Source organism: Paraburkholderia sp. WC7.3g, from assembly GCF_050436345.1.
Classification (GTDB): domain Bacteria; phylum Pseudomonadota; class Gammaproteobacteria; order Burkholderiales; family Burkholderiaceae; genus Paraburkholderia; species Paraburkholderia podalyriae.
On sequence record NZ_JBNDMA010000002.1, the window covers coordinates 2,925,819 to 3,040,207 of the forward strand.

The following is a 114,389-nucleotide window of genomic DNA, read 5'->3' on the forward strand; positions in this document are numbered from 1 at the left end:
TTATGATCAGCGACAACCAGCCGTGGCTGGCGCGTAAGGTTCGAATGAACCGATACCCGGCGTCGGCGGACCGTGCGAGATCGAGTTGGATTGTTTGCAGAGAGGGGGCTTCCCGGAGCTTGCGGATCGAGTACACCCGATGGTGCTTTCGGATGTACTCGGACCCGCAAGCTTCAGGGCAAGCCAGGCGCCGGAGTCAGACACGGTGGTGCGTCGTCCAGTCGTGGTACGGGTTCAGACCAGCTCGGCCAGCGCGGCCGCACTGAAACTGTTCAACTCGTCGTGTGCGCCGCCCAGCACTTTCGCTACCCACCGCGGATCGCCGAGCAGCGCACGGCCCACCGCGATCAGGTCGAATTCCTCACGTTCCATGCGCTGCACCAAGGCATCGAGGCTCGCCGGCGCCGCTGTTTCGCCGCTGAAGGAGGCCGTGAGATCGCTGCCCAACCCGACTGAGCCAACGCTGATCGTGGCCGCACCGGTGAGCTTCTTGGCCCAGCCCGCAAAGTTGAGGCCTGCGTCGCCGTCGATTTCGGGAAACTCCGGCTCCCAGAAACGGCGTTGCGAGCAGTGCAGGATGTCTACGCCGGCCTCGACTAGCGGAGTAAGCCACGCACCCATACGCTCGGGCGTGTCAGCCAGGCGCACCGAGTAGTCTTGCTGCTTCCATTGGCTAAGGCGCAGGATGATCGGGAAGTCTTCACCCACGGCTGCACGCACGGCTTTCACCACCTCCGATGCGAAGCGCGAGCGCTCCTCGATGGTGCTGCCGCCATACCTGTCGGTGCGCTGGTTGCTACCGGCCCAGAAGAACTGGTCAATGAGATAGCCATGCGCGCCATGAATCTCGGCTACGTCGAAACCCAGACGTTTGGCATCCGCCGCCGCGCGCCCGTAAGCGGCGATGGTGTCGGCGATGTCCTCATCGCTCATCGCCTTGCCACGGCTGTCGCCCGGGCCGACCAGACCCGACGGGCTTTCCACGGGCACGCCCGGCTCCCATGCAGTCATCGGGCTTTTCAACGAGCCGACGTGCCAGATCTGCGGGCCCATCTTTCCGCCCGCGGCGTGGACGTCGTCGATCACCTGCTTCCAGCCGTTCAGTGCCGCCGTCCCGTGGAAAAGAGGGATGTTCGGGTCGTTGCTCGACGCGGGGCGATCGATCACGGTGCCTTCGGAAAGGATCAGGCCCACGTTGTTTTCGGCGCGGCGCCGGTAATAGGCCGCGACGTTCTCGCCAGGGACACCTTCGGGAGCGAATGAGCGCGTCATGGGTGCCATGACGATGCGATTTTTCAACGTCAGGGACTTGAGCTTGAACGGCTGGAACAACGGCGCGACTGAGAGCTTGTTCATGAGGGAAATTCCTGAAAATAATATTGCGTATCTATGTGATGCCATCTATGCGGTCAACGGTCGCAGCGCGCCCGGGCCTGGCGCAAGCGCTCAGCCGAGCAGTGCACCAATAGCCTTGAAAACGGCAGCGCTATCCGGCGAGGAGAAGGTCTCGAGCAGACTCGTCGACAGCGTGAGCGTCGAGGAGATAACCGCGCCGGCCGCGCGCATCTGTTCGATGGCCGCAGTTTGGGTGCGCTCGCTCCATCCACCGCAAGCGTCGATCATTACGTGCACTTCGTAGCCGGCGTTTCGTGCACCTAAAACAGCATTGAGGACAGCGATTTCGGTCAGGACACCGCCGACCACGAGCACCGGTCTCTTCAGCGCGCTGATATGTTGAGCGGACTCCGCGTGGCCAAATAGATGCGGCCCATTGCGGGTGACCATAGTCGCCGAAAGCCCGTCGACCTGAAGTTCGGGGATGAGCTTCGTCTCCGCGCCGGTCGGTATGGTCGAGATAAATGCCGGTGCTCCAAAATCCCTGGCTAGCGTCGCCAATGCGCCCACCGATGTTTGAAGGCGCTCCAGCGGCAGAGTTTTCGCTGCAGGGATGACGTCGATTTGGAAATCGAGAAATAGAAAGGCGATGTCTTGTGCTTTAGGCATGAAACTACTCCGTGAATCGCAACCGGGACGAAGCGGACTGGAACTCACCATGCCGGCGCGGGTTGAACAATCGCGCCGGACATAATGACGATTATTAGAGGAGCCTGTGCCACCCCTGGAACACCTGTGCGATGGCGCGGTCCGCTTAACCGAGATGCTGCTTGAAGAAGCTAACGAGCTTCACGGAGGCGGGATCGACATACTCGGGCTTGTCGTACAGGTCGACATGTGACGCGCCCTCGATCCAGAACAGCTCCTTCGGCCCCTTTGCCTTCTCTATCGTTTCCACGCTGAAGCGCTGCGTATCAGCTTCGGTTCCCGCGATCATCAGAAGTGGTCGCGGAGCAATGAGATCGACCAGGGCATAGGAATCGTATTGCGCGATTTTGTCGACGCTGCGCGCGACCCACTGATTGGTCGAGCGGGGATGCTGGCCACGCGGTGTGCGATAGTAGTCGTAGGCCTCGCGGAACATGCTCTTCTCGGGGAAGAACTTTGCCTGCTCGTCGGTCGCCGGCACGATCTGCGCCATGCGGACCGGCTCGCCTTTCGCTTCGTTAGTGCGGTCGACAGCCGCCTCGTCGAGCTGCTTCTGCAGCACGTCCGGGCTTTGCTTTCCGTCCATGCCTTCACGCCAGAGGATGCCAACGCACGCGCCGACCACGGTGGCAACGGCCTTGATCCGGTGGTCGGTCTGGGCCGCGAACGGCACATAGCCACCCGAAGCGCAGATGCCGAGCGCGCCGATGCGTTGCGGATCAACTTCCGGCCGGATCGAGAGGTAAGAAACCGCACTCTTGACATCTTCGGCGCGTTGGATCGGATCTTCGAGCCCGCGAGGAGAGCCTTCGCTCTCACCCTGATAGGCCGCATCGAAAGTCAGAACGACGAAGCCCTGCTTGACCAGGCGCTCCGCATAGTTGGACGGGCTCTGTTCCTTCACCGAGCCCATGGGGTGGCTGATGACAACGCCCGGCAGTGGACCGGACGTGTTTTCGGGAACATAGAGATGGCCGGCAATGCTCAGGCCGCTGCTGGGGAATTTGACGTCGTGTCGCATGACAGATTTCCTTCGTGGTTGATCGGATTAAGCGGGTATCGCGGGTGGCCTCTGGAAACGACTGACGACAGTCCCTCCGGAGGTTCCGCTACGCCTCCTCGGCCAGTGCACTTCTTGCTTCCCATCGGGCAACTGGCCGATTTGCACGATTTCGTGTTGCTAATTATTCTGAGAAGTCAGTCGAAACCGACACACTGCGCCACTCGTCGGCCAGTTCGCGGTCCCGACTTGCGCGCGTGAGCACGCCTTCGTAAGCATCGGTCCCGATAGCCAGGCGCACCGGCGGCTCTTTCGACTGCACCAGCGCCACCACGACCTCGCCGAGCCTGGCGGGGTCTCCCGGCTGCTTGTAGTTCGCCCCGTCGAACGTGGCCTGAAGGGTTTTGCGATAGGCCTCGTAGTCCGGAATCAGGACGTCCCCGTGCAAAACCGAGGTGGCATCAAGGAAATCCGTACGGAAGGCACCGGGCTCGATCAGCGTCGCCTTGATGTCGAACTGCTTGAGTTCCCCGCTCAACCCTTCCGACCAGCCCTCCAGGGCGAACTTGGACGCACAGTAGATCGACGCCCCCGGCGTACTGAGAAGACCGCCGATAGACGACACTGTGAGCACATGGCCCGAGCGCTGCTCGCGCATGACCGGCAGGATCGCCCGAGTTACGGCGAACACGCCGAAGACGTTCGTGGCGAACTGCCTGTCGATTGCTGCGGCCGACAGCTGCTCGAATGCTCCCAGCTGACCGTAGCCGGCATTGTTGACGAGTACATCAATGCGCGTGAATTTCTGGACAGCCCTGTCAACGGCGGACCGGATCGAAAGCTCATCGGTAACGTCGAGCGGTAGCACCAGCAGTCGGTCTCCGGCGAGGACGGATTCGAGCTGTTGTGGTTTGCGCGCCGTGGCAACGACCTGATCTCCCGCCGCCAGGGCAGCACGGGCGATTTCAAGGCCGAATCCACGGCTGGCTCCGGTAATAAACCAGGTCTTCATTGGTGAGCCTCCCAAGGTCAAAGGGTCGAGCGGGTAATGGACTCGTTCTGCTTCCACGCATCAAGATGTTCCTGATAGCGCTTGCGCACGGAGTCGAGACCGTGCCCTACATACAGGCGCACAGGTGCGTGCTTCGAGCCCGCGATGGACACGATGGCTTCACTGGCGCCGTCGAGGTTCCCCGGCGTGTAGTCGAATATCGCGCCACGCAGCTCAGCGGCAGGGGCATAAGCCTCGATCCTCTGTGCCGGGGCTTCGGCCTTGCTGCCAAGCTCCGTTTCGAAGTAGCCAGGCTCGACGATCGTGACCATGACACCAAGGTGCGCAAGGTCGAAGGCGAGAGACTCGCTATAGCCCTCGATCGCGAACTTCGAGGCCGCGTATGCGGGTATGAGGGGCATGGCGATCACCCCAGCGGCAGACGAGAAGTTGAGGATGTGGCCCGAACCCCGCGCGCGCATGCCGGGCAGGACAGCACGGGTCACGGCCAGCGTTCCGAACACGTTGGTCTCGAACTGGTCCCTGACCTGGTCGATCGTATGTTCCTCGAGGGTGCCTCCAAGCACCTTGGCCGCCGCGTTCACGAGCACATCGAGCGCACCGAAGCGCTGCTCGCTGCTGGCAAGTGCCTCAAGGATGCTGGCTTCATCGCGCACATCCAGTCGCGTCACATGGACATTGGACAGCTTCGCGAAGCTGACGGGCGCCTTGTCGATATCCCGCATCGTGGCAGTAACGTTCCAGCCCTTTTCAGCAAACTTGTGGACGAGGTTTTCGCCAAACCCCGAGGCCGCGCCGGTAATGAGAACAGTCCTGGTCATTAATCTCTCCTGTGACTCAGATATTGGTTGCAGCCCGTCTGCCGCCTCGTGCGGTCGACGGAAAGCGTTTCCTGGGGATCTGGCTGACATGGCCCCCTCCCCGCGATGCCCGGCTCGCCACTTCCATCACGGGCAGCCTGCTCAAAAAGAACGGTGCGAGCAGCGACACGGCTTCTTCAACAAACCTGCACACGTCGTACAGGTCCATATGATTGGCGCCGTCGACAACATGAAAAGATTTGTCTTTGCTTGCAGCACGATCGAACAGTTCTTCACTCATCCACCTGCTGCCCGCTTCACTGCCCGCAACGATCAACAGCGGTTGCGTCAGATAGATGTCGGCCAGGTGATAGGCGTCGTAGGTGACGATCTGGTTCAGGCTGCGTAGTGTGGCGAAACCCGGCGCCGTGGCGCACTCCGCGCGGACCGAGTGGTAGTACTCCCAAGCCTGACGCATCTCCTCGTTCGGGGCGTCCTGCTCCCGCAGGGGCGCAAGCGGCATCGTGGCCAAAGCCGCACCGCGGGCATCCATGGTTCGGGCGTTGGAGCCCGCTTCGATGTTTGGCAATGCGTCGATGGACTTTCCACTGTTGTCCCAGCCATTGCGGAACAGCGTACCGATGTTGACGGCACTCACGGTGCCGACGGCCTTGATCCGACGGTCCTGAATCGCGGCGCAGGCGGCATATCCGGCTCCCGCGCAGATGCCCATCGCCCCGAGGCGATTCATGTCGACGTACGGCAGCGTCGCCAGGTAATCGATCACCGCGCTGATGTCCTCGGTACGGATGTAGGGGTTTTCAAGCTGGCGCGGCTCGCCGGTACTCTCGCCCTGATAGGACGCGTCGTAGGCAATGGTCACGAAACCGTGCGCCGCAAGCTTCTTCGCATAGGTGCCCGCGGTTTGCTCCTTCACGCCGCCGCCCGGATGTGACACCACGATCGCCGGATACACACGGTTCTCGTCGAATCCTTCCGGAAAGTTGACCACCGCCGACATGGCGATCGCCTTGTTACACGAATTGGCGAACGTGACTTTGCCCACAATCAGGCTCCTCTTGATCTAGACCAGCGCTTCGGTTCAGGACCGACGCCATCCAATGTAGACCAGAAGGATTGGATTGATTAGACGCCCAATATCGATGGGGCCTATCATGCCTGTGATAAATCAATTCGATGCGGGAGAAAACCTTATGCGGCGGGACGAGATCGCGGATCTAACGGTGTTCGTAGTTGTGGCAGAAGAGCGCAGTTTCACGAAGGCGGCCACCCGCCTCGGTATGGCACAGTCTGCGCTTAGCCAGATCGTGCGTCGCACTGAAGAGCGCCTCGGCCTGCGCCTGCTCTCGCGCACGACCCGAAGCGTGGCGCCCACGGAAGCCGGTGAGCGGCTTCTCGCGACCCTCGGCCCCATGCTGCACGACCTGGACGCGGCAATCGCCTCATTGGGTGACCTGCGTGATCGTCCGTCTGGCACCATTCGGCTCACAACCGTGGAACACGCAGCCAAAACAATCCTCATTCCGGCAATGCAGCGGCTGCTTGTTGGAAACCCGGACATCAACGTCGAGGTCACAGTCGATTACGGGCTGGCAGACGTCGTGGCCGACCGCTTCGATGCCGGAGTACGCCTCGGCGGGGAGATCGCCAGGGACATGATCGCGATGCGGATTGGCCCCGACATTCCGATGGCGATCGTCGGTTCGCCGGAATACTTTCGCAACAGCCCAATGCCGACGTCACCGGCTCAACTGATCGACCACCGGGCCATCAATCTACGCCTGCCAACGTCGGGCACGGTAAACGCATGGCGACTGAAACGCGGAGGTCGCGAAGCACGCGTCCGGGTTGATGGTCAGCTTGTGCTGAATACCATCGATCTCATCCTTGATGCGGCGCTCGACGGCCACGGCCTTGCCTATCTGCCGCTCGACCAGGTCCAGCCCTGTCTCGACGCCGAGCGGCTCGTGAGGGTCCTGGGAAGGTTCACGCCCGACCTGCCGGGATACCATCTCTACTATCCCCACCGGCGCCATGCATCACCTGCTTTCAGGCTTCTCGTGGACGCCTTGAGATATCGGGGATAAAAGGCAACAAGCCGTACGGCGGTCTCTACGTTCAACCGGCGGGACTTTGGGTGTCAATCGACGGACTATCTGGAGACAGGTCGACACGCGGCTGACATTTTAAGGCGTGCGCTGCTGGTGAAGTTCGCAACTTCTGCTAATGACGTCCGTTGGAGCGCTGATCCCTCTGAAGGACCTCGGCGATTCGGGATGACAGCGCTCGCGACCGGGTTTGCGACAAACTTCCGGCGCAGTCGATAAACCGTAGTCCAGTGAACCCCCAGCAGGTTCGCAGCTACTATTGCCAGCTTGTTCGGGAGTGGCCCACACCTTGACGGCCGGAGAATGTCCGCTACTTTCGCAGCACGATTAGCCGCTTCCTTTGGAACCGTCATTGCCGCCCCTTACTGAGCACCGTCAGACGCGTTGACCACAATCGGACCGGGCGGGGTCGGGTAGCGCAGATCGCTGCCCGGCAGGCCATCCCGTCGACGGGGAAAATGATGATCCAAGCCCGGTCTCATCCCGGCGTCTGGCGGAGTGACGAAAGTTAGCGACGCTTTGCGGGTACGGACGCGCCCCATCTCGCCACGCAAGGCTGCCCATGCAGGCACTTAAAGCCTGTCAGCATGGCCAGAAAGGAAGCACTAGCACGATTTGAAGGCCAGTAAACGTTCGGAGATCGAAACCTCGCCCAAGAGATCCCGAATCTACGAATTGGCATCGGCAACCCTGCTGCAGGTCATTGACAGTCTTTGTCGCGTCGATTATCGAAAGCTGGCGACGCCCCTTCAGGTACGTCCATTACCACCCGGTTGACATCCGCACTCTCGATAGCCCCAGCCTTGTACTTCAGTACAAACTGATTCGACCGGTCAAATCCGGCATGAATGACTTGCTCAGCGTCACAGCAGACTGCAAAGGTTGGGCATTGTGAACGGCCATGACGATCTGCCGATGCTCTTTCGCATATCGGATGATTGGAACCGACATCGAGCAAGCTGGCTCGTTGTCCAGATTCTCGTTAGCCTGATCGAGGATGAGTGGAATGGCGTAGGTGTCGACGAGCAGGTAGGAAATCAAAGGAGAGCTTCGCGCGACTTGCGAGTGCAGTTCCACCGCTTGTCGCAAGTTTGAGTTTGCAATAGGCGTTGCAATCTGGCACGACCTATTTCGGTTTACTAAGGATTCCAACTTCTCCCTTGCAGTGTTTCTGCAGACAACGACAGCGCTCCCGCGCTCAATGTATCCATCTCCGTTAAACTGGTGAACCACTCACAAAGTCAGTGGCAAGGATCCGATCGCAGTTTTGCGTGGGCGCACGGAGACAACGATCGACCTGTCGCGTTCTCTGACAATCAGTGACCGGCATAGTGATGTGCCACGTCGTGTCTCCAACCACACCATTCTTCACCGCTCTACGAAAGCCACGTTGCATTCGTCCAACGACCGTCTATATTGGGGAAGAACATAGCGAGACATGTCTTTCCCGCGAATCCAGCGCAGAAAGGAGCACCTCGCAAAGGAGAACGCCGCATGGACATCCTGAAGCTCGCCATCGTCGTGGCTATCCTGTGCGGGGTTGCAAAGGGAATCCAGCTATTCAGTCGCCATTGCCGGCGCCGGTTCGGTTGCAGTTTCTTTTCGGCGCGTGGCTTCTGGCTCGCGGCAATCGGCATCAATTTCCTCTGGTGGGGATACTATTTCTGGGTAACTGCCCCGCTTCGCCATACGCAGCCGTCCGGCGGACTTGTCCTCATGGCGATGGGCGTCGCTATGGCGATCTGGCTGGTAGTTGAAAACGTTCGTGACACCGACCTCCTTCACGGCATCGGCGGCTCGTCACTCCAGTTCGTACTGTTTTTCCCTGTTGCCCTCTACGGTATTCCGCTTCTCGTGATCGTGATGTTTTTCATGCTTTTCGCGACTTTTAAGGGCGGACCTGCATGGTTTGTCGATCCATAATCCTTGAACAGGGGCCCATCAGTTGGAGCCCGCTCACCGCCGCATGAAGGAGTGCCGTGGCGTCGGCAAACACCTCCATATGGGCAAAGATGCAGCGGAAAGCGCAAGAGCAGGATATCGGTGAGATGCCGATTGCCGCCGATCCGAGGCAATCTGGGCATCTCCGCATCAACGCTCGACGTCCGGACCTGTTTTATCGGGTTGGGCGCCACGGTCCGGCACTATGGGACTCCCGCCGACGGGCTCCCTTCCCGGTCGCGGTCCAATAGCGGGCGCATCCCGCTGCACTGGCATTGCTTTCACGAAATCCACAATGTCGACAGCCATCGCCCGATCCGCTCTTGTGGGCGACGCTGCCATCATCTGCGCTACCTCCCGCCACGCAGCAAATACTCCATCGTGAGACTTCCAGCCTGCCTGTCTCTGCTCCGTGCTCGCGCCCGCCCGCCAGTACATCGGCACTTCTCCACGCGCCAGCATGTGCGCCAAACCCTGCCTGGGATAACGCTGCGTAATACCGCGCGTGCACCGGGGTGTCGCATTCGCTTCGACGCCGTGCTCGCGAAGCTGCTCTGCGAACCGTTGACGCCAGCGCCAAAGATCCTGCTTACGCGGATTGAGACGCCGACCATCCGGCCCACGCACCTGCACGCTCAGATGGATATGCGGATGAGCCTCGTCGTCGTGCGCCGCAAACACATAAGCGCGCCCATCCCCGAACTCGAGCGCTGCGAAATCCCGTGCGGCATCGCGCACGGCCTGTCGGTTCGTCCCCGGCGGCATCGACAGCAGAATATTGAATACCTGACGACGCGTATTCGTCTCCGGAATCCCCCACCCTCCGAGTTGCCAGGTCCGCACAAGGTCGCGTACAGCGTCGGCACCAGCAATCGAGTCCCCGTTCTGATCTTCCAGCTCGACCCGCCCATTGCGGGAGATATAGCGCAGATGCCGACGCACCGCGCCCATACCCTGAGCACCCGACGCCTTGTTGGTGATTTTGACCATGACTTCAGGCGAGCGCCTGAGTGTCCGGGCCAACTGATCGCGCATGCGCGTGGCTTCATCACGCATGCCTGCACGCGAAAGCCGCTGCGCGCGGGCATGCCTGAACGGTTCCTGAAACAGACGGTCGCCCCAGTTCAAAAGCATCGCATCAATGTAGACCTTCGGATAAGGCATGTCACCGGCTCCATCGATCAAGATTCGCGCGAATTACGGCTGCCACGGCGCGCAGATGAACATCTATCACGTCCCGGATTGCGTCCATATTTCCACCCCCATTTCGTCCGATATCTGCCAAACTCCCGTCACGCGCGATCTGTCCAAGCCACCGATTGATCGCAGCAAGGTGCCGGTTCGAATCCGTCAGCACTTGCATCTCCTGCACGCCGAACTGGGGTTCCTTCATGAACTGGGCTCGGATCAACGCCACAATCCAGCGGTTACTGGTCAGGCCCGACACCACTGCACGCCGCTCGACCGCCTCCTGTTCAGCGAGCGTCAGCCTGATCTCAATTCGAGCGCGAGGAACGCCGACAGCACTCCATCGGAGATTTGCTTCGGCACGGATGTCGGTGTCGACAGCATCGGCACGCAGTGCGGATGCCATCAGTTGCCGCACGCCTTCACCAACCGTCATGCCCCGGCGCGCGCACCATTGATCCCAACCCGGCCGCATTTCGCCGAGTTCAACGCACAGGCGTTCGCGCTGAGGCATGGCTCCCTCTAGCGCGCAGGTGAGGGTTCGGTGGGTGTCCGCTCGATCTCGCGGACCGGTGCACGCCCGTCACCCGGCCGTGCCCGGCGGTCCCGCTCCGAAGGTGCTTTCGGATCAAAGACCTTCGGCCGCGGCAATGGGATACCCTCCCTGCCAAACGCGTCCAGCATCTGTTCGGCACGCCGCTGCACGCGTGAAATCGACCGCGCGCTAAACCCCTGCTCCCGCATGGCGCCGACCAGAACCGCCAGGTGAAGAACCTTATCCTCGTCGGATATCGTGGAAGGCTGACGCTCCTGCCTGTCCTCGTTCGTCGGGTTGCCAATAGGAGCGGTGGCACGATCGAGTGCGCGCTCGGAGCGGGACACAGACCCGGCCGCCGAGCGTTCGTGCTCCATCACTTCGACCTGCCAGGTATTGCGGTAAACGTCCTTCTCTTCCTCGCCCACCACCATGCCACGGTCATCAAGGATCGGCACATTGACCGTGACGAGCCGCCGACCCAGGTTTTCCAGCGTGGCTTGCTGCCCGGGTTCGGCACGCGACTCCAGCACCGCCCGTTCGAGATCCACACCCCAGACAACGTGATCGGCACCCGTAGCATCTCGGAACACCGCGTAATACGAGTCGCTGCGAGCCGGGTTGTTCTGATAGGGTGCGCGGCCATGTTCGCGCAGTTCGCCGGCATACCGCCGCGGAGCATCGGGCTCGTCGCTACTCGCCAGCTGTCGTCCAATCCGGCGCGACCCCACATGTTCTCCGGTGCGGGACGGCGCCGCGCGAAATGCGTCGCTCACCTCCTTAGGTATTCCGGCTGTGGACGCGGATGCGGGCGCCGACGTGCTGGTCTCTTCGGCACGCGCTTGCGACGTGGCCGCAGGCATCGACGCATCGACCTCGATCCGGTTGTGTAAGCGTGATTGCCGGGCATCCGCCAGACGCGCGAGATCCGCCACCTTCGGCTCATAGCCACTCACCTCAATGCCGAGCAACGTCCCCAGCAGCCACACTTCGCTTCGGAATACCTCATGTCCCGACGCCCGAACGCGACGCCACGATTTTGCCGCCACGATGTCTACCATCGACTCCACCACATCCGGTCGATTGTGTTCCGTGACGAGGTACGGTCCCAGATCCTCGAACGCGAGCTGATACGGCGCATCTTTGAGGAAATACTGGTGACCCGCACGCAGGTATCGCTTACGAACCCGTTCGGGCGGCTGATCGAGTGGCACGCGCGCTGTGTCATTGATCCCCGGCGGCGCATCTGCGGTCGGACGCGTACCGGGCTGCCGTACCGCCTCGGCGTCATCGCGGATCGCCTGATCACGCAGGCGTGCCCGCGCCGCATCGAACTCGCGGCGGCGCTGGGCTGATACGGCATCCATCGCGGCCGCGTCCAGTTGACGGGTCCGACCATCGCCACCGGACTGCTCCGCAAACCCCGGACGCCCGGGAATATCCTGCTCGATCACGTTGATGACCGGAGCGGTAAAAGGAGATGTTTCAGTCATGATGCGACCTCTTCCTGATCAGGTACGACTCGACTCGCCACAACCGGCGACACGTGAGACGGTTTAGCGGTCCGGCCCGGGAGAATCCTGCGACGCCGCCCGCTCCTTTGACTGCTCCAGCGCCGCCGCGCGTGCTTCGCGTATTCGTGCCCACGATCGCGCCTGCAACTGGTCGAGCATTCCCTCGAGGTTCGGACTGAAATTCAATTCACGCGCGGATTTCTTGAGTGAGCCGACGGTACGCTCCAACAGGTCACGCGCCCGATCCCACGGATAGACCTTCGGCCGGTCACCGTCGTAACCGACCTGCAATTCCGAGCCATTCAGCCGGGCGTTCTGATCCATCCATCTGAGCCGGTCGGAGGCGAACTCCATCTGCGCCTTTGGATGAAAGACGACACTGCGCGTCGCCACCTCCTGGATCAGGTAGTGCTCGGTGTTGAATACCTCCCCTCGATATGGCCCGCCGTTCTCCCGCGGCGTACCCATGCGCAACGGTGTGCCGAAACGATGTTCGGCCAGCGCCCGGATCTCGTTGGGCACATCGGCCACTTCGAACAGCGGCTCACCCACCGGTGGGCGTATCGGCGCCAGACGTCGCGACTCGACCGCAGGAGAACCACCAACCGGAGGTACCACGGAAGGCTCGGTTGGCGGGCGCTCTGGAGTCGCTGATTCGCTCGTCGGCGCAGAGGATTCCGGCATGTTGTGCTGCTTTGGCTCGGTACGCTTCGACGAGCGACGACGAGAAACATCCTCTGCATCGTTCACCAGAGTTTCTTTCACGCGGCTCATGATGTCCTCCTTCAGTTCGTCCAGCTTTCCGCCGGTTGCAATACCTACTGTCGACTCCACACCCACAGCCGCCAGCCCGACATCCCGGTACGCGATTTCCCGCAGGCAATCGCCCACATCCCCAAAGCCCGACAGCACCGCCATGTCGTTGAAATCGGTCGGCAACTTGTAGTTGATACGCGCACCTCCAGCGAATACCGGCAGCGCCAGACGCGCCTGCGATTCTTCCACCGCCTGCCGGGCTCTGGTCTCGCCCGGCCCGAGATCCCCAAGCACAACCAGCCCGACGTCGGGATATCGTTCGCGCAGGATTGCGGCGACCTGAGGCAGCGTCCCGCTCGACAGCGTCGCGAGCGCCGGCCAGTCCGTCGCCCGGTAGGCGGACAGTACGGTGGCCATGCCCTCGCCGATCAGGATCGGTGTGGAGGGGTCTCCGGCAGCCGGTGCCGGCCCGGCAATCCAGTACCCACCTTTCTTGAGGCCACCTGCCAGTGAAGATTTGAGGCCATGTTCGTCGATCAGCTCCAGCGTAGAGATCGCCTCGCCGATCCAGAACGGCACCACCAGCACGCGTCCCGTGAGCGGCTGCTCTTCGCTCGCTGGCGCATAGCCCAGCAACGCGTGCAGTTCAACGGCCTCCAGCTCACGCAGTGCCGGCACCGGCTGGAGGTGCTTGCGTACGAGATACGGGTGTTCCGGACCGACTGGTCGCGCCCACTGCCAGATCGCCTGCGCTTCACGGGCTACCGCCTCATGACGGGCCTGCTGCCGTGCCTCTTCACGTACCCGCCGTTCAAGCACTTCGGGACTCACCGCAAATGTTGTCGCCATCCGGTCGGGATAATGCGTGCGCTTCAGATCGAAACCGTGCTGCCGCGCGAGCCAGAACAGCGAGGCGAGCGTCTTGCTACCCGACTCCTTCACCGAGCGCCACGTGGTGCGGGCAGCACGCTCGTTGTAATTGCCGGCCGTGCGGCTCCATTCGTCCCAGATCTCGAAACCAGCGTCACCAAAGCCGTTCTTGAGCGCAAATGCCATGTCTATCCACGTACCGTATTCGTCCGCGGGAATTACAGCGAGCGCAGCACGGGCGCGTGCGGTCTCGTCAACATGCGGTGCACTCATTTCCGGCCTCCCTGTATCTGCACAACACCCGATCTGGCGGCGGGCACAGGTCTGCGCTTCGCACGGATAGGTTTCGCTGGCACCAGCTCCGCGACGTCGAGGTCCGCTACCGACAAGCGACGCTTCGCCTGCGCAAGCCGTGCGGCCGGGACACCCAGCAGCATGAAGTGCCGTTCGACATAGGCTGTCACTTCGTCCTCACTGAGATCAGCCAGACGCGGCGGCAGGTCGCGCGGATTCCATGCCTGCAGCACTTCGAGATACTCAGCCGACGGATGAACGAGGCCCGATCCTTCCGGATCGATCTCCTCGGGCTGCACCTCGCGCAGCCGCCGCTCGACCTGCGCACTGAAACGCGCGAGATTCATGGCAGGCACCGATGGTGCGCTTAACACCCGCGAGGCAAAGACGGGATCACGCCAGTAGGAGATCCTGTCGGCGAGGATCGGCTTGGTGTTCTCCAGCACGATGATTTCCTTGTCGCGCCCGAGCTCCTTGATCTCCTGCGGCAACAGTAGCGGCCTACGCTGCTCGGATATGCTCTCGCTCGATCCGCCCCGGCCACCGAAGATCGCGTGCGAACGGCTGACGCTACGGGACTGATCTGTGAAGGTGCCGAGCATTTCAGAGTAGTCGTTCGCATCTTTCTGCTCGCGCGGTGCATACAGGATCTGCATCGCGTGGTTCGTCAGGAAGGTACGTGCGTCGGCCCGGCCGTAGACGGATTCGAGTTGCGCAACCGACTGCACGATGGAAAGCAGGCGCAGGTTGTAGCCCGCCATGTAAGCAACTGCACGCGCGATGATGTGGATCTTGCCAATCGCCGTCATCTCATCGAGCAGCAAGAGGCACTGGAACCGGAGCGTCGGATCAGCCTCGGGCAACTGCTTCGTGTTGAGATTGACAACCTGCGAAAACAGCAGATTCACGATCAAGGCTGCTTCCGACAGGTGATCGGGCGTGATCCCGACATAGACTGACATCCGACGGCGCCGCAGATCGCGCGGATCAAAATCGTTGGCGCTCGTGGCCGCATCGACAATCGGATTGGCCCAGACTGTGAGCGGCGCGTGGAACGTCGCGAGAATGCTCGCGAGTACCTTGTCGTCGTTCGATAGGAATCGGTTCAGCGCATCGACACATGGCCCGGTCAGCAAACCACGGTGCTGGACGAGCGCGCGATGCAGGTACGACTTGACCGGCATGCCGTTGCCCGACGACTGCCGCAGCACCTCGCCGATCGTGACCGGATAGTCGGGAATCGACTGCGCCTTTCCGGTCCTTCTCGCGTCGCGCCACTCACACAGCAACAGCACGATGCCGAGAAACAGGTTGCGCGCCTGGTCCTTCCAGAAATCATCGTGCCCGCCCGGCGGATACAGGGCATAACCAATCGCGAGGATGTCGCCTACGCGGAACTGCCCGTCCGAGATCGCCGATAGCGGGTTGTACCGATGAGTGCGACCATCCTCGGCGAACGGATCGAACAGGTATACCTCCTGCCCGTGCGCACGCCGGAACCCGGCCGTGAGCGCATAGTTCTCACGCTTGATGTCGAGCACCACGACTGAATCGGGGTAGCTCAACAGGTTCGGGATCACGATGCCCACACCCTTGCCCGAGCGTGCGGGGGCAGCGAGCAGCACGAACTGCTGACCGGTGAAGCGCAGATAACGCCCTCGCCATACGCCGACGACGATGGCTGGTGCATCCGCAACGGGGCGCGCATTCATAGCAACCCCGCCGCGCGGATTTCCGCTTCACTGGCAAACCGCGCGCTGCCATAGAGGCGCCGACGCCCAGAGTGCTCCCATAGTGTGTAAAGCCCCATCAAGGGCCCTCCCACCGCAACGAGTAAGCCCAGAAGCGCCGCACCCGCCAGGCGCCGGCCGCCGTGCGGCATCCGGCCGTCATGCCAGGCAAGCAGCGCATCGCGCCAACCCCATAGCTCCGCATGGAAGGGATTGAGTCGCAGGCTCGCGTACAGGAAGAAGGACGCGAGCCACAGCGAAGCCACCAGAGCGCCCGTTACCACCACCAATATCACGAGCGTGACCAGGGCGGTCCGCGCGTGATGCGCTACCGTTCCGGCGGCTTCCACGTGAGTCACGGATCGATGGTTCGTGTTCATGCCGTCCTCACGCGAACGCCGTGCGCACCTTGCGCACAGGATCGAACCAGATTTCCGTCATGCCCCAGCGCTTGCCGATCTGCTTACCCGCGCCGTCGTAAAGGGCGTGCGCTTCCATGTGCGCGATGACGTCGATGGTCAGAAACAGCAGGCGCTTCAGCGCGGCATCGTCGTATGCGGCGGCTTCGGAATGCTCTTTCGCCATCAGCGCAAAGCGTTCGATCGCAACCGTTGCACTCGATGCGTGATAGCTGGTGATCGAGCCTGCGTGTCCGGTTGTCAGCAACTTCAGGAAGTCATAGGCTTCAGCACCGCGCAGTTCGGCAAGCAGCACGCGATCGGGCCGCATGCGCATCGTGCTCGCGATCAGATCGGCCGGTGTTACGCGCGCCTGCCCGTGCCCACCCTTGCTGTACAGAAGGTGGACGCAGTTCTCGATGTGTCGGATAAACAGTTCCCGGACATCTTCGATCGTCACGATCCTCTCGGTTGACGGAATCGACCGGCACAAGGTTTTCATGAAGCTGGTCTTGCCGGAGCCCGTATTGCCGACGATGACGATATTGAGCCTGCCGGTCACGGCCAGCCGGAAGAACGTGCCCCAGTCCCGCGCGTCCAGGCACTGGACGAGCTTGCGATCCTCAGGGCGCAGCGCCGGCAGCGCCGCGTCGAGGCCATCCGGACGATGCCACACGGTGTCGTCGAACAACCCTTCGTCGCGATACATGTCGAGGCCCTTTTCGCGTGCGGACGGCCGGCGGATCGTGACCGAGACCGTACGCGGCGGCACGACGGGCGGCACCACGATCTGGATACGCGCGTCATCGGGCAACAGCGCGGACAGAACGGGATGCTGGGCCGACACTTCCTGGTTTGTGAGGGTCGCGACCGCCACCGCGAACGACATCAGACGCTCGTAGTCAAGATCGGCATAGTCGTGGCCGTGCCAGCCGAGGTGTGTCTCAGTCAGCACGCGCTGCGGACGGTTGATGATCAGTTCCGTGTAGACATCGGGATCGTCGAGCAGCGGCGCGAATGGCCGCATCAGCTCGCGGACCGACGCGTCGTCAGGAAGCCGCGCGAGCACCGCATCGCCAGCTCGATCCTGTATGGCAGCGCGGGCGATCATGGCGTGGCCTCCGGCCGTAGGGCGTAGACGGATCCGAAATCCAGATCACGCGCAACCACGATCGTAAATTCGGCTCCCTGCTTCTGCGTCAGCGTCGGCGGGATGTTGATCGTGCTGTCGAGCACCCGCGTGGCCATGTCGTTGCCCTGCTGCTGCGTGTTCTCGTAAACGACGGACCCATTGCTGTTGCCGCCGCGTGTGGCCAGATAGCCGATCGCGTCCTGGGCGAAGCCGAGCAGCATGGCCGCGCCGATACGCGCACGCCAGTGGTTATCCACATAACCGTCAATCCCCATGCGCCCGAGCGAGTCAGCCGCTGGCGAATCGATCTCGACGGTCACACCGTGAGGCGTCTCGATACGGGCCGAGAGGATAAAGGTCCGCTTCTGCCCCGGCGACAGGTTCGAGCGATACTGGCTGTTGATCTGGGACCCGCGCTCGATCAGCACTACCCGCCCGTCATCGGAATAGACGTTCTTTGTCACCGTGCAGGTCGACAGCCCTGCCTCGGTCGAATCAAAGGCGGTATCGCCTGCGCAGTCGATCTTGGCGCCCTGCGCAAGGATGAGGCTGCGGTTACCGAGCATGTCCGCGCGCACCCGCGGGGTGGCGGTCGGGGTCAACGCCTGGGCAAGTGCTCCGGTCCCGCACTGACCGGGTGCGGCGGCCGACCGGGCGGAGACGGTTGCCGCCACCGGCGAGGCTGCTTCCGCGACTCCGCCAGATATACCCGCCGCCGGGAGCGTGCCCGTCACGCCACCTTCCTGCCCGCCCGCCCCGGACGTGCCGCCCGCCGCGAGTAACGGTGCATCGTAGTAGCTGCGAGCCGACGCCAGATGCTGAACCGAAACAGGTGGACGGGCCACGACTGGCACCGACCCTGGGACAGGTGCGCTTGCCACGGGTGGCGCGGATGCCGCGCTCGCCGCAGCCGGCGAGTCCTTGAACACGCGCCCCTGAGTCGATGTTTCCGCCACGGCATCGCGATGCGCTTTCGCTTCCGCGTCGTGACGCGCAAGGAACGTGTGAATCGTCCAGACCGCGCCGGCGCCGGCTACGAGGACGACGACAAGCGGCGTCAGCCACCAGGCGCGCGGGCGCGTGCCCCGGTACTGCCCGAGCACCGGCATACCGCGATCAGCAGACGCTCCGGGTTCACCGGCGGAATCCCTGTCACGCGCCTCCCGGCCTCGATCAGTGGGGTCATCCGGTTCGATCGTGTTGCGGGTATCGTCATTCATCATCGCGACTCCGCAACACGCGTTTCACGCCGCTAACCGTCGTGCCATCACTGGGCGGCACTCCATCCATGTCGTACGCGTCGTTCCAGATACCGACAACCTCATCACCGAGACGTAACACGAAGTGCTTCGCCACCTCGTGAACCACGATCGTGTCGCCTTCCATATGTTTGTCGACCACGCTTTCCGTACCGTCGTCCGCCACCCGGAACGTCGCCGGGATCCGCCGGTTGCTGGGAATGCGGATATAGGTAAACCGACCATCGTCCCAGGCCGCCGTCGGCGCGATATTGTCCGAATGCGGCATGGCCTGCATCGAATAACGGGTGTTGCGTATGGCGGGCGACTGGGCGAGGCGCTGGGAAACGACTTCAGCATCGGTTTCAGCCTGTGCCTGAGCCTTCATCTCCTCCGGGTACACGAAGGTCACGCGATACATCTCGTCGCCGTTGGCGAACTTCGCCTTCAGCGGCAGCACCACCAGATCGAAGCTGTAGCTGCGTTTGTCCGTGCGGATCTCGAGATTTGAGTCATGCGCGGCAAGCTGCGGCTTCAGGTACACGTCGTGATCGCCCCTGTTCGCCACCACCTGCCAGCCGTCGCGATCACCGGGCGCCACCACCTGGATCTGTTCGTGCAGATCGAGCGCAATATGGGTGGCAAAGCCGCGCTGTGCTTCGATACGCACAACGGCGTCGGACGCATACACGATCTGCCGGACCCGCGAATCGTTGGACCAGCCAGGCACGTCATACGCGCGGGCAGACAGGCTCACCATCAGCAGGCCCGCAAGCCAGCGCGTCGGGAAAGAAAGTGCTCTCATGGCGTACCTCCCGCTGTCGCGGACGAAGCCGGCGGCGTATATTCGGGATCCCGGCTGTAGGCCGTCACCTTGAAGCCGAACGGATTGGCGACTGCAACGCTTTCGCGCGTGAATACAGGTGGCCGGTAGGTGTAAGCGAGCGTGATCACAAAACGCTGCGTGGGCTCGGCGTTCGCCTGGCCGTTTTTAAACGTCGTGCGCTCGATATGCACCACCGCATGCCCCGGTTCATCGGGTGGCAGCGTGGTCGAGAGAATCCGCGTACGCCGTTCGGTGCCCGGACCGAGTTGCCGGTCCAGCGCATCCGGTCCGCTATAAGTACCCCGGTAATCACGTGCGACCACGTCATCGCTCATGGCCAAAACACTGTCGTAATCGATCTGCAGCAGGCCCCAGGCGTAGCGTTCACGGGCACGCACGTACGCCTCGACCCAATGCTTGTCCTGGATTTCCTTCGTGTGCACATGACGCGCATCGAGCACGTCGATCACCTGGGACTCGCCCGTCAGGCGATCAACCTCGATCGGCAACGGCACAACCCGGTAGAACGGCACCATCACAGCAAGTGCCACCGCACTGAGCGCCGCCACGCAGACTGCGGCGTAGGCAACATGCCATGCCCGCCGTTCGGAGCGCTCCTGCAGATGCGTCAGCGACGCCTCGATGTCAAGTACGCGCCCATAGTCTTCGTGCGCGCTCATGATCCGGCTCCGACGGTCGATGCGGCGGGCGGTTTCAACGGAATGGATGACGCCGGAACGGGAAACACGTGGTTGATCGGCACGCGATGTGATCCGTCCGGCAGGACGGGCTTTGGCGGCCCTGACGAACATCCACTGATCAGGATGACGAAATTTACTAAAAATGATCCAATCAGAATTCTGTACATGGTCGCCCCCTCAGTTCCCGAACGAGGCCGGCACCATCTGGTCCTGCAACCGGGTGATATTCCCTGCACGGCTTAGTACCAGCTCGCTCTGCTGCTCGGCGACCAGCCTGTCTTCCGTCTCAGCCAGCATCCGGAAGAGCTGCAGCTTGGTCATCTCGTTACCCACCGTGGTGGTCTCGGTCTGGATGCGCGCCTGCAGCTCCGCCACGCCTTTCGGGTCCTGCGTCACGTCGATCTGCTGCATCAGGCTCTGGATCTGGTTCAGTTCCTGTAACTCGGTCTGGTACGCCTGCTGGCCGAACGCCTTGTCCTGAAATGGCTTGTTCAGCGTGCGCTGGCACACCTGCTGGTCGATACCCGCCTGGTCCTGGCAGTTGTAAATCTCACTCGCCGAGCGCAGGGACTGAGCGCTCCCGGTCAGCCCGGCGTAGCCTCCGTTCTGAACCGCGGTATAGACGCTCTGCCAGTTCGACGGCAGCGAGCTGGCAACCACCGGATTACCCAGAAGCGCACCAAAGCCGCGCGTGCCGACCGTCGACTGGTAGATCTGGATTTCCTGCTGGACCTCCTGCTCAAGCTGAAGCACCGTCGCAATGGCCTGAGCCACGTTCTGCGCATCGAATACCGGAATGCCCTGCGCATGACCCGCGGAAGAAAGCCCGGCCAATATGACTGCGATACCGGCTATCCTGAATCGTCCTGTCATGATGATCACCTCACTCAACTACCCTGCTGTCCGAGGTTGGCGCGTGCCGCGCGTTGATACGCGGGCATCGAACCACCACCTGAATTTCCCGACCCGCCGCCTGAGCCGGTCCGGTCGCGAATCGTCCCGCCGGGGCGCGGACCGTTTCCGCTACGATTGAGTGCCTGTCCGATCGCGGTTGCGATGCGGCGCGACGCGACACCGGCCACGAATGCCCCGAATCCGGATACCGTGGCGCCGCCGGACAGTCCGGACGCCACAGAGGGCAACTGCCAGCCGACCATCGCCAGGAAAATGGCGGTCGCAAACATGCCGAGTGCTGCGCCCCACGCGGCCGACGCCTCCAGCGCTGCCTGGCCCGCTGCAACGAGGGCGGCCGGGTTGGTACCGGGCGCCGACGTTGTCACCTGGAACGGCGCGAGCTCGGTCGAGAATGCGGTCAGGGCCATGCCCAGGAAAGCTGCAACCAGCACCTGCAGCAGGGCGTAATTCGCCACTTTCGCGGTCCACGCCTCGAAGAAGCGGGCAGTCGGTGCAAACGCGGCGCACGCTATGAAGATCGGTCCGATCCCGAGCACGAGGTCAAGCAGCATGCGGCCCATCACGACCTCGAACGCGAGCACGATCAGGAAAATCGAGCCACCCACGGCGGCCACGAACCCGCACACAATGTCGCCAATAGCCGCGGCAAGTCCGCTCGGGCTGAGCCCTTCATGCGTGGCCTTTTCGGAATAAGCATCCAGCACAAGATCGATCTGCTGGTCGTAGCAGTCGAGCGTCTGATAGATACTTGTGGCACTGGTCGCCGTCACGCTGCTACCGCTGACTGATCCGCATCCGGGATTGCCACCGCCCGTCGTGTTCGCCGCGTTCTGGATCGTCTGGGCGAGGCCCGCCGTCGCACCACTGACGGCCGTCACGACCTGCTGCTGATAGATGCCGCTGCCGAGCGCGAAGGTGAGAATCGCGGCGACCTTGAGCCCACGCCACGCGAACGCGGGCACAGCTTCCTGCGCCTCGCCCCGCACAATCGCCAGACCATAGGCGATGACCCAGATCGTGACGGCGGTGGTCACGACGGGGACAAGCGCGCCCGACAGCGCCGACGAGACGTTCGTCACGTAGGTCGACATGCCGTTCTCGAGCGTGCCGCCGATCGCGGTAAAGAGGCCGCTCATTACACGCCTCCCCGCTGCGCTGCGCGGCGCTTCGCCAGATGCGCGTGGAAAACCGGCAACCACACGTCGGGGTCGTCGCCAACCTGTGCGCGGATCGTGTCGAGCAGTTCGACGTTATCGGTCGTGCCAGACAGCACATCGAGCACATCACCCAGGCCCGCAAGATCAAGCTGCCCAACCGCCGAGCGGTGGCCCTGCTTGACGAGAAACATACGGCTGTTCTCGCCGAGATTGCGCACGATGTTGAACTCGGCTTCGGTCAGCTTGAAGCCGTGCACATAATCGTCGTAGTCCGCCCGTGGGTTCGGCAGAAAGAAGAAGGTCGCGCTCTGCTCGACCAGTGCGCGCGCAATATCACTGCGCAGCACGTCAGCCGGCGACTGCGTATCAAAAATCCCCAGGCCGTTCTGCTTGCGGATCGTCTTCTGTTTGTTCTTCGCGAAATCCGTGAAGACGGGGTCGGAGAGCCGTTTCCAGAACTCCGTCATCACGTAGATGAAGCGCCGGCCGTCGATCAGACCTTCAGTCCGGTGCAGCAGGTACATCGTGACGGGCGTCGAGACTTCGGCATCATCCAGCAAGTCGGTGTCGTCGAACCCAAAAAGACCCGAGCGCGCAAGATCAATTCGGTCGGTCGGGTTGTCAAGCACCCAGCCGAGCCGCCCGCCCATGCACCATTTCGCGAGGCGCGCATGCAGGCTGTTCTCGCCCACGTTCGGCAGCAGTTGCCGCAGCATCGACAGGCGTCGCAACGGCTTGTCCATGCGGGCGACTTCCCGCACCGCGCGCGAGATGTCGAGCTCGTCTTTCGCGGACAGCGGCCAACCCGTGTCAACGAGCTTGCGCACGAGCCGCTCCCAGAAATCCAGCACGGATTCATCGGGTGTCATCTGGAACGGGTTGAGCCCGGTCGGCACGCCACGGCGAAACACGGTGTATGTGCCGCCCATGGCGCGAATCGCGATCTCGGTACCACGGTCTTTGTCATACAGCACGGCCGTGACGCCGTACTTCATCGCCATCGCGAGTAGGAACAGCTCAAGCACCGTTTTGCCCGCACCGGCCTGGCCGACGATCTGGGTGTTGGCGAGCGCCTTTGCATCGGCCGAATCCTGCTTCTCCTGTGTGACATGGAAATTCAGATACAGCGGCTGACCGCTCGGCGTCCTGACGATCGTGATCGCCTCGCCCCATGGATTGCCGTCGCGCTTGCCGGTCGCGAAGTTGTGCAGGCTGGACAGTCCACAGAAATTCCGGGACGTGAGCTTTGCCTCACGCGGCCGGTAGCGCCAGTTGCCCGGCAGCTGCGCAAACCACGCGGCATCGGCCACGAGATCGATCAGCGCCGTCTGGAATCCAGCGTCGGCGAGCTGCGTGCGCGCCTTCGCGACGTGCTTCGACACGTCTCCAGGCGTATCGGCCAGTACGGCAAGCGAATAGTGATACTCGCCAAGCACGAAATCGCCGTTGATCAGGTTATCCAATGCCCGATCCATCGCCCCGATCTGGGAGAGCGCCGCATCTTCGCCGGCAATGAGCTGGTTGCGCTGCCGCTCGAGCGCTTCCTTTGCGCCAGGCTTGTCGAGGATGGTGAAACTCTGCGTTTCGATATATTCGAAGTCGCCGTACAGCAGGCCGTTGAGCATGCCGGGCTCGGTGTCTTCGGGGTAGTCCTTCAGGTCGAGCAACGCGGCATACCGTGTCGCGGCCGGCATGCGGATCTCGACCTTCTCCACTCCGACGAACAGGCGGGAGGTCGGCAGCGCCTCACGGATTGACCCCGAGGGAACCGGCTGCGGCTCCCAGACGGCATTGACGAGATAGCCAAGCAGTTCCAGCGCCGACGAATACCGGCGAGGACGCCGGGTATCAGGGCCTGGCTTGCGATAGGCCCCGAGCGCCACCGGATCATAGCGTTTCAGGCCTGATTCGAGTTGAGCCGCCAGCTCGTCCATTGCCTTGAGTGCTTCGTGCTGGTCATGCCGGATATCGTCATGCGTGCGACGCGCAGCCCGACTGAATACGCGCCCCAGCTTCGTGCGGTTCGGCCGGTAGACGAGCGTCAGATAAAGCTCGTTCGCCATCATCCGGTAGCCTGCAAAGCCCGCGTAATAGCGTGTCGCCAGTTCCTGGCAGAATCGGTTGCCGTACGGCGTGGCAAAGTGATCCGACACGCGCCGACGTAGACGGTGCGACCAGAGCGCCACGTGGCCGCCGGGCAGCCCACGCACCAGCTGGTTGAATCCGTCGTGACGCACGAGGATGTCGGCCGGATCGGTGGCCTCGAATGCGATGCCCGCGAGCTTCCAGATCCGCAGGTAGTCGCCCTCGCGCGTCCTGATCACCTGATCCGTCACGTGCGTCGAATACGGGATGGTGTCGGCGAGTGCCACTTCGCGGTTCGCGACGGCGACGTGTTTCGGGGTAGCTGGCATGTCACGCCCTCCTCTTGAGGCGGACCGGCACGTAAGCGTGTACGCCCCAGGAGCGGCGGTTACCCTGACGCAGGACCATGCGCAGGCGCAGTGCGTACTGCGCCAGGCGCTGGTCGTCGCGGCGCGTGATGAAGCGCATGGCAACGAACACCGGGATCATCAGGAACAGCAGTCCGACGCCGAGCAGCGGACTGGCCAGCAGCGCCCAGATAGCCGGGATCAGCATGCCGCCGCCAATCATGAGGAATGGCACGAGCGGTACACCAAAGATCATCGCGGGCCGCGTGCATCCCTTGAAAACCGGATCCTTGAGCGAGTTCATGATTCGACGCCTCGGATCAGCTCGTCGGAATCAGCATGCCGGCGATTACCGTCGCGCAACCGACGAAGAGACCGCCGATAAACACGTTTGCGATATCACCGAACCGGGCATGCTGGAACATCATCCGGAAGCCCGCCCAGATGATGGAAATCGAGCAGATCACACCGCCGACGCCCAGCAGCGTCGTCTGGATTGTGCTCAGGAGCGTGTTGACCTGCGAAAGCTGTGCCCAGGCCGGGGAGGCAACGAGTATCGTCGTAACCGTAGCGGCGATTTGACGTGCCACTTTGCGACCGGGCTGAACTCTGATCAGCACGTTCCGACAACACCGATTAACAATATGCATTCCTGAATTCATCATTGACTCCTTTCTGCTTTCGATGGGACTGCTATCGTCTGTCCAGTGGACTAGAACACCACGGCGCTGCTGTCTGGCTCGCCAACATTTGTACCCGGTGAGGCGTCAGGTGGCTCCGATACCGGGTGATCAGCTGATCGGGATCGCACCGGATTCGAATGCACGGCGTGATCAACCGGAACAACTGGAATGGGCTCAATCGCCGGCACGACTGCATGAGAGAACGGTGGCACCGGCAGCCGCGCGTTATCGACCACCCGCTGTACATAGCCGGCCCGGTACCCTGTCGATAAATTGCCGCTTGCGTAGCACGACAGGCTCGCGCGAAGTGCAGCCTGCGGATCACGCCGGACATCCGTTTGTCCGTGACGCGCTGCCGTAAAGCAGCCCTGTAGAATCGCGGCGCCCGCAGCCAGATTGCGGCAGGTATCGAAGGCGCTCCGCTCAGTCAGTCCGTACGCGGCCCAGTTGGCGCGGTTCACCTGCGCAAGGCCGACACTGAAGTTCCAGCCATTGGCGGCAAGCACATGCGCGGTGGCCACCGCTTCGGCCTCGCTCACCGGTTGACGCACCAACCGGCCGTGCGTGACGCCGATCGCATACGGATTGAACCCCGACTCCGTCCGCACAATGGCAGTCATCGTGACCGGTGAGACCTGAGGCGCACACTGCTGCGCGAGCGTGGTGAAATCGAGTGGCAGCATCATTGCCCCCCAACGCCGAAGCTGCTCTGCTGTTCAGTCCGTTGCAGGAAGACCGCAGCGGACTGCAACGGATCGTAGGGTACCTGTACGCTGCCCCCGCCGTAGAATTCGGTAATCGTTGAACCCGCACCTGCCACACCCCACCAGACACGGCTATAGAGTTGGTTATCGATGTCGACATTGATCGCAGCGGTGGCGCCGCATAGCAGCTCGCTCTGTTCGGAACCGCCCCAGTGCAGGAGATCCTCACGGCAGTAGCTGCCACTCGCGAAAGTATTGGTCGCAAACGCCCCCTGGGAACCGCCCGCGCCGAAATCACAGATCGGGAACGGATCGCCGTGACGCAGCGCACGCCACAGTTTCTCGATAGGCGGCACGCACGCGCTGTATTGCTCCGGGCCGCCCGGATTGGACAGGCACAGCAGCACCTGGCAGCCCCAGTCATCCGCGCGAGCCATGCCGGGGGCGAACATGGACGCGCCAGCGAATACCACCAGGGCAAGCGACCATCCGCGCAATGCACGGCGCACCATCCCCGGCCTCCGCCCGCTCACTACTGATCGCGACATTTTCATAATCCGCTTCCCTTCCATCAGTGCGACGCCGACGTATGGAACCGGAAGCGAGGAAAAAGAAACCTGCGGCGCCGGGAAACTCGCCGCAAGCTCAAGGGGGATCAAAGCAGAGAAGCCCGCAAACGCAGGCTTTCGGGCATGGCCTAATCACTATGCACACACGCATCCGTCGATACGTCGGGTTCGCTCACGCGTACTCGGTCGTGCCAATCACACATTGGCACGTTGACCGGAACAGATTGTCGATTACGAACGGAGCTTTACCGCGGGCAACCGAAATTGAATCTTATCGGCCATCTGCTCCGTTTCCCAGCGTATTGCCGGGCCGTTCTACCTCATGGCTTCTTCATCAGCAAACCCGCTAATGCCTGCTTGGCGGAGGCCAGTTCGAGTTCAAACCGGCACCACGGATGTCGTGGAATCCCTAGTCGACGACAAATCACTTCACGACCGGCGCGCCACAGGTACACCATGCGCAACAAATCCCGCTGACGCGTTGCAAGCCGCCGCCACGCCTCTTCTATGCGAACTGCATCCGCCGGGTCATACGGACCGCGACTTGCACTCGCCCAGTTATCCAGCCGGGCATCGAGCGAACACGGTTTCAGGTGATCATCCATCGCGTGCCTCGTCGTCGGACGGGGGCGCGCGATACCCAGCGGGATCTTCAAGAAAAAGTTCGATGTCGGTCGCACGCCAGCCAACCGCTCGCTCGCCAAGACGGATCGGACGCGGAAAAGTCCCCTCCTGCATCCGCTGGTAGATTGTCGATCGTTTCAGCCCGACTTCCTGTTCGACCTGGCCGCGCCGCAATATCGCGCCCACCCCACGCAATCTATCGGACATGATTGACCTCCCGCTGTATTGCCCGAATGAGTTCCTGCATGGGCTCCATTCAAGCCGCGGGAGAACCTGACGGGCAACTCCGTCATATCGTCGGGAAATCCCGTCGGGTAGTGAACGTCAGCGATGGCGGCCATCGGACTCAACAACCGAATCCGGCCTCAGCGCGGCAGCAAACGTCTGCGCGCTGCGCGAGGCTTCACCATTGGCCTGCCCCTTGAGACCCAGCTTCTCATCAATGGCGCGCGCAACTGTAGAAGATTTAGGCGGTCGTTCGGGATCCCACTCGGACCAATGCTCCCGCATAACGTCGAAAAGAGCCTCGAGAGTGTGCGTCAGGTGAGGAAGATGAACAACTGCGCCCTCACGCTCTGAAACGGCTTCATGCCTGCGGGCCCGACCTGCCACACCGGCCAAAGGCAACCGCTCGAGCCTGCGTTCCAGATGGGTGGCCCAGACATGATGCATGACAGCCGTCCGGGATATGGCGAGTTCCAGCAACCTGATACGACGATCACGCCCTCTAAGACGGGCCGTCAGACGTGCAATTAAAGCCTGCGATTCTTCACTACGACGGCGCCAGTATTCAAGATCAGGGTTTGCATCGATTTCCGGTCGTGTCGGGGCTGGATGATCCTCAGCCGATTCGAACATATTCCCTCCTTCCCAACTCTACGCGGAGTCGTACTACACAAATGTAGCCCCCTCAGTCAAAGCACGACTGGACCAGATGCTCCGACGGTCCTCCGGCATATCTTCTTATGTTTTCTTTAATTTATTGAACACATGGCACCGGAGCAAGACCGAACCTGTAGGCGCGAAGAAAATTGCCGGCAATGCAGAAAAAATAACGGGCCCGGGCAGTCCGCGAAATCTGACGTGCAAGTCCAGCTCAAGGACAGTCGCAGGACGTCGCCGCGATTTTCCGCAACACGGTCATTGCCTCTTCCACCCGGTCAACCGGAACGAGGATGTGATCGTGGTAATAGCCCGCGATCGTATTGCATGGGATACCCGCCGCCGCGAGTTCGCGGCTGACTATTGCGATAAATCCAACTGCCTCGAGGCTGGAATGAACCGACAAGGTGATCAGACGGGCATCGTATGTGTACGGCAACCCAAGGCGTTGGGCATCATCGCGCTCCACGATTGCCGTTAGCCCCTCTCGCTCCCTTACGGTACAAAGGGCCAATAGCCCGGACGGCAAGACGGAGTCTGAAAAAGAACAATAGACATAGGTCGGCTCCGCCATAACCGGACTGAGAGTCGCACACAGCTTCGCAAGATCCTTTTCGCTCAACGTACCCCTCCGAAAAAAGTGACGTTATGCCACAGGAGAGGGTGTTCACGCTCCCTGTGTTTAGAAATTCTAGACGCTGCGTAGCAGTTCTAACCGCAGCCTCTCAAATACGATTGGCCGACTAAGATCAGATCAATGCTTCTACTGATACAAAAACGTATCGCAGAGTAGATCCCTCGGGGACCTAACGTAACCAGAAGGAGCCTGCGATGAGTTTAGCCACATCATCGTCGGTCATGGCCGATCAGACAACTATACATTCAGCTATCGCCCTGACAGGCGCACGCTGGCACATCCCTCGCGCCAGCGCTTGGCGATCGCTATTGGACATTGCCTTGGACTGGGCGATCATATGCTTTGCGGTCTGGAGTGACTACCGCATCGGCGCCTGGATTACGGTTGTGGCAATCTTCGTGATCGGCAACCGGCAGCGGGCACTCGGCAACCTGCTGCACGAAGCCAGCCACAAAAACCTGAGTGCCCGCCGCAACGTCAATGACTGGATGGCGCGCATCTTCCTCGCTCCAGCACTCTTCAATGACCTGACGCTCTACCGCCTCCAGCACGCGCGGCATCATGCCTGGCTCGGCGATCCAACTCACGACCCCGACTACCTATCGAGCGTTACGCATGAAGGTAATCACTGGTTCGACGCTTACGGGCGCGTACTCAATAATCCAGCGATATTGGCTGGTTCTCTCTTCGGGCATTTCGCCGGAAGGCGACTCGCACACCGCCAGCGGCTCGAGATCGTTCTGTGGTGGGTTTCATGCGAAACCTTACTCGATGTGATCTTCGGCATGCGTTTCGCGCTTCTGTTCTTCGCACTGTGGATGATTGCGAGAGGTACCGTGTTCCATGCCATCACAACATTCCGCGAAATGACCGATCATTACGGACTGCAACCAGGAGGAATTTTCCAATACACCCGTGAGGTTCCGGACCACGGATTCGCCTCGATCTTGCTGCATCCGCATCACAATGGCTACCACCTAACACACCATCTCCTCCCGCATATTCCCTATCGCCATCTGCCGCAGGCGCACGCACACCTGAAGCACATTTCTGCGTTCAATTGCCGTGCGATCATCTGCGACACCTACCTGAGCGGCGTACACGCCAGCGTAAAGGGTTGGGAAGCAGCTCATGTCTGAACGAACATTGAACCTGGCACAGGTAACAAGCCTGCTGGTCTCTACGAGCTGCGGTATTGGCTTTCTCCTGGGCACAGGCGAACTCGCCCTGCGCGGGGGGATGGCTGGCTGCCTCTACGCAATCGCGAGCGCCTTGGGTCTGATCGTACTCGCTGCATGGGCGCCGGCCTTGTCGATTGGACGGCAATCCATCTGGGTCAGATTTGATCAACTCTACGGTGCCTCGGTCAGCCGCAGCGTAGCGCTACTGTCGCTCGTCTGGATGACCGGTGTCCTTGCTGCTCAGATGCGGGGAGGATCCGCAATACTGACGCTGGCCGGCTTTCGACCGACTACGGCACTCCTACTGATAGCTGGTCTTTTGATTTGCCTTTCGCTGATGCGGCTCTCATGGCTTGCCGCCGGATTCGCGATCTGCATGCTTGCGTGCAACGTCGCACTCGTGCGTACGTTGCTCGAAACGGATGGGTTCAGTGTCTGGGTGCATGCGCCAATGCAGTTCTTAGATGGGCTTCGCACAATGACGCTGGCGCATACCGGATTTACGGTCGTCTCCGTCGTGGTGATGGTCATATGTGGAGCGGATTATCAGCAGTTCGTGGTCGCAGCGCGAGCTCCTACGACGGCCCGCGCTGGCTGCCTGTTCGCAGCAGCGCTCGTCTTCTTGATCGGATTTCTGCCGGCCTCCGCTGTAATCGCGGCTGCCCCGGTCTGGCATCTGGAGCACGTCGTCGATCCCGTACAGGTTGTTCCGATTGTACTGATGCATACCCTTTCGAGTTACGCAGTGAGCGCCGCGAGCGGTCTCGTTGTCGCCGTACTAGGCCTAACAGCTCTTGGTGCCGGATGCTCGATTCTGCGAGCAATGGCTGAAGCTATGGCCACACTCGGCCCACCTTCCATGACAGGACCAATCTGGTCCCGCGTCCTGCCCGTCGTACTGGGTTCCCTCGTCACCACGCGCGAACAAAGTCTCGTCGACATGATGATCGACCTCAATATGGTCTACATCTCCGCAGTGGGTCCGCTTCTAATATTCGGCTTAGTACGTACATCCGTCTCGCATGCAACTGCCAACGCAACAATGGTGACCGGATTCTGCATCGCCATGACCTGTTACCTGATGCGCTGGACAGGGGCAACAGAAATACCTGAAGCGGCCCCCCTGCTTTTCGCGTTGCCGACTTCGCTTGCGATTGGAGTTTTGATGGTTCGCCGATCCAACAACTTTGCTTCAGCTACCCACGCCGGGCATCGACTACCACATTGGCCGAAGGGGTCCTCAAATGGTCAGTCCGCGACTTCGCCCTCATCCCCCTTACCGGACGACGCGGGCGCTGGTTGAATCAATGCTCGACGGGCCTCACGCATCACAGTTTCGCTAATCGCAGTCGCATTGGGCGGTGCCACCTCCCAATGATGCCAATACAGATCAACGGTAATCCTGTTACGCGGCGCCAAGGCAACCAGATCACCGGAATCAATCAGAGCTTGAGCCTGCATGGACGGAACAAGGCCATACCCGACACCCGCCCGAATCGCCGTCAAGAGCGCCATTGGGGAGGGGAAATAATGCGTGGCATAACCGCTCACTGGGAAACCAAGCAGGCGTTCAAGGAACGCTGCATGTAAGCCATCCTTTCGATTAAAGAGCACAGCGGGGGCGGCCAGGATATCGTGCATATTGAGTCCATGCGTAAAACAGGCCGCAGAAAATTCCGGAGCAGCCACACATTCATACTCCATCGCACCAATAGGCTCTGCAACAAATCCGGTCGGCGCAGTACTCGCCGTCGAAACACACCCGATAGCCTCTCCGCGTGCCAATACCGGCAGGGTATGATCCTGGTCGTCGACTATAAGTTCCAGCGCGAAACTCTCCTTCGCTATAGCACAGGCGGCGGGGCCAAACCATGTCGCCAGCGAATCTGCATTGACCGCAATTGCGATCTTTGCCCGCGCGTGTGCACCTGGCTTGATTTGCTGAATAGTATCCGCCTCCAATGACCTCAGCATGTGGATATGCCGAAGGAGCGCTTCACCAGCCGGTGTTGGCGTAACCCCATCACGCACAAGCAACGGCGTACCAAACGACTCTTCTAGAGCGATTATTCGTTGGGAGACAGCACCACGAGTAATGTTTAACGCGTGCGCCGCTTGCCCAAAATGTCGAAACTCAACGACTGCAAAAAATGTTTCCAGTTGTTGACGGTCGAAATTCATATAGAGCTGCCCCGATATTGGTCCGGACCACGGTTAGGGTGCGAGGTTAAAAGACCGCCGGGCTTCATGCCCAGACAAACTACTCGGACGTCGGTACCTTAGCACGGCCCGGTTAATCCTACGGTAGATGCACTCTGTGCAACAATGGAAAACCGCAACTGAAGCCGCAGCACATCGGTATAGAAAACGAAGTACATGACGCGTTACGATGCGTAAGGCATATGAGCATGGAGGCGAACGACACGGCAAAGAACATCATGTCGGCCTCCGGCACCGCTATTTTCATGCCTATCGCGACGCGCGCCGCGACGAACGCACCCACTGCGCCGCCGATCCACCAGCGCAACCAGCAGCAGGCCGAGCCCGGGCCGAGATTCGAGCCGACCGCTGCGGCCTGCTTGGCGATCAGCGGATAGCGATCGCCATCCGGACCATGCCGAAGGTATTGCCGATACCCGCCATCTTCGTATTCGACAGCCCCTTGGGGCCTGAATGAAGCAGACCGAAGCGACCGGATACAGCAGCGTGACGACGTAGATCGCCAGCACGAAGATGGTCAGGTTGATCACCGTGTGATTGATGACTTCCATCCCTGCTCTCCTTTATGACCTGCGCGCGACTTCGCCATCGCGGGACAGAAACGTGGCCGCGACGATATCGTCGGAGAGAGCAATGTTCAGCGCGCCTTCCTTCGTGACGATCAGATTCAGGAAGTCGAGCAGATTGTGCGCGTAGAGCGACGACGCGTCGGCCGCGACCATCGACGGGACGTTCGTGTAGCCGACGAGCGCCACGCCGTGCTTCGTCACGACCCAGTCCGCTTCGTTCAGCGGGCAGTTGCCGCCGCGCCGGCCTTCATATTCGGCGCCACATCCCGCCGCGATGGTCCGTTGTGCCGTCTGTGGGCGCTATGTAGCGCTTGTCGTCAGCGACGCGACGGCATCGGGAATGTTCGGCAAAATGCTAGCCCCTTCCGAAACCGTCAGAAAACGGCATGTCGTTACTGGTGTGTGCGGTTGCCGTGGGCATAGCGCGCACCGGCAAACGCGGGAGCAAAGCCGTCCCGAACTGAGCAACGAACGCGTCCGCTACCCGTCCCCGAAAATTCCGCTTTGTTCCCGCGAGAGCCGTCCGTCATGTGGGGGCAAACGTGGGGGCAAAATCGGCCCCAAACGAAAAAGGCTCTCAGAGCCGAAGCCATGAGAGCCTTATATCCGTTGGTCGGGGCGAGAGGATTTGAACCTCCGACCACCTGCACCCCATGCAGAAGTTGCCCGTCTAACCGTCATGCGACAGCCTGGACTCCCGGGGGTGTGATCGACATGACGGTCGCAGACACCCCCGCGCAGTACTGCGACCAATGCTCCATCATCTTTCGGCGCCTTTCGAGCATGTCTCCTCGCTGATATGCGCGCCTCGCCTTGTTGCCGGTCTTGTGGGCGATCGCCTTGTCGGCAAGTACTTCGGGATACTCACCATATTCCTCGGCCCAGTCCTGAAATGTCGAGCGAAAGCCGTGCACTGTGATCTCTGAATATCCCATACCATCGAGCAATTCGAGCATCGCCATGTTCGAGAGCGGCGCCCCCTTCTTGTCGCCGGGGAAGAGATAACCATACCTGGCCGTCTGCATAGCCTTCTTCACGAGTTCGCAGGCGATATCACACAATGGCACACGGTGAGGAAGGCCCATCTTCATTCGCTCGCCGGGGATCGTCCAGATCTTGTGGCGTAGATCGAATTCCTCGGGCCGCGCTCCCCGGATCTCGTTCGTACGGCAGACAGTCAAGATCACCAGATGCAACATTACTGCTGAGCGTGAACCCTCTTCTTCCTTCGCCTCAAGCTTCGGCATGAACTCAGGTATATCCGCCCACGGAAGAGCCGGGAAGTGTCTAACAGCGCGCTTGCGCTTTGCCAGCACCTTGTCCAGATGACCGCGCCAGCGTGCTGGATTGTCGCCATCACGATGACCAAGCACCTTCTCAGCATCCAGGATGTTCTCGATGCGGCCACGCACGCGGCCTGCAGTCTCGCGCTTGGCCGACCAGATCGGCTGCAGGATACGTACCAACATCGGCGTATCGATATGACGTACATCGACGTCACCGATCACAGGATAGGCGTAGGTCGTGAGTGTGTTCGCCCACTGTTGAGCATGCTTCTTGTTTTTCCAGCTCGGCGACATCTTCTCGATGTATGCCGCTGCGGCGTCGCGAAACAGAGTCGCGCCTTCAGCGGCGGCTTTGCGATGCGCCTCCTTGCGTGCCTCGATGGGATCAATTTTGTCCTTCACGAGTGCCCTGCATCGGGCCGCCTCGGCGCGCGCCTCCGCCAACGATATGGTTGTCGCCGACCCAAGGCCCATCTCGCGCGAACGCCCGAACAGTTTGAACTGGTAGATCCAGGAGCGCGAGCCCGAACTGGAAATCTGAAAGTACAGACCGCCGCCGTCAGCGTAATAGCCGGGATCGACGAGCTTCGCGATGCGTAGCGCCGATAGTCGATGAAGCTGCCTGGATTGAGATTCCGCCATTTCCTACCCCTACTTTCACCCCAACTTGATGGGTTGATTTTGTCGGTACGAGCCGGAAGCAGCAACAAGAAAAACACCCCCAAAACCTCGCTGTTCCGAGGCTTTGGGGGTGTCCGATGGAACCAGGCAGATTTGCCTGGACCGCCTATTGGCGGAGACGGAGGGATTCGAACCCTCGATCCAGGTTTTGGCCCAGATGCTCCCTTAGCAGGGGAGTGCCTTCGACCTCTCGGCCACGTCTCCCAAACTTTCTGTCGCACAGGGAGTCAGTGCGACGAAGCAAAGATAATAGCGGGCCAAGCCGGGAAGGTCAACGTCCGGAGAACATTTTTTGTGCCAACGAGGGCGCCTCGCGACGCAATTTATTCACACGAACGACACAAAACAAACGGGACGCTCTAGAGTGCCCTTTTTCCCGTCATTTACGCCTGATCGAGTTCGAATGCCTTGTGGAGCGCGCGCACCGCGAGCTCCATGTACTTTTCGTCGATCAGCACCGAAATCTTGATTTCGGACGTCGAGATCATCTGAATGTTGATGCCCTCTTCAGACAACGTGCGGAACATCTTGCTCGCGATGCCGACGTGCGAGCGCATCCCAACGCCGACCACCGATACCTTCGACACCTTCGGGTCGCCCAGCACCTGCTCGGCCTGCACGTGCGCCTTCACGGTGCCCGTCAGGATCTCCATTGCACGCGCATAGTCGCCGCGGCCGACCGTGAACGTGAACGCCGTCTTGCCCTCGACGCTCTGGTTCTGGATGATCATGTCGACGTCGATATTCGCGTCCGCCACCGGACCGAGAATCTGATACGCGATACCCGGCTTGTCGGGCACGCCCATCACGGCGATACGAGCTTCGTCGCGCTGAAACGCGATGCCCGAGATGACTGCTTTTTCCATGGTCTCATCTTCTTCAAAAGTAATCAGGGTGCCCGACTTCATTTCTTCGTCGAGCGGCATCAGCGGATCGGTCAGGCTCGACAGCACGCGCGTCTTCACCTGATATTTGCCGGCGAATTCCACCGAGCGGATCTGCAGCACCTTGGAACCCAGGCTGGCCATTTCCAGCATTTCTTCGAACGTCACGCGATCGAGCCGGCGCGCTTCTTCAACAACGCGCGGGTCCGTCGTGTACACACCGTCGACGTCCGTGTAGATCAGGCACTCGTCGGCCTTCAGCGCGGCCGCGACCGCGACGGCCGACGTGTCCGAGCCGCCGCGGCCGAGCGTCGTGATGTTGCCGTCCGGGTCGATACCCTGGAAGCCCGTGATCACGACCACCTTGCCGGCCGCGAGGTCGCGCTTGACGCGCTCGCCGTCGATGTCGCTGATGCGCGCTTTCGTGAACGCGCTATCCGTTTTAACCGGCACCTGCCAGCCTGCGTAGCTGAGCGCGTCGACGCCGGCTTCCTGCAGCGCGACCGCGAGCAGACCCGAGCTGACCTGCTCGCCAGTGGCGGCGATCATGTCGAGTTCACGCGGGCTCGGTTGAGTCGTGATTTCTTTCGCGAGGCCAAGCAGGCGATTGGTTTCGCCGGACATTGCCGAGGGCACGACGACCATCTGATGGCCAGCCTTGTGCCATTTCGCGACGCGCCTGGCGACGTTCTTGATGCGCTCGACCGAGCCCATCGAGGTGCCGCCGTATTTGTGTACGATGAGTGCCATTGTCGTTCTGAACTGGAAGAGAAACCGCGCTGGCGCGCTGGAGACGACCGCACAGAAAGCACCGGGGCGCAACGTCTCGTGAACGGCGGCAAAGTGTGTGGCGGCGTAGATGCAGCACGCGTGCAGCACGCGCGGATTTGCCCGGGATGAGATCGCAAATGGCTGATCGGGATTGAACGGCGGCGACGGATCACGCTCGCCTGCCGGCACTAACGACCGATAGCGACAAAAGCGACGGCGAAATCGGGTCGGGCAAACAAGCTAAAGTACCTGATTAGGGGCAAAAAGACAAGACGCAACGAGCGTTCAAATGCTTCAAATCGGGCCTGCAACGGCCTGTTTTATCGCTAATTTGCGCCCTATTTCAAGATTTCTACATTTGCACGCGTGGCTTGCGCGGCTCTCCGAGCGGCGCTCAGGCAATCAGCAGATCCTCGCGCCAGACGATTTTCACGCGCGCTTCGCGCTCCGGGGATGCGTCGCGAAGTGCCCCGCAATTGACGCCGATCAGCGGCACGAACAACAGTTCATTGCCGATGTACAGCAATGGTACGTCGCGCTTCCATGCGGGAATGCCGCGCTCCTGAAACAGGTTCTTCAGCGTGCGGCCCGGTGCATTCGGCGCGCCGACGCGCAAGCGTTCGCCGCCGCGGCGTGCTCGCACGCTTAGCGATGCTCGTTGCAGGATGCTGACGGGAACGGTGTCGAATCCTTCGTCAGCTGGCGCTTCGGGCGATGCCCCGGCAACCCCGGAAGCAGCGGCCGCATCCACCACTGCGAACACGAAGGTGCCGCGCCATTGCGGCAAGTGCCAGACCTCTTGCCCCTGCCACACGAGTTCGCTGATCTCGCGCTCGACGAGCGCGGTTTCGTCGGCGGGCTCGCTGCTGTCGCCGGCCTCCCAGTAGACGAGTCCGCGATAGCTGCGCAACGCATGGCCCGCATGATCGATGCGCAGACGATGCCCGTCCTGCCCCGCGCCGACTTCACGCAACTGCCGCAGCGCATCCGCGACACGCGCGCTCGATGCCGCGACGAAGCCGAGCGTGCGCATCCAGTAGCGCAGCAGATTCAGCGCGCGATCGTCGTCGAGTGCGAGCAGCACGTCGTGCGCGAGCGCGCGTCCTTCATCGCGCGACGCGCTCTCCATGTCGGCGCGCGCAAGCGTATCGAGCAATCGCTGCGCCGACGCCGCATGCGCGGCCGTACGCGCGAGCGCATCGCGAAAGCCGGGGAAGTGCACCGCGAGCGCCGGCATCACCCGATGACGCAATGCATTGCGCGCATAACGCGTGTCCGCGTTCGATTCGTCGTCGATCCAGCGCAGCTTTCGCACGCTCGCGTAGTGTTCGAGCTGCGCGCGCAGCAGATGCAGGAGCGGCCGCACGCGGGTCGCAGACGCACCCGCGGGCAACAGGCCTGGCGCCATCGCTGCGAGACCAGCGAGCCCCGCGCCGCGCAGCAGTTGCAGCAGCACGGTCTCGGCCTGATCGTCCGCATGTTGCGCGAGCCAAAGCGCGCGAATGCCGTGCGTTGCGCACATCGCGTCGAGCGCGCGATAACGCGCGTCGCGCGCCGCAGCCTCGATGCTCACGCCCGGCGCGCGCGAAACCTCCACACGTCGCGCGTCGAATTCGACGCCGCGTTCGCGCGCAAATGCCTCGCAATGCGCGAGCCACGCATCGGCATGCGGACTCAAACCATGATGCACATGCAGTGCGATACAACGCGAGGCGCCCGCGACGCGCACCGCCGCATCGAGCAGCACGCTCGAATCGACGCCGCCGCTGAATGCGACCGCAATGCGCGCGCTCGGGTCCAGCCCGCGCAGCGCAGCGCCGAGCGCCTCGATCACGAGGCGCTCGGCGGATGAGTCGGCGGTGGTGGTCACGTCGTTAGCGCAGCAAGCGCCGGTGGACGAAAGAGACAGGCCAACGCGCGGGCTTATGCGCCCGGCGTCGTTTCCTTGAATTTGCCGTACGCCATCAGCCGTTCAAAACGGCGTTCGCGCAGGTCGTTGGTGCTCATACCCTGGAACTGGCGCAGCGAATCGGCGAGCGCACGGCGCAGCATCGCGGCCATGCCCTTCGGATCGCGATGCGCGCCACCGAGCGGCTCGTTGACGATCTTGTCGATCAGACCGAGCGCCTTCAGACGATGCGCGGTCAGGCCGAGCGCTTCGGCCGCTTCCGGGGCCTTCGCGGCGCTCTTCCACAGGATCGATGCACAGCCTTCCGGCGAGATCACCGAGTAGGTCGAGAACTGCAGCATCAGCACACTATCGCCCACCGCGATAGCGAGTGCGCCGCCCGAGCCGCCCTCGCCGATGATCGTCGCGATCAGCGGCGTCTTCAGCTCGGCCATCACGTACAGATTGCGACCGATCGCTTCGGACTGGCCGCGCTCTTCCGCGCCGATGCCGGGGTACGCGCCCGGCGTGTCGATGAACGTGAAGATCGGCAGGCCGAACTTCTCGGCGACGCGCATCAGACGTTCTGCCTTGCGATAGCCTTCCGGGCGTGGCATGCCAAAGTTGCGCAGTGCGCGCTCCTTGGTGTCACGGCCCTTCTGATGACCGATCACCATGCACGCCTGGCCGTTGAACCGTGCGAGACCGCCGACGATCGACAGATCGTCCGCGAAGTTACGGTCGCCATGCAGTTCATGGAAGTCGGTAAACAGCTCGCTTACGTAGTCGAACGTGTACGGACGCTGCGGATGACGGGCGATTTGCGAAACCTGCCACGGTGTGAGGTTCGCATACAGATCTTTGGTGAGCTGCTGGCTCTTCTTGGACAGCCGCTCGATCTCTTCCGAAATATCGACGGCCGAGTCGTCCTGCACGAAGCGCAATTCTTCGATCTTCGCTTCGAGTTCAGCGATCGGCTGTTCGAAATCCAGAAACGTGGTCTTCATTGGTTGTAATCCTTGGACTTACCGGGCAGCGCGTATTCTAACCGCGCGCGCCGATGTCAAAACCATTTCTCAACTATCGAAATCATATGCGCGATAGTCTTTGAAACGGCTTCGTTTCCTGTTCTTCTTCAGTAGTCGACCGGCAACGGATCAAGACTACGCCACATGTACCAGGTCGCGACGGTGCGCCACGGCTCCCAGTTCGCGGCAACCTCACGCGCTTCGCTGCGCGTGACGGGTTCGCCGCTGAAATAGTTGACGCTGATCGCGCGGATCAAGCCGAGGTCGTCGAGTGGCAGCACGTCGGGACGCGACAGGTTGAAGATCAGGAACATCTCCGCCGTCCAGCGGCCGATGCCGCGAATCTGCGTGAGTTCGGCGATCACCGCCTCGTCGTCCATCGACGTCCACTTGCCGACGTGCAACGCGCCCGACACGAAATGCTGCGCGAGATCGAGTACGTACTCGGCCTTGCGTTTGGACAAACCGCACGCGTTCAGCTTCTCGAGACCCAGTTTGATGAACTGCAGCGGCACGAGCTTCGGACACGCAGCTTCGACCTTCGACCACACCGCCTGCGCCGACGCGACCGAAATCTGCTGGCCAACCACCGAGCGCGCGAGCGTGACGAACGGATCGCCACGACTCAGCAGATGCACGGGGCCGAACTTAGGAATCAGCTTCTTCAGAATACGATCGCGTTTGACGAGGTCCGCGCACGCCTTGTCCCAATACGCGGGACGCGTGACTTCGGGCGCGAGGCCGCCGATTTGCACCGGCACGGCGACTTCGTTCGCGAGCGATGCGACACCGGCCGCTTCGCCGCTCGCGCTGGCCGTGCTCGCCGAGGTGACCGACACGCGCGTCTTGCGCACGACTTCGCCCGCGTTCGTGTCGCGTGCGAGTTCCTGCACGTCGTCGGCGAGTTCGGCCGGCAATGCGCCATTGGCCTTCGCACGCGACGCCGTTTTCGCGCGCTTCGCAGCCGGCGGATGCGCGGCTTCAGTGAGTGCGCCGCCCTTGCCATTGAGCGAGCGTTTGGCCGCGCTCTTCTTTGCTGCGGCAGAGCCTGCTTTCGACGACGTTTTGTCTACTGCGCCGCCGCCCGCGCGGGTCGACGCACGCGTCGACTTAGTCGCGCCAGCCGATGCCGCGGCTGCCGCACTGGTTTGAGACGCCGCGCGTTTAGTCGGCGTCTTCGTGGCCGTTGCCATCCTGCCTCCTGCCTGGCGAGTCGTTCAAAGGGAAGTACGAGGTGCGCTCACACGCGCCGCCACTCGGTCAACCCGCCGGGTTTGTCTTCAAGGGCAACGCCGGCATCGAGCAATTCGGCCCGGATCCGGTCTGCTGCCGCATAGTCCTTTGCCTGCTTGGCGGCGATGCGCGCGGCGATCTTCGCTTCGATCGCGGCGGGCTCGAGCGCGCCTTCGGCTGCAGCACCCGCTGCCTGCTGCAGGTATGCACGCGGTTCGCGTCCGAGCAGCCCGAGCACCGCGCCAAGCGCGCGCAATTGACGGGCCAGCGCGGGGTCGCGCGTGCGGTTCACTTCGGTGGCCAGTTCGAATAGCACCGACACGGCCACCGGCGTGTTGAAGTCGTCGTTCATCGCCGCCCGGAAACGCTGCGCGTACGCTTCGTTCCAGTCGAGCGCGGCGCTATCAGGCGTAATGTCTTTCAACGCCGTGTACAAACGCGCGAGTGCATTGCGCGCGTCGTCGATATGCACGTCGCTGTAGTTCAGCGGCGAGCGGTAATGCGCGCGCACGATGAAGAAACGCACCACCTCCGCATCGTACTGCGCGAGCACTTCGCGAATCGTAAAAAAATTGTTCAACGACTTCGACATCTTCTCATTGTCGATCTGTACGTAGCCGTTGTGCATCCAATAATTGACGAATGTTTGTCCGGTCGCGGCCTCGCTTTGCGCGATCTCGTTTTCGTGGTGCGGAAACTGCAGGTCCTGGCCGCCACCATGAATGTCGAACTGTTCACCGAGCAGCGTGCAGCCCATCGCCGAGCACTCGATGTGCCAGCCGGGACGACCGCGGCCGTACTTCGAATCCCAGCCGGTGTCGGCCGGTTCCTCGGGCTTCGCCTGCTTCCACAGCACGAAGTCGAGCGGGTCCTGTTTCGCGTCGTTGGCCGCGACGCGTTCGCCCGCGCGCAGGTCTTCGAGCGACTTGCCCGACAGCTTCCCGTAGCCTTCGAATTTGCGTACCGCGTAGTTGACGTCGCCGTCGCTTGCCTGGTAGGCGTAGCCGTTTTTCTCGAGCGTCTCGATCATGCCGAGCATCTGCGGAATGAAGTCGGTCGCGCGCGGCTCGATGTCCGGACGCTCGATGCCGAGCGCGTCCGCGTCTTCGTGCAGCGCGGCGATGAAGCGATCAGTCAGCGCCTTGATGGTTTCGCCGTTCTCGACCGCGCGCTTGATGATCTTGTCGTCGATATCGGTAATGTTGCGCACGTAGGTCACGTTGTAGCCGAGCGTGCGCAACCAGCGCTGCACGATGTCGAACACGACCATCACCCGCGCGTGACCGACGTGACAATAGTCGTACACGGTCATCCCGCAGACGTACATCCGCACGACACCTTCGCGCAGCGGCACGAAAGTCTGTTTGTCACGCGCGAGCGTGTTGTAGATGCGCAGAGATTCCATAGAGAACGGTGCGTGGGCCGAAAGAAGTCCGCATTGTGCTTCATGCGCGTCGCGACCCGCGAAAAGAACAGAACAACGGGTGCATCGCATGCAGCCGAAACCGGCGCACCTCATGCGGCGATCAGGCTGCAGACGAGGCTGCGAACCGGGCGGAGACGGCCACGAGTGGCGAAAAGACAGTCGGCGGTTCGACGGAACGCGCTGACCTTTTGTTAGAATGGCTCGGAGTATAACATCCAGACCTGAGCCTATGAAACACTCCAGTGGCCGCGCGCGCAGCGCTGCGACCCTCGCCACGACTGCGTTTGGCGACGTTGTCGGTAGCGTTGTTGGCCGCGCTACTTTCGAAGCGGCGCGCGCCCTCGCGTGGCGCGTCACCGTCGTTGCCGCGCTTGCCGCCATGCCGCTCGCGAGCGCGTATGCGCAGAAGGCCGCGGTGATGCCGCAAGGCCCCGCTGTGCGTGACAACACGCCGGAAATCGACGCGTCGATCGCGCAGAAAAACTGGCAAGCCGCACTGACCCAACTCGATTCCCGCGTCGCCGCGAATCCGCGCGACGCGCAGGCGAAGTTCAAACGCGCGAACGTGCTCGTGCATCTGAATCGCGACGACGAAGCGATTGCCGCGTTCACCGAACTCACTCAGCTGTATCCCGAGTTGCCCGAGCCGTACAACAACCTCGCCACGCTTTTCGCCAGACAAGGCCGCCTGACCGAAGCGCGCGCCGCACTCGAGATGGCCACCAAGGTCAATCCGAACTACGCCCTCGCGTTCGAGAACCTGGGCGACCTCTATCTGCGTCTCGCCGATGCCGCATACCGTCGCGCGGAGAGCCTCGGCAAGCCGAGCGCGAGGACCTCGCAGCGTCTCGCGGATATCCAGAAGGTGGTGTCGCCGGCGCCCGCTGCCGCAGCCTCGCAGCCCGCCGCCGCGCCGACGAACGAGCCCGCCGCGCACCCCACGTCGAACGTCACGGACAACCCGAGCTTCCAGTTCGGCGGCCCGAATGGCTCGCTCGCGATGCCGCCGTACATGGCGCCGTCGCGCTGAGCGCCGGGCTCCTTGCCTGCCGCACGTTTTTTCCAATCCCGAGGATTTTCATGAAATGGTTGATGTTGGCGCTCGGCAGCGCCGCCCTGATCGCAAACGCGCCCGCCGTTGCGCAGTCCGGTTCGCAGTCCGGCTCACAGCCCGTTCATCCTTCGGTGCTGCTGAAGACGTCGGAGGGTGACATTCGCGTCGAGTTGTATCCTGAGAAAGCGCCAAAGACGGTCGCCAATTTCCTCGACTACGTGAAGGCCGGCCAATATAGCGGCACGATTTTTCATCGCGTGATTCCGGGCTTCATGATCCAGGGCGGCGGCTATACGCAGAGCTTCGTCGAGAAGCCGACGCGCGCGCCGATTTCGCTCGAGAGCCACAACGGTCTGAAGAACACCGCGGGCACGATCGCGATGGCGCGCACCAGCGACCCGAATTCGGCCACCGCGCAGTTCTTCATCAACACGGTGGACAATGCCAATCTCGACTACCCGAATCCCGACGGCAACGGCTATGCGGTGTTCGGCAAGGTCACGAGCGGCATGGACGTCGTGAAGCGCATCGAAGCCACGCCCACCACCACGCGCGGCCCGATGAGCGATGTGCCGCAGAAACCGATCGTGATCCAGTCGGCGACGGTGGTAAGCAAGTAACAACGAACCAGCGAACCCGCGCGGCCGAAGCCCCGAGCGCAACCCACGCCCCGGCGCGGCCTGTCCTCAGCACATGACGACGCGCCGCGCCTTTTATCCACCTGTTCATCAAAGGATTCCATCATGGTTGAACTGCATACGAACCACGGCGTCATCAAACTCGAACTGAACGCCGACAAGGCGCCGAAGTCGGTCGAGAACTTCCTGAACTACGTGAAGGCCGGCCACTACGACAACACGGTGTTTCACCGCGTGATCGACGGCTTCATGATCCAGGGCGGCGGCTTCGAACCCGGCATGAAGCAGAAGCCGACGGCCGAGCCGATCAACAACGAGGCGAACAACGGTCTGAAGAACGAGAACGGCTCGATCGCCATGGCGCGTACCAACGACCCGCATTCGGCGACCGCGCAATTCTTCATCAACGTGAACGACAACGACTTCCTGAACCACTCGTCGCCGACGCCGCAAGGCTGGGGCTACGCGGTGTTCGGCAAGGTGGTCGAAGGCATGGACGTGGTCGAGAAGATCAAGAAGGTCAAGACCGGCTCGAAGGGCTTCCATCAGGACGTGCCCGTCGATGACGTCGTGATCGAAAAGGCTGTCGTCGTCGGCTAAACCGTGAGTGAGTCGCGCCTCATGCGGGCGCCAACTCGTTCGAACTGAAATCAGGCACCTTCAATGCTGCAAGAGACGCCGCTGCGAAGCATCGCCGCGGGCGTGCCTGGCGAGCGCCAACGCCCGCACGCCGCGCGCCCTTTTTTCTTCATCTCCGATCTGCATCTGAGCGAGGCGATTCCGCGCACGGTCGCCGCGTTCGAGCATTTCATCCGCGTGAACGCGGAAGCGTCCGATTCGGTGTTCATCCTCGGCGACCTGTTCGAGTACTGGGTCGGCGACGACATGCTGAGCGAGCCGTTCGTCGCCCATATTGCGGCGCTGCTGCACACGCTGTCCGAGCGTGGCATCGCGCTCTATATCATGCACGGCAATCGCGACTTTCTGCTGGGCAAGCGCTTCATGAAAGCGGCCGGCGCGATCTGGCTGCCCGATCCGTTCGTGATCACCGCGTTCGGCACCCGCATTGCGCTCGCCCATGGCGATGGTCTGTGCACCGCGGATCGCGGCTATCAGCTCTTCAGGCGTTTCGCGCGCAATCGAGTTGCGCAAACCCTGTTTCTCGCTTGGCCGTTTCGCTGGCGTCGCAAGCTCGCCGAGAACATGCGCTCGAACAGCGAGCATGGTCGCACACGGCCGACGTCAATCAAGTATGACGTGACGCCGAAAGCTGTCGCCGCGCTGTTCAGGAAATCGAAGACGGCGACGCTCATTCACGGGCATACGCATCTGCCCGCGCGGCATCACGAGCCGGGCGGCACACGCTGGGTTCTGCCGGACTGGGATCTCGATCACGGCAAGCACCGTGGCGGATATCTGAAGATCGATGCCGACGGGATTCGAGCGATGCCGCTGGATTGACCAACTGGGTCCAGCGTGCGCTTTGCGCGACCGATGCGCCGATACCGATACCTAGCGCTCCGCCGCAACCCCATCGACCTTTCCCTCGATCGCCGCCGACAGCCGCCGCAAATCGAGCAACGCGGCATCCGCGCCTTGCAGCCCTTCGAGGCTCGTGCCGAGCCGCTCGAGCGCATCGACGATTTCATCGATTCGCCGCGCCTGCGTCGCCGCGTGGTCGATCAGGCCGTGAATCGCGAGCGACACCGGATCGTCCGCATTGGGCGTAATGCCGTATGCGCAGAACGCGCTGATTTCGCTGCCGCGCTTGGCGTCACGCGTGACATGGTTCGCCCCCGCGTTCGCACCGCTCGCGGCCGCGGCGACCGACGCCGCCGGCACGATGATCCGCGCCGGATTGCCGACCGCCGTGCCACGCGCGGGCACCGGCTTGGTCACGACCGCGTTCGATCCGATCTTCGCGTCCGCGCCGACCGTGAAGCCACCGAGCACCTTCGCTCCCGCACCGACGATCACACCACGCTCGAGCGTCGGATGCCGCTTCGCGCCGCGCGTCAGCGACGTGCCACCGAGCGTCACACCCTGATAGATCGTGCAGTCGTCGCCGATCTGCGCGGTCTCGCCGATCACGACGCCCATGCCGTGATCGATGAACACGCGCCGCCCTACCGTCGCGCCCGGATGGATCTCGATGCCGGTCATGAAGCGCGCCATCTGCGACACGAAACGCGCGAGCCAGCGGCGCTTCGCGAGCCAGCACGCGTGCGCGATCCGATGCAGCACGAGCGCGTGCAGCCCCGGATAACACGTGAGCACTTCCCATGCGCTGCGGGCGGCGGGATCGCGCTCGCGGATCGTGGCGATGTCTTCGCGAAGTCTCGTGAACATGGCAGGGACTGTGTTGTTGGGGAAAAAAGCCATCCGCGTGAGCGGGGCCGTGCTCTGCGCTTGCGGGGCCTCCGCATTTCGCGCCAAGCCCGACCGCATCGCTGCCACTTATCATGGCGGCAGCTTTGCTTCTAACGTTTCGTGGATTGTAGGTCGATTGCGCGAAACCTGCCGGAAGCCCCCGACATCTGCAAGGTTGTCGTCGGATGAAGGCGGCGCATCGGGTGCGCCGTGCCCGACTGACGGATGGACCGTCAGCCGCTCCGCTTCGTCTTGAGCAGGATGTGCTTGGCGATGCCGCGCACGATATTGACTTCCTCGCGCTCGAGGCCGGAGCGCGCGAAGAGCCGCCGCAGCCGTGACATCAGCTTCTTCGGATTGGTCGGATCGAGAAACTCGAGCGCGACCAGTGCGCTCTCCAGATGCGCGAACATGCTCTCGATCTCGTCGCTGGCCGCCATCTGCGCGCGCGTACCGGCGGATTCGGCCTGCGCTGCGACGGCTCCCGCGGCGGGCGTGCCGTCGGTCGATCCATCCAAGTCGAGATACGCGGTGCGCAGTTCGTAGGCGAGCACCTGTACCGCCTGCGCGAGATTGAGCGAGCTGTAGGCCGGATTGGCCGGAATATGCGTGATCGCGCTGCATCGCTCGACGTCCTCGTTCGACAAGCCCGTGCGCTCGTTGCCGAACACCAGCGCGATCTCGCCGTGCATCGCCTGTGTGCGGGCGGCGGCGGCCGCCGCACGCGGCGTCCATTGCGGCGGACCGTATTCGCGCAGCCGCGCGGTCAGGGCGATCGACCAGTGCACGCCAGTCATTGCATCGGCGAGCGACGGTACCACGTGCACGGAGGCGAGCACGTCGTCGGCGCCACTCGCCATCGCGATTGCTTCGGGATCGTTCTGCACGTTCTGCACACGCGGCGACACGAGCACGAGCCGCGAAAAGCCCATGGTTTTCAGCGCGCGCGCCGCAGCGCCGACATTGCCGGGATGGCTGGGCTCGACGAGCACGAAACGCGTCGACGTGAAGCCGCCGCGCAAATTGGCCACGGCGGGGTCGGAGGAATGGTGGGTGTGATCCACGATGAAACTCGACTGGCTAGGGACTCAAGACGCGTATGGTAGCGCCAACGGGCGCCTGTGCCGAATCAGGCGTACGCGCGAGCACCTGCGCGAGGGCGCTCGGACTCGGGTAAAATACCGCTTTTCGCGTCCGGCGCCGACGGTTGCTGAAGCTTCCGTCGAACTGGCCGCACCGTTCTTATTCAATTCGTCTCCGTCGGCGGAATGCGCTCCGGTTTGATAGCCGGGCTGGCGTTCCGTGCTGTTTTTGCGTCGTTGCGGCGCCCGTCAGCGCAGGTTTCGCGCTTATTTTCCGGCCGGCAGCCGTGCTGCCCCGGCACAAGGATCAGTTTATGCATCCCATGCTCAATATCGCTGTGAAGGCCGCGCGCCGCGCAGCTCAGATCATCACCCGCGCATCGCTCGATCTCGACCTGCTCCAGGTCAGCAAGAAGCAGCACAACGATTTCGTCACGGAGGTCGACAAAGCGTCCGAAGCGGCGATCATCGAAACGCTGAAGACCGCCTATCCCGATCACGCCATCCTCGCCGAAGAGTCGGGCAAGTCGAACGACAATTCCGAATACCAGTGGATCATCGATCCGCTCGACGGCACCACCAACTTCATCCACGGCTTCCCATACTACTGCGTGTCGATCGCGCTCGCGCATAAGGGCATCGTCACGCAGGCCGTCGTCTACGACCCGAACCGCAACGATCTGTTCACCGCATCGCGGGGCCGTGGCGCGTTCGTCAACGATCGCCGCCTCCGCGTCGCCAAGCGTGACCGCCTCGCCGACTGCCTGATCGGCACCGGCTTCCCGTTCCGCGCGCAGGACAGCCTCGAATCGTACGGCCGTCAGTTCGCCACAATGACCGAAGCCTGCGCGGGCCTGCGCCGTCCGGGCGCCGCCGCGCTCGATCTGGCCAATGTCGCGGCCGGTCGCATGGACGGCTTCTTCGAACAGGGCCTGAGCGCATGGGACGTCGCGGCGGGCAGCCTGCTGATCACCGAAGCCGGCGGTCTGGTCGGCAACTACACCGGTGATTCGGAGTTCCTGCATGTCGGCGAAGTCGTCGCGGGCAATCCGAAGATCTACGCGCAGATGATTCCGATCCTGTCGCGCTACAGCCGCACGCATCAGCAATCAGCGTAAGCCGCGCCGCCGCGCACGGTCCGCGGCAACGTCGACGGTTGGACAGAAAAGCGGCTTCGGCCGCTTTTTTGTTGGCGGCGCTGCAGTGGGCGGGCCTTCGTGCTACAAAGCGGGAGTGATTGGGGCGGACCCGGCCGGGATCGTTCCCTGCTCCATGCCGCTTTGACCCTGCCCGACTTCCGCCCCGGGCGCAGCCTCCCGCCTGCCCCATGAAAAAAGGCTTCCATACGATCATCGCGGCACAGTTCGTTTCGTCGCTGGCCGACAACGCGCTGTTGATCGCAGCCATCGCCCTGCTTTCCGTGATTCGCTCGGCCGCGTGGGTCACGCCGCTGCTGCAGATCTTCTTCACGATCTCGTACGTGCTGCTCGCGCCGTTCGTCGGCGCGTTCGCCGATTCGATGCAGAAGCGCCACGTGATGTTCATCTCCAACGCACTGAAGGCGAGCGGCTGCCTGATGATGATCGTCGGCGTTCATCCGATGATCGCCTACGGCGTGGTCGGTTTCGGCGCGGCCGCGTATTCGCCCGCCAAGTACGGCATTCTCACCGAGTTGCTGCCCGCCGAGAAGCTCGTGAAGGCGAACGCGTGGCTCGAATCGGCAACGGTGCTGTCGACGATCGTCGGCACGATGCTCGGCGGTGCGCTGATCAGCACCGTCGTCGAGCATTTCGTCACGCGCGTGCACGTGCCGCTGATCCGCTCGGCCGCCGATCTCGCGATGGGCGCGGTCATGCTCACCTACGCGATCGCCGCTGCGATCAACATCTTCATTCCGGATACCGGCGCGCGCTATCCGAACCGGCTGACCGAGCCGAATAAGCTGATCGGCGATTTCCATCACTGCTTCCGCGTGCTGTGGGCCGACAAGCTCGCGCAGATCGCGCTGTGGGTGACCACGCTGATGTGGGGCGCCGCGGTGACGATGCAGCTGCTGGTGCTCAAATGGGCGAACGTGAACCTCGGGCTGTCGTTGTCGAAGGCCGCCGTGATGCAAGGCGTGACCGGCTTTGGCATCGCGATCGGCGCGGCGGTCGCTGCCGCGCTGATTCCGCTGCGCAGTTCGCTGAAGGTTTTGCCGGTCGGCGTGCTGACGGGCGCGGTGGCGATCGCGATGGCTTTCTACAACAAGGACCTGTTCCCGCCGGGCGCTGGCCTGCGCTTCGGCACGCACGTCGCGCACTACTACATCCTGCTCGCCTATCCGCTGATGATCGTGCTCGGCGCGTTGTCGGGCTTTTTCATCGTGCCGATGAACGCGATCCTGCAGCATCGCGGCGCGACGCTGCTGTCGGCCGGTCACTCGATCGCCGTGCAGAATTTCAACCAGAATCTCGCGGTGCTGCTGATGCTCGGCATGTACGCGCTGCTGCTCACGGCGAAGATGCCCGCGCAGTGGATCATCGTCGTGTTCGGCAGCTTCGTCACGCTGCTGATGTGGCTCGCGAAGCGCCGCAGCGCCTCGAACGAACGCAGGGTGAACATGCGGGCGATGATCGAGGAATGATGCACCACGGTACTCCAGCCACGACAGTGCGAGGCGCGGCTCGACGGACGGAACGCGCCGCGACGGCGTGAAACGCCCGCTTTGATCGAATCGGTCATGCTGCCATTCGACTCTTGTGTCGGGCATCGTCCGTTCGGCCAGGGTCCGCTCGCCGCGCCGGCGGGTTAAACTCACGCCCTGAGCATCTACCGCAAGAAGACACGAAGGATGGGCATCCAAACCGCAGCGGCCAACGACGTCGCACAACACACGCCGATGATGCAGCAGTACCTGCGCATCAAGGCGGAGCATCCGGGCACGCTGGTGTTCTACCGGATGGGCGACTTCTACGAACTCTTTTTCGACGACGCGGAAAAAGCCGCACGCCTGCTCGACCTGACGCTCACGCAGCGCGGCGCGTCGGCGGGCAATCCGATCAAGATGGCCGGCGTGCCGCATCACGCTGTCGAACAGTATCTGGCCAGGCTCGTGAAGCTCGGCGAATCGGTTGCGATTTGCGAACAGATCGGCGACCCGGCTACGTCGAAAGGCCCGGTCGAGCGCAAGGTCATGCGCGTGGTCACACCTGGCACGCTGACCGATGCGTCGCTACTGTCCGACAAGAGCGACGTCTATTTGCTCGCGCTGTGCGTCGCGCACAATCGCCGCGGCGTCGCGACGAGCGTCGGTCTCGCCTGGCTCAATCTCGCGAGCGGTGCGCTGCGCCTCGCCGAAGTGGCGCCCGATCAGGTCGCCGCCGCCCTGGAGCGCATCCGTCCCGCGGAAATACTGATCGCCGACGCCACCGCCGATTCGGCCAGTTGGACACCACCTGTCAACGCTAGCGCGCTCAAGCGCGTGCCGGCCTGGCACTTCGATATCACGTCGGGCACGAAGCGCCTGTGCGATCAGCTCGACGTCGCGAGCCTCGACGGCTTCGGTGCGCATTCGCTCGGTTGCGCGTGCGGGGCGGCCGGCGCGTTGCTGCTGTATGCGGCGTCCACGCAGGGCCAACAACTGCGTCACGTGCGCAGCCTGAAGGTCGAATACGAATCCGAATACATCGGCCTCGATCCGGCCACGCGCCGCAACCTCGAACTCACGGAGACACTGCGCGGCACCGAATCGCCGACGCTGTGCTCACTGCTCGACACCTGCTGCACGACGATGGGTAGCCGTCTGCTGCGGCACTGGCTGCATCATCCGCCGCGCGATTCGGCGGTGGCTCGGGCGCGTCAGCAGGCGATCGGCGCGTTGCTCGACGCGCCGCCGGGCGCCGATCTCGATACGCTGCGCCAGGCGTTGCGGCAGATCGCGGACATTGAACGGATCACCGGACGTCTCGCGCTGCTGTCGGCGCGGCCGCGCGATCTGTCGAGCCTGCGCGATACCTTCATCGCGCTGCCTGCTGTGCGCGCGCAGCTCGCAGCGGTGGTATCGAACGCGGATTCGCTCGCGCGCATCGACGCGGCGCTCGAACCGCCGCAAGCGTGCGTCGACTTGCTCAAGCTCGCGGTCGCGCAGGAACCGGCCGCGATGGTGCGCGACGGCGGCGTCATCGCGCGTGGATATGACGCGGAGCTCGACGAACTGCGCGATATTTCGGAGAACTGCGGACAGTTCCTGATCGATCTCGAAACACGCGAACGCGCGCGAACCGGCATCAACAATCTGCGTGTCGAGTACAACAAGGTGCATGGCTTCTATATCGAAGTCACGCGCGGCCAGACCGACAAAGTCCCCGACGACTATCGCCGCCGGCAAACGCTGAAGAACGCCGAGCGCTACATCACGCCCGAGTTGAAGACCTTCGAGGACAAAGCGTTGTCCGCTCAGGAACGCGCGCTCGCACGCGAACGCTCACTGTACGACGCGTTGCTGCAATCGTTGCTGCCGTTCATTCCCGACTGTCAGCGCGTCGCCCTCGCGCTCGCCGAACTCGATCTGCTGGCCGCGTTCGGCGAACGCGCTCGCGCGCTCGACTGGGTTGCGCCGACGTTCCCGGCCAACGCGGGCATCGACATCGAGCAGGGTCGTCATCCGGTGGTCGAGGCGCAGGTCGAGCAGTTCATCGCCAACGATTGCTCACTCGCGACCGAGCGCAAGCTGCTGTTGATCACCGGTCCGAACATGGGCGGCAAGTCGACCTTCATGCGCCAGACCGCGCTGATCGCGCTGCTCGCTTACGTGGGCAGTTACGTGCCGGCGCGGCGCGCGGCCTTTGGGCCGATCGACCGCATCTTCACGCGCATCGGCGCGGCCGACGACCTCGCTGGCGGTCGCTCGACCTTCATGGTGGAGATGACCGAAGCCGCCGCGATCCTCAACGACGCGACACCGCAAAGCCTCGTGCTGATGGACGAGATCGGCCGCGGCACGTCGACGTTCGACGGCCTCGCGCTCGCGTGGGCGATCGCGCGCCACCTGCTCGCCCACAACGGCTGCTATACGCTGTTCGCGACGCACTATTTCGAGCTGACGCAGCTACCCGTGGAGTTTCCGCATGCGGCCAACGTGCACCTGTCGGCGGTCGAGCATGGGCACGGCATCGTGTTCCTGCACGCGGTCAACGAAGGGCCGGCCAATCAGAGCTACGGTCTGCAGGTCGCGCAACTCGCCGGCGTGCCGAACGCGGTGATCCGCGCGGCGCGCAAGCATCTCGCGCATCTTGAGCAGCAATCGGCCGCGCAGCCCGCGCCGCAACTCGATCTGTTCGCGACGCAGCCTGCGATGCTCGCCGAAGACGCGGACCACGACAACGAGGCCGCGGGCGACGCGACGCCTGCGTCGCCCGCGATGCAGACGCTCGTCGAGCGTCTGCGCGGCATCGATCCGAACGATCTGCGGCCGCGCGAAGCGCTGGATCTGCTGTACGAACTGCATGAACTGGCCGTCGCGCCGGATGCGGACCACTGACACGCCGAGACACCCGCGGCGCCCGCGCGGGCTTCGCGCGGCGCTGCGCCACGTGCATGCATCGATAGGCGGCATCGTTGTATTCGCGGCGGTGTGCGTAGGGACCGCGCCGGCGCACGCCGAGACCTCGCGCTTCGCGTTCGCGGTGCTCTCCGACACGATGCACAGCGCCGCCGACGAAGCCGCCACGCAACGGCTGCTCGAGGCGATTGCCCGCGAGCGCGACGTGCGCTTCATCGTCTACGACGGCAATCTGAAGGGGCCGAAGGAAGTTTGCCGCGACGCGCTGTTCGAGCGCCGCCACGCGCTGCTCGACAGTTCGCGGACCGCGCTCATCTTTATCCCCGGCCAGCACGACTGGGGCGATTGCGGCACGGCGGAAGCCGGCGGCTTCGATCCGGTCGAGCGGCTCGACCAGTTGCGGCAAACGCTGTTCGCCGATCCGACGTCGATGGGACAGAACCCGATCGCGTTGACGCGCGAGAGCGAGGTGTCGCGCTTTCGCCCGTTTCGCGAAAACGTGCGCTGGATGGTCAACGACAAAGCGAACAACAAAACCGGCGAGATCGTCTTCATCGGCCTGAACGCGCCCGGTCCGAACAATCACTACCTGAGCGCGGGCGGCCGCAACGGCGAGTTCGAAGATCGCGTGATCGCCAATGCATTCTGGCTCGAGCACGCGGCAGAATACGCGAAGCGCCGCGACGCTCGCGCGATCGTCGTGTTCATTCAGGGCGACTTCGACCCGGAGCGCTACGAGCGACCCGAACGGTTCGCATGGCTGCACTTCGCGCACAGCTCGCGCCGCGACGGCTTTCTCGAATTCAAGCGCAGTCTGGTTAAGCTCGCGCAAATTTTCCCCGGACCTGTGGTCGTCATTCACGCGGACGACGAACGGCCGGCCGGCGGCTTCGTCATCGATCAGCCGCTACGCAACGACAAGGGGATGGTCGTGATGAATCTCACGCGCATTGCGCTCGCGCCGCGTGATCGGCTCAACCAATGGATTCAGATAGAAGCGGATTTCGGCAGGAAGCCGCCGTTCAGGGTCAGCGTGCGCGACGTGCCGAAACAGATGCCGCTGCCCACCACGCCGCCGGTCTTGCCGCCCGCCACTCCGCGCGACGAATCCGGTGCGTCGATGCCAGGTGCACCGGAAATGCCGAATGTGGAAGGGTTCGGGCCGGGGTCGGAATTGCCACCGGTATTGCAGACGCCCGGAGAATCGCAGGACCAGCAGCCGCGCATCCCGTCCGACCAGGGCGGCGGTGAATACGGGCCAGCGATCTCGATGCCGCCGGGGTCGATACTGCCAGCCTCGCCTGCCTTGCCCGCATCGATGCCGTCTGCCCCCGCGACGACACCGCGCATGCCCGCCAGCTCAGTGCAGGGTCGGTTTTGAGCTGTCTTCTTCGTCCTCGTCTTCATCGTCGTCGAGAACTTCGAGGCCGTCCGCGCCGTGCGCGTGCTCGTGCTGGATTTCGTCTTCTGTCGCCGGACGCACGTCTTTGACGGTCAATGCAAAACGCAGCGCCATGCCGGCGAGCGGATGATTGCCGTCGAGCACGACCTTGTCTTCCGCGACGTCGGTCACCACGTACACCAGCGCGTCGATTTCCTCGTCGCCATCTTCCGGGGTGCCTTCGAACTGCATGCCGACTTCAAGCGGTTCCGGGAAGCGATCGCGCGGCTCGATCTTCACGAGCTCGGGATCGTATTCACCGAACGCGTCTTGCGGCTCAAGCTGGATCTGCGTCTCGAAGCCGGCTTCGTGGCCGTCGAGCTCTTCCTCGATCTTGGGGAACGTGCCATCATAGCCGCCGTGAAGATAGACCATCGGCTCTTCGCTTTCCTCGATCAGATTGCCCTGCGCATCCGACAGCTTGTAGGCGACCGACACGACGGTGTTCTTTGCGATTTTCATTCGACTCTCCAGAATACAACTCACATTATACGATGCCCAGGCGGCCCACTCACCTTCCGGCCGATGCGGGTTTGGCACGCAGTTCGCCGTCTGCTGCAAAGCCGGCCATGCAGCCCATTCTTCCGCCCTCGCCCGACATTCCGACCGCACTGCTCGGCCAACTGAGCCCGTCGCAATTCATGCGCCGCTACTGGCAGAAAAAGCCGCTGCTGATCCGTCAGGCGATTCCCGACATCGAAGCACCGCTGTCGCGGGACGAGCTGTTCGAGCTGGCCGATCAGGACGACGTCGAAGCGCGCCTGATCACCCACTTCCGCAACAAATGGCAGCTGGAGCACGGCCCGTTTGCGCCCGACGAACTGCCATCCGTCAGGCAGCGCGCGTGGACATTGCTCGTGCAGGGCGTCGACCTCTACGATGACCGTGCGCGCGCACTGCTCGACCGTTTCCGTTTCGTGCCTGATGCGCGGCTCGACGACCTGATGATTTCGTATGCGACCGACGGCGGCGGCGTCGGCCCGCATTTCGATTCCTACGATGTGTTTCTCTTGCAAGTAAAAGGCAAGCGCCGCTGGCGCATTAGCGCGCAAAAAGATCTGGCACTGCAGCCCGGCTTGCCTTTGAAAGTTTTACAGCGCTTCGATCACGAACAGGAGTGGGTGCTCGAACCCGGCGACATGCTGTACCTGCCGCCGCACATCGCCCACGACGGCATCGCCGAGGGCGAATGCATGACCTGCTCGATCGGTTTTCGCGCACCGTCCGAGAGCGAGCTGACCGCGCAGTTCCTCTACCATCTGGCCGAGCGAGGCGAGGCCACGGGCAAGGCTGGGGCGCTTTATCGCGATCCGCGGCAGGCCGCCGTCGAGCGGCCAGCCGAACTGCCCGCCGCGCTCGTCGAACGGGTGGGAGCGATGCTTGCTAAGGTGCGATGGAATGAGCGGGACATTGCGTCGTTCCTTGGCACGTACCTCAGCGAACCGAAGCCGAGTGTCGTCTTTGATCCGCCGCAACGGCCGCTCAACGAGGTCCGTTTCATCGGCGCTGCGTCGAAATCCGGTCTGCGGCTCGATCGCAAGACTAGCGTGTTGTATGAACGCCGTTTTTTCTTCGTAAATGGAGAAGAAATAACGTGGGGCGGCGCGAAAAAATGGCTGTTCGATCTCGCAAATCTGCGGTGTATGAGTGCGAAACGCTTTGTAACACTCTCACACGATTCGTCGGTGACAGCACTGCTACACGAGTGGTATTGTGCGGGCTGGATACAGGTGGGCGAGCTTGCGTAACTCTGCCCACGTGCTATACCGTACAGTAAAATTTTGTATGAGAAAGACAACGTATTGACCCCGGATTTATCGACTGTCAGTACGAAAGTGCATATAATTTCCGCCCAAGCCGTAGGGAAGATTCCAGCTCATCAAAAGAGCATTTCCACCAGCGGCCCAGGTCGGTGTTGGAGCACATTACCGGTTTTATTTTGCGCTGTTGCTTACCTTTAAACCATAAAAGGACGTGATCATGAAGAAATCCCTCCTCGTAGCATCCCTGTTGGCAGTTGTGGCACTCGCTGCATGCAACAAGAGCAACGATCAGGCCGCTGCACCGGCTAGCGATGCAGCTGCTGCTTCGGCACCGGCTGCTGCTGCGAGCGAAGTTGCTTCGGCACCGGCTGCTGCTGCTCCGGAAGCTTCGGCACCGGCCGCTGCTGCTCCGGAAGCTTCGGCACCGGAAGCTGCTGCTTCGGCTGCAGCTCCGGCTTCGGGCGCAAGCCAGTAAGCTGTCGCGTAGGGTTCGCCTCTGGGCGAAAACTGCTTCGGGAAATCGTCGCGATTTCCCGGGCAGTCAGGCAAAACGCCACGGGTTCATCTCCGTGGCGTTTTGCTTTTTGGAGCGCAATTAATGAAAATTGCCGGCCCGGTAATTGTCTCGTCACCTGAAAAACAAAACGCCGCTTTTTATTGCGGCGTTTTTTCAGCGAAGAACCGGAGGCTCTATCGGGCCGTTGCCCCGGGCACTACATTTTCTTCGAAGAATTCGCGTACCACGTCGATCTCACGGGTGCGCTTGAACGGCGGCAGACTCTGCCAGATGCGGCGGCCATAAGGTTTATCGACGAGACGGGTATCGCAGATCATCAGCACGCCCCGATCGGTCTCCGCGCGAATCAGCCGCCCTGCGCCTTGCTTCAGCGTGATCACGGCCTGCGGTAGCTGATGCACGGCGAACGGGCTCAAGCCCTTCTTCGTCAGTGCATCGAGCCGCGCGGCCAGCACGGGATCGTCCGGCGGCGCGAACGGCAGCTTGTCGATCACGACCAGCGACAACGCGTCGCCACGCACGTCCACCCCTTCCCAGAAGCTCTGACTGCCGACCAGAATCGCATTGCCGTACGTGCGAAAGCGGTCGAGCAATTCGGTGCGGCTCGCATCACCCTGCACGAGCAGCGGATAACCCCAGCCGCGCGCCTCGATCGCGTCGCGCAGCTTCGCCGAGATACGGTCCACCGCGCGCAGCGTCGTGCACAGCATGAAGACGCCGCCGCCCGATGCTTCGATCGCGGGCAACGCCGCATCGAACACGGCATCGGTGAACGTCGGCGACGATGGTTGCGGCAGATTGCGCGGCACGTACAGAAGGCCTTGTGACGGATAGTCGAACGGGCTCGGCAATGTCATCGAGCGCTTCGAGTTCAGGCCCATCTGCGCTGCATAGTGCGTGAAGTCGCCGCGCACCGACAGCGTCGCCGATGTGAAGATCCACGCGCGCGGCACGCCGGCGCGCTGCTTCGCGAAAATCGGCGCGACCGACAACGGCGTTTCATGCAGTTGCACCGTGTGCGAAAACACCTCGATCCAGCGCACCTTTTCGTTCGGATCGGCGCGCTCCGCGTCGGCGTCGCCCTCGCGTGTAGCGACCGCGTTGCGTTCGGCATTCGTCAGCGGTGTGGTCCAGCCGCTCAGCACGTCCTGCAGTTCGCGCGCGCGACGCAGACACGCGCCCAGCGATTCAGCGCGCTCCGCCTGCCCCGCCAACGCCGAGGTCAGCGCATCGAGCTCGGTTTCGAGCGTCTCGAGCGCGGGGAACAACGGATGGTCGTCGGGCAGCTGGCCGATCGACAGACGCACCGAGTCTTCCTTGAACGCGAGCCGCAGGTCGCGCGCCGCGCGCTCGAGCGTCGCGCCGAGTTGGACCCAGTCGAGCGCATCGCGTGCGTGACCGAGTCCCTCCGCCACCGAATCGCGAGCGAGTTCGAGAAACTGCGCGGTCGATAGCGTCTCGCCGAAAAACAGCGTCGCCGTTTCGGGCAACTGGTGCGCTTCATCGAAGATGACCGTGTTCGCGGTCGGCAGCAGTTCCGCCATGCCGGTATCACGCAGCATGATGTCGGCGAAAAACAGATGGTGGTTGACCACCACGATATCGGCCTGCTGCGCTTCGCGGCGCGCCTGCATCACGAAGCAGTCCTTGTAGTGCGGACACTCCTGACCGAGACAGTTGTCGCGCGTCGACGTGACCATCGACCACACCTGCGCCGTTTCCGGAACGCTCGCCAGTTCAGCCTTGTCGCCGGTGCGCGTGATCTTCGCGAAGCGCACGATGTCCTGCAGATACGAGGTTTCCTGGCGCGAAGGCAGTCGGCCGTTGTCCGCGGTGCGTTGCAGATAGTAGTGACACAGGTAGTTCGCGCGGCCCTTCAGCATCGCAACCGACACCGGCACCGCGAGCGCGTCGCGCACGGTAGGGATGTCGCGCTGGAACAGCTGATCCTGCAGATGCTTGGTGCCGGTCGAGACGATCACCTTGCCGCCCCACAGCATGGCCGGCACGAGATACGCATAGGTCTTGCCGGTGCCGGTACCCGCTTCGACGATCAGCGTGTTTTCACCGCCATCGCCGCCTTCGACATGGTCGGATCGGGCGCTGTTGCCGGTCGACTCAGAGGCGGCATCGGCGCCCGTCTGCTGCAGGGGCCGCGCCGGCCGCTTGGGCGTTTCGAACATCGCGGGCTCGGGCATTGCGCGGCCCGACGCCTCCATCGCCGCCGCGACCGCGCGCGCCATCTCGATCTGCGACGCACGCGGCCGATAGCCGTCGATCTGCCGCGCGAGCAAACCGTTGTCGGCGAAGATCTCGTCGAGTTCGCTCGCGCGGCTCCGGCTCAGCGCCGCGGCGCGGGATGAAGTGTCATGCGGTGAATTCAAGGCAAGCGTTCCTGCTAGGTCCGGCTCGCGCGCGGCGCGCCCGGCGCCTGCCAGGCCGCGAACTCAGGCGCGCGCGTCCGGTTCGAGCTGCAATTGCAGCAAGATGATAGTGTCCTTGACTTTGAGTTTGCGCTTTTTCAGGCGCTGCAACTCGAAGTCGTCGATGCCGGGCTCATCCGACATCCGGTCGATCAACCGGTCGAGTCCACTATGCTCCGATTCCAGTTGCAGAATGCGGTCGCGAAGTGTGTTTGCGTCGATGACGTGATGACGATCGCGCATGCTCGGCTCCTCTGGTCGGCGGCACGAACCGCGTGCTGCGGTCCGAAGCCTGAGGTTGCAGTCCGGCTAAAAACGCATTACGGCGGCCGTGGCCACGACCGCCACGGCTCACTCTACGGCACAGCCCCTACAGCATACTTACTGCTGCTGTTGTTGCTGTTGTTGCTGTTTTTGCTGCTCTTCTAGCTGTTGCTGCTTTAACTCGTCCTGGCGCTTCTGCTCGGCTTTCTCGGCGGCCTGCTTCTGACGCGCGTCGACATCGAGCTTGTGCTGCGCTGCGTTGGCCTGCTTCCGCTCGAAATTCTCCTGCTTCTGCTGGCGCTCCGCCGCCTTTTGCGCGCCCTGCTGACGCGCTTGCTCGAGCTTGCGCTGGTAGTCGCTCTGCTTCTGGTCGTAGGCCTTCTGATTGGCCGCTGCCTGCGCTGGCGTGACTCCACGCTGCGCCTGGTCGAGCGCGTGCTGGCGCTGCTTTTCCTCGTAGGCCTGCGCGTTGGTTTCGCGCTGCGGTGCCTCGGCATTGCGCTGCGCCTGATCGAGCGCGTGCTGACGCTGCCTTTCCTGATACGCCTGCTCGTTGCGCGCGTCTTCGGCGGCACGCTGCGGCGCCTGCGCCTCGTTTTGCGCGCGCCGCAATGCCGTGCGTTCGTCGCGCTCGCGGGCGCGCTGCTCACGCTGCTCGGCGTCGAGCGCGAGCTGTTCCTTGCGGATGTCCGCCTGCACGCCGCGCATCGCGTCGCGCGCGCGGTTCAGACAGTGATTGACGAAGAAACGGCTGTAGCAATTGTGTTGCGCGACCGCGAATTGATAGTTGTTGTCGTCAGTGCGCTGATTGAGCACCTGTTGCCGCTCGTCGAACGACTTGTCCAGCGCCGCTGCGTCGCTCGCGCTTTGGGGGCTGTCGGCGGCTGCGGCGACTTGCGGGCCCGATGCCGCGACCGGCGCCGCACCTTGCCCGGGCGTCGCGCTCTGCGCCACAGCCGACACCGGCACCGCGAGCGCGGCGGTGATCGCGCACGACGCCGCGGCCGTCACAAGCGACGAACGGAACTGGCGCAGCGAAACCAGCGGCAATTGAGACGAACCCCGAGACGAACCCGGCAGCGAACCTGACGCCAGCGACGAGATCAGGCGGTTGAGGGACAAGGAGATTGGCAACGTCGTAGAGGGTCAACGGAAGATGGCCGAAATTCTAACACCGCGCGGTTGAGCCCTTTGGCATTTATGGCAAAATGCCCCGCTCTAGCAACCGGGTCGCGGCGCACGCCCGGCCTGTCCCGATTTGCCGCCCGCGCGCGGCCCATCACTGAGTCCGCAGGAACACCAAGACCTTATGACGGAAACCGTAGCACTCAAGATCGTCCAGCGCATCGCCACCGAACTGTCCGTCCAGCCGCGCCAGGTCGCGGCCGCGGTGGGACTTCTCGACGAAGGCGCGACCGTTCCGTTCATCGCCCGTTACCGCAAGGAAGTGACAGGCAATCTCGACGACACGCAACTGCGCAATCTCGAGGAACGCCTGCTGTATCTGCGCGAGCTGGAAGACCGCCGCGCGGCGATCATCGCGAGCATCGACGAACAGGGCAAGCTCACCGACGAGCTGCGCGGCGCGATCGAAGGCGCCGACAGCAAACAGGTGCTGGAAGACCTCTATCTGCCGTACAAACCGAAGCGCCGCACACGCGCGCAGATCGCGCGCGAAGCAGGTCTGCAGCCGCTCGCCGACGCGCTGCTCGGCAATCCGCTGCTCGATCCGCAAACCGAAGCCGCGACCTATGTCCATGCGGAGAAAGGCATTGCCGATGTGAAAGCCGCGCTCGACGGCGCGCGCGACATCCTCTCCGAACAATTCGGCGAGACCGCCGAACTGCTCGGCAAGCTGCGCGACTATCTGTTCAACAAGGGCGTGGTGTCGTCGAAGGTCGTGGAGGGCAAGGAAACCGCGGAAGAGGAAAAATTCCGCGACTACTACGACTACGCCGAAACGATCCGCACGGTGCCGTCGCATCGCGCGCTCGCCCTCTTCCGCGGCCGCAATGCCGGCGTGCTGATGATCAAGCTGGGCCTCGGCGAAGAGCTCGACGCGCAGGTGCCGCATCCGGGCGAAGCGCTGATCGCGCGGCACTTCGGCATCGCCAATCAGAACCGCCCCGGAGACAAGTGGCTCTCCGACGTATGCCGCTGGTGCTGGCGCGTGAAGGTGCAGCCGCACCTCGAAAACGAGCTGCTGACCAATCTGCGCGACCAAGCCGAGCACGAGGCGATCCGCGTGTTCGCGCGCAATCTGAAGGACCTGCTGCTCGCGGCGCCGGCTGGTCCGAAGGCCGTGATCGGCCTCGATCCGGGTCTGCGCACCGGCGTGAAGGTGGCGGTGGTCGACCGCACCGGCAAGGTGCTCGCGACCGACACGATCTACCCGCACGAGCCGCGCCGCGACTGGGACGGCTCGCTCGCGAAGCTCGCGCGAATCGCCGCGCAAACGCAGGCCGAGCTGATCAGCATCGGCAACGGCACCGCGTCGCGTGAGACGGACAAACTCGCGAGCGAACTGATCGCGCGTCATCCGGAACTGAAGCTGCAGAAGATCGTCGTGTCCGAAGCCGGCGCGTCGGTGTACTCGGCGTCCGAACTCGCCGCGAAGGAATTCCCCGACATGGACGTGTCGCTGCGCGGCGCCGTGTCGATCGCGCGACGTCTGCAGGACCCGCTCGCCGAGCTCGTGAAGATCGAGCCGAAGGCGATCGGCGTCGGCCAGTACCAGCACGACGTGAACCAGCGCGAACTCGCGCGCTCGCTCGACGCCGTCGTCGAAGACTGTGTGAACGCGGTCGGCGTCGATGCGAACACCGCGTCGGTCGCGCTGCTCGCGCGGGTGTCGGGTCTCAATGCCACGCTCGCGCGCAACATCGTCGACTATCGCGATGCGAACGGGCCGTTCCCGTCGCGCGAGCATCTGCGCAAGGTACCGCGTCTCGGCGATAAAACCTTCGAGCAGGCCGCCGGCTTCCTGCGCATCAACAACGGCGAGAATCCGCTCGATCGTTCGTCGGTCCACCCGGAAGCGTATCCGGTCGTCCAGCGCATCCTCGCGAAGATCAGCAAGCAGGCCGGCGAAGTGCTCGGCAATCGCGACGCGTTGCGCGGACTGTCACCCACTGAATTCGTCGACGAACGTTTCGGTCTGCCGACCGTGCGCGACATCCTGGTCGAGCTCGAGAAGCCGGGCCGCGATCCGCGTCCCGAGTTCAAGACGGCGACGTTCCGCGAAGGCGTCGAGAAGGTCAGCGACCTGATCCCGGGCATGGTGCTCGAAGGCGTCGTGACGAACGTCGCGGCGTTCGGCGCGTTCATCGACATCGGCGTGCATCAGGACGGTCTCGTGCACGTGTCGGCGATGTCGACGAAGTTCGTGAAAGACCCGCATGAAGTCGTGAAGGCCGGTCAGATCGTCAAGGTCAAGGTGCTCGAAGTCGACGTGAAACGCCAGCGTATTGCGCTGACGATGCGTCTCGATGACGAGCCCGGCGCGGCGGCCGCTCGCAGCGGCGGCGGTGCGCAGCAGGATCGCGGCGGCTCGGGCGGCAACTTCAATCGCGGCGGAGCGGGACGCGGCGCGCCGCAGCGCTCGCGCGAACCGGAGCCGGGCGGTGCGATGGCGGCCGCGTTTGCCAAGCTCAAGCAGAAGTAAACGTAGCGGACCGATGCACTTGGTCGCATGTGCACCGGTCCGCGCATGACTGCGCTGCGCGGTCGATCGCGCACGCACGCGCATAAACGAAAAGCCCACGCATTGCGTGGGCTTTTCGTTTGCACTCCCGTCGGTCACGCGCGGCCCGTCAAATCTCGATCTTCGTCCCCAGTTCCACGACCCGGTTAGCCGGGATGCTGAAGAAGTCGGTCGGCTTCGCGGCATTCTGATGCATCCACGCGAACACACGCTCACGCCACACCGACATGCCCGGCAATTGCGTCGGCACCACCGTTTCGCGCGCTAGGAAGAACGACGTGTCCATTAATTCGAAGGTCATGTCGTGCGTGCGTCCGACGTCGAGCAGCACCGCCTTTACGTCGGGCGTTTCGTTAAAGCCGTAGACCGCCTTGACCAGGAACAGGCCACCCTCCATGTCCTTCACGGTCACGCGGTCGGCGTCGTTCACGTACGGAATGTCGCGCGTGACGAAGGTCAGGAAGATCGTGCGCTCGTGCAGCACCTTGTTGTGCTTCAGGTTGTGCAGCAGGCTCACCGGCACCAGAGAATCGCTGCCGGTCAGATAGATCGCGGTGCCCGACACGCGATGCGGCGGATGCGCGAGCAGGCCTTGCAGGAACGGCATCAGCGGAATACCGTCGGCGGCCGTGCGTTCCTTCACGATCATCCTGCCCTTGAACCACGTCATCAGCAGGAAGAACAGCAGCCCGCCGATGCACAGCGGCAACCAGCCGCCCTCTTCGACCTTCAGCAGGTTCGCGCCGAAAAAGCCCAGATCGACCACCATGAACACGCCGATGATGAGCCCGACGAGCAGCTTGTTCCAGTTCCACACCTTCACCATCACGACGCAGGCAAGAATCGTCGTGATCACCATCGTTGCCGTCACCGCGATACCGTACGCGGCCGCCAGATTGTCGGAGCTCTTGAACGCGATCACGATGCACAGAATGATGAACAGCAGCATCCAGTTCACGACCGGCACATAGATCTGCCCGATCGCGAGCTCGGACGTGTGCAGGACCTTCATGCGCGGCACGTAGCCGAGCTGGATCGCCTGGCTCGTCAGCGAGTACGCGCCTGAAATCACCGCCTGTGACGCGATCACCGTCGCCACCGTCGACAGCACGACGAGCGGAAACAGCGCCCAATCCGGCGCGAGCAGGAAGAATGGATTTTCGATCGCCTTCGGGTCGCGCATCAGCAGCGCGCCCTGGCCGAAGTAGTTGAGCACCAGCGACGGCATCACGAGCACATACCACGCCATGCGGATCGGCTGCGCGCCGAAGTGGCCCATGTCCGCGTACAGCGCTTCCGCGCCGGTCAGCACCAGCACGACCGAGCCGAGCACCACGTAGGCCTGCAGCACGTGCGCGGCCATGAACGTGTACGCGTAGTACGGATTGAGCGCGCGGATCACGTTCGGTGACTGCATGATGTGCCACAGGCCGAGCACGGCCAGCACGAGGAACCACAGCAGCATGATCGGCCCAAACAGACGGCCGACGGTGGCCGTGCCGTGCCGCTGGATCCAGAACAGCACGATCAGGATCACGACGGTCAGAGGAATCACCAGATGCGACAGATGCGGCGCGGCGATTTCCAGACCTTCGACCGCCGAGATCACCGAGATCGCCGGCGTGATCACCGCGTCGCCGTAAAACATGCAGGCGCCGAAGATGCCGAGCATCATCAGAAGGCCGGCCATTTTCGATTTCTGATCGACCGAGCGCATCGCCAGCGCCATCAGTGCGAGGACGCCGCCCTCGCCGTTGTTGTCGGCGCGCATCACGAACAGCACGTACTTGACGCCGACCACGATCACGATCGCCCAGAACAGCAGCGAAATAACGCCAAGGATCGACTGATCGGTCAACGGGATACCGTGCGCCGGGCTGAAGGCTTCCTTCAGCGCGTACAACGGGCTCGTGCCGATGTCGCCGAACACCACTCCGATTGCGGCAATCGCAAGGGAAGGCAGCGGCTGTTTGTGTACGTGATTGTTATCTGTCATGGACGCGAGGAAATCCGTTCCCGGGCGGAAAAAACGACCGCCATTTTAAACTGCCCATCCGGTACCACCCGGCTTGTTGTGGATACGCCACGTGGATGTCCGCGCAGTGTAGCACTGCGATATGGGCGCGTCTGTGACGGCACAGGCGTCCGGGCGCCGCGCGGCGCGCGCATAAAAAAGGAGCCCGGCCGGGCTCCGTTTTGAGACACCACAATGATGCGCGACGTCCGATGCGGCAAAGCCGATGTGGCAAGGCATCACGCGCGCCTGCGCGTCAATTGCCCGACGACTCGTCGGCCTGGGCGATGCCGCGCTTGATCCACGCGCCGAGGTTATGCGGACGCACCGTGTCCCACTCCTCGAACGGCTGATGAATCCACGGGTTGGTCGGCAGATACTGCACGTGATAATCGGGCTTTACTTTTGAGCAGCCCTTGTACCACAGCACGGCCGAGCGCACCGCGGTGATGGCCGGGTAGCGTTCCTTCAAATGCTGCTGCACACGAGCGAGCGTGACGCCTGAATCGACGAGGTCGTCGACGAGCAGCACGTTGCCGTGCAGTTCGCCGCGCGTCATCGTGATGTATTGCGCGATGTCGAGTTCGCCCTGCTGCGTGCCGGCCGCCTCGCGGTAAGAGCTCGTTGCCAGAATCGCCAGCGGCAGATCGTAGATGCGCGACAGCTGGTCGCCGACGCGTAGACCGCCGCGCGCGAGGCACAGGATCTTGTCGAACTTCCAGCCCGATTCGTGCACGGCAAGTGCGAGCACCTCGATCAGCCTGTGATATTCGTCCCAGCCGACCCACAGGTTCTTGTCGTCGTTACGCGGATCTTTCATCGCGATCATGGGTACACCTTGCATCGCTTAGACCTTGAACGGATGACGCAGCAGAATCGTTTCGTCGCGATCCGGACCGGTGGACACCATGTCGATCGGAATGCCCGAGACTTCCTGCACGCGCGTGAGATACGCACGCGCGTTGGCGGGCAGCTTGTCCCACTCCTTGATGCCGACCGTGCTTTCCTTCCAGCCCGCGAAAGTTTCGTAGACCGGCACACAGCGTGCGACTTCGGTCGCGCCGCGCGGCAGCAGATCGACGTTCTGAGCGTCGACCGTGTAGCCGACGCACAGCTTCACTTCGTCGAGACCGTCGAGCACGTCGAGCTTGGTCATGCACAGACCCGTCACGCCGTTGATCTGGATCGAGCGGCGCAGCGCGGCGACGTCGAGCCAGCCGGTGCGGCGCGGACGACCGGTGACCGAGCCGAATTCCTTGCCGACGGTGGCGAGTTCGAGGCCGATCGGCTCCTGGCGCGACGCGTTGTCCGCATCGTACAGTTCGCTCGGAAATGGGCCCGAACCAACCCGCGTGCAGTACGCCTTCGTGATACCGAGGATGTAGTTGAGCTTCTGCGGACCGACTCCCGCGCCCGCCGTCGCGGCACCCGCGACGCAGTTGCTCGACGTGACGAACGGATAGGTGCCGTGGTCGATGTCGAGCAGCGTGCCCTGCGCGCCTTCGAACAGCAGATTGCCACCGTTTGCGTTGACATCGTACAGACGGCGCGACACGTCGGTGACCATCGGCTTCAGGCGGTCGGCGTAGCTCAGCATCGTGTCGAGCGTTTGCTGGAAGTCGACCGCGGCTGCGCCGAGATACTGCGTGAGCACGAAGTTGTGATAGTCGAGGTTTTCGCGCAGACGCTCGGCGAAGGCCGGTGCGTCGAACAGGTCTTGCACGCGCAGGCCGCGGCGCGCGACCTTGTCTTCATAGGCCGGCCCGATGCCGCGGCCGGTCGTGCCGATCTTGTCCGCGCCGCGGCGCGCTTCGCGGCCCTGGTCGATCGCGATGTGGTACGGCAGGATCAGCGTGGTGGCTTCGGAAATGAACAGGCGCTTCTGGACGTCGATGCCGGCGGCTTCGAGTTCACCGATTTCCTTGAACAGCGCTTCCGGCGACAACACGACGCCATTGCCGATGTAGCACGCGACGCCGGGATGCATGATGCCCGACGGAATCAGACGCAAGATGGTTTTCTTGCCGCCGATGATAAGCGTGTGACCGGCATTGTGACCGCCCTGGAAGCGAACGACGCCTTGAGCGTGGTCCGTCAGCCAGTCGACGATCTTGCCCTTGCCTTCATCACCCCATTGGGTACCCACGACGACGACGTTGCGCCCGGGGTTCACATTCACTGCGCTGGCAGACATGTTGTTTCGTAAGCTGGTTAAAAACGTATTTTACCTAGGTTCGCGGAAGCTTCCGGAATTTTTCCGTTTCCGCTCAACGGTATGCACGTCATGTTGAATATTGCGAGGGATGCGCGGCCGCGCAGAGTCGCTCGACCGCGCCCGATTCGGGCGGTGGTTTCGCCGCCCTGTGGCGAGCGACCGGAGAGGCGTCCCCGGCAGCGTGGATCGGAACGCGCGGCTCAAGCGCGCGGCTCGACCACCCATGCGCCATTGCGCTCGACCAGCACCCGGTCGAACGCGAATTCATCGACGTCGTGCTTATGCCCAGGCAGCGCCTGGATCACCACTTCACCGCTATCGCGCAATGCCGCGACCGCCACGCGCAACGCTTCGTCGTGCCGCCACGGCGCGAGGATCGCACTGCTGCGCGCTTCGACCGGCGAGATCCGCGCGACCTCGCGCAGATCCAGCGAAAAGCCGGTTGCCGCGCGAGCGCGGCCATAGGCCTGGCCGACGTGGTCGTACCGGCCGCCGCGCGCGACCGCGTTCGGCACGCCGTCCACGTACGCGGAGAACATCACGCCGCTGTGGTACGCGTAGCCGCGCAGATCGGCGAGATCGATCATCACTTCGGCGCCGTCGACCTGACTCGCGAGGAACGCGAGGTCGTCGAGTGCGCGGGCGATCGCCGGCGAATTCGGCAGACGCGCGCGGGCCTCTTCGAGCACCGACGCGTCGCCGTACAGCGTCGGCAGCGCGCGCAGCGCATCGCGAATCACCGGCGAGAATTGCGCGGTCATCTCGACGAGACGCGGCACGTCCTTGCCCGCAAGGGCGTCGTAGAGCGCCTGGCCGAGTTCCTCGGCGGCCGGCTCGGCTTCGATCAGCGCCGCCAGCACGCCCGCGTGACACAGGTCCAGACGCACCTTCGCGAGCCCGGCGAGACGCAGCGCGTCGAGCATCAGTTGCTGGATCTCGAGGTCCGCTTCGAGGCCGGCGTGACCGTAGATTTCCGCACCGATCTGGATCTGCTCACGCGTTGCGTGCAGGCCGCGCGGCCTCGTATGGGCGACGTTGCCCGCATAGCAGAGACGCGTGACGCCCTGGCGGTTCAACAGATGCGCGTCGATGCGCGCGACCTGCGGGGTGATGTCGGCGCGCAGACCGAGTGTGCGGCCCGACAGCTGATCGACGAGCTTGAAGGTGCGCAGATTCAGATCGTGCCCGCCGCCCGTCAGCAGCGATTCGAGATATTCGAGCAGCGGCGGCATCACCATCTCGTAGCCGTAAGAACGGAAACGGTCCAGCAAATGACGCCGCAATTCTTCGATCTTGCGGGCCTCCGACGGCAGCACGTCGGCGATATTCTCAGGAAGCAACCAGGTCGACATCGATACAGTCCTACGGCGTTGAACACGGCGTCTTGAAGCGCCGATGAATGAGTGTGAATGGCGTGCGGCGGCTTGATTCTGGCGGCCGACACAGACGCTCGGGCGACGCTTTGCAGCTCACGCGAGACGCGCGGCGGTATATGGCAACTAGCTGCAACAAGCCGCGCTCGCCACTCAGGCAAGCCCGCTTCAAAGCGCGCCTCAATGCCCGCTTCAAAGCCCGCTTCAGGTCGCGATGAACAGCAGAATCAGCCCGAGCACCATCACGATGAGCCCGCCGACGCGAATCTGATGCGACGGCCGTTCCGCTATTTTACGGAACGTGTCGCGCCAGGCGCTCGGAAAAACGAACGGAAACATCCCCTCGATAATCAGCATCAGCGCGATCGCGAGCAATAACGAACCAGCTATGTCCATGCGAGTGAAGCGGCCGCGATGCGGATGCCGCGGCCTTCGGTAATCAGCGTTTGCGCGCAGCAGGCGCGGAAGCGTCCGGGGCGGCGCCGCCGGTCGGGCTACGCATGAAGCGGAAGAACTCGCTGCTGGAGTCGACCACGATCAGATCGCCCGGCTTGAAGGTCTTCCGGTACGCCTGCATGCTTTGATAAAACTGGTAGAACTGCGGGTCCTTGCCGAACGCTTCGGCGGCGATCTCCGCGGCCTTCGCATCGCCTTCGCCGCGAATGCCCTGCGCCTGCGCGAGGCCGTCGGCGAGCACCGCCTGCTGCTTCGCGAGCGCGTCCGCGCGGATCTGGTTCGCTTCGGCGGCGCCCTTCGCGCGCTCGTCGGTCGCGGCCTGCTCGCGCGCGGCGATCATGCGCTTGAATACCGAGTCGGCCACCGCCGCCGGGAAATCGACGCGCGTGAGCTGCACATCCACGACGGACACGCCGAGCGACGCCGCGCCCTTGTCCATCGCACCGCGCGCCTCTTCGGCGACCGCTTGCTGTTTGGCGAGCGCGTCGGACAGCGTGAACTTGCCGAACGCGTCGCCGAGCGCGCCGCGCGACAGCAGCGCGAGCCGGTCCGGCAGGCTCTGCGGATCACCTTTCGTTTCAGCGACCAACTTCAGCGGATCGGTCACGCGGAACTTGATGACCGGGTTGACCAGCAGATCGGTTTTGTCGGACGTGACGTAATGATCTTCGTCGGGTGCGTCGAGCGACTGGATGCGATTGTCGACGAACGCGACCGTTTGCAGCGGCGGCGGCAGCTTCACGTGCAGCCCCGGGCCGAGCAGCGTGGGCGTCGCGTCGCCGCGCGCGGACAGCACGGCCATATGCCGTTGATCGACGACGAACACCATCGACGATGCGGCGAACAGCGCGATGACTACCGCGACGACGAGCGCAATGATTCGGTTCATATTCTTGTGCGCTCCTTATTGAACGTCGTCTTCGCGCGTGCGATTGCGGAACGCGTCGCGCGAACGCAGGGACGCAGCGCCCGGCCGGCTCGCTGGCGCAGGCGCGGAAGCGGCAGGGCCGGACGCGCCATCGGCGGCGGAGCCAGCCGCGGCACCGGTCTCAGCGGCCGACGTGGCCGACGGCGCGGTCGCACTCGCCGCTTGCGGCGCCCCCGCGACAGCAGGCCCCGAAGCCGGGGCGCCCGCGGCCGCGGTCTGGCGCTCGCGGTTCTGCTCGACGAGCCTGTCAAGAGGCAGATACAGCACGTTGTTGCCGTTCTTCGCGTCGACGAACACCTTGGTCGCGTTCGCGTAGATCTGCTGCATGGTTTCCATGTATAGCCGGAAGCGCACGGCGGCCGGCGCCTTCGCGTATTGCGCGTAGACCTGCCTGAAGCGCTCGGCCTCGGCCTGCGCCTGCGCGACCGTGGTCTCGCTGTAGGTTTTGGCTTCCTCGACCTGACGCGCGACGTCGGCCTGCGCACGCGGCAGCAGATTGGCCGCATAAGCCTGCGCGTCGCGTTTCGCGCGTTCGTTTTCGTCGTGCACTTTCGCGGCGTCGTCGAATGCGGGCTGCACCCGCTCGGGCACTTGCACGCTCTGGATCGTCACGCCCGTGACCGCCAGACCGGACTGGTACTGATCGAGCGATTGCTGGATCGCCGCGATCAGCTGCTGGCGCAAAGTTTCGTGATCCTGATCGAGAATATCGCTGGTGCTGTGCGCGCCGACGATGCCACGCACCGCCGCCTGCGCCGCATGCATAACGCTCTGGTCGGGATCGACGCTGCGAAACAGAAACTCGTTGGGATTGCGCACCTGGTACTGCACGGCAAAGCGAACGTCGACGATGTCGCCGTCGTGCGTGAGCATCGAGGCATCCTTCACGTTCGCGAGACGCACCACATTGCTACGGCCGATTTCAACCTGACGGATCTGCCCGACGTTGACGAACTCGTGGGATTCGAACGGATACGGCAGACGCCAGTGCACGCCCTGCGCCGCGCTATAGCGATACTTGCCGAACTGCAGCACGACGGCCTCCTGACCGTCCTGCACGACGAACACGCCGCTGCCGAGATAGATCGCGATCAGCACGCCGATCACGATACCGACGCCGATGCGCGCACCGCGGCCGTTGTCCGGACGGCCGCCGCCGACACCGCCGCCCCTGCGTCCGAAAATCCGCGACAGACGGCGATTGAAATCGCGCCACATTTCGTCGAGATCGGGCGGACCTTCACCATCGCGCGCCGGACGCTTCGGATCGTTCGGCCGTTGCCGGTCGCCGTTGCCGTCGCCCCGGCCCCAACGCGGATCGTTCAGTGAAAGCGAGGCGCGCATACGCAGCCAGATACTCCGCTCGTTGTAATCGTTCACCTGTGTTCGTTCACCAGAGTAGACAGCGGGTCAGTGCAATTGGGACGGGTCAGTGCCCGAGTTCTGGAATCTTGTGGTCGTTGCGCATTTGCGCCGCGCGGTCATCTTCCGACGCATCGAGCGGCATATCGGCAAGCGGTTCGGCAGTAGCGATTTCAGCGATGGCAGCGCGCAACGCATCCAGCCCCTGCCCGGTGCGTGCGCTCAAAAAGACGCGCGAAATATTACCATACTCGTCCCGCTCGACCGCGTCGCCGCGCGCCCCCAGCTCCGGCACCGCGTCGATCTTGTTAAACACCAGCACCTGACGGATCGTGTCCGCGCCGATCGCCCGCAACACCTCGTTGACCTGATCGATCTGGTCGAGCCGCACCGCGCTCGATGCATCGACCACATGCAGCAGCAGGTCCGCGTGAATAGTTTCCTCGAGCGTCGCGCGAAACGCGGCGACAAGCTGGTGTGGCAACTCACGGATGAAACCGACGGTGTCGGACACCACCACCTGCCCCGCTTCGTCGCCCAGATACACGCGCCGCGAGGTGGTGTCCAGCGTCGCGAACAGTTGGTCGGCGGCATACGCCTGCGCCTTGGTCAGCGCGTTGAAGAGCGTCGATTTGCCCGCGTTCGTATAGCCGACGAGCGACACCGACATTGTTTGGTTGCGATTACGCGCGCGACGCTGCGTGCCATGCTGGCGGCGCAGCTTGTCGAGGCGAATCTTGAGCGCCTTGATGCGCTCGCCGATCAGCCGGCGGTCGGTTTCGAGCTGCGTTTCGCCTGGACCGCGCAAACCGATACCGCCCTTCTGACGTTCGAGGTGGGTCCACGCGCGAATCAGCCGTGTCGACAAGTATTGCAGCTGCGCGAGCTCGACCTGCAGCTTGCCTTCGTGGCTGCGCGCGCGCTGCGCGAAAATGTCGAGGATGAGACTGGTGCGATCAACCACGCGCCGATTAAGCGCCCGCTCCAGATTGCGCTGCTGGGCAGGCGCGAGAGCATGGTTGAAGATCACGAGTTCGATGTCGTTCGCTTCGCACGCAAGGCGCAGTTCTTCGGCCTTGCCGCTGCCGACGAACATCTTCGCGTCGGGGCTGGAACGGCGTCCGGTGAGGGTGGCTACAGGGTTTGCGCCCGCGCTTTGCGCGAGCAGGCTGAGTTCTTCGAGACTGGCTGCGAAATCGATCTTGCCGAAGTCGATGCCAACGAGCGCTGCATTGATCAAATTGGAGGGTATCAAAATGACGCGGCCGGGAGGGAATCGCCAACGGGCGACGCTGTGCCGGCCGCGGCGAGGGTTTAGGACTGTTCGGAATCCGGGTGGAAATTCACCGGACGGGCGGGCACGACCGTCGAAATGGCGTGCTTGTAGACCATCTGGGTGACCGTATTCCGGAGCAACACGACGTACTGGTCGAACGATTCGATGTTCCCTTGAAGCTTGATGCCGTTGACAAGGTAGATCGACACCGGCACATGCTCTTTACGCAGTGCGTTCAAAAACGGGTCTTGTAACAATTGCCCTTTGTTGCTCATAGCAAACTCCGTATTTTTTTGCAGGTTGACTGAATTGACAGCGAAGAAAAAGAGATCCGCCGCCAACCGCTACACTATAGCTGATTTTCATTTGGACGCGCGGGCCCCGGACCCCCGGCCAAACCTAGCGTACACGCGGGTTTCAGCCCAGGTTTAAGACCAGCTTCAGCCTTTGTCCGCATAAGGGTTCGTCGACGATCTGAACTCTATTCGCAATGGAGTCCCCGTCAGCTTGAAAGTTTCCCGGAAGCGATTTTCGAGGTACCGCTTATACGTGTCGGTGATCGCGTCGAGGGCATTGCCGTGAATCACGATAATCGGCGGATTCTGCCCGCCCTGGTGTGCGTAACGCAGCTTCGGACGCACCGGACCACGGCGCCGCGGCTGCTGGAACTCGACCGCCTCGATCAACGCGCGCGTCAGCTTCGGCGTCGGCAGCTTCGACATCGCGGCCGCGTATGCGTCGTCGACCGAGCGCATCAGCGGCCCGATTCCGGTTTTTTCCGCGGCGGAAATGAAATGGAATTTGGCGAAGTCCAGAAATTTTAGTTTGCGTTCGAGGTCGGCTTTGGTGCGCTCGCGCACATGCGGATCGAGACCGTCCCATTTGTTCACGCCGACCACCAGCGCGCGGCCCTGCTCGACGACGAAGCCGGCGATGTGCGCATCCTGCTCCGAAATGTCCTGGCGCGCGTCGAGCAGCAGGATCACGACATTCGCGTCGGAGATCGACTGCAGCGTCTTCACGACCGAGAACTTTTCGATCGCCTCGAACACCTTGCCGCGGCGGCGCAGGCCGGCCGTGTCGATCAGCGTGTACGGCTTGCCATTGCGCTCGAAATCGACGTAGATCGAGTCGCGCGTGGTGCCCGGCATGTCGAACGCGATCACGCGCTCTTCGCCGACCAGCGCATTGATCAGCGTCGACTTACCAACGTTCGGCCGGCCAACGATGGCGATCTTCACGCCGCGGGCTTCCTTCTCTTGCTCGCTCTCTTCCGGGTGACCGGCATACGCAACTTCGAGCGCCTCGTTGATCATGTCGGTGACGCCGTCGCCGTGCGCGGCCGAAATCGCGCGCGGATCGCCGAGACCGAGCTCGTAGAAGTCGGCCGCGACGTTCGCGTACTTCATGCCCTCGGCCTTGTTCACGACGAGGAAGATCGGCCGGCCGACCTTGCGCAGATAGTCGGCGATCGACTTGTCCTGCGGCGCGAGACCGTTGCGCCCATCGACGATGAACACGACGACGTCCGACTCCTCGACCGCCTGACGGGTCTGGCGCGCCATCTCGTGCAGGATGCCGTCTTTCGCGACCGGCTCGAAGCCGCCGGTATCGACGACCAGATACGGCCGCTCGCCGGCGCGTCCTTCGCCGTAATGGCGATCGCGCGTGAGACCGGGCAGGTCGGCAACCAGCGCGTCACGCGAACGCGTGAGCCGGTTGAACAGCGTGGATTTCCCCACATTGGGGCGCCCAACGAGGGCAATAACGGGTTTCATCTGATGTTGTTCACGGGTGAGACGCGGGATCGCAACCGATCGCGCGCGTAGCGACGCCAGGCGGCCGCCAGGGGGCGGCGTTCTGACGAAATTATCACGAATTCAGCCTGCTCTGGATGCGCGATCGATTTGCGCATCCCGGCGGACGGGAGCGGGCTGTACAGACGCCACCGGGGGCCGCTGCTTCAGACCGGGCTGCCCGACGGCTGGCACGCTCGTGTTCGAGCGCGTCTTTCATTCTCAAAGCGATCGACGAAGCGCACGCGCCGCCTTGCATGGCGGGCGGCACGGGCCTCGATCCGACTCGCCGGACCAGCCCGTCCGGCGATTATTTCTGTTGAGACTGCCCGATCGCGCGACGGGCAACGCAGCAACCCGACACAGCAGCCGCACGCCAGAGCCGACGCAGACCTCAATCAAAAAGCGCGCGGCCGGCAAAGCCGGCCTGCGCGCCTGACACCATGTGTAGCGATCAGCGCGGACGATAGCCGAACAGGCCGCCGTCGCGCGTCTGCACGACCAGCGTGTCGCCCGCAAGCACCGGCGCAGCGGCAATCGCGCTGCCGTCGGTCTTCACCCGTGCGACGAGCGTGCCGTCGACGGTCGACAGGAAATGCACGAAGCCCTTGTAGTCGCCGAACACGGCAGCGCGGCCGAGCAGCGTCGGCACGCTCAGGTCGCGGTTCTTCAGCGTCTCGTTCTTCCACAGCACTGAGCCGTTGTTGACGTCGAACGCGGACACGACCGACCAGTCGTCGGCGGCGACCACGCCGCGGTCATCCTGCGCGAGGCCGCTCGTGCTCGAGAACGCCTTGCCCCACAGCGCGCGGCCCGAGTTCGCGTCGAAACAGCCAATCTGGCCCTGGAACGTTACCGCGCAGGTCTCCGAACCCACCAGCGTGGGCGGACCGGTCACGTCGTTGATACGCTCGACCTCGGTCACGCCCTTCGGATACGACACCGGCGTCTGCCAGTAGGCGTCGCCCGTCTGCAGATTGATCGCGGCGAACGAGCCGCCAGGGAAGCCGGCCAGCACGGCCGCGTCACCCGCGAACGTCATGCCCGACGACACGCGCAGGTTCAGCGGCACCGCGCGGTTGCGAAAGTTCCACTTCTGCTCGCCGGTCTGCGCGTTGAATGCGACGATCTGGCCGTCGATCGTGCGCACGACCACGAGGCCGTTGCCGACGAGCGGCGGCGAAATGATCTCGCCCGGCGCTTTCGCGGTCCACAGCTCCTTGCCGTCCGCGCCGAGCACGTACACGTCGCCCTTCAGGCCACCGACCGCGGTCAGTGTGCCATCGCTCCCGACACCCGCGGACAGATCATCATGCAGCTTGATGCGCCACACGTCCTTGCCGGTTTGCGCGTCGATCTTTGCGACCGTGCCGTTCGTGCCGGCAGCGTATACCGCATTGCCGACCGCAACCGGCGAGAACAGATAGCGACCCGCCTTGCCGACGCTCGCCGACCAGGACTGCTGCACGTCGAGCACGGGTTTGAACTCGGTGAGCGGCGTCGGCACCCGGCGCTCGTCTTTCGAGGATGAGCAAGCCGCCAGCGTAAGAACGGTCATCGCACAGATAACGGGCACGGCGTAACGTTTCAGCAGATTCATCGGTGGACGAAGCATTCAGGAAATGGATTAAAGGAGACCGTCTTGCGGTCGTGGCTTGCGGCGCGCCGCGCGGGACGCTCAGCCGCCAAGCGCGTCCAGCTTGAACTGGATCAGCTGGCGCGCCGAGCTGTCACTCTTCGACAGCGAGTCAAGCGCGAGCTTATAGGCGGCGCGCGCGTCGTCGCGCTTGCCCTGGGCGGCCAGCAGGTCGCCGCGGCGGTCAGCCACGACGCCCTTGAAGGCGTCGGATTGCGGCTCGGCCAGCAGCGCGAGGCCCTGGTCGTAAGCCTTGTCGTCGAGCAGCAGCGACGCCATGCGCAGCTTCGCGATCTGCTTGAACTCGTCGTCCTTCGCGTGATCGATCGCCCATTGCAGCTGCGCTTTCGCGCCGGCTTCGTCGCCAGCGGCGTAGAGTGCCTTGGCGGCACCGAGCGCGGTCATCTGCGCGTAGGCGGTGCGGCCGAACTTGTCTTCCATGTCGGCGGCGACGCGCGCGATCTGCGCCTTATCGCCCGTTGCCGCGGCCTGCTGCACCTGGTCATACAGCACCGCGGCTTCCGCGGCCTGGCGACGCTGCCAGAAATTCCAGCCGTTCCAGCTCGCGCCTGCCAACAACACCGCCAGCACGATCCACGTGGTCGCATTGCCCCACTGCGTCCACCATGCCTTCAGACTTTCAATCGATTCTTGTTCGTCGTGGTAACTCATTGCCCGGCGATATCCTCATTCTTGCTACGTGTGCGTGTCGAGCCAGCCGGCCCAACGACATCGCGATCAGTCGTCGCCGTCTTCGGCGGATGCAACCATCGCATTGATTAGATATTCGGTCAAGTCTTCGGCGGGCACGGTCTGTTGCTCGTTCTTACAACCGTTGGCTCGCGTATCGCGCAGCGGTTTCACGCCGGCTGTACCATTGGCGATCTCGTCTTCGCCGAGCACGACCGCAAACGCGGCGCCGCTCGCGTCGGCGCGCTTCATCTGCGACTTGAAGCTCGCCGACCGACCGTCCGCGCTGCAATGCAGAATCACGTCGAGGCCGGTATCGCGCAGACGTTCGGCGATGATGAACGCCTGCTCGCGCGCGGCGTCGCCCTGATGGACCACGTACACATCGCAGCCTTCGTCTTCAGGCACGAGCTGGTCTTCCTTCAGTAACTCGAGAATCCGCTCGATCCCCATCGCCCAGCCGCATGCAGCCGTCGGCTTGCCGCCGAGTTGCTCGATCAGCGGATCGTAGCGGCCGCCCGCCGCGACCGTGCCTTGCGCCCCGAGCTTGTCGGTCACCCATTCGAACACGGTCAGATTGTAGTAATCGAGACCGCGCACGAGACGCGGATTGATCGAGAACGGAAGATTGTTCGCCTTCAGCAGACGCTGCAGGCCGTCGAAGTGCGCGCGCGATTCTTCGCCGAGAAAATCGATCAGCTTCGGCGCGTTCTGTGCGACTTGCTGCAGCGCCGGATTCTTCGTATCGAGCACGCGCAACGGGTTGGTGTAAAGGCGGCGCTTCGCGTCATCGTCGAGCACGTCCATGTGCTTCTCGAGGTAAGCGATCAGTTCGACGCGATGAGCGGCGCGCTCTTCGGCAAGGCCCAGCGAGTTGATTTCGAGCTTGATGCCGCTCAGGCCGAGATCGTCCCACAGGCGCTGGCACATCATGATGATTTCCGCATCCGCATCCGGACCCGCGAAGCCGAGCGCTTCGACGCCGACCTGATGGAACTGGCGATAACGGCCGCGTTGTGGACGCTCATGACGAAACATCGGACCGATGTACCACAGGCGCTTCGGGCCGTCGTACAGCATGTTGTGCTCGATCGACGCGCGCACCACCGCCGCCGTGTTTTCCGGGCGCATCGTCAGGTTCTCGCCGTTCAATGCGTCGGTGAAGCTGTACATCTCCTTTTCGACGATGTCGGTCACTTCGCCGATACCACGGGTGAATAGCTGCGTATGCTCGACGATCGGCGTGCGGATGTTCTGGTAGCCGTATGAACGCAGCATCGACTTGACGGTGGTTTCGAAAAATTCCCAGAGCCCGGCTTCCTGCGGAAGGATGTCGTTCATGCCCTTCACGCCGGACAGCCTCTCGAGCTTTTTCTTCTGTTCAGTCATCTGTGTTTCGATAGCCGGTATTCAGTTGAGCGCGTCGGCGCGGCCATAGCGGCGCTCGACATAGTCGCTCACGATTTGCTGGAATTCTTGCGCGATGCTCTCGCCGCGCAGCGTCTTCACCTTTTCGCCGTCGATGAACACCGGCGCGGCCGGGTTCTCGCCCGAGCCAGGCAGGCTGATGCCGATATTCGCCTGCTTCGACTCTCCCGGACCGTTGACGATGCAGCCCATCACCGCGACGTGCATCTGCTCGACGCCGGGATACTGGTCGCGCCACACCGGCATCTGCTGACGCAGATAGGTCTGGATCTGCGACGCGAGTTCCTGGAAAAGCGTGCTCGTGGTGCGGCCGCAGCCGGGGCACGCGATGACCATCGGCGTGAATGAGCGCAGGCCCATGGTCTGCAGGATTTCCTGACCGACGATCACTTCGCCGGTGCGCGACGCGCCCGGTTCGGGCGTCAGCGAAATACGGATCGTGTCGCCGATGCCCTGCTGCAGCAGAACCGACAGCGCCGCGGTCGACGCGACGATGCCCTTCGAGCCCATGCCCGCTTCAGTCAGGCCAAGATGCAGCGCGAAATCGCAACGGCGCGCGAGTTCGCGGTACACGGCGATCAGATCCTGCACGCCGCTGACCTTGCACGACAGGATGATCTGGTCGCGCCCGAGGCCGAGTTCGACCGCACGTTCCGCCGAGCCGATCGCCGACTGGATCAGCGCTTCGTACATCACGCTTTGCGCTTCCCACGGCGCGGCGCGAGACCCGTTTTCGTCCATCATCTTCGCGAGCAGGTCCTGGTCGAGGCTGCCCCAGTTCACGCCGATGCGCACCGGCTTGCCGTATTTGACCGCGGCCTCGATCATCTGCGCGAACTGCGTGTCGCGCTTCGCGCCGTGCCCGACGTTGCCCGGGTTGATCCGGTACTTCGACAGCGATTCCGCGCAGCCCGGATAGTCGCGCAGCAGCAGGTGACCGTTGTAGTGGAAGTCGCCGACGAGCGGCACCATCACGCCCATGCGGTCGAGCTGCTCGCGGATCGCCGGCACGGCCGCCGCCGCTTCGGGCGTATTCACGGTGATCCGCACCAGTTCGGAACCGGCTTGCGCCAGTTCCTTGATCTGGATGGCGGTGCCGATCGCGTCTGCGGTGTCGGTGTTGGTCATCGACTGCACGCGTACCGGCGCATCGCCGCCGATGGTCACGAGCTGGCCGCCCCAGCGGACGTTGACCGCCTGCGACTTGCGACGGATCGCGGGGCCGCCGAACACCGGCTCGTCTGAGACGATCCTGCTACAGGATTGGGATTGAGCTTCGGTTTGCATCGAAAAACCCATTTACGCCGCACGCGCTATGCAAAAACGCCGCGCCTGAATTGAAAAAGCGCCGCCGACCGGTTGGCCGCGGCGCGCACCGTATCTGTCAAGGCAGCGCGAAGCGCGCAACGTTGCCCTTGGCTGCCGAATATTTCGACGGGTCGACCGGCTGGCCGTCGAGCGTCACCGACTCGAGACCGGCCTTGTTGCCGACCGTGACCTTGAATGGACCGGCCCCCGTCACTTCCTTCGGATCGCCCGCATGCACGAGGCCGGAGAACAGTTCCTTGCCGCTCTTGTCGCGCACGCTGAACCAGCTGTCCTGCGTCACGCGCAGCGCGACGACCGCCTCGCCGGGCGCTGGCGTGACCGCCCGCTCCGACGCGCTCGCCACGCCCACCGGCGCGCTTGCGGCCGGCATGGCGGCCTGAGCGTGAACCTGCGAGCCGGCCTTCGGTGGCGCTGCCGTTGCTGCCGGCGTTGCCGCGGTATTCGCCGCCGGCGCCGAGCCCGGCGTGGTGCCGGTGGCAAGCGGCGCGGGCATCGGCGTTGCCGACGCAGTCGCCTCATTGTCCGCGTTCGCCGCGTTGTCAGCCGTCGTCGCCCCTGCGTCCGGCGCCGATGCGCTTTCCGCCGCTGACGTCGCCGGACCTTGCGCGACCGCACCCGATGCCGCCGTGTCGCTGCTCGTCGAACTATTCGCGCTCGACCTCAGGCGCGCGAGCCACGCGGACGAGTCGCCGCCGTTGGTGCGCCACATGCCGAGCGCGATGACTGCAACGACGATCGCCGCAATGCCCCACAGCCACGAACGGCTCTTGTGCCCGCTGTCGCCGAGCGATAGCGAAACCTTGCCGCGCGGCAGATCCGTGCCGGATGACGCCGGCATCGACAGATTCGGCGCCGGCACACCCTTCTCGCGACGCAGCGCCGCCGTGAACGGCGACGGATCGGCGCCGAGCATTTTCGCGTAGCTGCGCACGACACCTAGCGCGAACGTGGTGTCCGGCAGATGGCTGATGTCGCCCGCCTCGAGCGCGCTCAGCTTGACGACCGACACCTTCAGCCGCGCCGACACGTCCTCGATGGTCCAGCCTTTCGACTCGCGCAACTGAGTCAAGCGCGCGCCAACCGCCGCCAACGAATCGAGGGCCGGCTGCACGACCGGCTGGGCCACTGCCCGGGCAATGGGTGCCGGATGGCCATCGTTCGTGTCTGTCTCATGCGGCTGCGGGTGCTGCGGCTCACTCATCCCAAATCCTTTCGCGTCGATTCTTTTAATCGTGCGACCGGACGGGCTTGAGCCTCACGTCCAAATCGCAGACCGTTTATAACAAAATGTGCGGCTTTGTGTGCCGCTCCCGATCGATTCTGCAAACTTTCTTTTCAAACGGCGGTGGCATGGGAACATTTTTGTGCTCGCGGTGCTTTCCGCCGAACGCCGATGCCCTGCTGCGTCACGCGATTACACGGCGCGAACCTCGATCACCTTCGCCGCCTTCCCGGTGCGCTCAGCAAGACGCGTGCGGTCTTTCACCGCGCCGGCCAGCTGACCGCAGGCAGCATCGATATCGTCGCCACGGGTCTTGCGCACGGTGGTCACGACGCCCGCGTCCATCAACACCTGCGAAAACCGCTTGATCTGTTCCAACTTCGAGCGGATGAGGCCCGATTCGGGGAACGGATTGAACGGAATCAGATTGAACTTGCACGGCACGTTGTGCGTGACGGCGAGCAGCTCGCGCGCGTGAGCCTCGCTGTCGTTCACGCCATCGAGCATGCAGTATTCGAACGTGATGAAATCGCGCGGCGCGACTTTCAGATAGCGCTCGCACGCCGCCATCAGCTCGCGCAGCGGATACTTTTTGTTGAGCGGCACCAGCATATCGCGCAGCGCGTCGTTCGACGCATGCAGCGATACTGCGAGCGCCACGGGCAAATCCGCGCCGAGCCGGTCCATCATCGGCACGACGCCCGACGTGGACAGCGTGACGCGCCGGCGCGACAGACCGTACGCATTGTCGTCCAGCATCAGGCGCATGGCGGGCACGACCGCGTCGTAGTTGAGCAGCGGCTCGCCCATGCCCATCATCACGACGTTCGTGACGACCCGCTCGCCTTTGCCGTCGCCGCCCATCGCGCGACCGAGCGCATCGCCGCGCGACGCGCGCAGCGCAAACTCGGCCATGCGCAACTGGCCGATGATTTCGCCGGTGGTGAGATTGCGGGAGAACCCCTGCTTGCCGGTCGAGCAGAACCGGCAATTGACCGCGCACCCGGCCTGCGACGACACACACAGCGTGCCGCGCGTTTCTTCGGGGATGTACACGGTTTCAACGGCGTTGCCGTTGCCGACGTCGATCAGCCACTTGCGTGTGCCGTCCGACGAAACATGGTCACTGACGACGCCCGGCATCGTGATCGTGGCACGTCCTTTGAGCTTTTCGCGCAAGGACTTCGCGAGATCGGTCATGCCGTCGAAGTCGGCAGCGTTGTATTGGTGAATCCAGCGCTGCAATTGCCTGGCGCGAAACGGTTTCTCTCCCAGGCTATCGCAATAAGCGACGAGCCCTTGGGCGTCGAGATCGAGAAGGTTGACGGAGGGACTGCTCGTCATATCGAATCCTGCCATTTCAATGCGAGACTACGTTCATGCAACAAGCTGCATGAACGCCATGCCGTTCGCGCCCATTCCTGCTGCTTTTACCTTACTACTTTGCCGTGCCCCGTGCGCGATTCATGCGATAAAACAGGTCGGTCGCATGAAACGCGCCAGGCAGAGACGGCTGGGGATGCACGGCCGAGGTCAATACCTGACCTCAGCGCGAGGCGCTCAACGCGAGTAGACGTTGACTTGGGGGAAGAAGAACGCGATTTCGACCGCGGCCGTTTCCGGTGCATCCGAACCGTGCACCGCGTTGGCGTCGATGCTGTCGGCAAAATCGGCGCGGATCGTGCCCTTCTCCGCCTTCTTCGGGTCCGTCGCACCCATCAGGTCACGGTGCTTCAGGATCGCGTTTTCGCCTTCCAGCGCCTGCACAACAACCGGACCCGAAATCATGAATTCGACGAGGTCGTTGAAGAACGGACGCGCTGCGTGCACAGCGTAGAACTTCTCGGCGTCGGCACGCGACAGATGAACCATACGCGATGCCACGATCTTCAGACCAGCGTTTTCGAAGCGGGTGTAAATCTGGCCGATCACGTTCTTGGCCACTGCGTCCGGCTTGATAATCGACAGGGTGCGCTCGATCGCCATTAAAAACTCCAAAAAATTAAGAGGTTACAGATTCAAATGAATCCGCTATTGTAGCATGTTCTCAGGTATCATTGCGATTGAACCCTTACACCATTGAAAGGATCAAGGCACAAGATCTAAAATACTGGTAGCGTAGGAGGTCATATGGGCGACTGGAGGGTATTGAAACTCCGTGCCGCCACGCTAATCTTACGGATGACCGCTGCGCCCACAGGCGCTTCGCCAATTGCCGTATTACCATCTTGAAACACGCTTCCGAGGTAAGGAGAGACCATGAACGAACATCCGTATATGTTTGGCCGCAACGGCGCGGTCAGCACGGCCGAAACGCGCAACCGCGTGCTACGGAACACCTACTGGCTGCTCGCGCTGTCCATGATTCCGACCGTGCTCGGGGCGTGGGTCGGTCTTGCGACCGGGTTCTCGCTGTTCGCCGCCACCAGCCCCGCCATGAGCATGCTGGCGTTCTTCGCGATCGCCTTCGGCTTCATGTTCGCGATCCAGCGCACCAAGGACAGCGCCGTCGGCGTGTTCGTACTGCTCGGCTTCACGTTCTTCATGGGGCTGATGTTGTCGCGCATTCTCGCGTTCGTGCTCGGCTTCTCCAACGGCCCGTCGCTGATCATGCTCGCGTTTGGTGGCACTGGCGTGATCTTTGCGGCCATGGCGACCATCGCTACCGTCAGCAAGCGCGACTTCTCGGGCCTCGGCAAGTGGCTCTTCATGGGTGTGATCGTGATCCTGCTCGCCTCGGTCGCGAACGTATTCCTGCAACTGCCGGCACTGATGCTGACGGTTTCGGTCATGGCAATCGTGATCTTTTCCGCCTACATCATGTTTGACGTACAGCGCGTCGTGAACGGCGGCGAGACGAACTACATCACCGCAACGCTCGCAATCTACCTCGATCTGTACAACGTGTTCGTCAACCTACTTGCGCTGCTCGGCATTTTCGGCGGCAACCGCAACTAAGTCCGGCCGGTCGCGCGGCGTGCCTTCATGCCGCGCTCGACGCGCAAAGTAAAAGCCCAAAACGATTACTCGTTGTGGGCTTTTACTTTGCGTGACGACCTGAAATGTGCCGCGCGGCCGGAAGTCAATCCCGCGCCAGCGTCAACCACGCGGAACCGTCGCTTTGCGACGCAACCACCACCTCCGTGGGCGTCGCGCCAAGGACGCTCGCCAACGCCGCCTGCGCGAGTTCCGGCAGATTGTTCTGCTGGCTCAGATGCGCGGCGACCAGATGCCGCAAACGCGAGCGGTCGAGCGACGCCAGAATTTCAGCCGCCGCATCATTGTTCAGGTGCCCATGATTACCCCCGATACGCGCCTTCAGCGATGGGGGATAACGACTGCCCGCGAGCATCTGCACGTCGTGATTGCATTCGAGCACGAGCGCGTCGCAGCCGCTCAGCACCGCGCTGATATGCGGCGTGGACGTGCCAACGTCGGTGAGCACGCCGAGCCGGCTCGCGCCGTTCGAGAACACGTATTGCAGCGGTTCGCGAGCGTCGTGCGGAACGGTATAAGGGAGAACGCTGAGTTCGCCGATCGCTACCGTCTCGTCGCCCCACAGCACCCGCAGGTCGACATCGGCTTCGTCGGCGCCCACCGCGCGGGCGGTGCCCCAGCTCATGTACAGCGGAATCGACCACTTGCGCGCGAGCGTCAATGCGCTGCCGATGTGGTCGCTATGTTCATGCGTAATCAGGATCGCATCGAGGTTCTCGGCGCTCGAGCCGAGCCGCATCAGACGCCGCTCCATTTCGCGCGCGGAGAAACCGCAATCGAGCAGCACGCGCGTGGTGATCGCACCGCTGTGCGCTTCCACCAGCAGCGCATTACCTTCACTGCCGCTGCCGAGACTTGCGAAGCGCACGAGCTGCCTAGTTCAGTTGCGCGTGCAGCAGCGACACGATGCGCTGTGCATCCGACGACATGTCGACCTGCCCGTTGGCGTCGACGACCGCGACCTGCGTCACCGCGTCGCCCTTCGCGCGCACGTTCACGCGGAATTCCTGGCCGGGCTTGCGCGTCGAATTGCCGCTGTAGAACAGCTTACCGAACAAGCCTTCCTTCTTCAGCTCCTGCATCGAATCCGCATAGCGCACGTAGTAGATGCCCTTCTCGCGATCGCGGTTGTCGACCGTGAAGTTGGTGCGATCGAGCGCGAGGCCCACACGCAGCCAGGCGCGGTCGAACGACTCCTGCAGATCGAGCGTCGACGCGCCCGCATTCTGCTCGATCGTGGTCGGTGCGGTGGCCGGGTGCGCGTCGGTCAGCAGTTGCTTCGACTGCGCCTCGGTCAGGCCGAATTTCTGCATCAGCTTGGCGAGGAACAGCGCCTCGAGCGCCGGGTCGCGCGGACGCTCTTCCCAGCGCGAGGACGTCTTGTCCTGCCCGGTCATCACTTCTTCCATCGCACTATGCGTGATCGAGATATCGGTCGCGCTGTCCGGACCGCGCGACACCAGCGTGCGGAAACTGTCGCGGGTACCCGACGAATAGGCGAAGTCGATGACCTTGCCGATCGTGCGGCGGAACCAGTCGTCCGGAATGTTCGCGCGGTTTTCCGCCCAGTCGGTCGTCATGATGCCGGTGGCTGGCGCGTCCGTCTTCAGCGCGAAGCCGTTCTCCTGCCAGAATTCTTGCAGCTGCGGCCACAGCTGCTCCGGCGACCGGCCGTCTACCACGAGCCAGCGACGGTCGCCGTCGCGCTCGATGTGCATGCCGAGCGGATCCTGCGCAGTCGGCTGACCTTCGGTCGCGTTGCCGGCCGCCGTGACAGCGCGCGTCGGCGTGCCACCCAGCGCGAGATTGGCGGGCGGCGCCACATAGCGCTGGTCGTTCGGCGACGTGCTCAGATCGCTCGGCACGGCGAGCGGCGGCGCGCTCGAGGTCGCCTTATAGTTGACGCGGTCGGAGGCGAACCAGTCGTTCAGCGTGTCACAGCCGGCGAGCGTCGACAGGGCAAGCGCCAGCGCCGCCATGCGGGTTGCGTGGAGGGAAAGTGCGGAACGTTTCATGAGGTCCTTCGTGATGCTGGAACGCGATGCCTCGTTCGATCTGCCGGGAACGTGGGCTGAAGCGACGTCGGTTAATGAAATGCCGGTGGCGGTCTTGCGCGGGCGGCGGCATGGTCGGCCCGTTCAGCCGAGCAGGCCCGCTTCGCGCAGCGCGCCGCGCACCACTTCGTGGTATTGCGCATCGAGCGGCGTGAGCGGCAGGCGGATGCCGCCCTGCACACGCCCCAGCTGCTGCAGCGCCCATTTCGCCGGAATCGGATTCGCTTCGGCAAACAGGTACTTGTGCAGCGACAGGAGTTTCAGATGAATGTCGCGCGCGGTCTTCACGTCCGCGGCAAGCGCGGCCTTGCACAGCTTGCTCATTGCGCGCGGCGCGACGTTCGCGGTGACCGAGATATTGCCGTGGCCGCCGAGCAGCATCAGCGCGATGGCGGTGGGATCGTCGCCGCTATAGATGCCGAAGTGCGCCGGCGCCGACTTGATCAGATGCGCGGCGCGGTCGATGTTGCCAGTGGCTTCCTTGACGCCAACGATGCCCGGCACCTGCGCGCAGCGCAGGATGGTCTCGTTGCTCATGTCGGCGACGGTGCGGCCCGGCACGTTGTACAGGATCACAGGCAGATCGACGGTTTCGGCGATCTTCGCGAAATGGCGGTAGATGCCTTCCTGGGTCGGCTTGTTGTAGTACGGCACGACCTGCAGCGTGGCATCCGCGCCGACGTCCTTCGCGTGCTGCGTGAGTTCGATCGCTTCAGCGGTGGAGTTGGCGCCCGCGCCCGCGATGACCGGAATCCGGCCCGCAGTGTGCTCGACCGCGGTCTTGACCATCAGCACGTGTTCTTCGACCGACAGCGTGGCCGACTCGCCGCTCGTGCCGACCACGACGAGCGCATTCGTGCCTTCCTCGACGTGCCAGTCGATCAGTTTGCGAAACGCCGGCAGATCGAGGCTGCCGTCTTCTAGCATCGGGGTGATGATGGCAGGAATGCTGCCGCGGATCTGAACGCCGTCCTGGTGACCGCTGTGGTTGCCGTTAGTCATGAAACGCCATGAATTTGATCAGGTAAACCGCGATTGTAGCGGATTAGCCAGCCAACTCGTAACAAGGTGGCGGAGTTGGCCGTGAGGCATCATCAGCAGTGGCTGCTTGCCGAACCGCGCAGATGCGCTGAACGTAGGCCGGACGCGGCTCGGCGAGAAATCCGTCCTGAAACGCGATCACCCGCAGCTGGCCCCGCACGGTGTCGAGCAGTTCGCCTGGCGTGAGCAAAAACGCCGGATTGGAGGGCTTGCCGATGCTTTCGTTTCCTTGCGCGAAGGTCTCGTAAACCAGTACGCCGCCGGGCGCGAGCGCGCGCAGCAATTGCGGAAAGAGCGGCCGATGCAGGTAGTTGGTGACGACGACGGCAGCGAACTCTTCATCGCCAGCCAATGGCCACGGCGAACCTTCGAGATCGGCTACGACCGGCGTGACGAGCGGCGCGTCGCGCAGAAGATCGAGCGCAGCCGCGTCGCGATCGATCGCGGTGACGGGATGGCCGAGCGACGCAAAAAAACGCGCGTGCCGCCCGGCGCCCGATGCGACGTCGAGCACCGCGCCGCCCGGTGCGATCAGGTGCGCCCAGTGACGCACCCAGCGCGACGGTTCACCGAGGCCGTGCAAGCCACTGGTAACGGGCGAACTCATCGCTGCGGTGCGGCGCCTCGAATGTGCATCAGTTGTACGACAGTCCCATTGCCTCGCGGATGTCGCGCATCGTTTCGGTCGCGAAGCGGCGCGCCTTGTCGCAGCCGTCGGCGACGATCGCGCGCAACAGCGATGGGTCATCCATGTACTTCTGCGCGCGCTCGAGCATCGGCTGCTGCTCGCGCAGAATCCCTTCGACGACCGGCTGCTTGCAATCGAGGCAGCCGATGCCCGCCGAGCGGCAGCCCTTCTGCACCCACTCGTGGGTCGCTTCGTCGGTATACACCTGATGCAGCTGCCACACCGGGCACTTGTCTGGATCGCCCGGATCGGTGCGGCGCACTCGCGCGGGGTCGGTCGGCATCGTGCGGACCTTCTTCGTGATCGTTTCCGCGTCTTCGCGCAGGCCGATCGTGTTGCCGTACGACTTCGACATCTTCTGGCCGTCGAGACCCGGCATGCGCGAAGCCTCGGTCAGCATCGCCTGCGGCTCGACGAGGATGATCTTGCGCGAACCTTCCAGATAGCCGAACAGGCGCTCGCGATCGTTCATCGACAGGCTTTGCGATTCTTGCAGCAGCGCCCGCGCGCGCTCGAGTGCTTCGTCGTCGCCTTCCTGCTGATACGCGTTGCGTAGCTCGTGATAGAGCTTCGCACGCTTGCCGCCGAGCTTCTTCGCGGCTTCGTTCGCCTTCTCCTCGAACCCCGGCTCGCGGCCGTACAGGTAGTTGAAACGGCGCGCGATTTCACGCGTCATCTCGACGTGCGGCACCTGGTCTTCACCGACCGGCACGAGCGAGCCGCGATACAGCAGAATGTCCGCCGCCATCAGCACCGGATAGCCGAGGAAGCCGTAGGTCGACAAATCCCTGTCCTTCAGCTTTTCCATCTGCTCCTTGTAGGTCGGCACGCGTTCGAGCCAGCCGAGCGGCGTGCTCATGCCGAGCAGCAGCGCGAGCTCGGCATGCTCGGGCACCTTGCTCTGGATGAACAGCGTCGCCTGCGCCGGATCGATGCCGGAAGCGAGCCAGTCAATCAGCACGTCCCACACGTTCTTTTCGATCACTTCGGGCGTTTCATAGTGCGTCGTCAGCGCGTGCCAGTCGACCACGCAGAAGAAGCACGGGTACTCGGACTGCAGCCGCACCCAGTTTTTCAGCACGCCGTGATAGTGGCCGAGGTGCAGCGACCCGGTGGGCCGCATGCCGGAGAAGATACGGTCTGGGAACATGGTTATCTAGAAAAGCGAAACAAGTGGAGTCAGAATTGCGGTGATCGCGCTATAGCCAAGCGTAACGAGTGGCTTTAACCAGAAACGCGTGAGCGTACCCGTCATCACGAGCGCCATCACGATGAAAAAGCCGTACGGCTCGAGCCGCGACAACGCGATCGATTGCTTCGGCGGCAACAGCGCCATCACCACGCGGCCGCCGTCGAGCGGCGGCAGCGGAAACAGGTTCAGCACGCCGAGTACGAGATTGACGCCGATGCCCGCGCCCGCCATGCGCGTGAAAAACGGTTCGTTGACGTTAAGCACCGCGAGCGCAACGCCCAACACGCCCCAGATCAGCGCCTGGATGAAATTGCACATGGGCCCGGCCGCCGCGACCCATAAGCTGCCCCAGCGCGGATTGCGCAGATTGCCGAACGCGACCGGCACCGGCTTCGCATAGCCGAACATGAACGCGCCGCTCGTCGCGAAGTACAGCAGCAACGGAATGGCGATCGTGCCGAGCGGATCGATATGCCGCATCGGGTTCAGCGACACACGGCCGAGCACGTACGCGGTGTTGTCGCCGAGCCAGCGCGCGACGTAGCCGTGCGCGGCCTCGTGCAGCGTGATCGCGAAGATCACCGGCAGCGCGTACACCGCAATGGTTTGTATCAGGGAAGAATCCATAACTCGCTATTGTAACAACGCGCTCGCGCGCGTCTGTCCGCTTTCGCTCACGCTGTTTCCTCGAGGCCGAACGGCTCGAGCGGGCCGCGCCCCGCCCGCACCAGCACCGGTTCCGAGCCGGTCAGATCGATCACGGTGGACGGCTCGCACACGCAAGCGCCGCCGTCGATCACCAGATCGAGCTGCTTTTCGAGCCGCGCGCGGATTTCCTCCGGGTCGTTCAGCGGCTCGGTTTCGCCGGGCATGATCAGCGTCGAGCCGAGCAGCGGCTGGCCGAGTTCCTCGAGAATCGCCAGCGTGATCGCGTGATCCGGCACACGCAGGCCAATCGTCTTGCGCGACGGATGCGACACGCGCCGCGGCACTTCCTTGGTGGCTTGCAGCACGAACACATACGGGCCCGGGGTCACCGATTTAAGCAGCCGATACTGCCAGTTGTCCACCATCGCAAAATTGGCGAGTTCGGACAGGTCACGTACGAGCAGCGACAGCAACTGCTTTTCGTCGAGCCCGCGGATGCGCCGCAGACGCTCGACCGCATCCTTGTCGTCGAGACGGCAGGCAAGTGCGTAGGTCGAATCGGTCGGCAACGCGACCACGCCGCCGTCGTTGATGATCTGCACGGCCTGCTTGACGAGGCGCGGCTGCGGATTGTCGGGATGAAGCCGAAAGTATTGGGACATGGAGACTCACGGTGGCGGCAGACGAACTGCGGCGGATGGGCTGCGGCGAGCAGAGCGCTTGCCGCATCCAGCCGGCCCGCGCGCGCGACGTGCCGTATCGGCACGGCGCGCGGTCACAGCCAGCGTTCCCAGACGGGCTTCAGATCGGTGGGTAACGGCGGCAGCGCGCCGAGTTCGGTGCGGCCTTCGCCAGGCGCATGAAAGTCGGAGCCACGTGAGGCCTCGAAGCCGAAGCGACGCGCGACGTCCGCGTATTCGCGGTACTGGTCGGGCGTGTGGCTGCCCGTCACGACCTCGATCGCCTTGCCGCCGAGGTCGATGAATTCGCCGAAGAACGTGTCGAATTCTAGTTGCGAATAGGCGTAGCGACCCGGATGCGCAACGATCGCGACGCCGTTCGCGGCCTGTATCCAGCCGAGCGCGTCCGCGAGCTTGGCCCAGCGGTGCGCGACGTAGGCCGGCTTGCCGTCGCCGAGATAACGGTCGAACACTTCCTGCATGGTCGCGCAGTGGCCATGCTCGACCATGAAGCGCGCGAAATGCGTGCGCGACATCATGTCGGGATTCGACACGTATTGCAGCGCGCCCTCGTACGCGTCCGGAACGCCGAGCGTCGCCAATTGCTCGCCGATCGCTTCGGCGCGCGCGGCGCGGCCGTCGCGAGTCCGCGCGAGACCGTCGACCAGGATCTGGCTGGTCGGATCGATGCCGAGCCCGACGATATGCACGGTGCGTCCCGCCCACGTGACCGAAATCTCGACGCCGCTCAGGTAGTCCATGCCGAGTGCCTCGGCCGTGGCGCGCGCTTCCTGCTGCCCGCCCACTTCGTCATGATCGGTGAGCGCCCACAGCGTCACGCCGTTCGCGTGCGCACGGCGCGCGACGTCGGCCGGCGCGAACTGGCCGTCGGAAACGGTGGAATGGCAGTGAAGATCGGCGTTCATCGTGGTCCTGGTAAGGTTCTCCGATCATTTTACTGCAACGCAGTAAGGGTCCGCAGGGGTATCTCGCGACGCCGACTTCGGCTGCCCGCGTGCCGCGAGGTCAGGACCGGGTCGGCGCCAATGCCGCGACGTCCGGGTGACGCACGAGCGCCGTTTCGAACGAAGTTTCAGGCGCAGAAACCCTCGATCAGCGCTGCGATCTGCTCCGGCCGGTCGTGATGCACCATGTGCCCCGCGCCGTCGACGATCTTCTCACGCCAATCCGGAAACGCCCGGAAGCGCGCCTTGAATTCGCCGAGCGGGATTTCGCCGGCGATCTGCGCGAGCGTCGGCGAGCCGGCGGCCTCGACGTGCAGCACCTTCGCGCTGACCTTGCGCCACACCGCCATCACCTCGTCGAGGCGATACAACGTCGGGCCGCGAACCTTGTGCGCCGGATCGGCGAGCAGCATGAAGCGCCCTTCGCCGTCCGGCCTCGACCAGTGCTGCGCGAGAAACTGCGCGCGCCGCGGATCGAGGCGCGGATTGGTTTTGATCAGGCGCGCGGCGACGTCGTCGAGCGACGCGTAGCGCTTCAACTGCGGTGGATCGCGCAATTCGTCGAGCCAGTTGACGAGACGCTTCGGCGCCTGCGCCGGATGCGTTGGCGCGAGCCCGAAGCCTTCCAGATCGACCACGCGCCGCACCCGTTGCGGCCGCACACCCGCGTACAGGCACACGACGTTCGCGCCCAGGCTGTGACCGACGAGATTCACTTCGCCGCTGGGCGCGTAGTGTTCGATCAGCGCATCGAGGTCGCCGAGATAGTCCTGCACCCAGTAGCTGCCGCCGCCGCGCTCGGCGACCGGCCAGTCGGACAGCCCGAAGCCGCGCAGGTCGGGCGCGACCACTTGCCAGTCGCCGCCGAGCGCATCGACGACGAACTGGAACGACGCGGCGACGTCCATCCAGCCGTGCAGCATAAACAGCATCGGCGCGTCGGGATGACCCCAGCGCCGCACGTGCAGCCGGACGCCGCGCGCGGCAACGAACTCAGAGCGGGAAGTATTCATCAACGGCGCACCCACAAAAAGAATGGTCGTTCGATTATAGGGACAGCGGCGCAAGAAGAGATAACGGATTATTGAGGCGATGCTCGGTCGTCGGTTGCCTGCGTGGCTTGCGGGGTATCCTGGCGGGCGAGCGCGGCGAGTTCCGCGTCGTCGAAACCCGCGTCGCGGCGCGCTTCGAAATTGAACGGGCCGCGCAGTTTCGGCGCGTGATATTGGTCGGCGAGACGCAGATAGGTGGGGTGCGGATCGAGGCCGTCCGCGTCGCACAGGTGACGAAACCAGCGGTTGCCGATCAGCACGTGGCCGATCTCATCGCGCAGGATCACATCGAGAATCCCCGCCGACGCGTGATCGCCAGCCTGCAGCAGACGCGCGCGGATCGGCGGCGACGCGTCGAGGCCGCGCGCTTCGAGCGTGCGCGGCACGAGCGCCATGCGCGCGAGCACGTCGCCGCGGGTGCGCTCGCACATGTCCCACAGGCCGCCGTGCGCCGGAAAATCGCCGTAGTCGTGGCCGTATTCGGCGAGACGCGCGGCAAGCAGCGAGTAGTGATACGCCTCTTCGGCGGCGACCTTGAGCCAGTCGGTATAGAACGTGGCGGGCATGCGGGCGAAGCGCCAGACGGCGTCGAGCGCCAGATTGATCGCGTTGAACTCGATGTGCGCCAGCGCGTGGAGCAGCACCGCGCGCCCCTGCGGCGACTGCATGCTGCGTCGGCCGAGCTGGCGCGGTTCGACCAGTTCGGGTCGCTCGGGGCGGCCCGGCAGGCCGGCGGCCTCGGCGAGGTCAAGGCCGGTGTCACACAGAGCGCGGCCGTCGAGCACCAACACGTACAGTTCGCGGGCCGCCGCGGCCTTCACGGCCGGATCGCGCTCGCCCAACGCAGCGAGCGCGGCGCGTCGCGCGCACGACGGCTCATCCTGAGAATTCGAGGCGGCAGAAGCGACAGAAACGGGCGAAGCGGCGGACGTCATGACAAACGGATAGGCGACGGGAACGAGAAAGGCAACGGGCTGGCGACGGACAAACGCCGGTTGAGCCGCGCTTGAGCCGCCAGGCGGCTCAAGCACACAACCGTCTACAATACCCGATTCGACTATCCGGCGCACTTTCGGGCACGCCCATCAATTGGCGACGCAGGACTGCCAAACATGCACCGTGCAGGGCGCACGCCGCCCCGTCGTGTGCGGCAAGCGATCAGCCGACCCTCGCGCACGGGATCGGAGTCACCTGAAGCGTAGCACCGACCGACAAGGAGACATTGTGACGATTTACAAGCTGGGCGACGCCGCCCCGATCATCCATGAAAGCGTGTTCGTCGCGGATTCGGCGAACATCATCGGCAACGTAACGCTCGAGGAAAACGCGAGCGTGTGGTTCGGCGCGACGCTGCGCGGCGACAACGAGCCGATCGCGATCGGCGCCGGCAGCAATGTGCAGGAGAACGCGGTGCTGCACACCGACCCCGGCTATCCGCTGACGGTCGGGTCGAACGTGACGATCGGCCATCAGGCGATGCTGCACGGCTGCACGATCAAGGAAGGTGCGTTGATCGGAATTCAGGCGGTGGTCTTGAATGGCGCGGTGATCGGCCGCAACTGTCTGGTGGGAGCGGGCGCCATCGTCACCGAGGGCAAGGTGTTTCCCGACAATACGCTGATCCTCGGCGCACCCGCGAAGGCGGTGCGCGAGCTGACGGAAGCGGATATCGCCAACATGCAGCGCGGCGCGGCAAGCTATGCCGGGCGCCGCGAGTATTTCAAGGCGCAGCTCGTACGCATCGGCTAGACGGCCGGCGCGCGCAGCGCGCAAAGGCGCGGCATCACGCCGCGTCATTTCACCGAGGAAAAGTTGTGAGCGACCAGTTGCAAAAATTCATGTTCAGCGCGGCGCCGGTGCGCGGCGAGATCGTTTCCCTGCGTAATACCTGGCAGGACGTGCTGACGCGCCGCGACTATCCGGCGCCCGTGCGAACGATCCTGGGCGAAATGATGGCCGCGTGCGCGCTGCTGTCGGCGAACCTGAAGTTCGACGGCACGCTCGTCATGCAGATTTTCGGCGACGGCCCGGTCAAGATGCTGGTCGTGCAGTGCAGCTCGAACCTGACGATGCGCGCAACCGCGAAGCTGTCCGGAGAAGCCGGCCATACGATCGACGACACGACGGCGCTCGTCGATCTGCTGAACGCGAGCGGCCACGGTCGCTGCGTGATCACGCTCGACCCGACCGACAAGCAGCCCGGCCAGCAGCCGTACCAGAGTATCGTGCCGCTCTCGGGCGTAAATGGACCACTGAAGTCGATCGCCGAAGTGCTCGAGCACTACATGCATCACTCCGAGCAGCTCGACACGCGCATGTGGCTCGCGGCGAACACCGAGCGCGCGGTCGGCATGTTGCTGCAGAAGTTGCCGGGCGACGGCGGCATCGTCCCGCATCCGGGCGAGCTCGACGCGGATACGTGGGAGCGCGTGTGCACACTCGGCGGCACGCTGTCGCGGGATGAACTGCTGAAGGAAGAACCGGAGACGGTGTTCCGGCGGCTCTTCTGGCAGGAGAACGTCCAGCATTTCGAGCCAGTCACCGCGCGCTTCGAATGCACGTGCTCGCGCGAAAAGGTCGGCGCGATGCTGAAGATGCTCGGCCGCGGCGAAGTCGACGGCGTGATCGAGGAACGCGGCCATGTCGAGATTCACTGCGAGTTTTGCAATCAGCGCTACGAGTTCGACCCGGTCGACGTCGCGCAACTTTTCGTGGCCGGCGGACTCTCACAAGGCGTGACACCGGCGGCCGCGCAGCGGCACTGAACCGCGCTTTCGCTGCAGCGGACTACGTGCCTGCGAACTGATCGCGTCTAGCAACGGAAGTCCTGAGCGCGCCGCCCATGCCATGTCACGGCTCGGGCGGCGCGTTGCTTTTGATCGCAGCGTTGATACATTGGAAGCATATGGCGCCGCGCGTCGGGAGATGCTTCCTCGAGCCTCGGACCATGGAGATTCGATCATGAAGCACTCGCTTTCGTTGATTCTGGCCGTGATCGCGGGCAGCGCGGCGCTAGCCGGGTGCTCGATCGATCCACCGGGCCCGTCGCCGATCTTGAGCCGGCTACCGCCTGATCAGGCTGAGGCCGTCAGTCATGCGCAGACGCTGACGCCTAAGGAAAGCGCGCAGTATGAAGCGATCGACCGTCAGGTCATGTTCGAACAGGATCAGACCATGGCCGCGGACGCCGCCGCGCAAGCCTGGTCGCGCTATTACTCGCGTTCGCCGCCCGTGAGGTTTTCTGCGGGCTTCTCGAGTGGCCGCTGGGGACGTGGCTGGGGAACCGGGATCGGCGTCGGGTTCGGGCCGTACTGGGGCTGGTAGCAGCGAATACGGCAGCACAAAAACAGGAAGCGCGGTTCACAACGAACCGCGCTTTTTTTGCGCCCTTCACACAGCAAGCCGATGCGAGCGCTCTAACCTCAGTGCGCCGGCTTCTTCTCCTTCGCAGCCGCCGCCTTCCCGCCGCGCTTGCGATCCGGCTTCGCGCGCGACTCCGGATTCGGCACCACGTGCAGCGGCGCGGCCGACACCTCACCGCGCGTCGAGGTATCCGCCGACGGCGGGTTCGGCACCGGCAACGGCTGGTTCGGCGACACGAACTGCACGAACACCTCGCCGTCCTTGACCATGCCCATTTCGTAGCGCGCCCGCTCTTCGACCGCGGCCGTGCCATTCTGCAGATCCTGCACTTCGCCCTGGATGCGCTCGTTGCGCAGCTTCGCGTCGGCATTCTTCTGCAGTTGCTGCGCGAGTTGGCCCTGCAACTCATGCACGCGCAGCCAGCCGCCGTGCCCCCACCAGAGCGGGTACTGGATCAACGCCAGCAGAACGATCAGGACAGCAGTGACAAGCCGCATGAAGTAAGCACAATAAATACGCGCCGCCCTGCGCTATACGCAGGGCGGCGAGGTCAATCAGAAACGAAGGATAACCGGCTCATCGAACGGCGTGAACAATCTGGCGAAAACGCTTAGCGCAAATTGTAGAACGCCGACTTGCCCGGGTAGCTCGCGATATCGCCGAGATCTTCCTCGATACGCAGCAGCTGGTTGTACTTCGAGATGCGGTCGGAACGCGACAGCGAACCGGTCTTGATTTGACCAGCGTTCAGGCCGACTGCGATGTCCGCGATCGTCGAGTCTTCGGTTTCGCCCGAGCGATGCGAAATCACGGCCGTGTAGCCGGCGCGCTTGGCCATTTCGATCGCCGCGAAGGTTTCCGTCAGCGTGCCGATCTGGTTGATCTTGATCAGGATCGAGTTCGCGATGCCCTTCTCGATGCCTTCCTTCAGGATGCGCGTGTTCGTCACGAACAGGTCGTCGCCGACCAGCTGGATCTTCTTGCCGAGCTTGTCGGTCAGCGTCTTCCAGCCTTCCCAGTCGCCTTCGTGCATGCCGTCTTCGATCGACACGATCGGGAACTTGTCGGCGAGGTTCGCCAGGTAGTCCGCGAATTCCGTCGACGACAGCTGCAGGCCTTCGCCCGCGAGCTGGTACTTGCCGTCGTGGTAGAACTCGCTCGCCGCGCAGTCGAGCGCGAGCAGCACGTCTTCACCGGCGCGGTAGCCTGCTTTCTCGATGGCTTGCAGGATGGTCGACAGGCATTCCTCGTTGCTGCCGAAGTTCGGCGCGAAGCCGCCTTCGTCGCCCACCGCCGTGCTCATACCGCGATCCGACAGGATCTTCTTCAGCGCGTGGAACACTTCGGCGCCGCAGCGCAGTGCTTCGCGGAAGGACGGCTGGCTGACCGGCACGATCATGAATTCCTGGATGTCCAGGCTGTTGTTGGCGTGCGCGCCGCCGTTGACGATGTTCATCATCGGCACCGGCAGTTGCATTGCGCCCGAGCCGCCGAAATAACGGTACAGCGGCAGACCAGCTTCCTCAGCCGCGGCCTTCGCGACAGCCATCGACACGGCCAGCATCGCGTTCGCGCCGAGGCGCGACTTGTTGTCGGTGCCGTCGAGTTCGAGCAGCGTCTTGTCGAGGAAAGCCTGCTCGGAAGCGTCGAGACCCATGATCGCTTCGGAGATTTCAGTGTTGATATGCTCGACGGCCTTCAGCACGCCCTTGCCGCCGTAACGGCCGGCTTCGCCGTCGCGCAGTTCGATCGCTTCGCGCGAGCCGGTCGACGCGCCCGACGGCACCGCTGCGCGGCCCATCGTGCCCGATTCGAGCAGCACGTCGCATTCGACGGTGGGGTTGCCTCGCGAATCGAGAATCTCTCGACCGATGATGTCTACGATAGCACTCATGGTTTCCTCAAAGGATGACGTTGAATTCTTTACTGTGACCTTGCATCGCGCTGTCGAACCGGAGTTGGCGCTTTAGCGTCTACTCCGGTCCCATGCAAAGCACCTGCCGGTCTCCCCGACAGACAACTCGCGCGCCGATACGTTCGACGACCATTATGCGAAAGCGCCGCGGGTCGATTATCGAAGGTAACCGTGACACGCGGCGCACACCTGAATCAGTTGAAATCGCTTTCGAGGAACGGCCCGCGCTTGACGGCCCGGTCGAGCGTGACGAGCGTCTCGAGCAGGTCGGCCATGCGATTGAGCGGCACCGCGTTCGGTCCGTCCGACTTCGCTTGCGCCGGATTCGGGTGGGTTTCCATGAAGAGACCGGCGACGCCGACCGCGACCGCGGCGCGCGCGAGCACCGGCACGAATTCGCGCTGGCCGCCCGAGCTCGTGCCCTGGCCGCCCGGCAACTGCACCGAGTGCGTCGCGTCGAACACGACCGGCGCGTTGGTCTCGCGCATGATCGCGAGCGAACGCATGTCCGACACGAGGTTGTTATAGCCGAACGACACGCCGCGCTCGCACGCCATGAAGCGGTCTTCGGACAGACCCGCTTCGCGCGCGGCGTTGCGCGCCTTGTCGATCACGTTCTTCATGTCGTGCGGCGCGAGAAACTGGCCCTTCTTGATGTTGACCGGCTTGCCCGAGCGCGCGCACGCATGGATGAAGTCGGTCTGGCGGCACAGGAACGCGGGCGTTTGCAGCACGTCGACGACCGACGCGACCTGCTCGATCTCGTGCTCGGCGTGCACGTCGGTCAGCACCGGCAGACCGAGCTGGCGCTTCACTTCCGACAGGATGCGCAGGCCTTCGTCCATGCCCAGACCGCGAAACGACTTGCCGCTGCTGCGATTAGCCTTGTCGTACGACGATTTGTAGATGAACGGAATGTTCAGCTTCGCGCAGATTTCCTTCAGGCGGCCGGCGGTGTCGATCGTCATCTGTTCGGATTCGACGACACAGGTACCGGCGATCAGGAAAAACGGCTTGTCGAGTCCGATTTCGAAATCGCCCAGTTTCATGCTTTCTCCTCGACCCTCGACTGCTGATGCGCGAGCGCCGCTTCGACGAACGACTTGAACAGCGGATGACCGTCACGCGGCGTGGACGTGAATTCCGGATGGAACTGCGCGCCGACGAACCACGGGTGCATGCTGCGCGGCAGCTCCATCATTTCCGGCAAATCCTCGCTCGGGGTACGGGCGCTAATGATGAGGCCACCGCCTTCGAGCTGGGGCACGAAGCGGTTATTCACCTCATAACGGTGACGATGGCGTTCGTTCACATCGGTGCCGTAGATCTCTTCGGCGAGCGTGCCGGGTTTGATCGGACAGCGCTGCGAACCGAGGCGCATCGTGCCGCCGAGATCCGACTCTTCGGTACGCTTCTCGACGCGGCCTTCGCGGTCGTACCACTCGGTGATCAGCGCGACCACGCGGTTCTTCGTTTCCTGATCGAACTCGGTGCTGTTCGCGTCCTTCAGGCCAACGACGTCGCGCGCGAATTCGATCACGGCGAGCTGCATGCCGAGGCAGATGCCGAGGTACGGCACCTTCGCTTCGCGCGCATAGCGGATCGCGGCGATCTTGCCTTCGGTGCCGCGACGGCCGAAGCCGCCCGGCACGAGCACCGCATCGAGATGCCTGAGGCTCTCGACACCTTGCGTTTCGATCTCTTCGGAGTCGATGTACTCGATGTTCACGCGCGTAGACGTATGCATCGACGCATGGCGCAGCGCTTCGATCAGCGACTTGTACGACTCGGTCAGATCGACATACTTGCCGACCATGCCGATCGTCACTTCGTGCTTCGGGTTCTGCAGCTTCTCGACGAGGTCGGACCACATCGTGAGGTCCGCCGCCTTCGGCGTGAGCTTCAGCTCTTCGCAGATGATCGCGTCGAGACCCTGGTCGTGCAGCATCTGCGGAATCTTGTAGATGCTGTCCGCGTCCCACACGGAAATCACCGCGTCTTCCGGCACGTTCGAGAACAGCGAGATCTTCGCGCGCTCGTCGTCCGGAATGCGGCGGTCGGCACGGCACAGCAGCACGTGCGGCAAGATGCCGATTTCGCGCAGCTTCTGCACGCTGTGCTGGGTGGGCTTGGTTTTGAGTTCGCCGGCCGTGGCAACCCAGGGCACCAGCGTCAGGTGCACGAAGCACGCGCTGTTGCGGCCGAGGCGCAGGCTCATCTGACGCGCGGCTTCGAGGAACGGCAGCGATTCGATGTCACCCACCGTGCCACCCACTTCGACGATCGCGACATCCGGCTCGCCGCACGTCGCGGACGCTGCGCCGCGCTCGACGAATGCCTGGATTTCGTTCGTGATGTGCGGGATGACCTGCACGGTCTTGCCGAGATAATCGCCGCGGCGTTCCTTGCGGATCACCGACTCGTAAATCTGGCCCGTGGTGAAGTTGTTGGCCTTGCGCATCTTCGTGCTGATGAAGCGCTCGTAGTGGCCGAGGTCGAGGTCGGTTTCCGCTCCGTCTTCCGTCACGAACACTTCGCCGTGCTGAAACGGGCTCATCGTGCCGGGGTCGACGTTGATGTAGGGATCGAGTTTGAGGAGGGTGACTTTAAGACCGCGCGATTCGAGGATCGCGGCGAGGGAAGCGGCGGCAATACCCTTGCCGAGGGAAGATACTACGCCGCCGGTGACGAAAACATATTTGGTCATCGCTGGATGCTCGCGGGAAAAACGGATTATACCGTAAAGGATGGTCCCGACCCAGCAAAAAACGACCGCCCCACGCGCGCCGATGCCGCCTCGCACGCGCTGCGCGTCAGGCTGCTCGCTCCAGTTCGCGCAGCATGCGTTGCACCGCGCGTGCGGTTTCGATCGGCTTTTCCATCGGATACAAATGACTGCCCTCGATCCACTCGACGTGCCCGCCGGTCGCGCGTCGCGTCGCGTCGAGACCGGCCTGGCGCATTTCCTTCGAGCGTGTGCCGGCGATGAACCCGACCGGCACCGGCGCGCCGCGCGCGAGCCGGGCGCCGAGCGTATGCGGCAGCGTCCGGTAAATCTGGTATTCGGTGCGGCGATCGAACGCGAGCATCCGGGTGCCGTCGGGCGAGCTCTGCGGAATGCCGAAGTCGATATAGTCGGACAGCATGCGTTCGTCCCAGAGCGCGAACGCGGGCTTCGAATGGAAGTGCCGCCATGCTTCGTCGCGGCTCGTCCATTGCGTGCGGCGCTTACGCGTCGCGGCGGCGGGTGACAGCCGCTCGTCGAGCCCGGTCCATTGCGACACGCGCAGCATGCTGCTGCGCCAGCCGGCGATCACCGGCGAGTCGAGCATCACGACGCCTCTCACCCACTGCGGCTTTTTCAGCGCCGCCATCAGCGACAGATAACCGCCGAGCGAATGCCCGACCAGCCACACCGGCTGCTCGTACTTGCGGGCGATGTCGTCGAGCAGTTGCTCGACCAGATGGGGCCAGTCCTGCGTGACCGGAAAGCGCGGATCATGGCCGATGCGCTCGATCGAGCGCACGTCGTAGTCGTCGGCGAGTTCGGCGAAGATCGTCCGGTAAGTCGAGGCCGGAAAGCCGTTGGCGTGCGAGAAATGGATGATGTTTTTCAACTGCGGCTATCTCCGTTGTGTTTTTTACGCGTGGGCGGGTGCTTTGCCTGTGCCGCCGCTTATACCGCTGCTCTACCGCTGCTTATGCCGCTGCTTGCGGCGGCTGTCTGCGCCGTGACGCTCATCGAGCCGCGATGCGCTCATGGCTCCATCCAGTAGCGGCGCTGCGTATCGCGATAGCGCTCGAGCGTGAGCGCGGCGCCATCCTCACCACGCGCGCCCGGATCGACGTCCACCCTCACCGCGCCATCGCGATCGCTGCGGCCGAGTTCGATACGACGCGCCACGTAGCGCGCGAACACGCCCGCATTCGGATGGTGAAAGCGATTTTCGTAGCCTACCTGAAATAACGCGATGGACGGATCGATAGAGTCGAGGAACGGCTCGGTCGACGACGTCCTGCTGCCATGATGCGGCACGATCAACACTTGCGCGCGCAGCAGGTCGCGATCGCGCGCGAGCAGCGCGCGTTCGGTTGGCGCTTCGATGTCGGCGGTCAGCAGGGCCGTGAAACGCGCCATGTTCGCACCGACGCGCGGCGGCGCCTGGCCCGCGGTGGTGGCCGCCAAGGTGCTGACCCTGAGCACGCAGCAATGATCGTTCGCCTTACCGGTTAGCGCTTCGGCGTCCGGCCAGAGTACCGTGAACTCGACACCGTCCCACTGCCAGCGCTGCCCCGCCACGCACGGCAGCGTCTGCGCGCCATGCTGCTTCGCCTTCGGCCACAGCGCATTGCCCGGCTCCAGTCCGGCCACCAGCTGACGCACCTCGATCGCACCGAGCACGGCCGGCGCGCCGCCCGCATGATCCGAATCGGCGTGACTGATCATTAGCGTATCGAGCGTCGTCACGCCTTGCGCCTGCAGGAACGGCACCACCACCCGCTCGCCCGCGTGCGTCGATTCCGGGCCGGGCCCAGCATCGAACAGCAACGCGTGATGCGCGGTCTGCACCAGAATCGACGAACCCTGCCCGACATCGAGCGCAGTCAGACGGAACGCCCCCGATGGCTCGGCGAGCGCGCCGTCTGCGCTGGGAATCAGAAGCGGCAGCCACGTCAGCGGCGCCGCCCATCGCAGCGGCCAGCCGCGCGGCGCGAGACACCACAGCACCCCGAGCGACGCCGCGGCGAGCGCCCACGCGCGCGGCTGCGGCAACCACCATAGTGTCCAGCGCGGTCCCGACAACATCTGCAGGCTGGCCACGAGACTATCGAGCAGCGTGTGTGCGGCCCGCCACGCGAACGCATCGAGCGGCGCAGGCAATCCGACGCCGGCGAGCACCGCCGGCGTGACGAGCAGGCTTACCCACGGAATCGCGAACGCGTTCGCGAGCGGCCCGACGAGCGGAATCTGCGCGAACCAGTACGCGGTCAGCGGCGCAAGCGCGACCGTCACCGCGAACTGCACGTGCGCGGCGCTGCCCAACCGTTCGGCGAATGCGCGCAGACGCCGGATTGATACGGCGCGCAGCGCCTGCCACCCGCGTCGCGCCGCGCTGCCCTCCTCGTCCTCATCATGACGGGAAGCCCGAGGACCCCGCCCACGCGGGCGCCCCGACATCGCGAACAGGATCGCGCCGACCGCGCAAAACGACAGCCAGAATCCGGCCGACACGACCGCCCACGGATCGATCAGCAGCACGAGCCCGAGCGCCCACGCGAGCACAGTGGAGCGCGCTAGCTGACGGCCGCCGACGAACGCCAGCGCGGCGAGCGCGGCCATCCACAGCGCGCGCTGCGCCGGCACGTTGAAGCCGGCGAGCGCGGCATGCAGTGCGGCGAAGATCGCACCGGCCGTCACGCCGACGAGCTGCGCGGGCAAGCGTAGCGGCCAGTTGCGGCCGAGCCACCCCGAACGTCGCCATAGTGCTGCCGCGAGCCAGCCCGCCAGCCCCGCGACGAAGCCGATATGCAAGCCCGAAATCGCCACCAGATGACTCGTGCCGGTGCCTCGCATCAATTGCCAGTCGGCGGGGCTTACTTCGTCCTGCGCGCCGATCGCGAGCGCAACGACGATGCCGCGATGCGGCGCATCGGCAAGCACCGTGTCGATACGCGCACGCAACGCGGCGCGCCAGCGGTCGACCAGCACGGCGAGCCCGCGCGCGCGACCGGCCAGGCGCCGCGCATGATCCGGCACGCTCACGTAGCCGGTCGCGCGGACGTTGCGCGCGAGCAGACTCGCCTCGGCATCGCGCACGCCGAAATTCGCATTGCCGTGCGGGCGCTTCAGGCGCACGGTCAGACGCCAGCGCTGGCCCGGGTCGAGCCGCGGCACCGCGGCGTCGCGCGCGATCCACGTGAGCTGGATCACGCGCGGGAAAGCGGCGAGCCGCGCATCGTTCGCTTCGACGTCGAACAGGAAGCGCGCGCCCTTATCGTCGCGCGTCGGCAATCCCCTGATACTGCCGACCACCTCGATATCGCGGCCTTCCCACGCGTGCGGCAGGCTTACCGCGAGCCGCGTTTGCGCGCGCACGGCTGCATAGCCGAAGCCGACGCAGATCGCCGCGCACCACACAGCGCCCCAACCGGCCACCCGCCGTACGCGCCCATAGAGCCCCACCCCGCGAGCGTGCGACGCACCCGCCGCACCCACCCCATAGCCACGCAAGCCCCACCCCGCCACACCCGCCGCCGCGCAGCCGACCAGTATCAACCCCCACCATCCGCCCGTATGCGGCAGCGCCGCCTGCCGCTGCAACCAGATCACGCCCAACGCAAACCCGCACCAGACTGCCCGCATTCGCCCTCCGCGCCGCTGGCGCCGGGCGAGTCCACGCGTCGCGAACGGGCAGCAGCGAGCCCGCCGGGCGTGGGCGTCGCCCGGCGCGAACCCTTTCGATCAACGGTATTGATTATGCAGAGGAAAGCGCGAGTCGCGGCAGCGCGGCGAGCGCGTTAGCCGTTGTGCCAAGGGCGGCTGCGTCCGAGGTGACACCGCGCAGTTGCGCGAGGCTCGCGCCGATCGCCGGAATCTGCTCGGGCGAATTGCGCTGCCGGTACATCCACGATGGCGCGATATCCGGCGCGTCGGTCTCGATGACCAGCGCGTCGAACGGCAACTGTTCGGCGAGTCGCCGGACTTGCCGCGCGCGCTCGAACGTCAGGTTGCCGCCGAAGCCGAGATGCAACCCCTGATCGATATAAGCCTCCGCCTGCTGAAAACTGCCATTGAACGCGTGCGCGATGCCGCGATGGATCTGATGCCGGCGCAACCCCTTGAGCACCTGATCCTGCGATTTGCGCACGTGGCAGATCACCGGCAGATCGAATTCGCGCGCGAGTTCCAACTGGCCGTTGTAGAAAAACTGCTGGCGCGCTTCGTCGAGACCAGCGACGAAAAAGTCGAGCCCGATCTCGCCGATGCCGACGAAGCGCGGATCGTCGAGACTCGCCTCGATCTCCATGCGCAGCAAGTCGAGGTCGGCATCGACGGCGCCCGGCGTGAACAGCGGATGAATGCCGAGCGCGTACGCGCCGCCGTCGACGCGGTGCGCGAGCTCGCGCACCGCCGCGAAGTTCTGTCGCCCGATGGCCGGAATCACGATGCGCGACACCCCCGCATCGCGCGCGGACGCCGCGACCGCGTCACGGTCCGCGTCGAACTCCGAAGCGTCGAGATGGCAGTGCGTATCGATCCACATGGGTTGTCTCGCTGGCAGTGGGAGCGCACCGAAGGCGGTCCGGCGGTCGGCGGTGGGCGTCAGTCATCCGCGAGCACCCGCAACGACCATGCCGGCCCGCATTCAGACCGGCACCGGCGGCTCTTCGTGCAGCACGCCGTCGCGCAGCCGCACGATGCGGTCGCAGCGGCCCGCCAGTTCCGGGTCGTGCGTGACGATCACGAAGCTGGTCTCGAGCGTGCGCGACAGTTCGAGCATCAGGTTGAACACCGTGTCGGCGGTGCCGCCGTCGAGATTGCCGGTCGGCTCGTCGGCCAGCACGCAGGCGGGCTGCGTGACAAGCGCGCGCGCGATCGCGACACGCTGGCGCTCGCCGCCCGACAGCTCACCTGGCCGATGCTTCGCGCGATGCCCCATGCCGACGCGCTCCAGCACCGCCATTGCCTCACGGCGCGCGACTTCGGTCGTCTCGCGACGAATCCGCAGCGGCATCGCGACGTTGTCGAGCGCGGAAAACTCCGGCAGCAGATGGTGGAACTGATACACGAAACCAAGCGCGCGATTGCGCAGGTCGTTGCGCTCGCGCTCGGAGAGCTTCGTGAACGGCTTGCCGAGCACTGACACCTGGCCCGCGCTCGGATCGTCGAGACCGCCGAGCACGTGCAGCAGCGTGCTCTTGCCGGAGCCCGACGCACCGACGATCGCGAGCTTCTCGCCGCGCCGCACGGCGAGTTGCGCGTTGTTGAGCACCTGCACGTTCAGGCCGCCCTGCACGAACGATTTGGAAATGCCGGTGGCTTCGAGCACATACGGATACGACGCGGGGCCCTGAGCGGTCATGGATGCATCGGTTGACGGATGGACGAGGCGGTCATTCATAACGCAGCGCCTCCGCCGGACGGACCTTCGCGCCGCGCCAGCTCGGATACAGCGTCGCGAGCGCCGACAGCACGAACGCGATGATGCCGATGCGCGCGACGTCGGCCGGAATCAGCTCGGACGGCAGCTCACTGATGAAGTACACCGACGGCGGCAGGAACTGCACGCCGAGCAGATGCTCGATCATCGGCACGAGCCACGGAATGCTCCATGCGATCAGGCAACCGAGCGCGACGCCGGTCGCCGTGCCGATGAAGCCGATCGTCACGCCCTGCACGACGAAGATTTTCATGATCGAGCGGGGCTGTGCGCCGAGCGTGCGCAGGATCGCGATATCGGCCTGCTTGTTGGTCACCGTCATTACCAGCGACGACACGAGATTGAACGCGGCCACCGCAATGATCAGCGTCAGGATGATGAACATCATGCGCTTTTCGATCTGCACCGCCGAGAACCAGGTCTTGTTCTGCTGGGTCCAGTCGCGAATGTACAGATCGCCCGACAGCGTGCGCGCCAGCTGATGCGCGACTTGCGGCGCGCGCTGCATGTCGGAGAGGCGAAGCCGCACGCCAGTCGGCGCGGGCAGCCGGAACAGCGCCTGCGCGTCCTTGATGTTGATCAGCGCGAGCGTGCTGTCGTATTCGTAGTGACCCGACTCGAAGATGCCGACCACCGTGAACTGCTTGAGCCGTGGCAGCATACCGGCCGGTGTGATCGTGCCTTCGGGCGCGACCAGCGTGATCTTGTCGTTCAGCTGCACGCCGAGGTTCGCGGCGAGATCCGCGCCGAGCACGATGCCGAAGTCGCCCGGCATGAGGTCGGTCAGCTTGCCGCCCTTCATTTCCTTGCCGATGTCGGACACTTCAGGCTCGAGCGTCGGCTCGATGCCGCGCAACGCGACACCGCTTACCGCATCCTGGCGCGTGAGCAGCGCCTGGGCCTCGACGTACGGAGCCGCGCCAATCACCTCCTTGTTCTGGCGCGCTTCCTTCGCGGTCAGTTGCCAGTCGGGCATCGAACCGGTCGGCGAAAAGATTTCGACGTGCGCGAGCACCGACAGCATGCGGTCGCGCACCTCTTTCTGAAAGCCGTTCATCACCGACAGCACGACGATCAACGCCGCGACACCCAGCGCAATGCCCGACATCGACACCAGCGCGATGAACGAAATGAAGCCGTTACCGGTCGTGCGTTTGCCGGCGCGCGTATAGCGCCAGCCAATCTGCCATTCGTAGGGAAATTTCAAGCGAATCCTTTTGTGCGTTCTTCGACTGTGTGCCGGGGGCGGCGGACATCAAGCGCCCGCCGTGCGGCCCGAGCGTCGTGATCGTTGGGCTCGCGGCGGCGCGGATCGTTCCTCGCTCGCGTGGCCGCTGGGCGGCTCTGCCGGTGCGCCACCCTGCCAGGCCCCGCGGCTCGACCAGCGATCAAGCGCGAAGTTTGCCACACAATGCCGCCGGCTCGCGCAACGGACCTGCCGCGGCCGCGCGATCGACAAACCGGCCGCCCCGCATCGAAATACTCGCACCGTTTGCCCTACAATGCGCAGCATCATGCCTGCCGACCGCCTCCATCTTCTGCTGCCCTTCGTGCTGCCCGCCGCGGCCGACGCCTCCACCGCGCTCCACGACATCCAGAGTCCCGCCCTCGACCGGCTGATCGCGCGCGCGACGCTGATCGAACGCGTGATCGGCGAGGATTTTCAGCGCACGCTGCCGCACGAGCGCTGGGTCGCGCAACAATTCGGCGCGCTGCCCGACGGCGCCTCGGCCGCCGCCGACGAAGCCCCGCTCGCGCCTTACATGCTGCGCGCCGACGGCGGTGAACCCGGCAGCGCGACGTGGGCCTGCGTGCAGCCGGTGCACGTGCGCATCGCGCACGACCACCTGGTGCTGATCGATCCCGCGTCGCTCGATCTGTCGGACGACGAAGCGGGCACGCTGCTCGCGCTCGCACGTCCGCTGATCGAGGAGCTCGGCGTGCGCATCGAGGCGCCGAAGCCGACCCGCTGGTATCTGTCGAGCGATGCTTTCGGCACGCTCGCGGGCGCGTCGCCGTTGCGCGCGAGCGGCCGCAACATCGAGATCTGGCTGCCGCACGAAGCGCATTCCGGCCAACGTTCGCGCGCGTGGATGAAGCTGCAGAACGAAGTGCAGATGGCGTGGTTCGAGCATCCGGTCAACGAAGCGCGCGAGGCGCGCGGGCTGCCGGCAGTCAACTCGATCTGGTTTCACGCGCAGGGCGCCGCGCGGCCCGTGCAGAGTCCGTTCGCGCTGGTGCTGTCGGATGCCGCCGCGACGCGCGGTCTCGCGCTCAGCGCGGGGGTCGCGACGAGCGCACCGCCGGCGTCGTACGGCGAACTGTCGGCGGCGCTGCGCGGTGCGACCAACGGTAGCGGCGCAACGCTCGTCGAACTCGATCCGTTCTCCGCGCCCTACATCGAGCAGGACTGGGCGCGCTGGAACCAGGCATTCGCCGCACTGCAGACCGACTGGTTCGAGCCCGCGCTCGCGGCGCTGCAAGCGGGCGAGCTTGCCGAACTCGCGCTCACGCTGTGCGGCGACACCGGCTCGGTGACGCTGACGGTCACGCGCCGCGATCTGCGCAAATTCTGGCGGCGGCGCGTGCTGGCCTCGCTTTTCATCGAATGATCCACGGCCCTTCCGCATGACCCGAATCGTTACGCGCCCCTGCTCCCCCGTCGACGCCGAAGTGCTGACCCGCTGCGGCCTGCATCCGGTGCTCGCGCGCCTCTACGCAGCGCGCGGCGTGTGCCTGCCCGAAGACATCGAGACCGGCCTAGCGCGGCTCGTCCCGCCCGCCGAACTGAAGGGCTGCGACGCGGCCGCCGCGCTGCTTGCCGACGCGCTCCAGCAGCAGCGCCGCATGCTGGTCGTCGCCGACTACGACTGCGACGGCGCGACCGCATGCGCGGTCGCGGTGCGCGGGCTGCGCATGTTCGGCGCGCGCATCGACTATCTGGTGCCGAACCGCATGGAGCATGGCTACGGGCTCACGCCGGACATCGTCGAGCTGGCGACGCGCAGCGCAGCCGGCAAGCCCGATCTGCTGATCACCGTCGACAACGGCATCGCGAGCGTCGACGGCGTCGCGGCGGCCAACGCGCTCGGCATCAACGTGCTCGTCACCGACCACCACCTGCCCGGCGACGAGCTGCCCGCCGCCCGCGCGATCGTCAATCCGAACCAGCCGGGCTGCACGTTCCCGAGCAAATGCATCGCCGGCGTCGGCGTGATGTTCTACGTGCTGCTCGCGCTGCGCGCGGAACTGCGCCGCCGCGGCGCGTTCGGCGACGCGCTGTCCGAACCGCGCCTCGACGGCCTGCTAGATCTGGTCGCCCTCGGCACGGTCGCCGATGTCGTCAAACTCGACGGCAACAACCGCGTGCTGGTCGCGCAAGGTTTGCAGCGGATCCGCCGCGGCCGCATGCAGCCGGGCATCGCCGCGCTGTTTCGCGCCGCCGCGCGCGATGCGCGCAACGCGTCCGGCTTCGACCTCGGCTTCGCGCTGGGACCCCGCCTGAACGCGGCGGGACGGCTGTCGGACATGTCGCTCGGCATCGAATGCCTGACCACCGACGACGTCGGCCGCGCATGGGAACTCGCGCAGCAGCTCGACGCGATGAACCGCGAGCGCCGTGAAATCGAGGCGGGCATGCAGCAGCAGGCGCTGGACGACCTGTCGACGATCGATCCCGACGGCTCGACCACGATCACGCTGTTCAATCCGGGCTGGCATCAGGGCGTGATCGGCATCGTCGCGGGGCGCCTGAAGGAGAAGTTCCACCGCCCGTCGTTCACATTCGCGCCCGCCGACGCTACCGGCGTGCTCGTCAAGGGCTCGGGGCGCTCGATCGGGGGCTTCCACCTGCGCGACGCGCTCGATCTGATCTCGAAGCGCGAGCCGGACCTGATCGTCAAATTCGGCGGCCACGCGATGGCGGCAGGCCTGACGATCGCCGCCGCCGACGTGCCGCGCTTCACGGCCGCGTTCGAGGCGGTCGGCCGCGAGTGGCTGTCCGCGGAGGCGCTCGCGCGCACGGTGGAAACCGACGGCGAGCTCGAAGACGCATACTTCACGCCGCAATTCGTCGAGATGCTCGACGCGGCCGTCTGGGGCCAAGGCTTTCCGGCGCCGGTATTCTCGGGCGAGTTCGAGGTCGCCTCGCAGGCGCTCGTGAAGGACAAGCACCTGAAGCTGCAACTGCTGCGCGGCCGCCAGCGCTTCAACGCGATCTGGTTCAACCACACGGACACCCTGCCCGCGCGCACGACCGTCGCCTATCGGCTCGCGAGCGACACGTGGAACGGCGTGTCGCGCGTGCAACTGATCGTCGAGCACGCGGTGAGCTGAAATCTTCCGCAAAATCAATCGCGAACGCGCGCCGGATCGCCCGTGAGGCTCCGGCGCGGCGTGCCGATCGGCTATAATTTCTGCTTTTTACGCAGAATAGAAGATCGACATGGAAGCGGAACGTCTCAACGCGATCGAAGCCTCTCTGGCCGACCTGCGCAAGCGCGCGGACGACCTACGGGGGTATCTTTGACTACGACGACAAGGCACTTCGTCTGATCGAAGTCAACCGGGAACTCGAAGACCCGGACGTCTGGAACGACTCGAAGCACGCCCAGGCACTCGGTAAGGAAAAGAAGCTGCTCGACGATACGGTCGGCAAGCTCACGTCGATCACCAACGACGTGCGCGACGCGCAGGACCTGTTCGACATGGCGCGCGAAGAAGCCGACGACGACACGCTGCTCGCCTGCGAAGCCGACGCCCAGGCCATCGAGGCACGCGTCGCCGACATGGAATTTCGCCGGATGTTCGCCAATCCGGCCGACCCCAACAACGCCTTTCTCGACATCCAGGCCGGCGCCGGCGGCACCGAGGCGTGCGACTGGGCGTCGATGCTGCTGCGCCAGTATCTGCGTTATTGCGAGCGCAAGGGCTTCAAGACCGAAGTGCTCGAGCAGACCGAAGGCGATGTCGCTGGCATCAAGAACGCGACGATCAAGATCGAAGGCGAATACGCGTACGGCTTCCTGCGTACCGAAACCGGCGTGCACCGGCTCGTGCGCAAGTCACCGTTCGACTCGTCGGGCGGTCGTCACACGTCGTTCTCGTCGGTGTTCGTGTACCCGGAAATCGACGACTCGATTGAAGTCGACATCAATCCGGCCGACCTGCGCATCGACACGTACCGTGCTTCGGGCGCGGGCGGTCAGCATATCAACAAGACCGACTCGGCAGTGCGTATCACGCACATGCCGTCGGGCATCGTCGTGCAGTGCCAGAACGACCGCTCGCAGCACCGCAACCGCGCCGAAGCGATGGCGATGCTGAAATCGCGCCTGTACGAAGCGGAAATCCGCAAACGTCAGGCCGAGCAGGACAAGCTCGAAGCGGGCAAGACCGATGTGGGTTGGGGCCATCAGATCCGTTCGTACGTGCTCGACAACAGCCGCATCAAGGATCTGCGCACCAACGTCGAAATCAGCAATACGAAGAGCGTGCTCGACGGCGACCTCGATCCGTTCATCAGCGCGAGCCTGAAACAGGGCGTATGAGCGCGCACGGCGCGGCCACGTTCACCGATCGGGACCGCGCTTCCTTCGTCGCTGCTTCCGCGTTGTTTGTTCGCCGTTTTTCCAGTACCGCCTGAGGTTTTTACACTGACTGGCTTCCCGCCCACGGCGCACGCCGCGCGCGGGCCACCGAATACCAAATCATCATGACTGAACCGACCCAGCCGACTGTCGTGCCCGCAGCGGACGACAACAAGATCATCGCCGAGCGCCGCGAAAAGCTGCGCGAGCTGCGTGAGCAAGGCGTCGCCTATCCGAACGATTTCAGTCCTACGCACCACGCCGAAGATCTGCAGGCACAGTACGAACACACCGACAAGGAAGCGCTCGAAGCGAATCCGCTCGAAGTCGCGATCGCCGGCCGCATGATGTTGAAACGCGTGATGGGCAAGGCGAGCTTCGCGACCGTGCGCGACGGCTCGGGTCAGATCCAGTTCTTCATCACGCCGGCCGACGTCGGTCAGGAAACCTACGACGCGTTCAAGAAGTGGGACATGGGCGACATCGTCGCGGCGCGCGGCGTGCTGTTCCGCACCAACAAGGGCGAACTGTCGGTGCGCTGCACCGAGCTGCGCCTGCTGTCGAAATCGCTGCGTCCGCTGCCGGACAAATTCCACGGTCTCGCCGATCAGGAAATGAAGTACCGCCAGCGCTATGTCGACCTGATCGTCACGCCGGAAACGCGCCGCACGTTCGTCGCGCGTACGAAGGCGATTTCGTCGATCCGCAAGTACATGGCCGACGCGAACTTCATGGAAGTCGAAACGCCGATGCTGCATCCGATTCCGGGCGGCGCGGCGGCCAAGCCGTTCTCGACGCACCACAACGCACTCGACATGCAGATGTTCCTGCGCATCGCGCCGGAGCTGTATCTGAAGCGGCTGGTGGTGGGCGGTTTCGAGCGCGTGTTCGAGATCAATCGTAACTTCCGCAACGAGGGCGTGTCCGTGCGCCACAACCCGGAATTCACGATGATCGAGTTCTACGCGGCCTACACCGACTACAAGTGGCTGATGGATTTCACCGAGCAGCTGATTCGCCAGGCCGCGACCGATTCGCTCGGCACGGCCACCATCACGTATCAGGGTCGCGAGCTCGATCTGTCGAAGCCGTTTCATCGGCTCACGATCACGCAGGCGATCCAGAAGTACGCGCCGCAATACACGAACGAACAGCTCGCCGACAGCACCTTCCTGCGCGCCGAGCTGAAGAAATTCGGCGTCGATGCATCGCAGCCGAAGTTCCTGAATGCGGGCGTCGGCTCGCTGCAACTGGCGCTGTTCGAAGAGACCGCCGAGTCGCAACTGTGGGAGCCGACCTACATCATCGACTACCCGATCGAAGTTTCGCCGCTCGCGCGGGCGTCGGATAAGGTGGCGGGCATCACCGAGCGTTTCGAGCTGTTCATCACCGGTCGCGAAATCGCCAACGGCTTCTCGGAGCTGAACGATCCGGAAGATCAGGCCGCGCGCGCTTCAAGAAGCAGGTCGACCAGAAAGACGCCGGCGACGAAGAAGCGATGTTCTACGACGCCGACTACATCCGCGCGCTCGAATACGGCATGCCGCCGGCGGGCGGCTGCGGTATCGGCATCGACCGTCTGGTGATGATGCTGACCGATAGCCCGAGCATCCGCGACGTGATCCTGTTCCCGCATCTGCGTCGCGAGGATTGAGCGGCGCCGAGCGCTAGCGATCGTTGCGCTTCGAGTGCAATGCCATGGTGGTGAAGAACGCCCGGCTGATGTCGGGCGTTTTTTATGCCGAGCCTTTTCCCCTCGCGGGATCGATTTCTGCTTACGATCGTTTGTAACCAGCGGTAAAAGCTGCCCGGTCACGCACGCGTCGCCGTTGTCGTAGTGGTTTTACAAGCGCGCGAACAGCAAGGCGCGCCGCGAACAGGTCACCGACGCACGCCCAGGGCTGTCACCGCACGGGTTACAAATTGAAACGCTGCCCGGATCGAATTGCCCGACACTCAGTCTCACCAGAAGTCGGCTCTGTCAGAAACGGAGGCCCAACATGGACACCCCTACTCATCAACCCACGCAGCCACGTCGTCTTCATCCGTTGATCGCGGTGGCCGCCGGCGCGGTGCTCGTCGCGAGTCTCGTCGCTACCGCGGCGATCACCGGCGTGTTCCCGAAGGCGTCGGGCAACGGCGCACAGAACGGCCAGACACAGGCCGCGCAGGTCAGCACACAACCGCCGGGCGTCGTCGATTCGGCCGCGCCGGTCAATCCATCGGCGCAACAGCGGCAGGTTCAGGCTCAGCAAGCGGTGCCGGTCACCCCTGCGGCTGCTCCGACGCAGCAGCAATACGCGCAGCAACAGCAGGCACAGGCCGCGCCGCAGCATGCGCAACAGCCGGTGCCGCAAGCCGCTTATTGCTCGACTTGCGGCACCGTCGTCGCGATCTCGGCGGTTCGGCATGAAGGACATGGCACCGGCATTGGCGCGGTCGGCGGTGCGGTGGCCGGGGGCGTCGTCGGTAATCAGTTCGGTGCCGGCGGCGGGCGTACCGCAATGACGCTGCTCGGCGCGCTCGGCGGCGGGTTCGCCGGCAACTCGGTCGAAAAACATCTGCGCAGCACGACGTCGTATTCGGTGCGCGTGCGCATGGAAGACGGCAAGACGCGCTACTTCACCTATAGCGAGGCGCCGCCGTTCCGCGACGGCGAGCGCGTGCGCGTTCAGAACGGCGGCCTCGTCGCCGACTGAGCTCGGCGCCCGACGTTCGTCGACGCGCCACGAAAAAAGGCGATTCCATCGGAATCGCCTTTTCTTTGCAGTTCAATGCACCCGTTCGATCACGCGTTCAATAATCCGCGTCTTCGATCCATGCCGCCTGAATCGCTTCGAGAATCTTTTCGCTCGAACGGTTCGGATCGTCGTCGAAGCCTTCGAGCTCGGTCACCCAGCGGTGCAGGTCGGTGAAACGCACCTGCTGCGGATCCACGTCCTGATGCTTGTCCGTCAGAGCCATCGCAATGTCTTGCGTATCGGTCCACTTCATGGCGGCGCCCTCCTGTTAGTGGTTTTCCTTCGCGTGATTGATCGAGTAACGCGGAATTTCGACGACCAGATCCTGCTCGTCCGGCATGACCGCCTGACACGACAGGCGCGAAGCCGGTTCCAGCCCCCATGCCTTGTCCAACAGATCGTCCTCGTCTTCCTCAGATGGCGTCAAGGCGGCGAAACCCTCACGCACGATCACGTGGCAAGTCGTGCACGCGCACGACTTCTCGCACGCATGCTCGATTTCGATACCGTTATCGAGCAGGTTGTCGCAGATGCTCTTGCCGGGAACGGCGTCGATCACCGCGCCTTCCGGGCACAGTTCGACGTGAGGCAGCACAACGATTTGAGGCATACAGTTTCCGTTTGGGTCTGAGGCACGGCGGCTGCCAGCAATGCCGCGTGCAGGCTCCGTGCCATTTTACTGGCGCCGCGCGGACTTTTTAAGTCCGCGCGGCGCGATCGGTGGTTCGTGGGGGCGCAGTTCGCGCGTGGCCCGAGCGCGCGTCGCGTGCACGTTGCTGTCGCTACGCTCGCCCGTTCATAGCTCGTCGAGCTTGCGGCCCGACAGCGCGCGGCGAATTCCCTTGTTCATGCGGCGCGCGGCGAATTCGTCGGTGCCTTCGGCGAGCGCCTTCGTCGCGGCTTC

Annotated in this window: 105 protein-coding genes, 1 tRNA gene and 3 pseudogenes (2 of these 109 cut by a window edge); 24 read left to right on the plus strand and 85 right to left on the minus strand. The window is 63.6% G+C overall.

The window, feature by feature from the left end; all coding sequences use genetic code 11:
- The 7 genes from OKW43_RS24795 to OKW43_RS24825 all read right to left on the minus strand — a co-directional run.
- Positions 1-136: the start of an NADH-dependent flavin oxidoreductase gene (locus OKW43_RS24795; protein WP_312892474.1), read on the minus strand. Its footprint begins 1,169 nt before the window's first position; only the first 136 of its 1,305 coding nucleotides appear in the window; it begins with the start codon at positions 134-136; the stop codon falls past the left edge of the window.
- A gap of 98 nt (positions 137-234) precedes the next feature.
- The gene (locus tag OKW43_RS24800; RefSeq protein WP_184057194.1) at positions 235-1,356 is read right to left on the minus strand and encodes an NADH:flavin oxidoreductase; all 1,122 of its coding nucleotides are present in this window, start codon (positions 1,354-1,356) and stop codon (positions 235-237) included.
- Between the two features lie 90 nt (positions 1,357-1,446).
- Positions 1,447-2,004: an isochorismatase family protein gene (locus OKW43_RS24805; RefSeq protein ID WP_187633126.1), complete on the minus strand. Its 558-nt coding sequence runs from the start codon at positions 2,002-2,004 to the stop codon at positions 1,447-1,449.
- Positions 2,005-2,149: 145 nt separating this feature from the next.
- Positions 2,150-3,064, minus strand: coding sequence for an alpha/beta hydrolase (locus OKW43_RS24810; protein WP_187633127.1), 915 nt, complete (start codon positions 3,062-3,064; stop codon positions 2,150-2,152).
- A 163-nt stretch (positions 3,065-3,227) separates the two neighbouring features.
- Entirely contained in the window at positions 3,228-4,055 is an 828-nt protein-coding gene (locus OKW43_RS24815; protein ID WP_187633128.1) for an oxidoreductase, read from the minus strand.
- Between the two features lie 17 nt (positions 4,056-4,072).
- Positions 4,073-4,876, minus strand: coding sequence for an SDR family oxidoreductase (locus OKW43_RS24820; protein ID WP_187633129.1), 804 nt, complete (start codon positions 4,874-4,876; stop codon positions 4,073-4,075).
- A gap of 16 nt (positions 4,877-4,892) precedes the next feature.
- The gene (locus tag OKW43_RS24825; RefSeq protein ID WP_187633130.1) at positions 4,893-5,921 is read right to left on the minus strand and encodes an alpha/beta hydrolase; all 1,029 of its coding nucleotides are present in this window, start codon (positions 5,919-5,921) and stop codon (positions 4,893-4,895) included.
- A 109-nt stretch (positions 5,922-6,030) separates the two neighbouring features.
- Between OKW43_RS24825 and OKW43_RS24830 the strand changes: the two genes are divergently transcribed.
- A complete protein-coding gene (locus tag OKW43_RS24830) occupies positions 6,031-6,963 on the plus strand; it encodes a LysR family transcriptional regulator (protein WP_312892475.1) in 933 nt (310 codons plus the stop codon).
- An 831-nt stretch (positions 6,964-7,794) separates the two neighbouring features.
- Here the strand turns inward: OKW43_RS24830 and OKW43_RS24835 are convergent.
- Positions 7,795-8,025, minus strand: a complete 231-nt coding sequence (locus OKW43_RS24835; RefSeq protein ID WP_187633131.1) for a hypothetical protein — start codon at positions 8,023-8,025, stop codon at positions 7,795-7,797.
- A gap of 453 nt (positions 8,026-8,478) precedes the next feature.
- Here OKW43_RS24835 and OKW43_RS24840 point away from each other — a divergent pair, with 453 nt between their 5' ends.
- Positions 8,479-8,907, plus strand: coding sequence for a hypothetical protein (locus OKW43_RS24840; protein ID WP_187633132.1), 429 nt, complete (start codon positions 8,479-8,481; stop codon positions 8,905-8,907).
- A gap of 168 nt (positions 8,908-9,075) precedes the next feature.
- Here OKW43_RS24840 and OKW43_RS24845 read toward each other — a convergent pair whose 3' ends face one another.
- The 21 genes from OKW43_RS24845 to OKW43_RS24945 form a co-directional block, all read right to left on the minus strand.
- Positions 9,076-10,089 (minus strand): relaxase/mobilization nuclease domain-containing protein, encoded by a 1,014-nt coding sequence (locus OKW43_RS24845; protein WP_187633133.1) that lies wholly within the window; start codon positions 10,087-10,089, stop codon positions 9,076-9,078.
- 1 nt (position 10,090) lies between these two features.
- A complete protein-coding gene (locus OKW43_RS24850) occupies positions 10,091-10,627 on the minus strand; it encodes a plasmid stabilization protein (RefSeq protein WP_187633134.1) in 537 nt (178 codons plus the stop codon).
- Between the two features lie 8 nt (positions 10,628-10,635).
- Entirely contained in the window at positions 10,636-12,141 is a 1,506-nt protein-coding gene (locus OKW43_RS24855) for an LPD7 domain-containing protein (RefSeq protein ID WP_187633135.1), read from the minus strand.
- A 63-nt stretch (positions 12,142-12,204) separates the two neighbouring features.
- Positions 12,205-14,061 carry a PriCT-2 domain-containing protein gene (locus tag OKW43_RS24860; protein ID WP_187633136.1) on the minus strand — a complete coding sequence of 619 codons (1,857 nt, stop codon included), beginning with the start codon at positions 14,059-14,061 and terminating at the stop codon, positions 12,205-12,207.
- Positions 14,058-15,794, minus strand: a complete 1,737-nt coding sequence (locus tag OKW43_RS24865; protein ID WP_187633137.1) for a type IV secretory system conjugative DNA transfer family protein — start codon at positions 15,792-15,794, stop codon at positions 14,058-14,060. Before OKW43_RS24865 ends, OKW43_RS24860 begins: the two co-directional genes overlap by 4 nt.
- The gene (locus tag OKW43_RS24870; protein WP_187633138.1) at positions 15,791-16,192 is read right to left on the minus strand and encodes a hypothetical protein; all 402 of its coding nucleotides are present in this window, start codon (positions 16,190-16,192) and stop codon (positions 15,791-15,793) included. The genes OKW43_RS24865 and OKW43_RS24870 overlap by 4 nt, the downstream gene beginning before the upstream one ends.
- A 7-nt stretch (positions 16,193-16,199) precedes the next feature.
- Positions 16,200-17,321 carry a P-type DNA transfer ATPase VirB11 gene (gene virB11 / locus OKW43_RS24875; protein ID WP_429450372.1) on the minus strand — a complete coding sequence of 374 codons (1,122 nt, stop codon included), beginning with the start codon at positions 17,319-17,321 and terminating at the stop codon, positions 16,200-16,202.
- A complete protein-coding gene (gene virB10, locus OKW43_RS24880) occupies positions 17,318-18,562 on the minus strand; it encodes a type IV secretion system protein VirB10 (protein ID WP_187633140.1) in 1,245 nt (414 codons plus the stop codon). The genes virB11 and virB10 overlap by 4 nt, the downstream gene beginning before the upstream one ends.
- Positions 18,555-19,340, minus strand: a complete 786-nt coding sequence (locus OKW43_RS24885; protein WP_246529962.1) for a TrbG/VirB9 family P-type conjugative transfer protein — start codon at positions 19,338-19,340, stop codon at positions 18,555-18,557. The genes virB10 and OKW43_RS24885 overlap by 8 nt, the downstream gene beginning before the upstream one ends.
- 41 nt (positions 19,341-19,381) lie before the next feature.
- Positions 19,382-20,086 carry a virB8 family protein gene (locus OKW43_RS24890; RefSeq protein ID WP_187633142.1) on the minus strand — a complete coding sequence of 235 codons (705 nt, stop codon included), beginning with the start codon at positions 20,084-20,086 and terminating at the stop codon, positions 19,382-19,384.
- A gap of 198 nt (positions 20,087-20,284) precedes the next feature.
- Entirely contained in the window at positions 20,285-20,980 is a 696-nt protein-coding gene (gene virB5, locus OKW43_RS24895; protein WP_187633219.1) for a P-type DNA transfer protein VirB5, read from the minus strand.
- Positions 20,981-20,994: 14 nt separating this feature from the next.
- A complete protein-coding gene (locus OKW43_RS24900) occupies positions 20,995-22,158 on the minus strand; it encodes a type IV secretion system protein (RefSeq protein WP_187633143.1) in 1,164 nt (387 codons plus the stop codon).
- A complete protein-coding gene (locus OKW43_RS24905) occupies positions 22,158-24,593 on the minus strand; it encodes a VirB4 family type IV secretion/conjugal transfer ATPase (RefSeq protein ID WP_187633144.1) in 2,436 nt (811 codons plus the stop codon). Before OKW43_RS24905 ends, OKW43_RS24900 begins: the two co-directional genes overlap by 1 nt.
- A 1-nt stretch (position 24,594) precedes the next feature.
- Positions 24,595-24,915 (minus strand): type IV secretion system protein VirB3, encoded by a 321-nt coding sequence (locus OKW43_RS24910; RefSeq protein ID WP_187633145.1) that lies wholly within the window; start codon positions 24,913-24,915, stop codon positions 24,595-24,597.
- A gap of 16 nt (positions 24,916-24,931) precedes the next feature.
- The gene (locus tag OKW43_RS24915) at positions 24,932-25,273 is read right to left on the minus strand and encodes a TrbC/VirB2 family protein (protein WP_187633146.1); all 342 of its coding nucleotides are present in this window, start codon (positions 25,271-25,273) and stop codon (positions 24,932-24,934) included.
- A gap of 50 nt (positions 25,274-25,323) precedes the next feature.
- On the minus strand, positions 25,324-25,977 hold the full coding sequence (locus tag OKW43_RS24920; RefSeq protein ID WP_187633220.1) for a lytic transglycosylase domain-containing protein: 654 nt from the start codon (positions 25,975-25,977) through the stop codon (positions 25,324-25,326).
- Positions 25,977-26,510, minus strand: a complete 534-nt coding sequence (locus OKW43_RS24925) for a hypothetical protein (RefSeq protein WP_246529963.1) — start codon at positions 26,508-26,510, stop codon at positions 25,977-25,979. The genes OKW43_RS24920 and OKW43_RS24925 overlap by 1 nt, the downstream gene beginning before the upstream one ends.
- A gap of 377 nt (positions 26,511-26,887) precedes the next feature.
- Positions 26,888-27,172: a hypothetical protein gene (locus OKW43_RS24930; protein WP_187633147.1), complete on the minus strand. Its 285-nt coding sequence runs from the start codon at positions 27,170-27,172 to the stop codon at positions 26,888-26,890.
- Positions 27,165-27,398: a helix-turn-helix transcriptional regulator gene (locus tag OKW43_RS24935; protein WP_187633148.1), complete on the minus strand. Its 234-nt coding sequence runs from the start codon at positions 27,396-27,398 to the stop codon at positions 27,165-27,167. Before OKW43_RS24935 ends, OKW43_RS24930 begins: the two co-directional genes overlap by 8 nt.
- Before the next feature lie 117 nt (positions 27,399-27,515).
- Positions 27,516-28,049, minus strand: a complete 534-nt coding sequence (locus OKW43_RS24940) for a hypothetical protein (RefSeq protein ID WP_187633149.1) — start codon at positions 28,047-28,049, stop codon at positions 27,516-27,518.
- A 238-nt stretch (positions 28,050-28,287) separates the two neighbouring features.
- Positions 28,288-28,695, minus strand: coding sequence for an ACT domain-containing protein (locus OKW43_RS24945; RefSeq protein ID WP_187633150.1), 408 nt, complete (start codon positions 28,693-28,695; stop codon positions 28,288-28,290).
- A gap of 209 nt (positions 28,696-28,904) precedes the next feature.
- Between OKW43_RS24945 and OKW43_RS24950 the strand changes: the two genes are divergently transcribed.
- Together OKW43_RS24950 and OKW43_RS24955 are read left to right on the plus strand one after the other, a co-directional pair.
- Positions 28,905-29,849, plus strand: a complete 945-nt coding sequence (locus OKW43_RS24950; RefSeq protein ID WP_187633151.1) for a fatty acid desaturase family protein — start codon at positions 28,905-28,907, stop codon at positions 29,847-29,849.
- Entirely contained in the window at positions 29,842-31,194 is a 1,353-nt protein-coding gene (locus tag OKW43_RS24955; RefSeq protein WP_184012454.1) for a hypothetical protein, read from the plus strand. The genes OKW43_RS24950 and OKW43_RS24955 overlap by 8 nt, the downstream gene beginning before the upstream one ends.
- Here OKW43_RS24955 and OKW43_RS24960 read toward each other — a convergent pair.
- The 10 genes and pseudogenes from OKW43_RS24960 to cysS all read right to left on the minus strand — a co-directional run bounded on the left by OKW43_RS24960 (position 31,140) and on the right by cysS (position 41,856).
- Positions 31,140-32,072 carry an HTH-type transcriptional regulator ArgP gene (locus OKW43_RS24960; RefSeq protein ID WP_187633152.1) on the minus strand — a complete coding sequence of 311 codons (933 nt, stop codon included), beginning with the start codon at positions 32,070-32,072 and terminating at the stop codon, positions 31,140-31,142. The genes OKW43_RS24955 and OKW43_RS24960 overlap by 55 nt on opposite strands.
- A gap of 295 nt (positions 32,073-32,367) precedes the next feature.
- Positions 32,368-32,617, minus strand: a pseudogene (locus tag OKW43_RS24965) (NAD(P)(+) transhydrogenase (Re/Si-specific) subunit beta); the annotation flags it as partial.
- Between the two features lie 57 nt (positions 32,618-32,674).
- Positions 32,675-32,956 (minus strand): annotated as a pseudogene (locus OKW43_RS24970) (NAD(P)(+) transhydrogenase (Re/Si-specific) subunit alpha); the annotation flags it as partial.
- Between the two features lie 401 nt (positions 32,957-33,357).
- The gene (locus tag OKW43_RS24975) at positions 33,358-34,608 is read right to left on the minus strand and encodes a tyrosine-type recombinase/integrase (RefSeq protein ID WP_187633154.1); all 1,251 of its coding nucleotides are present in this window, start codon (positions 34,606-34,608) and stop codon (positions 33,358-33,360) included.
- A gap of 149 nt (positions 34,609-34,757) precedes the next feature.
- A tRNA-Ser gene (locus tag OKW43_RS24980) sits at positions 34,758-34,851 on the minus strand.
- A gap of 179 nt (positions 34,852-35,030) precedes the next feature.
- A complete protein-coding gene (locus OKW43_RS24985; RefSeq protein WP_187633155.1) occupies positions 35,031-36,281 on the minus strand; it encodes an aspartate kinase in 1,251 nt (416 codons plus the stop codon).
- Between the two features lie 415 nt (positions 36,282-36,696).
- Positions 36,697-38,172, minus strand: a complete 1,476-nt coding sequence (gene tilS / locus OKW43_RS24990) for a tRNA lysidine(34) synthetase TilS (RefSeq protein ID WP_187633156.1) — start codon at positions 38,170-38,172, stop codon at positions 36,697-36,699.
- A 53-nt stretch (positions 38,173-38,225) separates the two neighbouring features.
- Positions 38,226-39,197 carry an acetyl-CoA carboxylase carboxyltransferase subunit alpha gene (locus tag OKW43_RS24995; protein ID WP_187633157.1) on the minus strand — a complete coding sequence of 324 codons (972 nt, stop codon included), beginning with the start codon at positions 39,195-39,197 and terminating at the stop codon, positions 38,226-38,228.
- Positions 39,198-39,325: 128 nt separating this feature from the next.
- On the minus strand, positions 39,326-40,411 hold the full coding sequence (locus OKW43_RS25000) for a DNA-3-methyladenine glycosylase family protein (RefSeq protein ID WP_187633158.1): 1,086 nt from the start codon (positions 40,409-40,411) through the stop codon (positions 39,326-39,328).
- A 47-nt stretch (positions 40,412-40,458) separates the two neighbouring features.
- Positions 40,459-41,856 (minus strand): cysteine--tRNA ligase, encoded by a 1,398-nt coding sequence (cysS, locus tag OKW43_RS25005; RefSeq protein ID WP_187633159.1) that lies wholly within the window; start codon positions 41,854-41,856, stop codon positions 40,459-40,461.
- Between the two features lie 250 nt (positions 41,857-42,106).
- On the opposite strand from cysS, the gene OKW43_RS25010 reads away from it, so the two are divergent.
- The 4 genes from OKW43_RS25010 to OKW43_RS25025 all read left to right on the plus strand — a co-directional run bounded on the left by OKW43_RS25010 (position 42,107) and on the right by OKW43_RS25025 (position 45,030).
- Positions 42,107-42,907 (plus strand): tetratricopeptide repeat protein, encoded by an 801-nt coding sequence (locus tag OKW43_RS25010; protein ID WP_187633160.1) that lies wholly within the window; start codon positions 42,107-42,109, stop codon positions 42,905-42,907.
- Positions 42,908-42,957: 50 nt separating this feature from the next.
- Entirely contained in the window at positions 42,958-43,551 is a 594-nt protein-coding gene (locus OKW43_RS25015; RefSeq protein WP_187633161.1) for a peptidylprolyl isomerase, read from the plus strand.
- A gap of 123 nt (positions 43,552-43,674) precedes the next feature.
- Positions 43,675-44,169: a peptidylprolyl isomerase gene (locus OKW43_RS25020; protein WP_187633162.1), complete on the plus strand. Its 495-nt coding sequence runs from the start codon at positions 43,675-43,677 to the stop codon at positions 44,167-44,169.
- A gap of 63 nt (positions 44,170-44,232) precedes the next feature.
- A complete protein-coding gene (locus OKW43_RS25025) occupies positions 44,233-45,030 on the plus strand; it encodes a UDP-2,3-diacylglucosamine diphosphatase (protein ID WP_187633163.1) in 798 nt (265 codons plus the stop codon).
- Between the two features lie 51 nt (positions 45,031-45,081).
- Here the strand turns inward: OKW43_RS25025 and cysE are convergent, their stop codons facing one another.
- The 3 genes from cysE to OKW43_RS25040 all read right to left on the minus strand — a co-directional run bounded on the left by cysE (position 45,082) and on the right by OKW43_RS25040 (position 47,341).
- Positions 45,082-45,918, minus strand: coding sequence for a serine O-acetyltransferase (gene cysE / locus OKW43_RS25030; protein ID WP_187633164.1), 837 nt, complete (start codon positions 45,916-45,918; stop codon positions 45,082-45,084).
- Positions 45,919-46,172: 254 nt separating this feature from the next.
- A complete protein-coding gene (locus tag OKW43_RS25035) occupies positions 46,173-47,003 on the minus strand; it encodes an RNA methyltransferase (protein WP_187633165.1) in 831 nt (276 codons plus the stop codon).
- A 182-nt stretch (positions 47,004-47,185) separates the two neighbouring features.
- On the minus strand, positions 47,186-47,341 hold the full coding sequence (locus OKW43_RS25040; RefSeq protein WP_187633166.1) for a hypothetical protein: 156 nt from the start codon (positions 47,339-47,341) through the stop codon (positions 47,186-47,188).
- Between OKW43_RS25040 and OKW43_RS25045 the strand changes: the two genes are divergently transcribed.
- The 4 genes from OKW43_RS25045 (at position 47,336) to OKW43_RS25060 (ending at position 53,944) form a co-directional block, all read left to right on the plus strand.
- Complete coding sequence (locus OKW43_RS25045) at positions 47,336-48,139, plus strand: inositol monophosphatase family protein (RefSeq protein WP_187633167.1); 804 nt, start codon at positions 47,336-47,338, stop codon at positions 48,137-48,139. The genes OKW43_RS25040 and OKW43_RS25045 overlap by 6 nt on opposite strands.
- Positions 48,140-48,348: 209 nt before the next feature.
- Positions 48,349-49,647 (plus strand): lysophospholipid transporter LplT, encoded by a 1,299-nt coding sequence (lplT, locus tag OKW43_RS25050; RefSeq protein ID WP_187633168.1) that lies wholly within the window; start codon positions 48,349-48,351, stop codon positions 49,645-49,647.
- 207 nt (positions 49,648-49,854) lie between these two features.
- Positions 49,855-52,542: a DNA mismatch repair protein MutS gene (gene mutS, locus OKW43_RS25055; protein ID WP_187633169.1), complete on the plus strand. Its 2,688-nt coding sequence runs from the start codon at positions 49,855-49,857 to the stop codon at positions 52,540-52,542.
- A complete protein-coding gene (locus OKW43_RS25060; RefSeq protein WP_429451783.1) occupies positions 52,529-53,944 on the plus strand; it encodes a hypothetical protein in 1,416 nt (471 codons plus the stop codon). Before mutS ends, OKW43_RS25060 begins: the two co-directional genes overlap by 14 nt.
- On the opposite strand, the gene OKW43_RS25065 is transcribed toward OKW43_RS25060, so the two are convergent.
- Positions 53,924-54,466 (minus strand): FKBP-type peptidyl-prolyl cis-trans isomerase, encoded by a 543-nt coding sequence (locus OKW43_RS25065; protein ID WP_090800708.1) that lies wholly within the window; start codon positions 54,464-54,466, stop codon positions 53,924-53,926. The genes OKW43_RS25060 and OKW43_RS25065 overlap by 21 nt on opposite strands.
- Positions 54,467-54,498: 32 nt before the next feature.
- On the opposite strand from OKW43_RS25065, the gene OKW43_RS25070 reads away from it, so the two are divergent.
- Both OKW43_RS25070 and OKW43_RS25075 read left to right on the plus strand, forming a co-directional pair.
- Positions 54,499-55,752, plus strand: a complete 1,254-nt coding sequence (locus OKW43_RS25070) for a cupin domain-containing protein (protein ID WP_187633170.1) — start codon at positions 54,499-54,501, stop codon at positions 55,750-55,752.
- A 232-nt stretch (positions 55,753-55,984) separates the two neighbouring features.
- Entirely contained in the window at positions 55,985-56,242 is a 258-nt protein-coding gene (locus tag OKW43_RS25075) for a hypothetical protein (protein ID WP_246529964.1), read from the plus strand.
- Between the two features lie 215 nt (positions 56,243-56,457).
- Here the strand turns inward: OKW43_RS25075 and OKW43_RS25080 are convergent, their stop codons facing one another.
- The 3 genes from OKW43_RS25080 to OKW43_RS25090 all read right to left on the minus strand — a co-directional run bounded on the left by OKW43_RS25080 (position 56,458) and on the right by OKW43_RS25090 (position 60,093).
- Positions 56,458-58,668 carry an ATP-dependent DNA helicase gene (locus OKW43_RS25080; RefSeq protein WP_429450385.1) on the minus strand — a complete coding sequence of 737 codons (2,211 nt, stop codon included), beginning with the start codon at positions 58,666-58,668 and terminating at the stop codon, positions 56,458-56,460.
- Between the two features lie 63 nt (positions 58,669-58,731).
- Complete coding sequence (locus OKW43_RS25085) at positions 58,732-58,950, minus strand: DUF465 domain-containing protein (protein ID WP_013089766.1); 219 nt, start codon at positions 58,948-58,950, stop codon at positions 58,732-58,734.
- Between the two features lie 138 nt (positions 58,951-59,088).
- Entirely contained in the window at positions 59,089-60,093 is a 1,005-nt protein-coding gene (locus OKW43_RS25090) for a hypothetical protein (protein WP_376776320.1), read from the minus strand.
- A gap of 187 nt (positions 60,094-60,280) precedes the next feature.
- Between OKW43_RS25090 and OKW43_RS25095 the strand changes: the two genes are divergently transcribed.
- Entirely contained in the window at positions 60,281-62,635 is a 2,355-nt protein-coding gene (locus tag OKW43_RS25095) for a Tex family protein (protein WP_429450387.1), read from the plus strand.
- A gap of 148 nt (positions 62,636-62,783) precedes the next feature.
- Here the strand turns inward: OKW43_RS25095 and OKW43_RS25100 are convergent, their stop codons facing one another.
- The 17 genes from OKW43_RS25100 to ndk form a co-directional block, all read right to left on the minus strand.
- Positions 62,784-64,670, minus strand: a complete 1,887-nt coding sequence (locus OKW43_RS25100; RefSeq protein WP_187633173.1) for a potassium transporter Kup — start codon at positions 64,668-64,670, stop codon at positions 62,784-62,786.
- Between the two features lie 274 nt (positions 64,671-64,944).
- Positions 64,945-65,517 (minus strand): phosphoribosyltransferase, encoded by a 573-nt coding sequence (locus OKW43_RS25105; protein ID WP_027198068.1) that lies wholly within the window; start codon positions 65,515-65,517, stop codon positions 64,945-64,947.
- A gap of 18 nt (positions 65,518-65,535) precedes the next feature.
- Positions 65,536-66,882, minus strand: a complete 1,347-nt coding sequence (locus OKW43_RS25110; RefSeq protein ID WP_187633174.1) for an adenylosuccinate synthase — start codon at positions 66,880-66,882, stop codon at positions 65,536-65,538.
- 221 nt (positions 66,883-67,103) lie between these two features.
- On the minus strand, positions 67,104-68,255 hold the full coding sequence (locus tag OKW43_RS25115; RefSeq protein WP_429450390.1) for an ATP phosphoribosyltransferase regulatory subunit: 1,152 nt from the start codon (positions 68,253-68,255) through the stop codon (positions 67,104-67,106).
- A 225-nt stretch (positions 68,256-68,480) separates the two neighbouring features.
- Entirely contained in the window at positions 68,481-68,672 is a 192-nt protein-coding gene (locus OKW43_RS25120) for a DUF2065 domain-containing protein (protein WP_187633176.1), read from the minus strand.
- A 43-nt stretch (positions 68,673-68,715) separates the two neighbouring features.
- A complete protein-coding gene (gene hflC / locus OKW43_RS25125; protein WP_187633177.1) occupies positions 68,716-69,621 on the minus strand; it encodes a protease modulator HflC in 906 nt (301 codons plus the stop codon).
- A 15-nt stretch (positions 69,622-69,636) separates the two neighbouring features.
- Positions 69,637-71,040, minus strand: a complete 1,404-nt coding sequence (gene hflK / locus OKW43_RS25130) for an FtsH protease activity modulator HflK (protein ID WP_429450392.1) — start codon at positions 71,038-71,040, stop codon at positions 69,637-69,639.
- A gap of 49 nt (positions 71,041-71,089) precedes the next feature.
- On the minus strand, positions 71,090-72,277 hold the full coding sequence (gene hflX, locus OKW43_RS25135) for a GTPase HflX (protein ID WP_187633179.1): 1,188 nt from the start codon (positions 72,275-72,277) through the stop codon (positions 71,090-71,092).
- A 59-nt stretch (positions 72,278-72,336) separates the two neighbouring features.
- A complete protein-coding gene (gene hfq / locus OKW43_RS25140) occupies positions 72,337-72,573 on the minus strand; it encodes an RNA chaperone Hfq (RefSeq protein ID WP_006051315.1) in 237 nt (78 codons plus the stop codon).
- Positions 72,574-72,738: 165 nt separating this feature from the next.
- A complete protein-coding gene (gene der / locus OKW43_RS25145; protein ID WP_187633180.1) occupies positions 72,739-74,076 on the minus strand; it encodes a ribosome biogenesis GTPase Der in 1,338 nt (445 codons plus the stop codon).
- A gap of 472 nt (positions 74,077-74,548) precedes the next feature.
- Positions 74,549-75,694 carry an outer membrane protein assembly factor BamB gene (gene bamB, locus OKW43_RS25150; RefSeq protein WP_187633181.1) on the minus strand — a complete coding sequence of 382 codons (1,146 nt, stop codon included), beginning with the start codon at positions 75,692-75,694 and terminating at the stop codon, positions 74,549-74,551.
- Between the two features lie 78 nt (positions 75,695-75,772).
- A complete protein-coding gene (locus OKW43_RS25155; protein ID WP_187633182.1) occupies positions 75,773-76,402 on the minus strand; it encodes a YfgM family protein in 630 nt (209 codons plus the stop codon).
- A 66-nt stretch (positions 76,403-76,468) separates the two neighbouring features.
- Entirely contained in the window at positions 76,469-77,809 is a 1,341-nt protein-coding gene (gene hisS, locus OKW43_RS25160; RefSeq protein ID WP_187633183.1) for a histidine--tRNA ligase, read from the minus strand.
- Between the two features lie 21 nt (positions 77,810-77,830).
- A complete protein-coding gene (gene ispG / locus OKW43_RS25165) occupies positions 77,831-79,147 on the minus strand; it encodes a flavodoxin-dependent (E)-4-hydroxy-3-methylbut-2-enyl-diphosphate synthase (protein WP_187633184.1) in 1,317 nt (438 codons plus the stop codon).
- An 85-nt stretch (positions 79,148-79,232) separates the two neighbouring features.
- Positions 79,233-80,378 (minus strand): helix-turn-helix domain-containing protein, encoded by a 1,146-nt coding sequence (locus tag OKW43_RS25170; RefSeq protein WP_187633185.1) that lies wholly within the window; start codon positions 80,376-80,378, stop codon positions 79,233-79,235.
- 213 nt (positions 80,379-80,591) lie between these two features.
- On the minus strand, positions 80,592-81,743 hold the full coding sequence (gene rlmN / locus OKW43_RS25175) for a 23S rRNA (adenine(2503)-C(2))-methyltransferase RlmN (RefSeq protein WP_187633186.1): 1,152 nt from the start codon (positions 81,741-81,743) through the stop codon (positions 80,592-80,594).
- A 216-nt stretch (positions 81,744-81,959) separates the two neighbouring features.
- Positions 81,960-82,385, minus strand: a complete 426-nt coding sequence (gene ndk, locus OKW43_RS25180; RefSeq protein ID WP_187633187.1) for a nucleoside-diphosphate kinase — start codon at positions 82,383-82,385, stop codon at positions 81,960-81,962.
- A gap of 273 nt (positions 82,386-82,658) precedes the next feature.
- On the opposite strand from ndk, the gene OKW43_RS25185 reads away from it, so the two are divergent.
- Positions 82,659-83,357 carry a Bax inhibitor-1/YccA family protein gene (locus OKW43_RS25185; protein ID WP_027198083.1) on the plus strand — a complete coding sequence of 233 codons (699 nt, stop codon included), beginning with the start codon at positions 82,659-82,661 and terminating at the stop codon, positions 83,355-83,357.
- 124 nt (positions 83,358-83,481) lie between these two features.
- Here the strand turns inward: OKW43_RS25185 and OKW43_RS25190 are convergent, their stop codons facing one another.
- The 10 genes from OKW43_RS25190 to OKW43_RS25235 form a co-directional block, all read right to left on the minus strand.
- Positions 83,482-84,264, minus strand: coding sequence for an MBL fold metallo-hydrolase (locus OKW43_RS25190; RefSeq protein ID WP_187633188.1), 783 nt, complete (start codon positions 84,262-84,264; stop codon positions 83,482-83,484).
- A 7-nt stretch (positions 84,265-84,271) separates the two neighbouring features.
- Positions 84,272-85,411: an outer membrane protein assembly factor BamC gene (gene bamC, locus OKW43_RS25195; protein ID WP_187633189.1), complete on the minus strand. Its 1,140-nt coding sequence runs from the start codon at positions 85,409-85,411 to the stop codon at positions 84,272-84,274.
- A 123-nt stretch (positions 85,412-85,534) separates the two neighbouring features.
- Positions 85,535-86,452, minus strand: coding sequence for a 4-hydroxy-tetrahydrodipicolinate synthase (gene dapA / locus OKW43_RS25200; RefSeq protein WP_187633190.1), 918 nt, complete (start codon positions 86,450-86,452; stop codon positions 85,535-85,537).
- Between the two features lie 43 nt (positions 86,453-86,495).
- Positions 86,496-87,098, minus strand: a complete 603-nt coding sequence (locus OKW43_RS25205; RefSeq protein ID WP_429450399.1) for a class I SAM-dependent methyltransferase — start codon at positions 87,096-87,098, stop codon at positions 86,496-86,498.
- Between the two features lie 28 nt (positions 87,099-87,126).
- Positions 87,127-88,329, minus strand: a complete 1,203-nt coding sequence (locus OKW43_RS25210) for a tryptophan--tRNA ligase (protein WP_187633192.1) — start codon at positions 88,327-88,329, stop codon at positions 87,127-87,129.
- A gap of 6 nt (positions 88,330-88,335) precedes the next feature.
- Entirely contained in the window at positions 88,336-88,998 is a 663-nt protein-coding gene (locus OKW43_RS25215; RefSeq protein WP_187633193.1) for a site-2 protease family protein, read from the minus strand.
- 47 nt (positions 88,999-89,045) lie between these two features.
- Positions 89,046-89,681: an L-threonylcarbamoyladenylate synthase gene (locus OKW43_RS25220; RefSeq protein ID WP_184004137.1), complete on the minus strand. Its 636-nt coding sequence runs from the start codon at positions 89,679-89,681 to the stop codon at positions 89,046-89,048.
- A 113-nt stretch (positions 89,682-89,794) separates the two neighbouring features.
- Positions 89,795-90,625, minus strand: a complete 831-nt coding sequence (locus OKW43_RS25225) for a 3',5'-nucleoside bisphosphate phosphatase (RefSeq protein WP_187633194.1) — start codon at positions 90,623-90,625, stop codon at positions 89,795-89,797.
- A gap of 167 nt (positions 90,626-90,792) precedes the next feature.
- On the minus strand, positions 90,793-91,677 hold the full coding sequence (locus OKW43_RS25230; RefSeq protein ID WP_429450402.1) for an alpha/beta fold hydrolase: 885 nt from the start codon (positions 91,675-91,677) through the stop codon (positions 90,793-90,795).
- A gap of 68 nt (positions 91,678-91,745) precedes the next feature.
- Positions 91,746-92,651, minus strand: coding sequence for a ferritin-like domain-containing protein (locus OKW43_RS25235; protein WP_429450404.1), 906 nt, complete (start codon positions 92,649-92,651; stop codon positions 91,746-91,748).
- A gap of 289 nt (positions 92,652-92,940) precedes the next feature.
- On the opposite strand from OKW43_RS25235, the gene OKW43_RS25240 reads away from it, so the two are divergent.
- The 3 genes from OKW43_RS25240 to OKW43_RS25250 all read left to right on the plus strand — a co-directional run bounded on the left by OKW43_RS25240 (position 92,941) and on the right by OKW43_RS25250 (position 95,040).
- Complete coding sequence (locus OKW43_RS25240; protein WP_429450406.1) at positions 92,941-93,465, plus strand: gamma carbonic anhydrase family protein; 525 nt, start codon at positions 92,941-92,943, stop codon at positions 93,463-93,465.
- Positions 93,466-93,530: 65 nt separating this feature from the next.
- Positions 93,531-94,481, plus strand: a complete 951-nt coding sequence (gene hslO / locus OKW43_RS25245; RefSeq protein ID WP_187633198.1) for an Hsp33 family molecular chaperone HslO — start codon at positions 93,531-93,533, stop codon at positions 94,479-94,481.
- A gap of 196 nt (positions 94,482-94,677) precedes the next feature.
- On the plus strand, positions 94,678-95,040 hold the full coding sequence (locus OKW43_RS25250; protein WP_187633199.1) for a hypothetical protein: 363 nt from the start codon (positions 94,678-94,680) through the stop codon (positions 95,038-95,040).
- Between the two features lie 98 nt (positions 95,041-95,138).
- Here the strand turns inward: OKW43_RS25250 and ftsB are convergent, their stop codons facing one another.
- From ftsB to OKW43_RS25295, 9 genes are all read right to left on the minus strand, one after another.
- A complete protein-coding gene (gene ftsB, locus OKW43_RS25255; RefSeq protein WP_187633200.1) occupies positions 95,139-95,576 on the minus strand; it encodes a cell division protein FtsB in 438 nt (145 codons plus the stop codon).
- Between the two features lie 113 nt (positions 95,577-95,689).
- Positions 95,690-96,973: a phosphopyruvate hydratase gene (gene eno, locus OKW43_RS25260; RefSeq protein WP_187633201.1), complete on the minus strand. Its 1,284-nt coding sequence runs from the start codon at positions 96,971-96,973 to the stop codon at positions 95,690-95,692.
- 215 nt (positions 96,974-97,188) lie between these two features.
- The gene (gene kdsA, locus OKW43_RS25265) at positions 97,189-98,043 is read right to left on the minus strand and encodes a 3-deoxy-8-phosphooctulonate synthase (RefSeq protein ID WP_429450410.1); all 855 of its coding nucleotides are present in this window, start codon (positions 98,041-98,043) and stop codon (positions 97,189-97,191) included.
- Positions 98,040-99,701 carry a CTP synthase gene (locus OKW43_RS25270; RefSeq protein WP_429450412.1) on the minus strand — a complete coding sequence of 554 codons (1,662 nt, stop codon included), beginning with the start codon at positions 99,699-99,701 and terminating at the stop codon, positions 98,040-98,042. Before OKW43_RS25270 ends, kdsA begins: the two co-directional genes overlap by 4 nt.
- Positions 99,702-99,807: 106 nt before the next feature.
- Positions 99,808-100,611, minus strand: a complete 804-nt coding sequence (locus tag OKW43_RS25275; RefSeq protein ID WP_187633204.1) for an alpha/beta fold hydrolase — start codon at positions 100,609-100,611, stop codon at positions 99,808-99,810.
- Positions 100,612-100,751: 140 nt separating this feature from the next.
- Positions 100,752-103,358, minus strand: coding sequence for a DNA internalization-related competence protein ComEC/Rec2 (locus OKW43_RS25280; RefSeq protein ID WP_429450414.1), 2,607 nt, complete (start codon positions 103,356-103,358; stop codon positions 100,752-100,754).
- Positions 103,359-103,470: 112 nt separating this feature from the next.
- Positions 103,471-104,259: a TatD family hydrolase gene (locus tag OKW43_RS25285; protein ID WP_429450416.1), complete on the minus strand. Its 789-nt coding sequence runs from the start codon at positions 104,257-104,259 to the stop codon at positions 103,471-103,473.
- Between the two features lie 102 nt (positions 104,260-104,361).
- On the minus strand, positions 104,362-105,078 hold the full coding sequence (lolD, locus tag OKW43_RS25290) for a lipoprotein-releasing ABC transporter ATP-binding protein LolD (RefSeq protein ID WP_376776489.1): 717 nt from the start codon (positions 105,076-105,078) through the stop codon (positions 104,362-104,364).
- A gap of 31 nt (positions 105,079-105,109) precedes the next feature.
- Positions 105,110-106,363, minus strand: a complete 1,254-nt coding sequence (locus tag OKW43_RS25295) for a lipoprotein-releasing ABC transporter permease subunit (RefSeq protein WP_429450419.1) — start codon at positions 106,361-106,363, stop codon at positions 105,110-105,112.
- 295 nt (positions 106,364-106,658) lie between these two features.
- Here OKW43_RS25295 and OKW43_RS25300 point away from each other — a divergent pair, with 295 nt between their 5' ends.
- The 5 genes and pseudogenes from OKW43_RS25300 (at position 106,659) to OKW43_RS25320 (ending at position 113,443) form a co-directional block, all read left to right on the plus strand.
- A complete protein-coding gene (locus OKW43_RS25300; protein WP_429450421.1) occupies positions 106,659-107,768 on the plus strand; it encodes a regulator in 1,110 nt (369 codons plus the stop codon).
- 16 nt (positions 107,769-107,784) lie between these two features.
- On the plus strand, positions 107,785-109,491 hold the full coding sequence (recJ, locus tag OKW43_RS25305) for a single-stranded-DNA-specific exonuclease RecJ (RefSeq protein ID WP_429450423.1): 1,707 nt from the start codon (positions 107,785-107,787) through the stop codon (positions 109,489-109,491).
- 109 nt (positions 109,492-109,600) lie between these two features.
- Positions 109,601-110,705, plus strand: a protein-coding gene (gene prfB / locus OKW43_RS25310; RefSeq protein ID WP_187638320.1) for a peptide chain release factor 2 whose coding sequence is annotated in 2 segments (ribosomal slippage) — positions 109,601-109,681 and positions 109,683-110,705 — 1,104 coding nt in all. Because the reading frame shifts where the segments join, the coding sequence is not laid out codon by codon here.
- 164 nt (positions 110,706-110,869) lie between these two features.
- Positions 110,870-112,398 (plus strand): annotated as a pseudogene (lysS, locus tag OKW43_RS25315) (lysine--tRNA ligase).
- A gap of 346 nt (positions 112,399-112,744) precedes the next feature.
- On the plus strand, positions 112,745-113,443 hold the full coding sequence (locus OKW43_RS25320) for a glycine zipper 2TM domain-containing protein (protein ID WP_429450425.1): 699 nt from the start codon (positions 112,745-112,747) through the stop codon (positions 113,441-113,443).
- 97 nt (positions 113,444-113,540) lie between these two features.
- Here OKW43_RS25320 and iscX read toward each other — a convergent pair whose 3' ends face one another.
- The 3 genes from iscX to hscA all read right to left on the minus strand — a co-directional run.
- On the minus strand, positions 113,541-113,738 hold the full coding sequence (gene iscX, locus OKW43_RS25325) for a Fe-S cluster assembly protein IscX (protein ID WP_027198111.1): 198 nt from the start codon (positions 113,736-113,738) through the stop codon (positions 113,541-113,543).
- A 15-nt stretch (positions 113,739-113,753) separates the two neighbouring features.
- Positions 113,754-114,095: an ISC system 2Fe-2S type ferredoxin gene (fdx, locus tag OKW43_RS25330; protein ID WP_090800789.1), complete on the minus strand. Its 342-nt coding sequence runs from the start codon at positions 114,093-114,095 to the stop codon at positions 113,754-113,756.
- 186 nt (positions 114,096-114,281) lie between these two features.
- Positions 114,282-114,389: the end of a Fe-S protein assembly chaperone HscA gene (gene hscA, locus OKW43_RS25335; protein ID WP_187638317.1), read on the minus strand. The gene runs 1,764 nt beyond the window's last position; the window shows 108 of its 1,872 coding nt (coding positions 1,765-1,872); its start codon lies beyond the right edge, outside the window; it ends in the stop codon at positions 114,282-114,284.

What these genes read in the sequence shown, in the direction of transcription:
- kdsA (WP_429450410.1), bottom strand. Translation starts at nt 98,043, where the DNA reads ATGAAACTGGGCGATTTCGAAATCGGACTCGACAAGCCGTTTTTCCTG.
- hflC (WP_187633177.1), bottom strand. Translation starts at nt 69,621, where the DNA reads ATGAACCGAATCATTGCGCTCGTCGTCGCGGTAGTCATCGCGCTGTTC.
- OKW43_RS24930 (WP_187633147.1), bottom strand. Translation starts at nt 27,172, where the DNA reads ATGGATGATCACCTGAAACCGTGTTCGCTCGATGCCCGGCTGGATAAC.
- OKW43_RS25060 (WP_429451783.1), top strand. Translation starts at nt 52,529, where the DNA reads ATGCGGACCACTGACACGCCGAGACACCCGCGGCGCCCGCGCGGGCTT.
- OKW43_RS25300 (WP_429450421.1), top strand. Translation starts at nt 106,659, where the DNA reads ATGCGCAGCATCATGCCTGCCGACCGCCTCCATCTTCTGCTGCCCTTC.
- OKW43_RS25015 (WP_187633161.1), top strand. Translation starts at nt 42,958, where the DNA reads ATGAAATGGTTGATGTTGGCGCTCGGCAGCGCCGCCCTGATCGCAAAC.
- OKW43_RS24935 (WP_187633148.1), bottom strand. Translation starts at nt 27,398, where the DNA reads ATGTCCGATAGATTGCGTGGGGTGGGCGCGATATTGCGGCGCGGCCAG.
- cysS (WP_187633159.1), bottom strand. Translation starts at nt 41,856, where the DNA reads ATGGAATCTCTGCGCATCTACAACACGCTCGCGCGTGACAAACAGACT.
- OKW43_RS25025 (WP_187633163.1), top strand. Translation starts at nt 44,233, where the DNA reads ATGCTGCAAGAGACGCCGCTGCGAAGCATCGCCGCGGGCGTGCCTGGC.
- OKW43_RS24850 (WP_187633134.1), bottom strand. Translation starts at nt 10,627, where the DNA reads ATGCCTCAGCGCGAACGCCTGTGCGTTGAACTCGGCGAAATGCGGCCG.
- dapA (WP_187633190.1), bottom strand. Translation starts at nt 86,452, where the DNA reads ATGACTAACGGCAACCACAGCGGTCACCAGGACGGCGTTCAGATCCGC.
- OKW43_RS25205 (WP_429450399.1), bottom strand. Translation starts at nt 87,098, where the DNA reads ATGAGTTCGCCCGTTACCAGTGGCTTGCACGGCCTCGGTGAACCGTCG.
- ndk (WP_187633187.1), bottom strand. Translation starts at nt 82,385, where the DNA reads ATGGCGATCGAGCGCACCCTGTCGATTATCAAGCCGGACGCAGTGGCC.
- OKW43_RS25155 (WP_187633182.1), bottom strand. Translation starts at nt 76,402, where the DNA reads ATGAGTTACCACGACGAACAAGAATCGATTGAAAGTCTGAAGGCATGG.
- OKW43_RS24955 (WP_184012454.1), top strand. Translation starts at nt 29,842, where the DNA reads ATGTCTGAACGAACATTGAACCTGGCACAGGTAACAAGCCTGCTGGTC.
- OKW43_RS24915 (WP_187633146.1), bottom strand. Translation starts at nt 25,273, where the DNA reads ATGAATTCAGGAATGCATATTGTTAATCGGTGTTGTCGGAACGTGCTG.
- OKW43_RS25115 (WP_429450390.1), bottom strand. Translation starts at nt 68,255, where the DNA reads ATGTCGACCTGGTTGCTTCCTGAGAATATCGCCGACGTGCTGCCGTCG.
- OKW43_RS24925 (WP_246529963.1), bottom strand. Translation starts at nt 26,510, where the DNA reads ATGGTGCGCCGTGCATTGCGCGGATGGTCGCTTGCCCTGGTGGTATTC.
- OKW43_RS25270 (WP_429450412.1), bottom strand. Translation starts at nt 99,701, where the DNA reads ATGACCAAATATGTTTTCGTCACCGGCGGCGTAGTATCTTCCCTCGGC.
- OKW43_RS25215 (WP_187633193.1), bottom strand. Translation starts at nt 88,998, where the DNA reads ATGGATTCTTCCCTGATACAAACCATTGCGGTGTACGCGCTGCCGGTG.
- OKW43_RS25210 (WP_187633192.1), bottom strand. Translation starts at nt 88,329, where the DNA reads ATGTTCCCAGACCGTATCTTCTCCGGCATGCGGCCCACCGGGTCGCTG.
- OKW43_RS25085 (WP_013089766.1), bottom strand. Translation starts at nt 58,950, where the DNA reads ATGCGCGATCGTCATCACGTCATCGACGCAAACACACTTCGCGACCGC.
- OKW43_RS24950 (WP_187633151.1), top strand. Translation starts at nt 28,905, where the DNA reads ATGAGTTTAGCCACATCATCGTCGGTCATGGCCGATCAGACAACTATA.
- iscX (WP_027198111.1), bottom strand. Translation starts at nt 113,738, where the DNA reads ATGAAGTGGACCGATACGCAAGACATTGCGATGGCTCTGACGGACAAG.
- OKW43_RS24840 (WP_187633132.1), top strand. Translation starts at nt 8,479, where the DNA reads ATGGACATCCTGAAGCTCGCCATCGTCGTGGCTATCCTGTGCGGGGTT.
- OKW43_RS25100 (WP_187633173.1), bottom strand. Translation starts at nt 64,670, where the DNA reads ATGACAGATAACAATCACGTACACAAACAGCCGCTGCCTTCCCTTGCG.
- OKW43_RS24805 (WP_187633126.1), bottom strand. Translation starts at nt 2,004, where the DNA reads ATGCCTAAAGCACAAGACATCGCCTTTCTATTTCTCGATTTCCAAATC.
- ftsB (WP_187633200.1), bottom strand. Translation starts at nt 95,576, where the DNA reads ATGCGGCTTGTCACTGCTGTCCTGATCGTTCTGCTGGCGTTGATCCAG.
- OKW43_RS24905 (WP_187633144.1), bottom strand. Translation starts at nt 24,593, where the DNA reads ATGCCAGCTACCCCGAAACACGTCGCCGTCGCGAACCGCGAAGTGGCA.
- virB5 (WP_187633219.1), bottom strand. Translation starts at nt 20,980, where the DNA reads ATGACAGGACGATTCAGGATAGCCGGTATCGCAGTCATATTGGCCGGG.
- OKW43_RS25105 (WP_027198068.1), bottom strand. Translation starts at nt 65,517, where the DNA reads ATGATCGCGATGAAAGATCCGCGTAACGACGACAAGAACCTGTGGGTC.
- OKW43_RS24845 (WP_187633133.1), bottom strand. Translation starts at nt 10,089, where the DNA reads ATGCCTTATCCGAAGGTCTACATTGATGCGATGCTTTTGAACTGGGGC.
- lolD (WP_376776489.1), bottom strand. Translation starts at nt 105,078, where the DNA reads ATGACCGCTCAGGGCCCCGCGTCGTATCCGTATGTGCTCGAAGCCACC.
- fdx (WP_090800789.1), bottom strand. Translation starts at nt 114,095, where the DNA reads ATGCCTCAAATCGTTGTGCTGCCTCACGTCGAACTGTGCCCGGAAGGC.
- OKW43_RS25320 (WP_429450425.1), top strand. Translation starts at nt 112,745, where the DNA reads ATGGACACCCCTACTCATCAACCCACGCAGCCACGTCGTCTTCATCCG.
- OKW43_RS24910 (WP_187633145.1), bottom strand. Translation starts at nt 24,915, where the DNA reads ATGAACTCGCTCAAGGATCCGGTTTTCAAGGGATGCACGCGGCCCGCG.
- OKW43_RS25185 (WP_027198083.1), top strand. Translation starts at nt 82,659, where the DNA reads ATGAACGAACATCCGTATATGTTTGGCCGCAACGGCGCGGTCAGCACG.
- hisS (WP_187633183.1), bottom strand. Translation starts at nt 77,809, where the DNA reads ATGACTGAACAGAAGAAAAAGCTCGAGAGGCTGTCCGGCGTGAAGGGC.
- OKW43_RS24885 (WP_246529962.1), bottom strand. Translation starts at nt 19,340, where the DNA reads ATGGTGAGCCTGTCTGCCCGCGCGTATGACGTGCCTGGCTGGTCCAAC.
- ispG (WP_187633184.1), bottom strand. Translation starts at nt 79,147, where the DNA reads ATGGGTTTTTCGATGCAAACCGAAGCTCAATCCCAATCCTGTAGCAGG.
- OKW43_RS25110 (WP_187633174.1), bottom strand. Translation starts at nt 66,882, where the DNA reads ATGTCTGCCAGCGCAGTGAATGTGAACCCCGGGCGCAACGTCGTCGTC.
- bamC (WP_187633189.1), bottom strand. Translation starts at nt 85,411, where the DNA reads ATGAAACGTTCCGCACTTTCCCTCCACGCAACCCGCATGGCGGCGCTG.
- OKW43_RS25170 (WP_187633185.1), bottom strand. Translation starts at nt 80,378, where the DNA reads ATGAGTGAGCCGCAGCACCCGCAGCCGCATGAGACAGACACGAACGAT.
- OKW43_RS24830 (WP_312892475.1), top strand. Translation starts at nt 6,031, where the DNA reads ATGCCTGTGATAAATCAATTCGATGCGGGAGAAAACCTTATGCGGCGG.
- OKW43_RS25220 (WP_184004137.1), bottom strand. Translation starts at nt 89,681, where the DNA reads ATGTCCCAATACTTTCGGCTTCATCCCGACAATCCGCAGCCGCGCCTC.
- OKW43_RS24920 (WP_187633220.1), bottom strand. Translation starts at nt 25,977, where the DNA reads ATGCTGCCACTCGATTTCACCACGCTCGCGCAGCAGTGTGCGCCTCAG.
- OKW43_RS25250 (WP_187633199.1), top strand. Translation starts at nt 94,678, where the DNA reads ATGAAGCACTCGCTTTCGTTGATTCTGGCCGTGATCGCGGGCAGCGCG.
- OKW43_RS25235 (WP_429450404.1), bottom strand. Translation starts at nt 92,651, where the DNA reads ATGACGTCCGCCGCTTCGCCCGTTTCTGTCGCTTCTGCCGCCTCGAAT.
- OKW43_RS25040 (WP_187633166.1), bottom strand. Translation starts at nt 47,341, where the DNA reads ATGCATAAACTGATCCTTGTGCCGGGGCAGCACGGCTGCCGGCCGGAA.
- OKW43_RS24940 (WP_187633149.1), bottom strand. Translation starts at nt 28,049, where the DNA reads ATGTTCGAATCGGCTGAGGATCATCCAGCCCCGACACGACCGGAAATC.
- OKW43_RS24900 (WP_187633143.1), bottom strand. Translation starts at nt 22,158, where the DNA reads ATGAGCGGCCTCTTTACCGCGATCGGCGGCACGCTCGAGAACGGCATG.
- virB10 (WP_187633140.1), bottom strand. Translation starts at nt 18,562, where the DNA reads ATGAATGACGATACCCGCAACACGATCGAACCGGATGACCCCACTGAT.
- eno (WP_187633201.1), bottom strand. Translation starts at nt 96,973, where the DNA reads ATGAGTGCTATCGTAGACATCATCGGTCGAGAGATTCTCGATTCGCGA.
- OKW43_RS24810 (WP_187633127.1), bottom strand. Translation starts at nt 3,064, where the DNA reads ATGCGACACGACGTCAAATTCCCCAGCAGCGGCCTGAGCATTGCCGGC.
- OKW43_RS25045 (WP_187633167.1), top strand. Translation starts at nt 47,336, where the DNA reads ATGCATCCCATGCTCAATATCGCTGTGAAGGCCGCGCGCCGCGCAGCT.
- OKW43_RS24985 (WP_187633155.1), bottom strand. Translation starts at nt 36,281, where the DNA reads ATGGCACTCATCGTACACAAATACGGCGGCACCTCGATGGGCTCGGTC.
- OKW43_RS25280 (WP_429450414.1), bottom strand. Translation starts at nt 103,358, where the DNA reads ATGCGGGCAGTCTGGTGCGGGTTTGCGTTGGGCGTGATCTGGTTGCAG.
- OKW43_RS25065 (WP_090800708.1), bottom strand. Translation starts at nt 54,466, where the DNA reads ATGAAAATCGCAAAGAACACCGTCGTGTCGGTCGCCTACAAGCTGTCG.
- OKW43_RS25075 (WP_246529964.1), top strand. Translation starts at nt 55,985, where the DNA reads ATGAAGAAATCCCTCCTCGTAGCATCCCTGTTGGCAGTTGTGGCACTC.
- OKW43_RS25230 (WP_429450402.1), bottom strand. Translation starts at nt 91,677, where the DNA reads ATGAATACTTCCCGCTCTGAGTTCGTTGCCGCGCGCGGCGTCCGGCTG.
- OKW43_RS25070 (WP_187633170.1), top strand. Translation starts at nt 54,499, where the DNA reads ATGCCCAGGCGGCCCACTCACCTTCCGGCCGATGCGGGTTTGGCACGC.
- OKW43_RS25120 (WP_187633176.1), bottom strand. Translation starts at nt 68,672, where the DNA reads ATGGACATAGCTGGTTCGTTATTGCTCGCGATCGCGCTGATGCTGATT.
- der (WP_187633180.1), bottom strand. Translation starts at nt 74,076, where the DNA reads ATGAAACCCGTTATTGCCCTCGTTGGGCGCCCCAATGTGGGGAAATCC.
- OKW43_RS24855 (WP_187633135.1), bottom strand. Translation starts at nt 12,141, where the DNA reads ATGACTGAAACATCTCCTTTTACCGCTCCGGTCATCAACGTGATCGAG.
- virB11 (WP_429450372.1), bottom strand. Translation starts at nt 17,321, where the DNA reads ATGATCGCCCGCGCTGCCATACAGGATCGAGCTGGCGATGCGGTGCTC.
- OKW43_RS24995 (WP_187633157.1), bottom strand. Translation starts at nt 39,197, where the DNA reads ATGAAGACCACGTTTCTGGATTTCGAACAGCCGATCGCTGAACTCGAA.
- recJ (WP_429450423.1), top strand. Translation starts at nt 107,785, where the DNA reads ATGACCCGAATCGTTACGCGCCCCTGCTCCCCCGTCGACGCCGAAGTG.
- OKW43_RS24800 (WP_184057194.1), bottom strand. Translation starts at nt 1,356, where the DNA reads ATGAACAAGCTCTCAGTCGCGCCGTTGTTCCAGCCGTTCAAGCTCAAG.
- OKW43_RS24960 (WP_187633152.1), bottom strand. Translation starts at nt 32,072, where the DNA reads ATGAATTTCGACCGTCAACAACTGGAAACATTTTTTGCAGTCGTTGAG.
- hfq (WP_006051315.1), bottom strand. Translation starts at nt 72,573, where the DNA reads ATGAGCAACAAAGGGCAATTGTTACAAGACCCGTTTTTGAACGCACTG.
- rlmN (WP_187633186.1), bottom strand. Translation starts at nt 81,743, where the DNA reads ATGACGAGCAGTCCCTCCGTCAACCTTCTCGATCTCGACGCCCAAGGG.
- cysE (WP_187633164.1), bottom strand. Translation starts at nt 45,918, where the DNA reads ATGTTCACGAGACTTCGCGAAGACATCGCCACGATCCGCGAGCGCGAT.
- OKW43_RS25020 (WP_187633162.1), top strand. Translation starts at nt 43,675, where the DNA reads ATGGTTGAACTGCATACGAACCACGGCGTCATCAAACTCGAACTGAAC.
- bamB (WP_187633181.1), bottom strand. Translation starts at nt 75,694, where the DNA reads ATGAATCTGCTGAAACGTTACGCCGTGCCCGTTATCTGTGCGATGACC.
- OKW43_RS24975 (WP_187633154.1), bottom strand. Translation starts at nt 34,608, where the DNA reads ATGGCGGAATCTCAATCCAGGCAGCTTCATCGACTATCGGCGCTACGC.
- OKW43_RS24820 (WP_187633129.1), bottom strand. Translation starts at nt 4,876, where the DNA reads ATGACCAGGACTGTTCTCATTACCGGCGCGGCCTCGGGGTTTGGCGAA.
- mutS (WP_187633169.1), top strand. Translation starts at nt 49,855, where the DNA reads ATGGGCATCCAAACCGCAGCGGCCAACGACGTCGCACAACACACGCCG.
- OKW43_RS25285 (WP_429450416.1), bottom strand. Translation starts at nt 104,259, where the DNA reads ATGTGGATCGATACGCACTGCCATCTCGACGCTTCGGAGTTCGACGCG.
- OKW43_RS24870 (WP_187633138.1), bottom strand. Translation starts at nt 16,192, where the DNA reads ATGAACACGAACCATCGATCCGTGACTCACGTGGAAGCCGCCGGAACG.
- OKW43_RS24860 (WP_187633136.1), bottom strand. Translation starts at nt 14,061, where the DNA reads ATGAGTGCACCGCATGTTGACGAGACCGCACGCGCCCGTGCTGCGCTC.
- OKW43_RS24815 (WP_187633128.1), bottom strand. Translation starts at nt 4,055, where the DNA reads ATGAAGACCTGGTTTATTACCGGAGCCAGCCGTGGATTCGGCCTTGAA.
- OKW43_RS25010 (WP_187633160.1), top strand. Translation starts at nt 42,107, where the DNA reads ATGAAACACTCCAGTGGCCGCGCGCGCAGCGCTGCGACCCTCGCCACG.
- OKW43_RS24865 (WP_187633137.1), bottom strand. Translation starts at nt 15,794, where the DNA reads ATGAATGCGCGCCCCGTTGCGGATGCACCAGCCATCGTCGTCGGCGTA.
- lplT (WP_187633168.1), top strand. Translation starts at nt 48,349, where the DNA reads ATGAAAAAAGGCTTCCATACGATCATCGCGGCACAGTTCGTTTCGTCG.
- OKW43_RS25095 (WP_429450387.1), top strand. Translation starts at nt 60,281, where the DNA reads ATGACGGAAACCGTAGCACTCAAGATCGTCCAGCGCATCGCCACCGAA.
- OKW43_RS25000 (WP_187633158.1), bottom strand. Translation starts at nt 40,411, where the DNA reads ATGGCAACGGCCACGAAGACGCCGACTAAACGCGCGGCGTCTCAAACC.
- OKW43_RS25225 (WP_187633194.1), bottom strand. Translation starts at nt 90,625, where the DNA reads ATGAACGCCGATCTTCACTGCCATTCCACCGTTTCCGACGGCCAGTTC.
- OKW43_RS24890 (WP_187633142.1), bottom strand. Translation starts at nt 20,086, where the DNA reads ATGAGCGCGCACGAAGACTATGGGCGCGTACTTGACATCGAGGCGTCG.